107 protein-coding genes, 1 tRNA gene and 2 pseudogenes are annotated in these 115343 nt (G+C 66.0%); 59 read left to right on the forward strand and 51 right to left on the reverse strand.

Translation table 11 applies throughout. The features are described 5' to 3' along the window. A pseudogene (locus BMX07_RS25810) lies at positions 1-123 on the forward strand (RNA-guided endonuclease TnpB family protein); the annotation flags it as partial. A 345-nt stretch (positions 124-468) separates the two neighbouring features. Here the strand turns inward: BMX07_RS25810 and BMX07_RS23965 are convergent. After that, positions 469-660: a hypothetical protein gene (locus BMX07_RS23965; RefSeq protein WP_139210970.1), complete on the reverse strand. Its 192-nt coding sequence runs from the start codon at positions 658-660 to the stop codon at positions 469-471. A 673-nt stretch (positions 661-1333) separates the two neighbouring features. On the opposite strand from BMX07_RS23965, the gene BMX07_RS19955 reads away from it, so the two are divergent. The 3 genes from BMX07_RS19955 to BMX07_RS19970 all read left to right on the forward strand — a co-directional run bounded on the left by BMX07_RS19955 (position 1334) and on the right by BMX07_RS19970 (position 4363). After that, positions 1334-1777 (forward strand): DUF6653 family protein, encoded by a 444-nt coding sequence (locus BMX07_RS19955; RefSeq protein WP_090621438.1) that lies wholly within the window; start codon positions 1334-1336, stop codon positions 1775-1777. Positions 1778-2577: 800 nt separating this feature from the next. After that, positions 2578-3567, forward strand: a complete 990-nt coding sequence (locus tag BMX07_RS19965) for a DUF7972 family membrane protein (RefSeq protein WP_090621441.1) — start codon at positions 2578-2580, stop codon at positions 3565-3567. A 286-nt stretch (positions 3568-3853) separates the two neighbouring features. Continuing rightward, positions 3854-4363, forward strand: coding sequence for a DUF7979 domain-containing protein (locus tag BMX07_RS19970; RefSeq protein WP_139210971.1), 510 nt, complete (start codon positions 3854-3856; stop codon positions 4361-4363). Between the two features lie 254 nt (positions 4364-4617). On the opposite strand, the gene BMX07_RS19975 is transcribed toward BMX07_RS19970, so the two are convergent. After that, the gene (locus BMX07_RS19975) at positions 4618-5004 is read right to left on the reverse strand and encodes an FAS1-like dehydratase domain-containing protein (protein WP_090621446.1); all 387 of its coding nucleotides are present in this window, start codon (positions 5002-5004) and stop codon (positions 4618-4620) included. 71 nt (positions 5005-5075) lie between these two features. Beyond that, entirely contained in the window at positions 5076-5396 is a 321-nt protein-coding gene (locus tag BMX07_RS19980) for a PIN domain-containing protein (RefSeq protein WP_245742177.1), read from the reverse strand. Positions 5397-5781: 385 nt separating this feature from the next. On the opposite strand from BMX07_RS19980, the gene BMX07_RS19985 reads away from it, so the two are divergent. The 3 genes and pseudogenes from BMX07_RS19985 to BMX07_RS19990 all read left to right on the forward strand — a co-directional run bounded on the left by BMX07_RS19985 (position 5782) and on the right by BMX07_RS19990 (position 7305). Continuing rightward, a complete protein-coding gene (locus BMX07_RS19985) occupies positions 5782-6237 on the forward strand; it encodes a hypothetical protein (RefSeq protein WP_090621448.1) in 456 nt (151 codons plus the stop codon). 407 nt (positions 6238-6644) lie between these two features. Beyond that, positions 6645-6821 (forward strand): hypothetical protein, encoded by a 177-nt coding sequence (locus BMX07_RS24730; protein ID WP_175480224.1) that lies wholly within the window; start codon positions 6645-6647, stop codon positions 6819-6821. Positions 6822-6936: 115 nt separating this feature from the next. Further along, positions 6937-7305: pseudogene (locus tag BMX07_RS19990) on the forward strand (winged helix-turn-helix transcriptional regulator). 347 nt (positions 7306-7652) lie between these two features. Here BMX07_RS19990 and BMX07_RS19995 read toward each other — a convergent pair. From BMX07_RS19995 to BMX07_RS20030, 8 genes are all read right to left on the reverse strand, one after another. Next, positions 7653-7901, reverse strand: a complete 249-nt coding sequence (locus BMX07_RS19995) for a hypothetical protein (RefSeq protein ID WP_090621451.1) — start codon at positions 7899-7901, stop codon at positions 7653-7655. 132 nt (positions 7902-8033) lie between these two features. Continuing rightward, a complete protein-coding gene (locus BMX07_RS25495; RefSeq protein WP_281246984.1) occupies positions 8034-8162 on the reverse strand; it encodes a hypothetical protein in 129 nt (42 codons plus the stop codon). Positions 8163-8296: 134 nt separating this feature from the next. Beyond that, complete coding sequence (locus BMX07_RS20000) at positions 8297-8488, reverse strand: hypothetical protein (RefSeq protein WP_090622118.1); 192 nt, start codon at positions 8486-8488, stop codon at positions 8297-8299. 321 nt (positions 8489-8809) lie between these two features. Next, the gene (locus BMX07_RS20010; RefSeq protein ID WP_090621455.1) at positions 8810-9205 is read right to left on the reverse strand and encodes a helix-turn-helix transcriptional regulator; all 396 of its coding nucleotides are present in this window, start codon (positions 9203-9205) and stop codon (positions 8810-8812) included. Positions 9206-9553: 348 nt separating this feature from the next. Beyond that, positions 9554-10360 carry a 5'/3'-nucleotidase SurE gene (gene surE / locus BMX07_RS20015; RefSeq protein WP_090621457.1) on the reverse strand — a complete coding sequence of 269 codons (807 nt, stop codon included), beginning with the start codon at positions 10358-10360 and terminating at the stop codon, positions 9554-9556. A 50-nt stretch (positions 10361-10410) separates the two neighbouring features. Continuing rightward, positions 10411-11952: a small ribosomal subunit Rsm22 family protein gene (locus tag BMX07_RS20020; protein ID WP_090621459.1), complete on the reverse strand. Its 1542-nt coding sequence runs from the start codon at positions 11950-11952 to the stop codon at positions 10411-10413. Then, positions 11949-12716 carry a prephenate dehydrogenase/arogenate dehydrogenase family protein gene (locus BMX07_RS20025; protein WP_090621461.1) on the reverse strand — a complete coding sequence of 256 codons (768 nt, stop codon included), beginning with the start codon at positions 12714-12716 and terminating at the stop codon, positions 11949-11951. Before BMX07_RS20025 ends, BMX07_RS20020 begins: the two co-directional genes overlap by 4 nt. A 170-nt stretch (positions 12717-12886) precedes the next feature. Beyond that, positions 12887-13555, reverse strand: a complete 669-nt coding sequence (locus tag BMX07_RS20030) for a plastocyanin/azurin family copper-binding protein (protein WP_175480225.1) — start codon at positions 13553-13555, stop codon at positions 12887-12889. Between the two features lie 290 nt (positions 13556-13845). On the opposite strand from BMX07_RS20030, the gene BMX07_RS20035 reads away from it, so the two are divergent. Continuing rightward, positions 13846-14892: an NAD(P)/FAD-dependent oxidoreductase gene (locus BMX07_RS20035; RefSeq protein WP_090621465.1), complete on the forward strand. Its 1047-nt coding sequence runs from the start codon at positions 13846-13848 to the stop codon at positions 14890-14892. An 11-nt stretch (positions 14893-14903) separates the two neighbouring features. On the opposite strand, the gene trkA is transcribed toward BMX07_RS20035, so the two are convergent. Together trkA and BMX07_RS20045 are read right to left on the reverse strand one after the other, a co-directional pair. Further along, complete coding sequence (gene trkA, locus BMX07_RS20040; RefSeq protein WP_090621468.1) at positions 14904-16241, reverse strand: Trk system potassium transporter TrkA; 1338 nt, start codon at positions 16239-16241, stop codon at positions 14904-14906. A 166-nt stretch (positions 16242-16407) separates the two neighbouring features. Then, on the reverse strand, positions 16408-16929 hold the full coding sequence (locus tag BMX07_RS20045) for an SRPBCC family protein (RefSeq protein ID WP_090621471.1): 522 nt from the start codon (positions 16927-16929) through the stop codon (positions 16408-16410). Positions 16930-17081: 152 nt separating this feature from the next. Between BMX07_RS20045 and BMX07_RS20050 the strand changes: the two genes are divergently transcribed. The 19 genes from BMX07_RS20050 to BMX07_RS20140 all read left to right on the forward strand — a co-directional run bounded on the left by BMX07_RS20050 (position 17082) and on the right by BMX07_RS20140 (position 39280). Then, positions 17082-19208, forward strand: a complete 2127-nt coding sequence (locus tag BMX07_RS20050; protein WP_090621474.1) for an IucA/IucC family protein — start codon at positions 17082-17084, stop codon at positions 19206-19208. A gap of 102 nt (positions 19209-19310) precedes the next feature. Beyond that, on the forward strand, positions 19311-20048 hold the full coding sequence (locus BMX07_RS20055; protein WP_090621476.1) for an FAD-dependent oxidoreductase: 738 nt from the start codon (positions 19311-19313) through the stop codon (positions 20046-20048). A 54-nt stretch (positions 20049-20102) separates the two neighbouring features. Then, positions 20103-20837: a competence/damage-inducible protein A gene (locus BMX07_RS20060; RefSeq protein ID WP_090621478.1), complete on the forward strand. Its 735-nt coding sequence runs from the start codon at positions 20103-20105 to the stop codon at positions 20835-20837. Between the two features lie 64 nt (positions 20838-20901). Next, the gene (gene coaBC, locus BMX07_RS20065) at positions 20902-22074 is read left to right on the forward strand and encodes a bifunctional phosphopantothenoylcysteine decarboxylase/phosphopantothenate--cysteine ligase CoaBC (protein ID WP_090621481.1); all 1173 of its coding nucleotides are present in this window, start codon (positions 20902-20904) and stop codon (positions 22072-22074) included. A gap of 115 nt (positions 22075-22189) precedes the next feature. After that, positions 22190-22879 (forward strand): DUF7344 domain-containing protein, encoded by a 690-nt coding sequence (locus tag BMX07_RS20070; RefSeq protein WP_090621484.1) that lies wholly within the window; start codon positions 22190-22192, stop codon positions 22877-22879. A 126-nt stretch (positions 22880-23005) separates the two neighbouring features. Next, a complete protein-coding gene (gene hpt / locus BMX07_RS20075; protein WP_090621486.1) occupies positions 23006-23575 on the forward strand; it encodes a hypoxanthine/guanine phosphoribosyltransferase in 570 nt (189 codons plus the stop codon). Between the two features lie 230 nt (positions 23576-23805). Continuing rightward, a complete protein-coding gene (locus tag BMX07_RS20080) occupies positions 23806-25581 on the forward strand; it encodes an ABC transporter substrate-binding protein (protein WP_090621488.1) in 1776 nt (591 codons plus the stop codon). A gap of 139 nt (positions 25582-25720) precedes the next feature. Further along, positions 25721-26749: an ABC transporter permease gene (locus tag BMX07_RS20085; protein ID WP_090621490.1), complete on the forward strand. Its 1029-nt coding sequence runs from the start codon at positions 25721-25723 to the stop codon at positions 26747-26749. Then, entirely contained in the window at positions 26746-28479 is a 1734-nt protein-coding gene (locus tag BMX07_RS20090) for an ABC transporter permease (RefSeq protein ID WP_090621492.1), read from the forward strand. The genes BMX07_RS20085 and BMX07_RS20090 overlap by 4 nt, the downstream gene beginning before the upstream one ends. Further along, complete coding sequence (locus tag BMX07_RS20095; RefSeq protein ID WP_090621495.1) at positions 28479-29816, forward strand: ABC transporter ATP-binding protein; 1338 nt, start codon at positions 28479-28481, stop codon at positions 29814-29816. The genes BMX07_RS20090 and BMX07_RS20095 overlap by 1 nt, the downstream gene beginning before the upstream one ends. After that, entirely contained in the window at positions 29813-31165 is a 1353-nt protein-coding gene (locus BMX07_RS20100) for an ABC transporter ATP-binding protein (protein ID WP_090621497.1), read from the forward strand. The genes BMX07_RS20095 and BMX07_RS20100 overlap by 4 nt, the downstream gene beginning before the upstream one ends. 2 nt (positions 31166-31167) lie before the next feature. Further along, on the forward strand, positions 31168-31611 hold the full coding sequence (locus tag BMX07_RS20105) for a DUF7555 family protein (protein ID WP_175480235.1): 444 nt from the start codon (positions 31168-31170) through the stop codon (positions 31609-31611). 50 nt (positions 31612-31661) lie between these two features. After that, positions 31662-32183: a DUF7529 family protein gene (locus BMX07_RS20110; RefSeq protein WP_090621502.1), complete on the forward strand. Its 522-nt coding sequence runs from the start codon at positions 31662-31664 to the stop codon at positions 32181-32183. Between the two features lie 307 nt (positions 32184-32490). Then, positions 32491-34140: an ABC transporter substrate-binding protein gene (locus BMX07_RS20115; RefSeq protein ID WP_090621504.1), complete on the forward strand. Its 1650-nt coding sequence runs from the start codon at positions 32491-32493 to the stop codon at positions 34138-34140. A gap of 15 nt (positions 34141-34155) precedes the next feature. After that, complete coding sequence (locus BMX07_RS20120) at positions 34156-35103, forward strand: ABC transporter permease (protein ID WP_090621506.1); 948 nt, start codon at positions 34156-34158, stop codon at positions 35101-35103. A 3-nt stretch (positions 35104-35106) separates the two neighbouring features. Then, positions 35107-36240, forward strand: a complete 1134-nt coding sequence (locus BMX07_RS20125; protein WP_090621508.1) for an ABC transporter permease — start codon at positions 35107-35109, stop codon at positions 36238-36240. Next, positions 36240-37352, forward strand: a complete 1113-nt coding sequence (locus tag BMX07_RS20130) for an ABC transporter ATP-binding protein (protein ID WP_090621510.1) — start codon at positions 36240-36242, stop codon at positions 37350-37352. Before BMX07_RS20125 ends, BMX07_RS20130 begins: the two co-directional genes overlap by 1 nt. Then, positions 37349-38674: an ABC transporter ATP-binding protein gene (locus BMX07_RS20135; protein WP_090621512.1), complete on the forward strand. Its 1326-nt coding sequence runs from the start codon at positions 37349-37351 to the stop codon at positions 38672-38674. Before BMX07_RS20130 ends, BMX07_RS20135 begins: the two co-directional genes overlap by 4 nt. Positions 38675-38743: 69 nt before the next feature. Then, entirely contained in the window at positions 38744-39280 is a 537-nt protein-coding gene (locus tag BMX07_RS20140) for a DUF7974 family protein (RefSeq protein WP_090621516.1), read from the forward strand. A gap of 161 nt (positions 39281-39441) precedes the next feature. On the opposite strand, the gene BMX07_RS20145 is transcribed toward BMX07_RS20140, so the two are convergent. The 3 genes from BMX07_RS20145 to BMX07_RS20155 form a co-directional block, all read right to left on the reverse strand. Next, positions 39442-39516: transfer RNA gene (locus tag BMX07_RS20145), tRNA-Met, on the reverse strand. A gap of 66 nt (positions 39517-39582) precedes the next feature. Further along, a complete protein-coding gene (locus BMX07_RS20150) occupies positions 39583-40029 on the reverse strand; it encodes a GtrA family protein (protein WP_090621518.1) in 447 nt (148 codons plus the stop codon). A 204-nt stretch (positions 40030-40233) separates the two neighbouring features. Beyond that, positions 40234-40500 carry an HAH_0734 family protein gene (locus tag BMX07_RS20155; RefSeq protein WP_090621522.1) on the reverse strand — a complete coding sequence of 89 codons (267 nt, stop codon included), beginning with the start codon at positions 40498-40500 and terminating at the stop codon, positions 40234-40236. A gap of 184 nt (positions 40501-40684) precedes the next feature. Between BMX07_RS20155 and BMX07_RS20160 the strand changes: the two genes are divergently transcribed. From BMX07_RS20160 to BMX07_RS20180, 5 genes are read left to right on the forward strand one after another with little or no spacing between them, the layout of a single operon-like run. Then, complete coding sequence (locus tag BMX07_RS20160) at positions 40685-40966, forward strand: 50S ribosomal protein L44e (RefSeq protein ID WP_090621525.1); 282 nt, start codon at positions 40685-40687, stop codon at positions 40964-40966. A gap of 5 nt (positions 40967-40971) precedes the next feature. Continuing rightward, positions 40972-41145 carry a 30S ribosomal protein S27e gene (locus tag BMX07_RS20165; protein ID WP_012942081.1) on the forward strand — a complete coding sequence of 58 codons (174 nt, stop codon included), beginning with the start codon at positions 40972-40974 and terminating at the stop codon, positions 41143-41145. Then, positions 41142-41942, forward strand: coding sequence for a translation initiation factor IF-2 subunit alpha (locus BMX07_RS20170; protein WP_090621528.1), 801 nt, complete (start codon positions 41142-41144; stop codon positions 41940-41942). Before BMX07_RS20165 ends, BMX07_RS20170 begins: the two co-directional genes overlap by 4 nt. Then, entirely contained in the window at positions 41942-42121 is a 180-nt protein-coding gene (locus BMX07_RS20175) for an RNA-protein complex protein Nop10 (RefSeq protein ID WP_090621530.1), read from the forward strand. The genes BMX07_RS20170 and BMX07_RS20175 overlap by 1 nt, the downstream gene beginning before the upstream one ends. A 6-nt stretch (positions 42122-42127) precedes the next feature. Next, positions 42128-42895 carry a proteasome assembly chaperone family protein gene (locus BMX07_RS20180; protein ID WP_090621533.1) on the forward strand — a complete coding sequence of 256 codons (768 nt, stop codon included), beginning with the start codon at positions 42128-42130 and terminating at the stop codon, positions 42893-42895. Positions 42896-43018: 123 nt separating this feature from the next. On the opposite strand, the gene BMX07_RS20185 is transcribed toward BMX07_RS20180, so the two are convergent. Further along, entirely contained in the window at positions 43019-43369 is a 351-nt protein-coding gene (locus BMX07_RS20185; protein WP_090621536.1) for a DUF7344 domain-containing protein, read from the reverse strand. Positions 43370-43470: 101 nt separating this feature from the next. Continuing rightward, the gene (locus tag BMX07_RS20190) at positions 43471-44250 is read right to left on the reverse strand and encodes a DUF7839 domain-containing protein (RefSeq protein WP_090621539.1); all 780 of its coding nucleotides are present in this window, start codon (positions 44248-44250) and stop codon (positions 43471-43473) included. A 156-nt stretch (positions 44251-44406) separates the two neighbouring features. Between BMX07_RS20190 and artA the strand changes: the two genes are divergently transcribed. Continuing rightward, entirely contained in the window at positions 44407-45453 is a 1047-nt protein-coding gene (gene artA / locus BMX07_RS20195) for an archaeosortase A (protein ID WP_090621542.1), read from the forward strand. After that, positions 45450-46169 carry a metallophosphoesterase gene (locus BMX07_RS20200; RefSeq protein ID WP_090621545.1) on the forward strand — a complete coding sequence of 240 codons (720 nt, stop codon included), beginning with the start codon at positions 45450-45452 and terminating at the stop codon, positions 46167-46169. Before artA ends, BMX07_RS20200 begins: the two co-directional genes overlap by 4 nt. 1 nt (position 46170) lies before the next feature. Here BMX07_RS20200 and BMX07_RS20205 read toward each other — a convergent pair whose 3' ends face one another. From BMX07_RS20205 to BMX07_RS20220, 4 genes are all read right to left on the reverse strand, one after another. Further along, positions 46171-46383: a hypothetical protein gene (locus BMX07_RS20205; RefSeq protein ID WP_090621548.1), complete on the reverse strand. Its 213-nt coding sequence runs from the start codon at positions 46381-46383 to the stop codon at positions 46171-46173. A gap of 155 nt (positions 46384-46538) precedes the next feature. Further along, positions 46539-47852, reverse strand: a complete 1314-nt coding sequence (locus BMX07_RS20210; protein ID WP_090621550.1) for an NAD(P)/FAD-dependent oxidoreductase — start codon at positions 47850-47852, stop codon at positions 46539-46541. A gap of 128 nt (positions 47853-47980) precedes the next feature. Beyond that, positions 47981-48961 (reverse strand): nucleoside hydrolase, encoded by a 981-nt coding sequence (locus tag BMX07_RS20215; protein ID WP_090621552.1) that lies wholly within the window; start codon positions 48959-48961, stop codon positions 47981-47983. After that, positions 48961-49098: a transporter gene (locus BMX07_RS20220; protein ID WP_090621555.1), complete on the reverse strand. Its 138-nt coding sequence runs from the start codon at positions 49096-49098 to the stop codon at positions 48961-48963. The genes BMX07_RS20215 and BMX07_RS20220 overlap by 1 nt, the downstream gene beginning before the upstream one ends. Before the next feature lie 157 nt (positions 49099-49255). On the opposite strand from BMX07_RS20220, the gene BMX07_RS20225 reads away from it, so the two are divergent. Both BMX07_RS20225 and BMX07_RS20230 read left to right on the forward strand, forming a co-directional pair. Then, positions 49256-50050: an N-acyl homoserine lactonase family protein gene (locus BMX07_RS20225; protein ID WP_090621557.1), complete on the forward strand. Its 795-nt coding sequence runs from the start codon at positions 49256-49258 to the stop codon at positions 50048-50050. 94 nt (positions 50051-50144) lie between these two features. Next, complete coding sequence (locus tag BMX07_RS20230; RefSeq protein WP_090621560.1) at positions 50145-50621, forward strand: acyl-CoA thioesterase; 477 nt, start codon at positions 50145-50147, stop codon at positions 50619-50621. Between the two features lie 96 nt (positions 50622-50717). On the opposite strand, the gene BMX07_RS20235 is transcribed toward BMX07_RS20230, so the two are convergent. The 6 genes from BMX07_RS20235 to BMX07_RS20260 form a co-directional block, all read right to left on the reverse strand. Then, positions 50718-51434, reverse strand: coding sequence for an ABC transporter ATP-binding protein (locus tag BMX07_RS20235; protein WP_090621562.1), 717 nt, complete (start codon positions 51432-51434; stop codon positions 50718-50720). Continuing rightward, positions 51434-52162: an ABC transporter ATP-binding protein gene (locus tag BMX07_RS20240; protein WP_090621565.1), complete on the reverse strand. Its 729-nt coding sequence runs from the start codon at positions 52160-52162 to the stop codon at positions 51434-51436. The genes BMX07_RS20235 and BMX07_RS20240 overlap by 1 nt, the downstream gene beginning before the upstream one ends. Further along, positions 52159-53250 (reverse strand): branched-chain amino acid ABC transporter permease, encoded by a 1092-nt coding sequence (locus BMX07_RS20245; RefSeq protein ID WP_090621570.1) that lies wholly within the window; start codon positions 53248-53250, stop codon positions 52159-52161. Before BMX07_RS20245 ends, BMX07_RS20240 begins: the two co-directional genes overlap by 4 nt. Further along, positions 53243-54127, reverse strand: coding sequence for a branched-chain amino acid ABC transporter permease (locus BMX07_RS20250; RefSeq protein ID WP_175480226.1), 885 nt, complete (start codon positions 54125-54127; stop codon positions 53243-53245). Before BMX07_RS20250 ends, BMX07_RS20245 begins: the two co-directional genes overlap by 8 nt. Positions 54128-54142: 15 nt before the next feature. Beyond that, complete coding sequence (locus BMX07_RS20255; protein WP_090621575.1) at positions 54143-55495, reverse strand: ABC transporter substrate-binding protein; 1353 nt, start codon at positions 55493-55495, stop codon at positions 54143-54145. Positions 55496-55653: 158 nt separating this feature from the next. Next, positions 55654-56619 (reverse strand): MBL fold metallo-hydrolase, encoded by a 966-nt coding sequence (locus BMX07_RS20260; RefSeq protein ID WP_090621578.1) that lies wholly within the window; start codon positions 56617-56619, stop codon positions 55654-55656. A gap of 211 nt (positions 56620-56830) precedes the next feature. On the opposite strand from BMX07_RS20260, the gene BMX07_RS20265 reads away from it, so the two are divergent. Further along, on the forward strand, positions 56831-57337 hold the full coding sequence (locus BMX07_RS20265) for an NUDIX domain-containing protein (RefSeq protein ID WP_090621580.1): 507 nt from the start codon (positions 56831-56833) through the stop codon (positions 57335-57337). Positions 57338-57400: 63 nt separating this feature from the next. Here the strand turns inward: BMX07_RS20265 and BMX07_RS20270 are convergent, their stop codons facing one another. From BMX07_RS20270 to BMX07_RS20280, 3 genes are all read right to left on the reverse strand, one after another. Beyond that, positions 57401-57805: a DUF5518 domain-containing protein gene (locus BMX07_RS20270; protein WP_090621582.1), complete on the reverse strand. Its 405-nt coding sequence runs from the start codon at positions 57803-57805 to the stop codon at positions 57401-57403. A gap of 293 nt (positions 57806-58098) precedes the next feature. Further along, positions 58099-59595 carry an Asp-tRNA(Asn)/Glu-tRNA(Gln) amidotransferase subunit GatB gene (gene gatB, locus BMX07_RS20275; protein ID WP_090621584.1) on the reverse strand — a complete coding sequence of 499 codons (1497 nt, stop codon included), beginning with the start codon at positions 59593-59595 and terminating at the stop codon, positions 58099-58101. Positions 59596-59665: 70 nt separating this feature from the next. Beyond that, entirely contained in the window at positions 59666-59890 is a 225-nt protein-coding gene (locus BMX07_RS20280; RefSeq protein WP_090622121.1) for a DeoR family transcriptional regulator, read from the reverse strand. A 257-nt stretch (positions 59891-60147) separates the two neighbouring features. Between BMX07_RS20280 and BMX07_RS25730 the strand changes: the two genes are divergently transcribed. After that, on the forward strand, positions 60148-60405 hold the full coding sequence (locus tag BMX07_RS25730; protein WP_175480227.1) for a HalOD1 output domain-containing protein: 258 nt from the start codon (positions 60148-60150) through the stop codon (positions 60403-60405). Between the two features lie 219 nt (positions 60406-60624). Here BMX07_RS25730 and BMX07_RS20285 read toward each other — a convergent pair whose 3' ends face one another. Genes BMX07_RS20285 through BMX07_RS20300 form a run of 4 tightly spaced genes read right to left on the reverse strand, consistent with a single transcriptional unit; the run spans position 60625 to position 64648 of the window. Next, positions 60625-61599 (reverse strand): WD40/YVTN/BNR-like repeat-containing protein, encoded by a 975-nt coding sequence (locus BMX07_RS20285; RefSeq protein ID WP_090621587.1) that lies wholly within the window; start codon positions 61597-61599, stop codon positions 60625-60627. Continuing rightward, on the reverse strand, positions 61596-62993 hold the full coding sequence (locus tag BMX07_RS20290) for a DUF7972 family membrane protein (protein WP_245742179.1): 1398 nt from the start codon (positions 62991-62993) through the stop codon (positions 61596-61598). Before BMX07_RS20290 ends, BMX07_RS20285 begins: the two co-directional genes overlap by 4 nt. Positions 62994-63023: 30 nt before the next feature. Next, positions 63024-64031, reverse strand: coding sequence for a TIGR00341 family protein (locus tag BMX07_RS20295; RefSeq protein ID WP_090622124.1), 1008 nt, complete (start codon positions 64029-64031; stop codon positions 63024-63026). Between the two features lie 50 nt (positions 64032-64081). Further along, positions 64082-64648 carry a hypothetical protein gene (locus BMX07_RS20300; protein ID WP_090621590.1) on the reverse strand — a complete coding sequence of 189 codons (567 nt, stop codon included), beginning with the start codon at positions 64646-64648 and terminating at the stop codon, positions 64082-64084. A 210-nt stretch (positions 64649-64858) separates the two neighbouring features. Here BMX07_RS20300 and BMX07_RS20305 point away from each other — a divergent pair, with 210 nt between their 5' ends. The 9 genes from BMX07_RS20305 to BMX07_RS20345 all read left to right on the forward strand — a co-directional run bounded on the left by BMX07_RS20305 (position 64859) and on the right by BMX07_RS20345 (position 75249). Then, entirely contained in the window at positions 64859-65302 is a 444-nt protein-coding gene (locus BMX07_RS20305) for a hypothetical protein (protein ID WP_090621592.1), read from the forward strand. A gap of 249 nt (positions 65303-65551) precedes the next feature. Beyond that, positions 65552-67054 (forward strand): permease, encoded by a 1503-nt coding sequence (locus BMX07_RS20310; protein ID WP_090622127.1) that lies wholly within the window; start codon positions 65552-65554, stop codon positions 67052-67054. 166 nt (positions 67055-67220) lie between these two features. Beyond that, entirely contained in the window at positions 67221-68600 is a 1380-nt protein-coding gene (locus BMX07_RS20315; RefSeq protein ID WP_090621594.1) for a transporter, read from the forward strand. Beyond that, positions 68597-70138 (forward strand): cytochrome c oxidase subunit I, encoded by a 1542-nt coding sequence (locus tag BMX07_RS20320; RefSeq protein WP_090621596.1) that lies wholly within the window; start codon positions 68597-68599, stop codon positions 70136-70138. The genes BMX07_RS20315 and BMX07_RS20320 overlap by 4 nt, the downstream gene beginning before the upstream one ends. A 212-nt stretch (positions 70139-70350) precedes the next feature. Beyond that, complete coding sequence (locus tag BMX07_RS20325) at positions 70351-70677, forward strand: hypothetical protein (RefSeq protein WP_090621599.1); 327 nt, start codon at positions 70351-70353, stop codon at positions 70675-70677. Positions 70678-70762: 85 nt separating this feature from the next. Further along, a complete protein-coding gene (locus tag BMX07_RS20330; RefSeq protein WP_090621602.1) occupies positions 70763-71149 on the forward strand; it encodes a helix-turn-helix transcriptional regulator in 387 nt (128 codons plus the stop codon). A 159-nt stretch (positions 71150-71308) separates the two neighbouring features. Next, the gene (locus BMX07_RS20335) at positions 71309-72589 is read left to right on the forward strand and encodes a Glu/Leu/Phe/Val family dehydrogenase (RefSeq protein ID WP_090621605.1); all 1281 of its coding nucleotides are present in this window, start codon (positions 71309-71311) and stop codon (positions 72587-72589) included. Next, a complete protein-coding gene (locus BMX07_RS20340; protein WP_090621606.1) occupies positions 72586-73833 on the forward strand; it encodes a hypothetical protein in 1248 nt (415 codons plus the stop codon). The genes BMX07_RS20335 and BMX07_RS20340 overlap by 4 nt, the downstream gene beginning before the upstream one ends. A gap of 90 nt (positions 73834-73923) precedes the next feature. Further along, on the forward strand, positions 73924-75249 hold the full coding sequence (locus tag BMX07_RS20345; RefSeq protein ID WP_090621609.1) for a dicarboxylate/amino acid:cation symporter: 1326 nt from the start codon (positions 73924-73926) through the stop codon (positions 75247-75249). A 69-nt stretch (positions 75250-75318) separates the two neighbouring features. Here BMX07_RS20345 and BMX07_RS20350 read toward each other — a convergent pair whose 3' ends face one another. Next, positions 75319-78447 carry an FAD-binding and (Fe-S)-binding domain-containing protein gene (locus tag BMX07_RS20350; protein WP_090621612.1) on the reverse strand — a complete coding sequence of 1043 codons (3129 nt, stop codon included), beginning with the start codon at positions 78445-78447 and terminating at the stop codon, positions 75319-75321. Positions 78448-78504: 57 nt separating this feature from the next. Continuing rightward, positions 78505-80286: an L-lactate permease gene (locus BMX07_RS20355; RefSeq protein WP_090621615.1), complete on the reverse strand. Its 1782-nt coding sequence runs from the start codon at positions 80284-80286 to the stop codon at positions 78505-78507. 342 nt (positions 80287-80628) lie between these two features. On the opposite strand from BMX07_RS20355, the gene BMX07_RS20360 reads away from it, so the two are divergent. Further along, positions 80629-81234: a hypothetical protein gene (locus BMX07_RS20360; protein WP_090621620.1), complete on the forward strand. Its 606-nt coding sequence runs from the start codon at positions 80629-80631 to the stop codon at positions 81232-81234. A 25-nt stretch (positions 81235-81259) separates the two neighbouring features. On the opposite strand, the gene BMX07_RS20365 is transcribed toward BMX07_RS20360, so the two are convergent. Further along, the gene (locus tag BMX07_RS20365) at positions 81260-81526 is read right to left on the reverse strand and encodes a HalOD1 output domain-containing protein (RefSeq protein WP_090621623.1); all 267 of its coding nucleotides are present in this window, start codon (positions 81524-81526) and stop codon (positions 81260-81262) included. A 61-nt stretch (positions 81527-81587) separates the two neighbouring features. After that, positions 81588-83372 carry an L-lactate permease gene (locus tag BMX07_RS20370; protein WP_090621626.1) on the reverse strand — a complete coding sequence of 595 codons (1785 nt, stop codon included), beginning with the start codon at positions 83370-83372 and terminating at the stop codon, positions 81588-81590. A gap of 690 nt (positions 83373-84062) precedes the next feature. On the opposite strand from BMX07_RS20370, the gene BMX07_RS20375 reads away from it, so the two are divergent. Both BMX07_RS20375 and BMX07_RS20380 read left to right on the forward strand, forming a co-directional pair. Continuing rightward, positions 84063-84605 carry an LUD domain-containing protein gene (locus tag BMX07_RS20375; protein WP_090621628.1) on the forward strand — a complete coding sequence of 181 codons (543 nt, stop codon included), beginning with the start codon at positions 84063-84065 and terminating at the stop codon, positions 84603-84605. Further along, positions 84598-86823 (forward strand): LUD domain-containing protein, encoded by a 2226-nt coding sequence (locus BMX07_RS20380; protein ID WP_090621631.1) that lies wholly within the window; start codon positions 84598-84600, stop codon positions 86821-86823. The genes BMX07_RS20375 and BMX07_RS20380 overlap by 8 nt, the downstream gene beginning before the upstream one ends. A gap of 399 nt (positions 86824-87222) precedes the next feature. On the opposite strand, the gene BMX07_RS20385 is transcribed toward BMX07_RS20380, so the two are convergent. Beyond that, on the reverse strand, positions 87223-89247 hold the full coding sequence (locus BMX07_RS20385) for an AMP-binding protein (protein WP_090621633.1): 2025 nt from the start codon (positions 89245-89247) through the stop codon (positions 87223-87225). Between the two features lie 393 nt (positions 89248-89640). Here BMX07_RS20385 and gvpH point away from each other — a divergent pair, with 393 nt between their 5' ends. Together gvpH and BMX07_RS20395 are read left to right on the forward strand one after the other, a co-directional pair. Beyond that, the gene (gene gvpH / locus BMX07_RS20390; RefSeq protein ID WP_090621636.1) at positions 89641-90180 is read left to right on the forward strand and encodes a gas vesicle protein GvpH; all 540 of its coding nucleotides are present in this window, start codon (positions 89641-89643) and stop codon (positions 90178-90180) included. A 258-nt stretch (positions 90181-90438) separates the two neighbouring features. After that, positions 90439-91356 carry a DMT family transporter gene (locus BMX07_RS20395; RefSeq protein WP_090622129.1) on the forward strand — a complete coding sequence of 306 codons (918 nt, stop codon included), beginning with the start codon at positions 90439-90441 and terminating at the stop codon, positions 91354-91356. Positions 91357-91446: 90 nt separating this feature from the next. Here BMX07_RS20395 and BMX07_RS20400 read toward each other — a convergent pair whose 3' ends face one another. The 3 genes from BMX07_RS20400 to BMX07_RS20410 form a co-directional block, all read right to left on the reverse strand. Beyond that, complete coding sequence (locus BMX07_RS20400) at positions 91447-92559, reverse strand: arginase family protein (RefSeq protein ID WP_090621639.1); 1113 nt, start codon at positions 92557-92559, stop codon at positions 91447-91449. Further along, a complete protein-coding gene (locus BMX07_RS25500; protein ID WP_281246985.1) occupies positions 92556-92681 on the reverse strand; it encodes a hypothetical protein in 126 nt (41 codons plus the stop codon). Before BMX07_RS25500 ends, BMX07_RS20400 begins: the two co-directional genes overlap by 4 nt. 159 nt (positions 92682-92840) lie before the next feature. Further along, entirely contained in the window at positions 92841-94010 is a 1170-nt protein-coding gene (locus BMX07_RS20410; protein ID WP_090621648.1) for a pyridoxal phosphate-dependent aminotransferase, read from the reverse strand. Positions 94011-94346: 336 nt separating this feature from the next. Here BMX07_RS20410 and BMX07_RS20415 point away from each other — a divergent pair, with 336 nt between their 5' ends. Then, positions 94347-95387, forward strand: coding sequence for an NrpR regulatory domain-containing protein (locus tag BMX07_RS20415; protein ID WP_090621650.1), 1041 nt, complete (start codon positions 94347-94349; stop codon positions 95385-95387). Here BMX07_RS20415 and BMX07_RS20420 read toward each other — a convergent pair. From BMX07_RS20420 to BMX07_RS20445, 6 genes are all read right to left on the reverse strand, one after another. Further along, positions 95372-96220: a nitrilase family protein gene (locus BMX07_RS20420; protein ID WP_090621653.1), complete on the reverse strand. Its 849-nt coding sequence runs from the start codon at positions 96218-96220 to the stop codon at positions 95372-95374. The genes BMX07_RS20415 and BMX07_RS20420 overlap by 16 nt on opposite strands. Then, positions 96217-98091, reverse strand: a complete 1875-nt coding sequence (locus tag BMX07_RS20425; protein WP_090621656.1) for an ABC transporter permease subunit — start codon at positions 98089-98091, stop codon at positions 96217-96219. Before BMX07_RS20425 ends, BMX07_RS20420 begins: the two co-directional genes overlap by 4 nt. Then, a complete protein-coding gene (locus BMX07_RS20430) occupies positions 98092-99186 on the reverse strand; it encodes an ABC transporter ATP-binding protein (RefSeq protein WP_090621658.1) in 1095 nt (364 codons plus the stop codon). It abuts the gene before it with no gap. Next, positions 99183-100289 (reverse strand): ABC transporter substrate-binding protein, encoded by a 1107-nt coding sequence (locus tag BMX07_RS20435; protein WP_090621660.1) that lies wholly within the window; start codon positions 100287-100289, stop codon positions 99183-99185. Before BMX07_RS20435 ends, BMX07_RS20430 begins: the two co-directional genes overlap by 4 nt. A gap of 145 nt (positions 100290-100434) precedes the next feature. After that, entirely contained in the window at positions 100435-101442 is a 1008-nt protein-coding gene (locus tag BMX07_RS20440; protein ID WP_090621663.1) for an NrpR regulatory domain-containing protein, read from the reverse strand. 7 nt (positions 101443-101449) lie between these two features. Next, a complete protein-coding gene (locus tag BMX07_RS20445) occupies positions 101450-102853 on the reverse strand; it encodes an aspartate aminotransferase family protein (RefSeq protein WP_090621666.1) in 1404 nt (467 codons plus the stop codon). Positions 102854-103150: 297 nt separating this feature from the next. Here BMX07_RS20445 and BMX07_RS20450 point away from each other — a divergent pair, with 297 nt between their 5' ends. From BMX07_RS20450 to BMX07_RS20470, 5 genes are all read left to right on the forward strand, one after another. Next, the gene (locus BMX07_RS20450) at positions 103151-106177 is read left to right on the forward strand and encodes a PAS domain-containing sensor histidine kinase (protein ID WP_090622132.1); all 3027 of its coding nucleotides are present in this window, start codon (positions 103151-103153) and stop codon (positions 106175-106177) included. Between the two features lie 218 nt (positions 106178-106395). Beyond that, a complete protein-coding gene (locus BMX07_RS20455) occupies positions 106396-106707 on the forward strand; it encodes a DUF7518 family protein (protein WP_090621669.1) in 312 nt (103 codons plus the stop codon). Between the two features lie 88 nt (positions 106708-106795). Beyond that, on the forward strand, positions 106796-110368 hold the full coding sequence (gene smc, locus BMX07_RS20460) for a chromosome segregation protein SMC (protein ID WP_090621671.1): 3573 nt from the start codon (positions 106796-106798) through the stop codon (positions 110366-110368). Beyond that, positions 110361-111419 (forward strand): segregation and condensation protein A, encoded by a 1059-nt coding sequence (locus BMX07_RS20465; RefSeq protein ID WP_090621674.1) that lies wholly within the window; start codon positions 110361-110363, stop codon positions 111417-111419. Before smc ends, BMX07_RS20465 begins: the two co-directional genes overlap by 8 nt. A gap of 90 nt (positions 111420-111509) precedes the next feature. Next, entirely contained in the window at positions 111510-112031 is a 522-nt protein-coding gene (locus tag BMX07_RS20470) for a DUF8108 domain-containing protein (RefSeq protein ID WP_090621676.1), read from the forward strand. A 21-nt stretch (positions 112032-112052) separates the two neighbouring features. On the opposite strand, the gene mtnP is transcribed toward BMX07_RS20470, so the two are convergent. Beyond that, positions 112053-112913 (reverse strand): S-methyl-5'-thioadenosine phosphorylase, encoded by an 861-nt coding sequence (gene mtnP, locus BMX07_RS20475; protein ID WP_090621678.1) that lies wholly within the window; start codon positions 112911-112913, stop codon positions 112053-112055. A 148-nt stretch (positions 112914-113061) separates the two neighbouring features. Between mtnP and BMX07_RS20480 the strand changes: the two genes are divergently transcribed. After that, positions 113062-114525: an MATE family efflux transporter gene (locus BMX07_RS20480; protein WP_090621681.1), complete on the forward strand. Its 1464-nt coding sequence runs from the start codon at positions 113062-113064 to the stop codon at positions 114523-114525. A 54-nt stretch (positions 114526-114579) separates the two neighbouring features. Here the strand turns inward: BMX07_RS20480 and BMX07_RS20485 are convergent, their stop codons facing one another. After that, positions 114580-115308, reverse strand: a complete 729-nt coding sequence (locus tag BMX07_RS20485) for a sporulation protein (protein ID WP_090621684.1) — start codon at positions 115306-115308, stop codon at positions 114580-114582. Positions 115309-115343 lie beyond the last annotated feature (35 nt).

The following is a 115343-nucleotide window of genomic DNA, read 5'->3' on the forward strand; positions in this document are numbered from 1 at the left end:
TCCAAAGGCACGCCTGTGGAGACTGCTACCTCTGCGGACACTCGTTCTGTGTCTGCAAGTCGCGTCGTAGAAACAGGAAGCTCCGTCCTCAAGGAACGAGTCGCGTTAGCGGCGAGTGAGTAGGGCGGAGTAGTTCACAATCCCGATATCGTTGAATAGCGGGCTGACAACGAGCAGTCCTACCGCTGACCCGACACCGACGAGGAGAGCAAATCCACTGCGAGACTTGGCCTGTGCCCACTCCTCAAAACGGATGTAGAACTGCGGAGCCTCCATCATATTTGCAATTGCTATTCGAGCACAAGAATTCTACGTCCGAGAAGCGCACTAGTATAGTTCGTCCGTACGCTTTCCGCTCTATGTCCGTCTGTACTTACTGTTGACTCGAGATCGTCTCCGACTCTCATCGAATTCTCGGACACAGTCCTGCCGGTAACTACGTCTGCGTATGGAACATGATAGATTGAGCTACGAATTGTCAGCAGTTTGCATAAACGAATACACACAAATAGCGAGACTAATGAAAAGCAGATAGGCTGTCCACGATTTGTCTCCACTTATAATAGTCGCAACAGCAAGAACTGCAAACGCTAAGGCAACGATAGCCGAACGAATCGCACGAAGATGTGCTGTTATCATCAAATACTGGTCATCATTCATACATAATGTGTAGTATTTCTATAATATAGGCCTTCTGTTAATAGAGGGTAGAGTTAATTGCTACTTCGTTATCTGCTTGGCCTGTACTTACCGCTGGTTCACGATCTCTGCCCGACTCTCATGCAGTTCTCGGACAAGCCGATATACTTCTTATTATAGTCCTCGAGGACCGGCTTCGCGGACACGGTACTTGCGGTAAGTACGTATGCGAAGTGAACAACGTACATCTGAACATTCCGTTATCTATAGGCGAGAATGGAGGGTCTATACTCAAAGTGAAAATTGATAAATATTTGGCTTCTTTTTGGTCGCTATGGATCGAACGGAATACTTCCTTGCCATAATCACGTTCCTCTTAGCGTCGATTGTGTACGTAATCGGCGATGGAGATACTCCGTCGATTATTGTATTGCCCGTCCTCGTTCTCCTCTATGGTACACCAATCTATCGTCTTATAGCCAGTATGAGCGATCTCAGTCAGGGTTCTGACCAGCAGTGATCTCACCTGCTGCGCTGAACGTTACGTGCTTCGCCTGTACTTATCGCAGTCCTCGAGGACCGGCTTCGCGGACACAGTATTCACCGCAAGTACAGTCTGTATATTCAGCGGATAGCGTGTCGAGGGTTGGGTTCTCGAACTAGATTATTTAATTCGTCAGACGGACCGGTAAGTATGGTCGGCGGTACAATTGACCAATTCGACGATCGGTTCTGGAACCGTCATTCGAATCCAAAAAGCGGTTGGACGCGCGTCCCACTGGGTGCTGTCATCGTCTACGCTATCTATCGGCGCAACTGGCGGATGGTCGGTGCCGCGCTCGCGTGGACTGCGATTAATCCGTTCCTGTTCTCGCCACCCGAAACCGAGGACGCGTGGATGACTCGCGCCGTGCTTGCCGAGCGGTGGTGGATCAGGGAGGAGTCAAACCCGACGGTCGGGCTCGACTACCCGAACGTCTGTAACACCGTCGGTGCGCTCGGGTTCGTTTACGCGCTGTACGCCGCGTGGCGACGGTCACCGAAGGAAGCGACGCTCGGCGTCGTGGTCAGCGTCGGTCTGAAACTTTGGTGGCTTCGGGTGTTGGTCAAGCATTATGACGAACGACCGGACCGATAGGACTCTCGTCGCGGGTCCGCCAGGGACGTAATGAAGACGGATTCAACGAGAATCTGATCGATAAAGCAGGGAAATCGCACTTGAGGTAGTCGACTGTCCCCAGGAAGTGGGTTCGCGGACACCACGGAACGATATCGAGATTCTCCTCGAGGACTACGACCTCGATATGCATTACGACGAGGCTGGGAGAAATACGCCGAGCTGCACGAGGCACACTGCATCGAGTTCGCGGAGGAACTGGCCACTCGAGGTGGGGAAGGGAGCCTCGTTCAGAAGCCAGCATCATCCGGAGAGGGATTCGTCGACTTCCTGCGTAGCGAAAACAGCAGTTCTGAGGCGGAATAAGGATTAGTCGCGGAGGTACGCGTTCGATCGTGCCAGCTCCCGGAGACGCTCGTTGTCCGGGACATCGTACTGTTCACTGACATCGCGAACAGCTTCTTGTAGGGTCATGGTTGCTGTGAATGCCTATTGGGTTCCTATAATAAAACTTCTCAACAAAACCCTGCTTTCTGTGAGTAACAGATATGCTTGAAAATCAGGCAAATCATAGTAGCTTATTTCTGTAATTCACTGCTGGTTTCGAGAGTAAGAGAAACTGACTGTGATTCATCTGTTTGAAGCGGGATAATCATCTGGATCAATAACGGGAACTTCCCACGTTCCTGTATCGGTCCGCGTCACCCGTACCGGCTGATCTCTCACGCTACCGTCCTCGTCTGCCAATTCTCGAGTCGTGACTCCAGCCACGTCCATTAACCGCCTCCGGACGGTAATACGGCCGTATCAGTGATCCGCCGATGAGCAAGGAGTGGGCCAGAGACGACCCCAATCCAGTAGTCAGATGGATATTCCTCACGGGAAGCCGCCTTCGGGTAGCCGCCGTCCTGTCGCTGCTGTTCATCGTCCTGACGGCACTGCTGATCGAACTCGGCCTCGTCTACGTTGGCCCCGGCAGCAACCTCTCGACAGCGCTCTCGAGCGGTATGCTGTCGGGGCTGCTGACGCTTCTCACGGTGGCCCTGTCGATTAACCAGCTCATCCTCTCGCGACTGTTCGGCTCGGCGGGGTCCCTCTCGGAGCAACTCGAGAGCACGCTCGACTACCGGCGCTCAGTCGAGGATATCGCGGACGTGGCTGTGAGTCCGAACGAACCCAGTGCGTTCCTCACGTTCCTCGCCGACACGCTGAAGCGCCGTCTCGGGGACTTCCGACACGAAGCCGCGAGTACAGCCGTTGCCTTTGACGTCGGGGACGACCCTGAGGCGTACGTCTCGGCGGTTTCCGACTACGCTGAGCACCTCTCGACTGCCGAGGAGCTCGACGACCCGTTCGAAGTGTTACTCCTCGCGCTCGGCGAAGATTACGCTGAGCATCTCAATACGACACGGGAGTTCCAGGCCAGGTACGGGCAGCGCCTTCCTGACGAAACCGCGGAGGTGCTGGACGACGTTCTGGAACTGTTGAAGGGGATCGCGACGATGCGGCAGTTCTTCAAGACCCTCACCCTCCAGCAGGAACTCGCCAGGCTCTCCCGGGAGTTGATATACTCCGGCGTCCCGGCTATCCTCGTCACGTACTTCCTCTCGTTCGTCTATACGAGCGCCTCCGACATGTCGACCGCGATCGACCCGGCGGTTATGCCGATCGTGGTGGCAGTCGCAACTGGCGTGATACTCTCACCGCTCGCAGTGTTGGTTGCCTCCCTACTCCGGATTGCGACGGTGTCGTTGTACTCAGTGTCGGTGGGGACGTTCACTCCACCCCAGGAAACATTCGAGAGCGGCTAGTGCTCGACCCTCGGTCTCGCCCGTAGTGGAGCCACAGGGCACGGGTCGGTGGTAGCAGTGGCGGCCTTCCGGACTTCACTCAGGGTGGGGTCCCAGTGCTGACGCGCTCGAAGCGACCCAGAGAGACTCCAGCCAGTGACTGCGGAAACCTGACGATTCGCTGCTCGAGCGTGTCGGCGGGTTCGGGACCCGGGGACGCTGTTCGGCGCGCTGGCGCTGTCCCAGGCGACCAGTTCCGACGGCACACACAGAAAATATTATAGCCGAAAGAAAGTGATCAACTGACGTGTCCGCTCTCGATCCCTGGCGAGTGCTTGCGGCCATCCTCGTCGTCGGTGGTCTCTGTGGTGCCGGCATCGGTGGGCTCGAATTCGCGTCCACTGTCGAGGCCAACAGCGACGACTACACGATGTCCATCCACGCGCTGGACGGCGACGACGCTGTCCCCGTACAGGATAGCGACGACGCTGGCCCGAACAACACCACCATCACCGACTACGGGAACCTCGCTGCTGACGCTCAGGAAGCGTTCGACGAACTGTACGACGGCAGTGACAACAGTGTCACTCCCATCCCCGAAGAGCGCGCCCGTCACCTGAACGAGACGACGGAACTCACCCTCCACGACCGGATTACCGTCCGGTATCAGGGCAGCATCTACTGGTTCTGGCTCGGCGAGCGGGCGGAACGGTCGACAGTCGGTCAGTTAGCGATCGTCGGTGGTCTCCTCGTGGGGTCGCCCGTAGTCGTCGCGATGCTCGGCGTCCTGTTGTACATCCGGCGGCGGGATAACTGACGGTCGGCCGTTCGTCGGCTACGCGGTCGCATCCACCAACGAGACGAGCGTCTACAGTCTTACACGTCATTTCAGAGTTCCGCCCCAGGAACGGCTATTTGACGCACTTGGCGGGGAGCGCCTGCTGTCGCGTATGATCCGACGACCGTACTGAATAGGGTTTCAAGCCTGGTTCAATCCAATCCCGTCCGGCGTCGTCTGTCTTCTCGGATACGTCGAACTCAGACTAGCGAGTGTACGTATCGTTGTTCGAGCTAGTCGTCTTTCCAGATGATACCCTCGGTCGTCGAGGTCAACACAGTCTCACCGTCCGTGTTCTCACAGACGACATCCGACACGAATTCGTAGCGGTCATCTCGTTCTACGACTGTGTCAAACGTTGATCGACACGTGATCGGTTCGCCAGTGTAGACCGGCTGATGGAAGTTAAATTCCATCGTACTGGCCAATACTTCGTTATCACCACCCAGTTTCGTCGGTAGAGTCGCGGTCAACAACCCCTGTACCATCACTCGCCCATCTTCGTCCGGCTCAGTATGACGGGGTTGGTCGTCACCGGAGAGTTCCGCAAACTGCTGCACATCTTCAACGGTAAATGTTCGCTCGAACGTACTCGTCTCACCTTCGATCGGCTTTGTCATTAGAATCGGTTTTTATAGTAAAACTACAACAGCATTGTGGTTGCGGGACAGCCGTGTGATTGTATTGAACGCTACTCCCAGATCGTTTGTCCGATTTTCCCACCAATTCTTGGACATAATATTCGCAGTGTGCTCGTGTCCAAATATAACGCGACTCGACCATCTTTCGTCACCTGCGTGGTGGACTCGAGGGCGTCCGTCTCAAAATCCGAATCCGCAACGACGAGGTGATCGCCGCTCGAGCGGGCGATCGCCGCGATCAGCAGATCACGACCGGCTACCCGGTCGCCAGCGGTGAGGAGTTCGTCTTGCAGCCGAGCGGCCTCGAGCGCGACGGTTTCATCGACGCCCTCGAGCATGTTGACGATGACCGACGAATCGAGAAACGTCATCGCTCGAAGCTCGCCCTTCGGAAGTACGGCCCCGCCCGACCTCGAGGATGTCCTCGAACGCTCGTCATTCCGACGGCCCCAACCCTGGCGCTCGACGCGGGCCACACCCAGATTCGACAGTTCAAACGCGGCTATCTGTCCGAAGTCGGTAACGAGTTCCGAGTGACGACCTCTGCGAGGTGACATCCTGACGAGGGACCGTCAGGAATCGGTGTTTCTACCGAGCCCGTCATTCGTGTCCACGAATCGATCGTTCGTCGACGGAACACGATCGAGCATACGTTTTTACGAGGCAGTACCCGTCTCTTCGTAGGAACCGCTCGAACGGAGAAATACTGTGAAACGAAAGATATCCGATACTGTCGACAGCGTATCGAGACGATCAGTGCTGACTATCGGGACTGCCGTCGGCCTCGGAACGGTCGCCGGCTGCCTCGGTGGTACGGACGAGAGTGAGGAGAACGCCGAAGGGGAGGCTGGCGACGACGATAACCGGGGCGACGTCGGAAGTGACATCAGTGACGAAGCGAGCGCGCTCGCGGCGGAGATGATCGAGGCGATCGACGACGACCTCTCGGTGATGAAATGGCAGTTCCACAGCATGCTCGTCCCCGAGTACACCGACAGCGGCGGCGTGGACGATGACGTCCCGATTCTCGGCGACGCCTACGCCGACATCGTGGATCGGGGATTCGAGTATCGATCGATGCCGACCGCCCTCGACGACAACGAGTTGCCGGATTTCATGGTCTTTCTCGAACCCGAGTGGGCTACCGCGTATCTCGACGGTGACTGGTCGAAAGAAGAGTACTACGCGAAGATCGAAGCCTCGCAACACTGATCCAGACGACTGTTCACGCCCCTCGTTCGACGTCGACCCAGGACCACACGTGCGTCCGTGCGATTTTCCCGCTCGTTGCCGGCTCGTCGGTCGTGTTTCGCCCACGGATAGCCTCGGTCGTGCAACACGCGAAACGGTCGTCTCACCGCAGAACCGTCTCGGGACGTTCAAACAGGAACGACGTCGCGAGAACGCCTCCGCGATGCCGACATCGCCGACGAACGCGTCTACTCCCGCGACGCGAGGAAATCGCTCTACTCCGTCCCGGATTCGGTCGTGGCCGCGGAGTCGGCGAGCGTTGAGGACGAACTTACCGCCGTGTTACCTCGTTACCCAGCCGTTCGCGTGGTCTTATAAGTAACCAAGTGTTAGTTGGTGCTACAAGGTAACTCACCCGAAGGAACCACATGTCCGCAGACACCATACCATCGGATCAACATACGACGGTCGGCGTCGACGCAGTTTCGCTCGAGCAGTATTCCGCCGTCCAGACGGACGACTTACAGGTGATCGTCTATGACGAGCGGATCGACGATGCCTGGATCCAGTCGGACGACTGGATCGACGCGCTACTGATGGCTTGACCTCCCTCCCGCTCCGAGAGGCAGGCCATCGCGTACTGCGGAGCGGCAAGTAGGTATCTATCGTAACTAGGTTACAGTACGTAACTGCATGACGACCCGGCATCAGTACAGAGACATGGTCGGGTCGACGGGGCAACTGAAAGTGTGGTGTGCGGGCGAAGACTGGCGTCCCGTCTCCACTGCGACGGTGATCGGCAAGAAGTGGTACACGATGGCTCCCCATCGACTGCTCGCCAACGGCCCCTCGGGTTCACCGCGCTGAGGACGGAAGTGGATGGCAGCTCGAGCACGGTCCGCTCGGACGTGCTGGAAGGTCGTGAGGAAAAGCGGTCGATCGACAGGGAAATCGTCAGCGAGAAACCGGTGTGCGTCGGGTACTCGCTGACCGAGCACGGCGAATCGCTCGAGCCAGTTATCCACGAGATGGCCAAGTAGGAGAGAACACCTCACGGCCGCCGCGGACAAGGAGAGCGCGATCGCGTGAGGGCGCGCTACGTGTCCGTTCGAGCGCCGAATACGCGTCACGGAGATGAACGGACGGAACGTGCTTCCGCGTGACGCCACAGCTACCACGAGATCGTCACCGACACCGCTGACGAGCGGTCCGTCGCGGGTACGGAAGTGCAAGGAGAGCGCCCTGCCCTTCAGGGAAGGGCCGAATCCGACACTCCCCTCCAGAAACCACCGACGATGTGTGACCCGCGACAGGCGTCGAACGGAGCCGGCCGCGACCGTGACGAGCAGGCGGCAGTATGCCGATCACTGTATCGAACCGCCGACCGCCGAACTGGGTCAGTCGAACTCGAGTCCGGTGCGACGGGCGGACGGTCGCTATTCGGTGGCGTCGAGAAACTCGTCCAGCGTATCCGTGAGTTCGTCCACGGGTTCGTCGTTCTCCACGGTCGAGTACCGGACGATAATTACGTCTTTTTGATTCGTGTTTCGAGCCGAGTCGACTTCTTCGACTCCCCGCCAGATACCGGTGACAGTAACGCGGCCGTGCGCAGAATGCGTGTACGTGTTGTCGCGCTCGACCATCCGGTCGGCCTCGGAACCGGGGAGGTCATCCGGATCTTCCATCGCCTCCCCCTACTGACTCCCGGCATAAAAAACTCATCGAGGAAATCACCGCCTCCCGGAGCGACGGTCGGGGTTCGAACGGCGAACCCTCGCTCGAGCGCGCGTCGAACGCGGCCACCTCGCGGAGCGTCGTCAGAAGAGGCCTCTGAAAAGCACGAGCGCGACGCCGGAGAGGATAATGAAACTGAGGAACCCGAAGAAAATGATTCCCGCTTGTCGTCCGGTGAGCGATTCACCATCGAGGAACTCGTCTGAAGGCATGGTAGGTGCCTTCGCAACTCGTTCGCTTAAACATGATGGTCCAGTGAGTTGGCCGATCACGTGGGTGGGGGGTCTCGGCCGCGTCGGATCGCGAAGTATCCCTCACGCTCGAGTCGGACCGCGGAGACGGCTCGTTACCCGCCCTCGAAATCCACCTCCGTGTCGTCCGCTGTATCGTCGACGAGTTCGAAGTCGGTCGAACCGCACGAGCATCCGTCCTGGCCGATCACACGGATCGTGTCGTCGGGCCATTGCCGCGCCGCGTAGACGGAGCCGCACGCGGTGCATGCCGCGAGCACCCGTGATACGTCGTCTTTGTGTGCCATCCCCACCGGGAAATCACAGAACTCCGGAATGAAGGTTTCCTCTTGGAGTACGGCGTCCCTGAAACTCACCCGCGGCGATACTAACTCGAGCACTGCGCCCGCGACCGTCGCTTCGGGGGCGCTCGTGGCGGCGTCCTCGATCGTGAGAGCCATCGGAATCGGTGTCGGTGACGCGGACATCGACGCCGCGGATACCGGTGCGGCGTGTGATCGCTCGGACCGCCCCAGGAGACCGGAACGATCGGTCACGACGCTGCTCGAGTCGGCCCGCCACGACGAGGGAGAGAACGCTGCCGGTAGCTGGTGGTCGGGAAATCGGAACTACTCGTTGAGATGACCGCGATACCCCTTGGGTTCGAAGCCGCGCCGACAGATCACGCGCTTGCGGCCGACGGTGATCGCGCTGATCTGGTCGTCGTCTTCCATGCGATCGATGACACCCTCGAGGCGCTCTCGGGACCAGCCGGTTTCCTCACGGACCGTCGATTGGTCGACGCGGCCGCCGCGTTTGACGAGTAATCTGAGAACCTTGTCTTCGTCCGGAAGATCGCGTTCGTCGACGCCGTATTCGATCTCTTCGGCGTAGCTCAGCGTTTCGTCCTCGGCGTCGTCGTTCGATTCGTCGGCCGTCGTCGACGCGGACTCATCCGATGGGGACTCGTCTGCCGAGCCGCTCCAGAGAGACGAGAGGCGGGTCCAGAGTGTATTGAATACCATGTGTCGATCACGCTCCGTTGGGACTACCGCAGCTTGAACGTCCACCTACCTTGATTTTATGTTTTGAATGTGACATATATGTGTCCAGTTGATTACGTCGTAACTATCGTGACGGGACCGTGGTCGAATAGCGACCGCCTTGCGACCCGCAAGTCAGTTATCACTTTCAGCGACCGACAGGCTCGCCGACCAACGCGACGCGACGAACCGTCGAACGTACCACACGTTCGATACCGCCGTCGTCTCCAGCTTCCGCCCGTCAGGGTCGCAATTGCGGATGGCTCGCACCATCGACCGGCGACTCGAGCACCGGAGCGAACTCGGGACTCGGGATTCGGCGACACGGTTTCAGCGGTCGCCCGATCCAACGGTCTCGTGGTACGACGCGGCGAGTTCGTCGAGGGCCTCGTGGTGATTCGTCGAGTGCGGTGCAGTCAGCGGCGAGACGCTGATACGGCCCTCGACGACGGCGCGACGGTCCGTTCCATCGGGGTCCGGGAGCGAGTCGGGATCCATATCGTCCCAGACGCGATCGTGGAGCGAGACGTGTGTCCCGTCGCGCTCGGCGTCCATCTCGTACCGTTTCGAGGGACGCGTGATCTCGACCGGTGCAGGTCCACCGTCCGGCAGCGGGACGTTGACGTTGAGGTAGGCCGCCTGTTCGAAGACGCCCGCCTCGAGCGCGTGTTCTGCGAGGTAACTCGTCACGCGGGCCGCCTCGGCGTACTCGTCGGCCGTCACCTCGACCTCCGCGAACGGCGCGTCGTCGATGGGAACGTACAGCGACGTCGCGATCGCAGGGACGTCGAAGAAGGCGGCCTCGACGGCCGCGCTGATCGTTCCCGAGCGTCCGAGGACGTACTCGCCGAGGTTCGCGCCCTTGTTACAGCCCGCGACGACCAGGTCGGGAAACGGGCCGAGTTCGGCGAGGCCGGCGACGACGCAGTCGGCGGGGGTTCCGTGGACCGCGTACCCCAGCTCGCGCTCGTCGACTTCGACTTCGTGCGAGAGCGACCGGCCGCAAGCGCTCCGGTCGTCGGCCGGCGCAACGACGGTCACGTTGGCGTGTTCGGAGAGGGCATCGTACAGCGCCCGGATACCGGTGCTGTCGATCCCGTCGTCGTTGGTCAACAGGATCTCGAGGTCGTCGCTCATGTCACCGCGGTCGGGCGGCGGTGCGAAAAGCCCACCGCTTCCGTCCTCGCTCAGCCGATCCGATCGACGATCGTCTCCTCGTCGACGACCAGGTTGTACGCCGCCTCGTCGTCGTTCCAGAGCGCGAGGATCCCCTCGAACGAACAGAGATCCCCGTAGTCGGCCTCGAGCAGGGGGCGATTGAGCGCGGTCTCGGTCGTGACGACCGCGTAGTGATCGACCGCCTCGCTGCCGTCGCTGATCTTGAACAGGGGGTTCGACCGCCCGCCGCGGCCGCCGGTCTCGTCGTCGGCGAGCGAGCGGCTGAGCTTCGCCGCGACGAGGTCGATCCGGTTCGTCACGTGGCGCTCCATCTCGGCCATCTTCGCCCACTCGTCGGTCTCGAGCGCCGTCTCGATCCGCCGCCGGCCGTCGAGCCGGAGCTGCGAGTAGGAAAACTGGACGTCGACGTTGACGAACTCGCCGGGCGTGTGGTCCTCGTCGTCGGGCGGCGCGGCGTCGTCGAGCCGCCGCTGGAACGCGGGCACGGCCAGATCCGGCCGGACGTCGAACGACCAGCCCCGATCCGACGGCCGTTCGCCCGGCCAGAGCCGGACCGTGGGGCCGTAAACGGTCACCTCGCCGCGCCGGCGGGCGGCCGCGTCCCCAGCGGTCGCGTCGACGGCCACGTTCGCCCGTTCTCGGAGTCGTTCGTCCTCGAGTTCGCGCTCGATCTCGCGCAGTCCCACGCTGGTGTTCTTGTCCGCGGGGGCCATCGCGAGGAACGTTCCGTCCGGCGCGAGAGTCTCGAGGTACGACCGCGCGACCGAGACCGGATCGTCGAGTTCGCTCAGGACGTTACAGCAGAGGACGAGGTCGAATCCGTCCGCGGAACGCCGCTCGCCGTCGTCATCGCCGACGGGCTCCCTCGAAGCGAACGCCTCCGCGGTCGTCCGGTGGATCGTCGTGTGGACGTTCCGGCCGGTCTCCGCGAGCAGGTCCTCGAGCACGTCCGCGGCCGCGCTGGGCTCGACGGCGTGGTACTCGAGCAGGGCGTCGTCGGGGAGGTAGTCACAGAGCCCGAGCGCGGGGCCGCCGACGCCCGCCCCGACGTCGAGTACCCGGAGGTCGCGATCCAGCAGGCCCCGGTCGGCGAGGTCGTCGAGCGCGTACTGCACCGCCGCGTAGTAGCCCGGCAAGTGGTAGATCGCGTAGCCCGCCGCGACGTCCTCGTCGTACTCGACCGGGCGGCCGTCGAGGTACTGCGATTTGAACCGGCGGATCGTCGATCGGAGCAGGTCGCCCGACGCGCCGTCGTGCCAGTTCGGCCCGTACCAGTCGGCGAGCAGGTCCTCGAGGCGACGCTCGTACGCGGCGGGGAACCGCTCGACCGGTCCACGGAGGGGCCGGACGGGCTCGTCGTCGACGGGGACGAACGTGCCGTCGTCGCGTTCGATCAGGCCGAGTATCGCGGCGTCCTCCCGGAGGTGTTGTCGGACGACGGCCGGATGCGGGTTCCCCTCGACGTACTCGCAGATCTCCTCGGGGTCGATCGGCCGGACGTTGCGCAGGTACTTCGCGTTCGATCGGATCGCCTCTCGCTGATCGGTCACTCGCGATCACCCCGTCGGTCGTCGGGTCCGCCGTGCCAGTTCGCCGCCGCCTCTCGGTACAGCGATTCGAGACCGTCGGTGTCGGCGGCGGCGATCTCGGCCGCGGCGTCGGCGACCGCGTCCGCACCGTCGAACGTCGCCTGAATGTCGGCGTAGACTCGCGGCGTGCCGCCGGTCACCTGTCGGGCGAGCCGGCGGAGCTCTTCGTAGATCGGCGTCTCGAACCCGTCGGGGACCGACTCGGCCGCGAGGGCGAACGAGAGAACCGCGGCGTGGGTCGCCGCCTGCACCGTCTCCATGGCCTCGTCGTGTTCCCCCGCCGTCGTCTCGAGCAACGCGTTCCCGCGGGTCTCGAGCCCGGCGAGGAGGTCGTCCGTCGTCGGCCCCGCTCGATCGCGAACGACGGCGATGGTACCGGGTGCCCGTTCGGGCGCGAAAAGCGGGTGCAAACTCGCCCGTTCCGCGGTCGGTGCGTGACGCTCCATCGCCTCGAGTGCGGGTTCCATCACGCCCGAAACGTCGACGATCGCTCGCTCGGCCCGATCGGCCTGGTCGGCGATCGCGTCGGTCACGTGCGTCATCGGAACCGCGAGACAGACGACGTCGTACGTCGCCCCGCCCTCGAGGTCCGCGACGGCTCCTCCGACCGCATCGGCCGCGGCGGCCGCCGCGTCTCGGTCCACGTCGGCGAACGCGACTCGGCCGTCGACCGCACCGCCGAACCACGTCCCCATGGCCCCCGCGCCGACGATCAGTACGTCCATCGCTGGCACCTACCTGCCGACGTTGCAAAAGCCGTTCGATCGACCGCCTCGCCGGACTGTTCGTCGGCTCGAGCAATCACGGTGATGGCGTCGGCCGCCGGTTCCGAGAACGCCAGTCCCCGTCTCGGCCGGAAAGTGGAGTCGGCTCGTCTCCGGTCGAATCGGACGGCTCAGTGTTCGTGATCGTGGCTGTCGCCTGCCGTTTCGTTTCCGTCGGTTCCGGCGCCGTCACCCTCCTCGAGCACCGTGCGAACCTGCTCGTTGTATCGCTCGAGCTGGTCGATAGCTGCGTCGGGCCGGTCGTCAGCGGGGGGCGCAAGACCGGGTTGATCGTCCGGAGCTGGCCAGCCGACGACGACGGTCCCGATCATTCCCGCTCCTTCGTGGGGGGTGCAGGCGTAGTCGTAGACGCCCTCGACGTCGAACGTCCGCTCGAACGTGTCACCTTCGTCGCTCAGGAGGTCGCTAGCCCAGGGCTCGGCCCCGTCGGGGATTCGTTGCTGGTCACCGTGCGTTTCCGGATGGTACGCGGTCGTATCGTGAGAGCCCGATTTCAGCACCCATCTGACGGTTCCCCCGCTCTCGACGTGGACCACGTGAGGGCCGAAGTGCTTGCCGTCGTCGTTCGTTACCATTTCGACCTCGATCTCGGCGACCGGCTTCCCCACTTCGTGCTCGGTCTCGTGGTCGTGACTCTCGTGGTCGTCGGTCCCCTCGTTGTCGTCCGAGTCGTCAGTGTCGTCCGAGTCGGACTCGTTCGGCTCGTCCGACCCCTCCGACGATTCGTCGCCGCCGAGGCATCCTGCAATACCCAGCGTGAGAACGCTCCCACCGGACACCAGAAGTCTCCGACGCCGAACCGATGATTCAGTTGTATTCATGTGTCTATCTCGCTCCAGGGTGAAGGACGTATAAAAATAAATGGTTACTATCTGTCAACGAAACTGTTTATGAGAGTGCTATACACAGTATTTCCGTCGCAGCGAACCCACGTTCGTGTTGGACCCGTTCTCGCTGCGATGTGCGACGATCCACTCCGGTCGATATCGCGGCGTCGCGCTCCCTGCGGCCTCGGTGACCGACGCTGATAGTGCTCGGGTTCTTGAGGATGCAGCCCCGAACGGGAACTATGACGCGAATCGGAATCGTCGGCGCGGGCGTGGCCGCCGCCGCCGCGGCCGCCAGCCTCGAGGACGGCCTCGACGACACCGAGACGACGGTGCTCGAGAAGTCCCGCGGCGTCTGCGGGCGGGCCGCGACGAGGCGTCGCGACGACGTCGTCTACGACTACGGCGCGAACTACATCAGACCCGACGACGAGCGGGTAGTCGAGCTACTGACCGAGACGCTGGACACGGAGGGATTGGTCGACATTGGGGACCCGATCTGGACGTTCGACGGCGCGGGAACGATTTCCGAGGGGGACGGTCGCGACGACCAGAAGTGGACCTACCGCCGAGGGCTGACCCAGGTCGCAAAGCGGCTGTTCGCCCGCACCGACGCGACCGTCCACCGCGCAACGCGAGTGACGACGCTCCACCGAACCGACGACGAGACCGGTCGCTGGTCGCTCGAGGACGCCGACGGAACTCGCTGGGGCCCCTTCGACAGCCTCCTCCTGAACCCGCCGGCACCGCAGACCGCCGAACTGCTGCGGTCGGCCGACTGGGACGCCGACGTTCGCGACTCCCTCGCGGACGCCGTCGACTCCGTCCCCTTTCGGACGGTCTGGACCGGCGTCTTCCACTACCCGTTCGAACTCGAGTGGCCCTACTACGCGCTGGTCAACACGGACAAGGCGCACGAGATCGGCTGGATCGCCCGCGAGGAGTGCAAACCCGGACACGTCCCCGACGGCGAGTCGTTGCTGGTCGTCCAGGCGAACCACGAGTGGTCGGTCGATCGGTACGACGACCCACCGGCCGAGACGCTCGAGGCGCTCGCCGAACTGACCGCCGACCTCCTCGAGGACGACCGCCTGCGCGAACCGGACTGGTCCGATCACCAGGGCTGGCGGTACGCGTTACCGGAAGGCGGCGTCCCCCGCGAACCCCTGCGGCGCGCCGAAGACGAGGGGCTGTACTGCCTCGGCGACTGGGTCGCCGGCGAGGGCCGACTCCACGTGGCCCTCGGGAACGGGCTCGAAGTCGCCGACCGGATCGCGGACGCCGACTGAGCGAACGCGTCTCACATCGCCGACGTGACCGCGTCTAACACCGCCGTATCGACGAAGAGGACCACGTGGTCGCCGCCCCGGACGACCGTCTCGCCCCGCGGCGTGATCAGCTCGCCGTCGCGGCTGATCGCGCCGATAACGACGCCGTCCGGTAGCTCGCCCATCGCGTCCTGAATCCGCGTCTCGAAGAGCACGCTGTCGGCTTCGACCTCGATCTCGAGGACCTCGGCCCGGTCGGACTCGAGCATGGCGACGTTTTCGGTCCGCTGCTCCCGGGTGAATCGAGTGATCTCCTCGGACGTGACGAGTCGGGGATTGACGCCGACGTCGATCCCGACCGTCTCGAAGAGGTCGACGTACTCGCCGGACTCGACGATCCCGATGGTACGCTGGACGCCGAGCCGTTTCGCCAGCAGGGAGACGAGCAAGTTCTTCTCGTCGCTCTCGAGGGTGGCGACGACGATGTCGGATTCGTCGACGTGCTCTCTGACGAGGAAATCGATGTCCGTCGCGTCGCTCTGCAGGACCAGCGTCCCCGGGAGCCGCTCGGCCAGGTCCCGTGCCCGAGCGGGATCCCGTTCGACCAGTCGCGGCTCGAGCCCGTCCGCCTCGAAGAGCCGCGCCGTCTGGTAGCCGATCTCGGTGCCGCCGACGACGACGATCTCGTTGGCGTCCTCGAGCGTCGGTTCGGGCGTCAACGAGCTCGCGAACGCCCGGACGCTCTCCCGAGAGCCGATGACGACGGCGGCATCGCCGTCGTTGATGACCGTGTCGCCGCGGGGGACGATGACATCGTCGTCGCGCAGCAGGGCCGCGAAGGTCAACGACTCGAAGCGGTCGGCCTCGGAGACGGTCTCGCCGGCGATGGGGCTGTCCGCTCCGACTTCGAACTCGGCCATCCGGACGAGTCCGTCGGCGAACGTTTCGACGTCGTGTGCGCCGGGCAGACCGGCGATTCGGACGATCGTTTCGGCGGTCTGCAGGTCGGTACAGACCATGAAATCGACGCCGAACGCGCCCTCGGACTGCTCCCACGTCCGGAGGAGGTTCGGCTTCCTGACGCGGGCGATCGTGAACGGATCGCTGACCGCCTTCGCCGCCCCGCAGATGACGATATTCGTCTCGTCGACGTCGGTACTCGCGATGACCAGATCGGCGTTCTCGATGCCGGCGTCCCGCAACGTCCCGATCGACGTGCCGTCGCCCTGAATCGCCAGCACGTCGTGGGAATAGGTGATATCGTCGATCCGGTCGGCGTTCGTGTCGACGACCACGACGTGATGCTCGTCGTCCAGACTGGCGGCGATGTTCGATCCGACCTCGCCCGCGCCGATGACGAGGGCGCGCACTAGCGTTTCACCCACGTGTAACGCGGACTCGAACGGCCGCTACTGCCGGACATATCTGGTGTATCGCCGCCGAGCAGTAAGTGGGTTTGGCCTGATCCTGATCGAGGGACGAACGGTTCGGCGTCGACGAACTCGAGGCTGACCGCGGGGGCAGCGAACCGGTCCGCTACGGCATTTCGTGAACCGTCAGTTCGACGTCCCGTGGGCGGCCTTCGATGTCCGAGACCAGCCGCTCGACGACGGTCCGAGCCTCGCCGAGCAGTTTGGGTTCGACCTTCGAGACGACCCAGTCCAGCGAGACGAACCGCGGGAGCGAGATGGCGTTCTCGTCGGCCGAATGCGGATCGTATCTGGCCTCGAAGTAGATCCGACTCGCCGTCTCTTCGTCCGGCGGTGCCGACTCCGGTTCGGGTTGGACGCGCCACTCGCCGCGGGCGTCGAGGTCGTTGACCAGTTGCCAGGCGAGCGACTCGGGCGGCGTGATATCGGTCACCCTCGAGCGAGCGGTGTAGCTGAGCTTCCACCACGCTAACTCGAGGTCGTAAACGGAGCCGATCCCGCCGTTCCCGTTCACGTGGACCGCCTTCAGGTGGTCCGTGTACCGCGGGTAGTCGGTGAACGACCGCACGTACGGGAAAACCTCCTCGGGCGACCGATAGGCGAGCGTACTGAGGAGAATTCTGTCCACGCCGGCCGTACGACGGGTTCGAAAGTAAGGATTGCCATACTGTCGACCCGCGGCCGCGCTCGCACCGGTCGGATACCCCCCACCAGTCAACACGGCACCCCCAGCCAGTTAACACGGCTCACGTCGAAGCACTGGACACGAATTTCACACGCATGAACGGGACGAACCGACGGGATCGCGGCCGCGTGTTCCTCGCCACCGCTGCGGAACGAGACGCGTTCGGTGCCGCGACCCGGTACTCGTCGACGCACGATCTCTCGACGCCGCCCGAGACGGCCTATCTCGAGGCGATCGAGGGCGCTCGCCGCGAGATCCGTCACCGGTTCGTCCGCGGGGTGCTGCGCGGCGATCCGGCGGAACTCCCCGCCGGTCGATTCGTGACGCTCGGACCGCAGACGTCCCCGACGGTGCCGGACGAGCCGCGGCCGCTCTCGGCGCTCGACGGCGAGCGGTTGCGGTCGATCGTCGACCCGAGCCCGGACGAGCGTCGGCGACTCGCGCTCGTTCCGCTCCCCGCCTCGGAGAGCATCCTGATCGCCGAGATCGCGGCGCGACACGGCTACGATCGGTTCCGACTGGTCGGGCCGGTTCGCCGCTGGTCGGCGGGCGACCCGGCCCGTCCCTCGGCCGACCGGATCTCACATCCGGTCGATCTCGTCCCGGTACTCGAGCGCGAGGGCGCGTTCAGCGACGCCGAGCAGGCCGGACGGGTCCGCGCCGAAGTGGCCGAGAGCGTCGCCAATCTCGCGCTCGCGCGACTCGCCGCGGCCGTGCACGCGAGAACGGACGGCGACGGCACCGAATCGCCTCTCGAGGCCGTCGCGAACGGAATGCCGGCCGCCGACGACGCCACCTCGTTCGAACGGATCGTCACCGAGGGCCACCCCTTCCATCCCGGCGGAAAGATCCGCCGCGGGATGACCCCCGCCGAGGGGCTCGCGTACGCGCCAGAGTTCACCGACCGGCTCTCCCTCCGGTTCGTCGCGATCGACCGCGAGTACGCCCTCGAGACGTGCGCAGCCGGGTCGGATTCCCTGACAGAACGGCTGTTCGCGACGTTCGACGGACTCGAGGGCGCGCTCGCGCGGGCGCTGCCTCCGGGGCGCGCTCCCGGCGAGTACGCCGTCGTTCCCGTCCATCCGATCCAGTATCACCGCACGATACCGGACCGATACGCCGACCGGTGTGCCGACGGCCGCGTCGTTCCGATCGCCGAGTACGCGCAGCCGGCGACGCCGCAGCTGAACCTTCGGACGGTGGTGCCGTACGACACCGAGCGAACTCGAGACGGGCCGCTCCCGCACTGCAAGCTGGCGATCCCGGTCCAGACGACGAACGTCGTCCGGACGCTATCCCCCCACGCCGTGGCGAACGGCCCGCGAGTGACCGACGTCGTGCGAGCGATCGCCGAACGCGAGTCGTTCGAGACGCTGGGACTGCTGGCGGAACCCGCGGCGACCTGCTACGACCCGCCCGGCGGGCCCCACCCGAGCGGCGAGAAATACGACGACGCTCGCCACCTCTCCGGTCTGCTGCGGACGCCGCCGGCGGCCCATCCGCTCGTTACGGACGGGACCGTTCCGGTCGTCGCCTCGAGTCTCGTCGCCGACTCGCCGGCGAGCGGACGGCCGCTCGTCTGCGACCTGCTCGAGCGGTATCGCGCCGAAACGGACGAACCGAGCACCGCGGACGCGGCAGTCGCGTTCGTCGCGGCGTACGCCGGCGTCGTCGTCCCCGACCAGCTCCGACTGCTCTCCGCGTACGGGATCGCCCTCGAGAGCCACCTCCAGAACAGTCTGATCGTTTTCGACGGCGCGCGTCCGGTCGCGACGCTGGTTCGCGATCTCGGCGGCATCCGGGTCCACGGCGGCCGGCTCGCGGATCGCGGCCGTTCGCTCGAGCCGTATCCGGAGTCGGACCTGGACGCCGACGGCGAGGCGGACTGCCACCGGAAGCTGTACTACGCGCTCTTCCAGAACCACCTCGCGGAGCTGGTCGCGACGATCTGCCGCGAGCGCGGGGCCGACGAGCGGGTCTGCTGGGCCCGGATCCGCGAGCAGTGCGATCGAGCGTTCGAGCGGCTTCGGGCCGACGGGTCGGTTCCCGACGACCGGATTCGACGCGACGAACGAGCGCTGTTCGCGGAGCCGACGGTCCACAAGGCGCTGACGGCGATGCGACTGCGGGGCAAGCGTCACGCGTACGAGACGAGCGCGGTATCGAACCCGCTCGTCCCGGCGGGACGCGAGCCGATCCACGCCCCCGAAACGGACCGGTAATCGACTCGCCCGTCGGGTTCGCCCGCGTGACCGCTCGAACGGCGGCTCCGAACCGGTCGCGTACGGCAACCTTCTATACTCGCGGCGGGCAACCAACGGTCGATGCGAGACCTCTGTATCGTGGGCGGGGGCGTCGCCGGCCTCGCCGCAGCGATCTTCACCGCCCGCGCGGGACTGGACACCCTCGTCGTCGACGGGGGCGAATCGATCCTCGCGCGCAACGCCAGCCTCGAGAACTACCCCGGCTTCCCGGACGGCGTCGACGCCCGCCAGTACCTGCAGTTGACCCGCGAACAGGCCCGAAACGCGGGTGCCGAGTTCGAACTCGGGCGCGTGACCCGCGCCGAACCGGTCACCGAAGCGGCGCTCGAGGAGGGGTTCGTCCTCGAGACCGAGGGCGGCGAGCCGCTCGAAGCCCGGCGGGTGATCGCGGCCTCGTGGCCGAACAGCGACTACCTCGAGCCGCTGGACGTCGGCCGCATGCAGCGCGGCAACAAGCATTTCGTGAGCGTCGACGAGGGCGGGCGGACGGCCGTCGACGGCGTCTACGCCGCAGGCCGAATCGCGGACGAACCCCATCAGACGGTGGTCGCGGCGGGCCACGGAGCGAAGGTCGCTCTCGCGGTCGTATACGACTCCGAGGTCCCCTTCTACCAGGACTGGATCGTCCCCGAGGGCTACTTCACCGGTCGCGACCGCGACGTCCCACCCGGCTGTGCGGAGATCGACGCGGAAGAGCGCCGCGAGCGCGACGAGAAGGCGCGGGCGCGGCTGCTCGAGGCGTTCGCGGACCCGCTCGACGAGGAGCCGACGATGCACCCGAGCGTCGAGCGGGACTGAGGCCGGGGAAAATCGACCGTATCCTTTTGTCGAACGCGCGCGTCGAGTCGGCCGATGGAGGTCGCCATACTCACCGTCGGCGACGAGGTACTCGCCGGAGATATCGCGAACGCGAACGCGCAGTGGCTCGCGACCCGGCTGACCGAGAGCGGCGCGACCGTCGATCGAATCCTGACGATCCCGGACGACGGCGACCGCATCGCGGCGACGATCCGTGAGTGGACGACCGCCGTCGATGCCACGGTCGTGACCGGCGGGCTCGGCGGGACCCACGACGACGTCACCGCCGACGCGCTCGCGGACGCGTTCGACCGCGACCTGACCGTCGACGAGTCCGTCCGTCGGGACGTCCTCGAGACGGTGGCGGAGTACCGCGATCTCGACCCGGAGACGGTTACGGCCGACGAACTGAATTTCGACGTCGACGCCTGGGCGGCGCTGCCGGCGGGGAGCCGACCGGTGCGCAACCCCGAAGGGCTCTGTCCCGGCTGCGTCCTCGAGAACGTGTACGCGTTCCCGGGCGTGCCGGCGGAGATGCAGGCGCTGTTCGAGCGGGTCGCTGCCGAGTTCAGCGGCGATGCGGTCTCGCGAACGGCGTACACGCCCCAGCCGGAGGGATCGATGGCCGAGGCTATCGACGGCGTGCGCGAGCGATTCGACGTGACCGTCGGCAGCTATCCGGCCACGGAGCGCCGAAACCGGCTGAAGGTGACCGGCACCGACCCCGAGACCGTCGATCGGGCCCTCGAGTGGCTCGCCGAGCGGGTCGACCTCGACACGAGCGAGTGAGAGCGGCCGACCCGTGGCGACGCCTCGCTACGCTTAACACGCCCCGGGAGGGAATGGCAGACGAATGCTCGAGGGAGTCAACGTCGCGCTCGGCGTGACGGGGTCGATCGCGGCCGTCAAGACGGTCGAACTGGCCCACGAACTGCGACGACAGGGAGCGACGGTACGCGGTGTGATGACGGACAGCGCGCGGGGAATCGTCCATCCGTGGGCCGTCGAGTTCGCCACCGAGAACGAGGTCGTCACCGAGATTACGGGCAGCGTCGAGCACGTCGATCTCTGCGGGTACGACGGGTGGGCCGACGTCTTCCTCGTCGCACCGGCGACCGCGAACACCGTCGGCAAGATCGCCGGTGCCGTCGACGACACGCCCGTGACCACGTGCGCGACGACCGCACTCGGTGCGGATACGCCGCTCGTGATCGCGCCCGCGATGCACGAACCGATGTACGACCATCCTGGCGTGCTCGAGGCCATCGAGACCGTCGAGGGCTGGGGGGTCGACTTCGTCGAGCCGCGAATCGAGGAGGGGAAAGCCAAGATCGCGAGCGAGGAGGCGATCGTCTGTGACGTGGCCCGCGCGGCCGGCGACCGGCCCCTCGAGGGAGACCGCATCGTGGTCACCAGCGGCGCGACCAGCGAGCCGATCGATCCCGTTCGCGTCATCACGAACCGATCCTCGGGCAAGATGGGACGGGCCGTCGCGAAGGCCTGCTACGTCCGCGGGGCGGACGTGACCCTCGTCCACGACGGTCCCGACGTTCCCTACGCGGAGACGCGCCACGTCGAGAGCGCTCGAGAGATGATCGCGAGCGCGCGTGAAGCGTGTGCGGACGCCGACGCGCTCGTCTCGGCGGCCGCGATCGGGGACTACACCGTCGACGCGAGCGACGAGAAGATCCGCTCGGGCCGTGAACTCACGCTCGAACTCGAGCCGACGCCGAAGCTCATCGACGAGATGCGGTCCCAGTACCCCGAACTGGCGATAGTCGGCTTCAAGACCGAAACCTCGGGCGACGAAGACGCGATGATCGAACAGGCCAGGCGGACGCTCGAGCGGGCGAATCTCGCCTTCGTCGTCGCCAACGACGCGAGCGTGATGGGTGCGGAGACGACGACCGCGCTGCTGGTCCACGCGAGCGATGCCGCTCGCTACGAGGGGACGAAGGCGGGGCTGGGTGGCGAGATCGCCGACTCGATCGCGACGGTACTCGGCTCCGACCGAGCGGCCAAGTGATCGAGCGGTGAGTTCGTCAGGACAGTTATATGGGTGGGGTTCATCCGACCGAAGTGATGGGTGCACGACTGGATCTGACAGCAAACAAACGACCGGAATCGGCCGGTAAGTCGGGGTGATCACTGTGGTGCAACGACAGCGTACCGCGGATCGGACCGCGAGGGACGAGACCGACGCGACCGCGGCGACTGCCGACGACGACAGCAACGACAGCAACGACGGCGACGACGGCAACGACGGCGACGACGATACCGAGGAACAGCTCACCAAGGGCGAGATATTCGAGGTGCTGCGGAATCAACGACGGCGCTACGTCCTCCAGTATCTCAAACAGGACGACCGGCCCGTCGAACTCGGCGACCTCGCCCAGCAATTGGCCGCCTGGGAGTACGACACGACCCTCGAGGGCGTCACCCCCGCACAGCGAAAGCGGGTCTATACGACGCTCCAGCAGACGCACCTGCCGAAGATGGACACGACCGGCATCCTCCGGTTCGACTCCGATCGAGGCGTCATCGAGCCGACCGACCGGACGCGGGACATCAGCGTCTACCTCGAGATCGTCCCCGGCCGGGAGTTCGCGTGGCGGGAACTCTACCTCTCGCTGGGCGCGATCAGTTGCGCACTGGTCGCCGCGCTGTGGCTCGAGATCTATCCGTTGACGTTCCTGTCGAACCTGACGTGGACTGCAGCCATCGCCGTCACGTTCACGGTAACTGCGGCCGTCCACATCTATCACGAGCGAAACATGCGCCTCGGCCACGGGGACCAACCGCCCGAACTCAGCTACAGCGCCGACGAGTAACTGCGGACGGTCCGCCCGATCGATCGAATCGTCGTCGCTCACTCGCCCGCGGATGTGCCTCGTTCCCATTCCGCTCCGGTTCGACCGTACCGTCAACTTTTACTCCGCTACCCTCCGACCCACGACATGGATCAGTTGAAGCAGTCGCTCCTCGAGGCCCCGATCATCGAGAAGAACGGCTATCATTACTTCGTTCACCCTATTAGCGACGGGGTTCCGAAACTCGATCCCACCCTCTTGCGCGAGATCGTCATCCGAATCATCCGGAAGGCCAAGCTACAGGAGGTCGACCGAATCGTCACGCCCGCGGCGATGGGTATCCACATCTCCACCGCCGTCTCGCTGATGACCGACATCCCGCTGACGGTCATCCGCAAGCGCCAGTACGGCCTCGACGACGAGGTTGCCATCTCCCAGAAGACGGGGTACTCGGAAAACGAGATGTACATCAACGACGTCCGCGAGGGCGAGCGCGTGCTCGTGCTCGACGACGTCCTCTCGACGGGCGGGACGCTCGCGTCGGTCCTCACGGCGCTCGACGAGATCGGCGCAGTGGTCGTCGACACGGTCGCGGTCATCAAGAAGGTCGGCGGCGAAAACAAGGTCGACGACGCGGGCTACGACGTCAAGACGCTGATCAACGTCGACGTCGTCGACGGCGAGGTCGTCATCGTCGACGAAGACGGCGACAACTGACGCGTCTCGCGACGTCGCGTCAGCCCTCGGACTCGAGCGGATGCGCCGCCGGATGGAATTCACGTTCTTCCCCGTGAATGATCTTTTCTGTGCACTTGTGTAACAATCAATGCAATAAACGTCAAGCCCAACTCCATTCGTTGTCGACAAGTTTATATTACCCGTCTCGGTAACCCATGCCTATGTCCGACATACCGGATGTACAGAATGCAGATCGGTCCCGACGACAAATGCTTGCTCTCCTTGGTGGCAGCGCATCGGTCGGACTCGCTGGCTGTTCCGCGCTTCTCAGCGACGACGACGACGAGGGCGAGGAAACCAACTACGAGACGACCGAACACGCCGAGAAGGCACAGGATGCCTGGGAGCGCATCGTCAACAACCCGGGTCCCGACGCGGAAGAGACCCGTACCGAGGCCTACATCGATATCGAGGAGGCCGTCCGGGACGACATGGTCATGCTCCCCACCCACCACAGCAAGGGCGAGTTCTTCTGGTACGACAACGTCGACCTCCCCCGGATGGGTTCCCTCGGCCGCCACCACCTGAAACACAACCGGACGGAAGTCGAAGGCGATTCGGAACTGAACCTGATCAGCGCCACCTTCGACGAGCTGGACCCGATCATGTCGACGGACACCGCGTCCGCCGAGGTCATCGCACAGCTCTACGACACGCTGACCAACTATCCGGCCGGCGTCGCCGAGGTCGAGAATCAGCTGATCGAGTCCTTCGAGACGTCCGACGACGGACTGACGTGGACGTTCACGCTCAAAGACGGCATCCAGTTCCACGACGGATCGGACCTAACCGCCGCCGACGTCAAGTACTCCTTCCGCCGACTCGCCGAATCCGAGTTCAGCGAACGGGCGAACTTCGTCACCGGCTCGACGGGCGGCCTCGGTATCGACCACGAGACGACCGACGACGGCGGCGTCGTCCCCGACTCGCTGGCGATCAACATCGTCGACGACCGCACGTTCGAGATCACCCTTCAAGAACCGAACCCGGCCGTACTGGACGTCCTCACGTACAACGGCTTCTCCATCGTTCCGGAGGGAATCGTCGGCGACATCGAGGGCTACGACGGTCGGTACAGCCACGACGAGTTCCGAACCGAGATGGCCAACGGGACCGGTCCGTTCGAGTACGACGAGTTCAACCCCGGTGAAGGTATACGGCTCGTCCGCAACGACAATTTCTACGGGACCGTCGCGAGCGTCGAATCCGTCCACTGGGAGATCATCGAGGACCCCGAGTCGAAGTTCACCTACGCGATGGAGAAGAACGCCGACTTCTTCGAAGTTCCGACCTCGTACTACGACCCCGACCTCATCGACGCCGAGACCGACGACAACGACCGGGAGTTCGGTACGTACGGGGAGTTCGAGAACGGCGAGACCACGAACTACATCGCGGTCCCCGAACTCGGGACGTACTATTTCGCGTTCAACGTCAAGAACGTTCCCGCACCCGTCCGAAAGGCGGTCGCGTACGTCACGAACCACGAGGAGTTCGTCAACGACGTCCTCCAGAACCGCGGCGTCGAGGCGTTCAGCTTCACGCCGCCGGCGATGTGGCCGACCGGACAGGACGGGTATCAGGACTGGAAAGACGAGTGGCCCTACGGCGTCAACGAGACCGACCGCGACAGTGCGGGAGATGTTCTCGAGGAGAACGGCTTCACCGAGGACGACCCGTTCGAGATGCAGGTGACCGTCTACGAGACGAGTCCGGCGTTCCAGGAAATGGCCGACCTGATCCGACAGAAGCTGTCCGGTCTCGGCGTCGAGGCTAGCCCTCAGTCGACGCAGTTCTCGACGCTCCAGGAGCGCGGCGAGGACGGCGACCTCGAGATGTTCTCGCTCGGCTGGATCTGGAGCTGGCCGGACGTTGCGTACGGCCACTTCGGCTTCGAGCCGAAGAACACCGACACTTCGAAGATGCCGAACGAAGCGAACGGCTACTACCTCGACTGGCAGGCGAACCTGGAAGACGAGTCCTAACGGCGACGCGACCCGCTTCCGGTCCCCGTTATCGAAACAATGAGAAGCGAAATATTTAGATACATGTGGGAAAGTCAAAACAACGTGTACGTATGAAAGATTGTTTGAAAAACGACCACCGAACCCTCCGTGAGCGAGCATGAGTCGGTGGAGATACTTCTTCAAGCGGTTGCTGCTCTCCGTACCGGTCCTCTTTCTCGTAATGACGTTCATATTCGTGCTGCTACGGATGGGACCGGTCGATCCCGTGGCCGCTCGACTCGGTCCCGAGGCGTCGGGAGCCGAGGCCGCGCGAATGCGCGAACGGCTCGGGCTCAACGACCCCCTCTGGGAACAGTACCTGGACTTCGTGATGAACTTCCTGACCCTCGATCTGGGCAAGTCCTGGGTCATCTACGGAGACATGGACGTGACTCGAGTCATCTCGTTCGCGGGCCCGCCGACGCTGTGGCTGGGGTTCTGGGCGATCCTGCTGCCGCTGTTTATCGGCATCCCGCTCGGGTTCTACGCCGGACTCCGGCCCAACAGCGGGGGCGACTACCTCGCCTCCGTGGGCGGCATCCTCTGGCAGGCGATGCCGAACTTCTGGCTGAGCATCATCCTCCTCGCCACCCTCCGCAAGACCAAAGGCGGCGGCTTGTTCGGGTTTGACTGGTACGCGCTCGGGCCGGATATCAGGAGCATCACGGGGACGCCCGATCTGGCGTTCGTCACGGCTACCGGTATCGACTGGGGCGCACTCGCCAGTGACATCAAGCTCATCCTCCCGCCGGCGCTGGTCCTCGGGTCGGCCTCGATGGCCGCGGAGCTCCGTATCGGACGGACCGCCATCCTCGAGACGATCAACTCCAACTACGTCGAGACGGCCAAAGCGAAGGGACTGACGAACCGCGTCATCATCTGGAAACACGTCTTCAGAAACGCGCTGATTCCGCTGGTTCCGGTCATCACGAACGAGGCGTTCCTGCTGATCGGCGGCTCGGTCATCGTCGAGTCGATCTTCAACATCAACGGACTCGGCAGGATCTTCTTCCGGGCGACGATACAGGCAGACCTGCCGCTGGCGGGAGCGCTGCTGTTCATCTTCACGGTGATCATCATCCTGCTGAACATCATTCAGGACCTCCTGTACACGATCATCGATCCACGTGTGGGGTACGAACGATGAGTGTGAGTGAATCATTCGAACCGACCGAGACGACCGACGAATCGAGGCCCCTCCGCGAACGCGTCGCCGACAATCCCGGCCCGGCACGGTTCTGGCTGCTCGGTGCCGCCGTGTTGTTCGTCCTCGAATTCGGCCGATACGTGGGCTGGGCACACCAGCTCGTGGGGGCGGTCAAGTACGTCATCGACCTGGTGGGGCTGATACCCAGCTGGATCGGCGACTCGGTCGGCGAGGCGACCGTTCCGATAGTCAGCTACTTCGTGAGCGACGCGATCACGCTGCTCATACTGTTCGGGATCTCGGTTCTCGTCACCAGATTCACGTCCTGGTCCGCCACGGACCGGTTCGACATCGGTCTGAGCGATCGCGTCGTGCGCTTCCTTGAGCGGGTCGTCGTGACCGGCATCCTCGCCACGCTCGCGGTCCTGCTGGCGTTCACGCCGGTCGGCGGACTCGTCAACGGCACGATCGACGGCGTGTTCAACACCCTGTCGTCGATTCCGACGCTCACGAGCCGCGAACTCCTCTCCAATCAGGGCCACAGAACGCCGGGCGGCGGCTGGGACGGAACGTTCCTCGGTCTCTCGCCGGCAGTGGCCTGGGGGATTCGCGTGTTGCTCGTCTACGGCTACGCGCTCGCCGCGATCGTCTGGGTCTGGAAGGGGTACACGATCTTCCGGGACCACTACCGGCAGGCGGACTGGACGCCGCGTGACGACACGATCCGTCGATTCCGAACCCACTACTGGGGACAGTTCGGCCTGATCGTCGTGCTCATGTTCCTGGTCACGGCGCTGTGGGCACCGGCCGTCAGTCCCGTCACCGCGGAACAGAACATCGACGCCCCCTACGAATACGAGATCGAGTACCTCAACGACGACGGCGAGGTCGAGACGATCACGCCCGGACGGGCGAACCTCCACAGCAAATCGAACGGGCAGAACACCATCGGCCCGATGAGTTACGACGACTACGACCGCTGGGCACCACTGGGGACGACGTCGTCCGGACAGGACCTGCTCACCCACGTTGCCTACGGCGCGCAGACGTCGCTGGTGATCGGGCTGCTCGCGATCGGCCTCGGCGGACTGATCGCGGTCACGATGTCGATGCTGACCGCCTACTACAAGGGACTCGTCGACGTCCTGACGGTGATCACGAGCGACACGATCATCTCGATCCCGGCGTTTCTGCTCGTCATGATGTTATCGGTCATCTTCAAGCAGGGCAGCCACCCGATCGCGGAACCGCTCAACGGCGGGCTCCTCCTCGGGCTGATCTTCGCGTTCGTCTACTGGCCGGGGATGTGGCGGACGATCCGCGGCCCGTCGTTACAGGTCGCCGAGGAGGAGTGGGTCGACGCCGCGAGGAGCTACGGACAGACGCCGCTGAACACAATGCGCAAACACATGGCACCGTACATTGCAGGATACATAATGATCTACGGCTCTCTACTGCTCGGCGGAATCATCATCTCCACGGCCGCGCTCTCGTTCCTCGGCCTGGGTATCGAAGCACCGACGCCCGAGTGGGGACGGCTCATCAGCGACGGACGATCGTTCGTCGGCACGTCGTCGTGGCACGTCGCGACCATCCCGGGACTGATGATCGTCCTCGTGGTCACCGCGTTCAACGCGCTGGGTGACGGTCTCCGGGACGCGATCGATCCGGAGGCGGACACCGGCGGGACAGACGACACCGGTACCGCGGCGGCCGGAGGTGGTGGGTGATGTCGACCGAGACGCCCGCCGATCCGATCCTCGACGTTCGGAACCTCCAGACCGCGTTCTTCACCGAAAAGGAGACCATTCGAGCGGTCGACGGGATCTCGTTCGACATCCGGCGGGGCGAAACCGTCGGCATCGTCGGCGAAAGCGGGTCGGGCAAGAGCGTGACCGCCCGATCGATCATGGGACTCGTCGACTCGCCGGGACGCACGCTCCAGGGCAGTAGCATCCGATTCAACCACCTCGAGACGGTTCGGGAGTACGCGTCGACGTTCCCCGACCGTACCGTCGACCTCGAGGCGCTGGCGGCCGACTACGACCCGGCCGCCCTCTTCGACCGCGAGACGGTCGACATCACGCCGGCGGCGTTCGGCTGCGAGTACGCCGCGGACGTGCCGCTCGCGGACGTCGTCGCCGCCGGTTACGGCGACGAACTCGGACTCGTCGACGAGGACGACTGCGTGTTCGTCACGGACGGCAGTCCCGACGCGCCGACGGAGATCGCCGACGGATTCGTCGAGATCACGCGTCTCAGCGGCAAACCGCAGCGACTCATGCGCGGCGGACGGATCGCGATGGTGTTCCAGGACCCGCTGACGAGCCTCAATCCCGTCTACACGGTCGGCAACCAGATCAAGGAGTCGATCCGGCTCCACCAGGGACTGCGAGGCGAAGCGGCGACCCAGGAAGCGATCGACCTGCTCGAGGCCGTCGGCATCCCCGACGCGCGTCGCCGCGTCAACGAGTATCCACACCAGTTCTCCGGCGGGATGCGTCAGCGAGCCGTGATCGCGATGGCGCTGGCCTGCGAGCCGGAGCTGCTGGTCTGCGACGAGCCGACGACGGCGCTCGACGTGACGATTCAGGCGCAGATCCTCGATCTGCTCGCCGACCTGCAGGCGGAACGGGATCTCTCGATGATGTTCATCACCCACGACATGGGTGTGATCGCGGAGATCACCGATCGGGTGAACGTCATGTACGCGGGGGAGATCGTCGAAACGGCCGGCGTGAACACGCTGTTCGCCGATCCGAAGCATCCGTACACGCACGGCCTGCTCAAATCGATTCCGGGACAACAATCCGGCGACCGGCTCCAGACGATCGAAGGGAACGTTCCGACGCCGAACGAACCGGCGACGTCCTGTCGGTTCGCACCGCGGTGCCCGAAGGCGTTCGACGAGTGCGACGCCGTTCATCCCGTCCCGGTCCCGGTCGAGGAGGGGGTAGACGATCACACCGCGGCGTGCCTGCTCTGTCCCGGCGACCGCTCGACGTACGACGCAGTCGACCAGCATCGACGACGAAACGCGAGACGGACCGGAGGCGATACCGAATGAGTCACGAAGTGAGCCAGGAGCCGATAGCGACCGAGACCGACGTACCGACCGACAGCGACGAGGACGTGATGATCGAAGTCGATGGCCTGAAGACCTACTACGAGGACGGCGGACTCCTCGGTTGGACGCCGGTCAAGGCCGTCGACGGCGTCACGTTCGATATCCACCGTGGCGAGACGCTCGGCCTCGTCGGCGAGTCCGGGTGTGGCAAGACGACGCTGGGGCGAACGCTCCTCCAACTCGAGGACGCGACCGCCGGCGAGGTTCGGTTCGACGGCGTCGATATCACCGATCTCGAGGGCGACGAGCTCCACGAGTGGCGACGCAACGCCCAGATGGTGTTTCAGGACCCCGAATCGAGCCTCAACGACCGAATGACGATCGGCGAAATCGTCCGCGAACCGCTGGACGTTCACGAGTGGGAGACGCCGCAAGCGCGACGCCAGCGCGTCAAAGAGCTGCTCGATACCGTCGGCCTCCAGCGCGAACACTACTACCGCTACCCACACCAGTTCTCCGGCGGCCAGCGCCAGCGGATCAGTATCGCCCGCACCCTGGCGCTCGAACCGGATTTCGTCGTCCTCGACGAACCGGTCTCGGCGCTCGACGTCTCCGTGCAGGCCGAAATCATCAACCTGCTCGAGGACCTGCAAACCGAGTTCGGGCTGACCTACCTGTTTATCGCACACGACCTCTCCGTCGTTCGCCACCTCTGTGACCGGGTCGCGGTGATGTACCTCGGGAACGTCATGGAGATCGGGCCGACCGAGGAGCTGTTCACCGATCCGGCGAACCCGTATACGCACGCGCTGCTGTCGGCGATTCCGGAACCCGATCCGACCGTCGAGCGCGACCGAATCACGCTGCACGGGACGCCGCCGAACCCCCGGTACCCGCCCGCCGGCTGCCCGTTCAGCACGCGCTGTCCGGCGCGGATTCGACCGGCGGAGTATCGCGACCTCGACGACGAGCTCTGGAACCGGCTCAACACGCTCCGTGATCTTCTCAGCGAGCGCAAGCGCGCGGACCGCTCGGTTCGCGATCGAATCCGCGCGGCAGTCGGGAAAGACACGCGCTTCGGGACGGTCGAGGACACCTACGACGAACTGTTCGGTGACCAGGAGGTGCCGGCGCGCGTCCAGTCGGTTCTGGACGAGATCGCGACCCACGCTCGGGACCACGACGAGAGCGAGGCGATCGCCGTCTTCAACGAGGCGTTCGGCAGCGTCTGTGACGACGAGCCGCCGGCGTATCACGACATGAGCGACGGCGGCCACCAGAGCCACTGTCACCGGCACACCGACGAGTATCGGTCCCCGGACGCCGTCCTCGAGAACCGCCACGGGTGACGATGCCACCGACCGACGCCCTCGGTGACCGACTCCGGGTGTTCGGGCGCACCTGGCTTGACGCGATCACGTACGCGATCGCCGTCGCGGTGCTCACCGGCGTCGGTGCCCTGGTCCTCGGAGTTGCGACCGGTGGCGGGATCGTCCGTGCCAAGTACCTGCTGTTCGTCGCCGGGTGGGTGCTCCTCGCGTACGCGACGGTACGGCTGTGGCCGACGTCTCCCGACGACGTGGGAACTCCACCGACCCGTGGCGTCACCGAATCGATACCCGCGACCAACGATTCGACGCGGTTTCAGGCGTTCGTCCGGACGCTTCCGCCGCTGCGGTGGGTCCGACCGCCGCCGTCCGAAAAGCGGGTCACGCCGCCGGGAAAGCTCCTGCTCGGCAGTCTCCTGGTGCTGTTGCTGTCGTTTCTCATGGAGACCGTCTTCGGGGTCGGCTGAGGTCGCCCCCTCCGGAAAGAGTTAACCGACTCCTCTGACGACAGTGGTGTATGCACGACGATATCGGCGCTGCCGATCCCGGGTCGCTCCGCCGACGGGATCCGCAGGGCGTCCAGACGGAAGCCTGGAAACAGACGCTCGAGGACACGGAAGCGATCGCCCAGGAACGTCGCGACGATGGCTGGGAGGTCGTCACCATCATGGCCGCACACACCGATACCGTGAGCCGCGACATGGGCGACGACGAGCGGTTCGGACTCGTCCACGTGGTTCCGAACAACTACGCCGAGACGTTTACCGAGGTCTTCGACAGCGACGAATTCACCGAGTACCTGGCCTACGGAACTGAGATCGACGGGTTCATGTTCGTCGTCACGGAGCTAATCGACCCGGAGACCGAGCGATCGATTCTGCTCCCCAGTCGATACGATATCGCGCGCGCCGACGGCATGTTCACCTCCGCCGCGGACGAAGGCGTCCTCTACACCCACGTCAAGACGATCGACGGGACGATCCTCGGCACGTTCGAACACGAGGAGTACGACCCGTTCGTCCCCAGACCGAACGCGTAACCGTCGGGTCCGCTGTTTTCGTGGCTCCCGTCGTAGCGGTACTCGAGGCGTGGGACGACCGGGCCGCTGCAGTCTTCGCCCCAGTCGCAGTCGTTAAGGCCGTCGCCCTCGCCGGTACGACGTAACGACTCTCGACCCCGTTACGGGGCGATCGCCGGCAGCGAAGAGTGCGGCCGTTCGCGACGTGCCGCGGCGACAGCGGTCTCGCGGGCCGAGTATCGGCGATGAGAGACCAACGAACCGGTTCCGGGGCGAAAATGTCACCTTACCATAATTCATATGGTGTCTCGATTCGAACGGCACTACCATGACCGGGGATAGCACCCGTCGAGGCGAACGCAGACGGGTACGGCGGCGTTCACTGCTGAAGCGAGCAGGAGCCGCGGGGATCGCCGGTCTGGCGGGGTGCGTGCGGTTCGACGACGGCGTCGAGGCCAACGGCCCCGCCGAGGAGTTGCTTCGCGACGGGTTCGATGCCACGGGCGTCGAGCCGCCGTTCTCGACGACGATCGCCATTACCCAGGACGAAGAACGCGAGCGGTTCGCGCAACTGTTCCGGGACGAACTCAACGGGACGGGCTTTTTCGATGTCGATATCGAACGGCGGGAGTTCGGCTCGCACGTCGACCGCATGATCGCGGCGGCCGACGAATCGGAAAATGCCATGTTCGTCGCGAGCTGGACCGGCGGCTGGGACCCCAGCGACTACGTCAATATCCTGTTTCACTCGGACAACCACACGCCCGACGGCTTCAACGTCAACCACTACGCGAACGAGCGCGTCGACGACCGCCTCGATGCGGGCCTCGAGGAGACCGACCCGGACGAACGGGTCGCGATCTACCGGGAGGTACAGGAGGAACTGGTCGCCGACTCCCCGCTATCGTTCGTCCGCTTTCGGGAATCGACCCACGTCTGGGACGGCGCGGTCGTCACCGACTGGCGGACGTATCCGCTCCGGACGGGAACGTACTACGGCGTGTACGCGCCGTGGGCCGGCGTCTACACCGATCTCCAGGACGGCACCGAGTTCGTCGGCGATCTGGGGAGCGACGTTCAGAACACCGATCCGGTGTCGATGAACGACACCGCGTCCGGGCAGGCGACGGTGCTGCTCTACGAGCAACTCGTCGGCGTCGACTTCGAGGGCGAACCCTGCCCGTTTCTCGCCGACGAGTGGGAGCGACTCGACGAGACGACCTACCGGTTCTCGCTCCGTAATGGGGTTCGATTCCACAACGGCGAGCGTCTCACCGCCGATCACGTCAAGGGATCGCTCGAGCGGTACGAGGGAACTCCCCGGGAGAGCGACGTCTACGACTGGTACGACGGCAGCGAAATCGTCGACGACACGACCATCGAGATCAGTTGCTGGCGGGAGTACGGACCGTTCGAGAACGCGCTGTTCGACGTCCCGATCGTCCCGATGGCCGCGATCGACGGCGAACTCGACCTCGAGTCGGAGCCGATCGGAACCGGCCCCTACCAGCTCGTCGAGTACGAAAGCGACAACCGCTGGCGGATGGCCCGATTCGACGACCACTGGTTCGACGGCGACGGGACTGTCCCGGCGACGGCACCGATCGAGACGGTTACCCTCGAGATCATCACCGAGAAGTCGTCCCGCCAGGCCGCGCTCGAGGCCGGGAACGTCCACTTCAGCGGCGACGTCCCTTCGGCGAGTCTCGGCGACTTCGAGGACGACGACGCCTACGGCGTCGGCCGTCACGTCGGCGGCGGGTTCGATATGGTGATCTACCCCTCCTACCGCGCACCGTTTTCCGAGCAGTCGGTCCGCCGCGGCTGTAACATGTTGCTTCCGCGGCAGACGACCCTGGAAAACGTCTATCACGGCGTCGGATCGGTGGCGTACACGCCGATTTCGCCGCTGCTCGACGCCTACGCAGGCGAGGCGTTTCAGGAATCGATCGCGGACGAGTACGTGCACCCGAACTGACCTCACCGCTTCCCAATGTCCCTCGGTCGATACGTCTGCAAACGGCTGGTGCTCACGGTCCCGGTCCTGCTCGGCGTCACCCTGCTGACGTTCTCGTTCGTCCACGTGCTTCCGGGCGACGCAGCCGACGCGATCATCGGCTTTCGGGACGTCAGCCCCGGCGTCGAGGCGTCGATCCGGGCCGAGTACCACCTCGATCAGCCGCTGTGGAAACAGTACCTGCTGTGGCTGCGGGACGCGATCGCGCTCGAGTTCGGCGAGTCGCCGATCACCGGCCGCAGCGTCGCGGGGACGATCGGCCGTCGGCTCCCGGCGACGATCGCGCTCGGCGGGGCCGCGTGGCTGCTCGCGCTCGCGATCGGGATTCCGGCGGGGATCGTCGCCGCGGTCAGGCGGGGCGAGCCGGCCGACGAACTCAGCCGGCTCGCGGCGCTCGCCGGGATCGCGACGCCGAACTTCTGGCTCGGCCTCATCCTGCTTCTGGTCTTCGGGGTTCGGCTGGGCTGGTTCCGCGTCATTCCGCCGGACGCGCCGCTCGCGAGTCTCGCGATGGCGAAGTTCATGGTGCTCCCGACGATCACGCTGGGGACCGCGTCGGCCGCACTCGTCACCCGACTGCTGCGCTCGTCGATGTTGGCGGCGCTCGACGCCGAGTACGTTCGGACCGCACGAGCGAAGGGGCTTCCCGAGCGAACCGTGATCCTGAAACACGCGCTGCGAAACTCCCTGCTCCCGGTCGTGACCGTCGCCGGCCTCCAGCTCGCGTTCCTGGTCGACGGTGCCGTCGTCGTCGAACAGATATTCTCCTGGCCGGGGATGGGGCGGCTGCTGGTCCGATCGATCCTCCAGCGCGACTACCCGCTCATTCAGGCCAGCGTACTCGTCATCGCCGTCGCGGTCGTCCTCGCGAACCTGCTCGTCGACGTCGTCTACGCGACGCTCGACCCCCGCATCCGATACTAATCCATGAGCGACCGAGATCCATCCACCGAACGCGGCCGGATTCGCATCGTCGGCTTCGACGAGGCAGTCTCGGACCGGTTCGGTGACGAGGCGGGAGCCGCGAACTCGGAGGCGACACCGGAGACGGTTCCTCCCACGTCGCCGGAAGCGATCGCAGAGGCGGAGTCGGAGACGGAGACGACCGGCGAGACCGTCCCAGCGGGGCGGCACCGCCTCGAGGACGCGTGGCGACGGTTCCGGCGGGACCGGACGGCGATGGTCGGGTTGGGGATCATCGTCGCGATGACGGTGCTGGCGGTCTTCGCCCGGCCGATCGAGGTGTCGACCGCGGAGGTGACGATCAGGCTGCAGCCGTTCTCGCTGGCTCCCTACGACCCGGGCGAGACGTTCGTCGCACCGGCGAACGCGCCGCCCTCCTGGGCGCATCCGTTCGGGACCGACTGGGCGGGTCGCGACCAGTTCTCGCGGGTGCTCGTCGGCGGCCGGTACACGCTCGGAATCGGGCTCGTCGCCGTCGTGCTGGCGCTGGGCGTCGGCGTCCCCCTCGGTGCGATCGCAGGGTATTTCGGCGGCTGGACGGACGAAGTCATCATGCGGGTCGTCGACGTGCTCTACGCCTTCCCGTTTCTGGTGCTGGCGATCGCGATCGTTCCGATCCTCGAGCCGCTACCGGTCCTCGGCGACGGGTTCTGGACGGTGGTAACGGCGCTCGTGGTCACCGGATGGCTGGGCTACGCCAGACTGCTGCGCGGCGAAGTCCTCTCGGTCCGGGAACGCGAGTACGTCACGGCTGCCAGGGCGCTCGGCGTGCCCGACCGGACGATCGTCCGCAGACACGTCGTGCCGAACGCGATCACGCCCGTCGTCGTTCAGGCGACGCTCAACGTCGGGACGGTCGTTCTCGCGGCAGCGGCGCTCGGGTTCCTCGGGCTCGGCCTCGAACCCGGGAGCACCGAGTGGGGGGCGATGCTCTCGCAGGGCCGGAGCTCGCTCGTGCAGGGCCACTGGCACGTTACCGTCTTCCCCGGGCTGGCGATCTTCCTGTTCGTGCTGGCGATCAACCTCGTCGGCGACGGCGTGAACGACGCGCTCGATCCCCATCGAGACGCGGCCGACGAACGGAGGCGGATGCGCTGATGACCCTGCTCGAGGTCGAGGATCTCGTCGTCCAGTTCTACACGGACGACGGCGTGGTCCGGGCGGTCGACGGGATTAGCTACGAACTCCGTGCCGGCGAGACGCTCGGCCTGGTCGGCGAGAGCGGGGCCGGCAAGAGTGTCGCCAGCCTCGCGCTGCTTCGCCTGATCCGGGCCCCCGGCGAGATCGTCCGCGGCGAGATCCGGTTCGGGGGACGGGACCTGCTCGCGTGTTCGGACGACGAGCTCCGGGCGATCCGGGGCAGCGAGATCGCGATGGTGTTTCAGGACCCCGACGCGGCACTCAACCCGGTCTACACCGTCGGCGAACAGATCGCCGAAGCGATCCGCACCCACGAGGACGTGTCCGACGCCGAGGCCCGCGAGCGGGCGATCGACCTCCTCGAGCGGGTCGGTATCCCGGACGCCCCCGCGCGGTACGCGGACTATCCCCACGAGTTCTCCGGCGGGATGCAACAGCGGGTCGTCATCGCGATGGCGCTGTCCTGCGACCCCGATCTGCTCGTCTGCGACGAACCGACGACCGGGCTCGACGTCACCGTGCAGGCCGGCATCCTCGAGTTGCTCGCGGACCTCGCGGCGCAGTCCGACACGGCGATTCAGCTGGTCACGCACGACCTCGGGATCGTCGCGGAGCTGTGCGATCGGGTGCTGGTGCAGTACGCCGGCGAGATCGTCGAACGCGCGCCGGTCGAGGAGCTGTACTACGATCCCAAACACCCCTACACCGTCGGGTTGCTGGCCTCGATCCCGCGACTCGGCGACGACAGCGAGCGCCTCGCGACGGTCCCCGGAACGGCACCGTCCCTCGTCGACCCGCCGACCGGCTGTCGGTTCCATCCGCGCTGTCCGTACGCCGAGGAATCCTGTGCCAGACGCCACCCGCCGCTCGTCGAGACGGACACGGAGCCGTCGGCCGGCGACGCCGATCCAGATCCCGATCCCGAGACACACCTCGCCGCCTGTCTCGAGTACACCGGGGAGCTCGAGGACGGGCTCGACTACGAGGTGCGGGTGCGGGACGGCGACCGCCGCGAACGCGAGTCGAACCGGGAGCCGAACGGGGACGAACGGCGGGGTGACTCGCGATGACGACGGCCGGCGACGACCCGCTGCTCCGGGCAGAGGGGCTCGAGAAGTACTACGAGACGGCCGACGGGGTTCTCGATCGGCTGTTCGGCCGCAGCGAGACCGTTCGAGCGGTCGACGGCGTCGACCTCGAAATCCGCGAGGGCGAGACGCTCGGCCTGGTCGGCGAGAGCGGCTGCGGGAAGACGACGCTCGGGCGAACCCTCCTCCGATTGCTCGAGCCGACCGGCGGGACGATCACCTACCGCGGGACCGAGCTCACGGACTGCGCGCCGTCCCAGCTTCGGGCGTTGCGGACCGAAATCCAGTACGTCTTCCAGAACCCCACGGCCAGTCTCAACCCGCAACTGACGGTCGCCGATATCGTCGGCGAAGCCCTCGCGGTCCACGATATCGTTCCCGACGATCGGCGCGACGAGCGCGTTCGGGAACTGCTCGAGACGGTCGGGCTCCGGGCCGATCACGCCGCCCGGTACCCACGGGAGTTCTCCGGCGGCCAGCGACAGCGGATCGGCATCGCTCGCGCGCTCGCCGTCGAACCCGATCTGATCGTCTGTGACGAGCCGGTCTCCGGGCTCGACGTCTCGGTCCAGGCCCGAATCCTCAACCTGCTGGCCGACCTGCAGGACCAGTTCGGGCTCTCGTACCTGTTTATCGCCCACGACCTCTCGGTCGTCGACCACATCGCCGACCGGGTGGCCGTGATGTACCTCGGCGGACTCGTCGAGGTCGGGACGACCGCCGAGGTCTTCGCGGACCCGTCCCATCCCTACACCGAAGCGCTGCTGTCGGCGATCCCGGAGCCCGACCCTCGCTGGGAGGGCGACCGGATCGTCCTCGAGGAGTCCGTCCCCTCGCCGACCGATCCGCCGTCGGGCTGTCGATTCCACACGCGGTGTCCGAAGGTCATCCCGCCTGCGGCGTACGACCTCGAGACGGACACGTTCCGCGCGATTATGGCGCTTCGGAGCCGACTCGCCGAGACGGACCCCGACACGCTGCACTCGCGACTCGACGACCGCGACGACGCCGCGGCGGCGCTCCGAGACGCCCACGGAATCCCCCGTCGGCTCCACGATCCGGACGCCGACGCCGTCCTCACTGACGCGCTCGAGGCCGCGGTGGCCGGTGATCTCGAGCGTGCGCGTCGCCGTCTCGCGGCGGCGTTCGAGACGCCCTGCGAGACGACCGCGCCGGAACTGACGGCAGGCACGGCCGACCATCCGATCGCCTGCCATCGCTTCGACGAGCGATTTGCCGCCGAGACCGACTCGAACGAGAACCGCACGCGTTCGAACGGGACCCGATCCGATCATGCACAGTAACGACGGTACCACTCGAGACGAACACCGCGTACTCCCCGCACGCGGGACCGACGACCGAGGGCGCGGATCGTGAAACGGATCGACGAATCGCGCACGCTCGAGCGCGACGACGAGCCGTTCGCGCCCGGCGGAGACGGCTCGCGAACGATCGACTGGGCGGCGTTCAGCCACGCGTTCACGCCGACGGCACTGCGCTATCGGGCGATCGACGTCAGCGTGTCGACCGACGCGCGCCGGTACGAGCCCGGCGAGCCCGTCGACATCACCGTCGAGTTTCGCAACCGACTCCCGTTCCCGATCCGAATCCGGACCGAGTCGCCCAACCGCTGGACCTGGGCCGTCGACGGGCGACGCGAGGCGTCGACCGTGCCGCGCACGGTCCCGGACCGGCCCGCCGCCTTCTCCTTCGCTCGCGGCGAGCGCAAGACGTTCCGGCGGCAGTGGTCCCAGCGGATACAGATCGCCGACGACGAGTGGGTACCCGTCGGACCCGGCACCTACGCGATCGAGGTACGGGTCTCCCGCTCGGACGCCGCCGCTCGAGGGCTCACCGACCGCACGGACGTCGAGATCGCGGCAGACGGATCGCGGACGGCCGATTGCTGACGCTCGTCGCGTTGGACCTCGTCGTCGCGTTGCTCCTCGCTGGTGGTCGCGTCGAACCGTGGTTGGAGGGTGGTACGATGGTCGGCGCTCACCGACCCAGTTCGCGCCAAAACATCACCGTGCTATACTCACCGCTCGCGGATTTGCTCGCGGCAAAAGTATAGCGGGAGGTAGATTTGAACTACCGATCTGCGGGTTATGAGCCCGCCGGAATCTCCTGGCTATCCCATCCCGCTACCAGATCATACCCGAGTGTGCTAGTTAAGGGTTGTGATTCGGTAGCCGTATGCGGGTTTCTACCGCTACTCCTGATGGACCTGCCAAGTGTAGAGACTCTCACAAGTATAGTTGACGAAGAAGCCGACGCCGATCCCGATCACGTTCGCGATCAGGAACCAGACGCCGAACCGTTCGGTCAGCACCGTCAGGACTGCCAGCGTCACCAGGAAGCCGGCGAATCGCACCGCGTTCGAGCGGAGGAATCGCCGTCCCAGCGCTCGCAGCCCGACCTGTCCGTGACTCGCGAACGTCCACCGTTCGTTGATCACGAAGATGACCGCGATGCCGAGTTCCCAGGAGACGACCTTCGCGGGCCCCAGTCCGAGCCACGTCCCGTCGACGAGCGCGAAGAGGACGACGTTGTCGACGATCGCACCGACCGTCCCGACGCCGGCGAACTGACCGAACCGTGCCGTCGAACACAGCGCGCGAACTCGCATCCGGACGGCCTCTGACAGGGAATCACTCATCGTGGTGGGCAGCCTCGAGCCTACCGTCTACTGGCGAGAGCACCGGTTTTTCTCTTCCGGTCGCGCTCCGAAACGTTCAGCCGAGTTACAACATCCGCGAGAATCCGTTCGAGTACCCCACTCGGTCGTCCCGACACGGCCGACGGAACGCGGAAAACGTTCGGCGACGATCCGCGAACCCGAGGCGAACGAGAGGCGACGGAGTCAGACCGCGAGGTCGCTTTTCGCGCGGACGACCTCGACGTCCTCGGCGTCGACGCGGTCCACGTCGAGGAAGTGCGGCGTGAAGTTTCGCTTCTCGTAGTCCTCGTACTCGCCCTCGGAGCCGACGGTACACCAGAGCTGGACCCGATCGGGGCCGTGGTACTCGCCGTTTCGATTGATCCCGAAACAGACGACCTCCTCCCCCTCGTACCGGACGATCGCTCCGTTTCGGATCCCGGGATCGCCGTGGATGATGAGCTGCTTCATGCTCGAGCGTTCACAGGAGAGCGGATTAAACGCTTCGGAGAACGCGCCAGCCCGATCCTCCCGTCGATCGCGAGCCGACGACGCGACCGCGTTCCTGCCATCCGCTCTCACGGTCGACCGGTGAATTCTGCGATCAAACGCTTTTTAAACAGCGGTATCTTAGCCCACGGCAAGTGAGATAACCATGCAGATGCCACGCCGATTCAATACGTACTGTCCGCACTGTAACGAACACCACGAGCACGAAGTCGAGAAGTCTCGAACCGGCCGCTCGAGCGGGATGAAGTGGGACGCTCGCCGAACGCGGCGCAACAGCGCCTCGATCGGGAACTCCGGTCGCTTCTCCAAGGTGCCGGGTGGCGAGAAGCCGACGAAGAAGACCGACCTCAAATACCGCTGCAGCGAGTGCGGCAGGGCCCACCTCCGTGAGGGATGGCGCGCCGGCCGACTCGAGTTCCAGGAGTGATACCAATGGCAGGAAATTTCTACAGCGTTCGATGCGGTGACTGCGAGAACGAACAGACCGTCTTCGGGAAGGCCTCCTCGGAGGTCGCCTGCGCCGTCTGCGGGACGACGCTCGTGCGACCGACCGGTGGCAAAGCCGAGATCGAACACGAGATCGTCGAGACAGTCGAGTCACGATGAAGTACAGCGGCTGGCCCGATCCCGGCGAACTCGTCGTCGGCAAGATCGACGAAATCGAGGACTTCGGCGTCTTCGTCGATCTCGAGGAGTACGAGGACAAGCGCGGCCTGATCCACATCTCCGAAGTCGCGAGCGGCTGGATCAAGAACGTCCGCGATCACGTCCGCGAGGGCCAGATCGCCGTCTGCAAGGTCCTTGACGTCGACGAGAGCTCGCAGCAGATCGATCTCTCGCTGAAGGACGTCAACGACCACCAGCGCTCCGACAAGATTCAGGAGTGGAAAAACGAGCAGAAGGCCGACAACTGGATGGAGCTGGCCTTCGGCGAGGAGATCGACGACGAGGACTACACCGCCATCGCCAACGAACTGATCGCCATCCACGGCGGCCTCTACGAGGGCTTCAAGCAGGCCGCGATCCACGGCGAGGAGGCGCTCGAGGACACCGATCTCGACGACGGGGAAATCGAGTCGATCGTCGATACGGCCCGCGAGAACGTCTCGGTGCCGTACGTCAACGTCACCGGCTACGTCGACCTCGAGAATCCCACCGAGACCGGCGTCGACGGGATCCGCGAGGCCCTCGAAGCGGCCGAAGGCAACGGCGAGGTCCCCGAGGAAGTCGATCTCGAAGTGAGCTACGTCGGCGCGCCCGAGTACCGAATCACGGTACAGGCCCCGAACTACAAGACCGCCGAGTCCCAGCTCGAGGAGAGCGCACAGCGTGCGGTTACCGCGATCGAAGGGCACGGCGGGACCGGGGCGTACCACCGAGAGCGCCGAACCGACGACGAGTAATGAAATCCGACATTCGGGTGTGTTCGGCGTGGCGCGGAGTCCACGACCGCCCGGTGTACACTCTTTCTGATACCTGTCCTGACTGTGGTGCCGAGGCGGTCAACAGCGCGCCAGCGCCGTTCGACCCGGCCGATCCGTACGGCGAGTACCGACGCGCTCTTAAACGTCGCCGCCGCTGATACGGTATGGACGAACTCGAGATCGACGCAGTCGCCGAGGTCGAACTGGACGACCCCGTCCTCGTCGAGGGGTTGCCGGGAGTCGGACACGTCGGCACCCTTGCCGTCGAACACCTGCTCGAGGAACTCGAGGGGGAGAGTACGCTCGTACGGCGGATCTACGCCCGGGAGTTCCCACCCCAGGTCAGCGTCGAGGACGGCATTTCGGAGCTAACCTGTGCCGAGATCTACGCCGTCGACGTTCCCGAGGGGCGGGATCTGCTGCTGTTGACCGGCGACCATCAGGCCCAGAGCAACGAGGGCCACTACACGCTGACCGACGCCTTCCTCGACATCGCCGCGGAGTTCGGCGCGAACGAAATCTACGCGCTCGGCGGCGTCCCCACCGGCGAACTCATCGACGAGTACGCCGTCGTCGGCGCCGTCAGCGACGAGTCGATGCTCGAGGCGCTCGAGGACGCGGGCGTCGAGTTCCGCGAGGACGAACCAGCCGGCGGGATCGTCGGCGTCTCCGGGCTCCTGCTCGGCCTCGGCGAGCGCCGCGGGTTCGAGGCCAGCTGCCTGATGGGCGAGACCAGCGGCTATCTCGTCGACCCCAAGAGCGCCCGCGCGGTGCTCGAAGTGCTCGAGAACGTGCTCGGCTTCGAACTCGACTACGAGTCCCTGGACGAACGGGCCGACGAGATGGAGGACGTCATCGGCAAGATCCAGGAGATGGAACAGCAACAGCAGATGGACGTGCCGACCGACGACGACCTGCGATACATCGGGTAACGGCGTCGCGGTCCGTCGGCTCTCGTTCCGTTGCGGCGGTCAGTTCGGCGGTGTGATCCACTCTTCCGGTTCATCGACCTCGGTTTCGCTCGAACACCGCCTCGAGCGGCGCAGTCCGCGTGCTTACGGCGGATGGGATAGCTCCGGCTCCGGGGGCCATTCGTCGAGTTCCTCGGCGGCCTCGAACAGCAGGTCGACGTTCTCGTCCTCGGTGAACGCGACGCAGCCGTTCTGTCGGTCGACGTCGATTACGCCCCGCTCTACGAGCTGCGGAACGTGGATGTGGACCAGCCGGACGCGAGCGCGGTCGATTTCCGCCCCGGTGACGTTCTTGCACGTGGTCCGATGTCTCCGGACGGCGACCCGTCGCGAGAGCTCCCCGACGGTGCTCTCCCCGTTCTGCTCGGCGAGTTCGTGGAGTAGGTACTGACGGTCGGCGCTGGCGAGCACTCTGAACGCCTCCGTCGACTCCATGATCGGCACCAACCGAATGGAACGCACTTACCGTCAAAGGGACACCACCTAAAGTCGTTGGAGGGGGCTCGATCACCGGTGCTCGAGACGGTCGCCTCGAATCAGCCCTCGAGGACTTCGTAGGAGACGTCGGCGTCCCGCAGCGCGTCGGTGACCCGACCGACGGCGTCGGTCGTCGCGACGGCGGTGACCTCGAGGCCGTGGTTCGCGGCGTCGGCTGCGACGTCGCCGACGGCGAAGGTGATGTCGGGGTCGGTACCCGCCTGCCGACAGGCGACGACGGCCTCGACGCCGGCGGCGACCACGAGCTCGGCCTCGTCACAGGCGTCGGTGACGGTTCCGTCGTCGATCGCTCGGCTCCCGCCGGTTCGGATCGACGGGACCTGCAGGACGGTGACGGAGCCGGGCGCGAGGTCCATGACGCCCTCGAAGCTGGTGACGCCGACGTCGGTCCCGGCTTCGGCATCGGTCGTCGCGATCCCGGTCGCGGGACCCTCGCTTCCCGGCGTAGCGTGGAGAAGTCCGTCGTTCACCGTCAGCGAGACGGTCTCGCCCTCCTCGATCGCCTCGGTGGCGATGTAGGCGTCCTCGCTCATCGCACCCAGGACGTCCCCGGTGACGTGGTCCGCGAATCGGCGGACGTCGTCGGCCGCCCGGAAGAGCCAGTCGACGCCCTCGCGGGTGACGCGATACCGCGACCGGCCTTCCTTCTCGACGAGGCCGTCGTCGACGAGTTCGCGGATGTATTCGCTGACCGCCTGGCTCGTTACGCCGACTTCCTCGGCGATCTCCCCCTGGCTGACCGCGGGCTGGCGCTCGGCGATCTGGACGAGGATCCGAAATCGCGTCGCGGCCCGCTTGTTGTCGAGGACGTCGACCATATGGCTAGCCTTTTCGCGAGCGGTGCAAAAAGGTACGCGATGCTCGATCGTCCGTCGCAGCCGTCGAACCTTTTGTCGGCCGTCGTCGCAGTCGAACCGACGAACGGGTTCGAGGCGTCAAATTGATAGCGGGAGAGTCCGTCGGATAGCCTGAGTATGCCGGCCCTACCAGCGACGACCGCCGCGGGTACGACGCCCGTCGACCTCGTGACGACGGGACCCACGACGATCCTCGCCGCGGGTATCGATTCGATTCCGCTGTCGGATTCGCTCGCGTGGATCGCGATCGGCGTGTTCGTCGTCGCGATGGTCCTCGAGTGGCGCGGTGCCGTCGATCCTGCGCGGTATCTCGCCGCGGGGGCCTGGGTCGTCTTCGGGCTCTTCTGGCTGACGATGGTCCCCCACTACTATCTCGAGGTCAAGAGCCCGATCCAGACGCTGCTGACGCTCGCGGCGCTGCCGCTGTGTGCCTACGCCGGGTACCTGCTCGTGCAGGGGCGCGAGTCGTTGCTGCTGCTTTCGAGAGCGGTCGCGTTCATGGGTCTGTTCTACCTGCCCGCCGAAACGATCCCAGTCGTCAAGACCTGGCTCATCGAGACGACCGCCGCCCAGACCCACTTCGGGATGGAGCTCCTGGGTCACAGTCCCGGGATCGAGGAAGGCTTGAACGGCTACCAGAGCCGATTCGCCTTCGATTCCGACGAGACGGTGACCGGCCGCACGACCTACATCATCATGTCCTGTACCGGCATCGGCAGCATGGCCATCTTCGGCGGGCTCATCGCCGCAGTCGACGCACCGCTCAGGCGGAAGGTCGTCCCCTTCGCGCTCTCGGTCGGCGTCATCTGGTTCCTCAACCTCGTCCGAAACGTCTTCATCGGGCTGGCCTCGCCGTGGGGCTGGTTCCAGCAGGACGCGCTGGTCTACGTCGTCACGGAGTTCATGGGTGCGCCCGCCGACCGGACGTCCTACATCGTCGCCCACAACTTCATCGCGCAGTCGCTGTCGATCGTCGCCCTGCTTGGGATCACCTACCTCGTCGTCCGGCTGCTCCCCGAGGTCCTCGAGCCGCTCGAGGACGTCCTCTACATCCTGACCGGCACCGAGTACGATCTCACGGACGCCCTCGGGACGGAAGCCCGAGCCGACGGCGGGACGACGGCCGCGTCGGAACCGTCGTCCGGCCCCGAGACCGAGCGATGACCGCCGTCGACGTCGATGTCGACGTTCCGTTCACCCTCCGCGACCGCGCCGTCGCCGTCCCCGCCGCCGAGACGCTCGTCCTCGCGGACGTCCACTTCGGGAAGGCGGCCGCCTCGAGCGTCGACGTTCCGATCGACGATGGGAGCGACGTCGTCGATCGGCTGCGGGATCGGCTCGCGGAAACCCGGCCGACCACGGTCGTGGTCGCCGGCGACCTGTTGCACTCCTTTTCGCGGATTCCGCGCGGGGTGGAGCGCGATCTGGGCCGTCTCGCCGACGCCGTCGACGAGGCCGACGCCGACCTGATCGTCACGCCCGGCAACCACGACGCGATGCTCGAGGAGGCGTTCGGCGGCGAGACGGTCGACGAGTACGCGCTGGCCGACGGCGAGACGGTCGTCTGTCACGGTCACGAGGAGCCGGAGGCGGCGGCCGACCGGTACATCGTCGGTCACGTCCACCCGGCGCTGTCGATCGAGGGGCGCAAACGACCGTGTTTCCTCTACGGACCGGGACAATACTGCGGGGCGGACGTGCTCGTGCTCCCGGCGTTTACCCGCCTCGCAGCCGGGTCGACCGTCAACCGGATGGCCGGTCGCGACTTCCAGACGCCGGTCGTCCGGAACGCCGACGCCTTCCACCCCGCGATCAGGGACGATGCGAGCGGCGAAACGCTGTGGTTCCCGCCGCTCGGGGAGTGTCGGCGGCTGCTGTGAGCTAGCGTTCGAACGACGATCCGTCGGTTACGAGAGCCGTCACACCGGTTCGAAGGGCGGTCGCGTCGCCGTACAGCACCAGGTCTCTGAAGAAGTCGCTGAACGTGATCAACACGAGCGCCGAGAGAATAATCAGCGCGAGGAAGGTGAAGAAAATGATCGCCGCCTGTCGCCCGGTCAACGCCGTTCCCTCGAGGAGGTCGTCCATGGCCATAGCGAATTCCGCTCCGTGTCCGGGCCAACGAGACGAACGGAGTTCAGTATTTCTCGGCCCTGAGGAGACTGTCATCGTTCGGGGAACGTCGGGGCCACGCCGATCGGACACCGCGAGGACATCCCGCGCGTGGACGGCAGCCGCAGTCGAGGCGGTCACTCCGAGAGATCGTCGATCACGGCCTTCGCCGCCTGCCGACCGCTCTCCATCGCCCCCTGAATCGAGGACCACCGCGTGTAATCGCCGGCCAGGTAGACCGGCCCCGTGGGGTCGCGGGTGTCGGGGAGCCGGTCGCGAAACCCCGGCGGCTGCATGAACTGCGCGAACGGAACGCGCGCGGTGTGGAGCGTCTCGAGGCCGTCGAACCGTCGGTCGGGGTACCACGACTCGAGAGCGCGTCGGGTTCGATCGGCCAACGACGCGTCGGCTTCCTCGCGGTCTCCGAGGAAGGTCGCGCTGATCAGGGTGGCGTCGTCGGGGGCGTACTCCGGCGCGACCGCGCTGTGGGGGACGACGTGGTTCGGCCCCCGATCGGTCGCGTTCAGCAGGAGTCGCCGGTCCGTCTCGAGATCGACCGCCGCCGGCAGGGCGTAGTACTGCGTGACGCAGCCGCGGCCGTCGGTGGGGATCGCGGCGACGTCGGTGAGCTCGCGAGCCGTCGGCGGATCGGTCGCGACGACGACGGCATCGGCGTCGATCGTCCCGTCGTCGGTTGCCGCCGTGACGGGGCCGCCGTCGCCGCGCTCACCCCGGCTCGAGCCGTCGTCGCTGCCCGCTGCGATCGACTCGATCTCGACGCCCGTTCGAATCGTTCCGCCGGCCGCTCGGACGCGGTCGGCGAGCTGGGCCGGGATCGCTTCCATCCCGGCGGCCGGAACCGCAATCTCGCCCGCCGCGAGGGTCCGGAAAGTGTACTCGAACACGTTCGCAGAAGTCGACAGCGACCGATCGAGCGTGATGCCGCCGTAGAACGGGGCGACGAACCCCTCGACGAAGCGGTCGGAAAACCCGCGTTCCCGGAGGTAGTCGTCGATGCGGTCGTCGCCCCCGGCGAACGTGTCGTCCGGGTCGCTCCGCCGGAGGGTCCACCAGAGCCGCGCGACCCGAATCGCGTCGCCGACGGACACGTACGGGTTCGACACCGTCGCCGAAACGGTCGCCGGTTGCCGAAGCGGATCGGCCAGCGTCGACCGGCCGTTCGGTCCCGCGATGGTCGCCCCCGGCGCAAATCGGCGCAACTCGAGTCGCTCGAGATCGAGCTCTCGCCGCGCCGCCGGGTAGGCGGTAAAGAGGACCTGGAAGCCGCGGTCGAACCGGTAGCCGTCCCGCTCGAGGGTCCGAACGCGGCCGCCGACCGTTTCTCGACGTTCGACCAGCGCGGCGTCGACGCCGCCGGCGGCGAGGTGTCGCGCGGCGACCAGCCCGGCCAGCCCGCCGCCGGCGACGAGAACCCGTGGAGTCGAAGGCATATACGCGAACGTCGGCCGGTGGTGGGGAAAACGATCGACCTAACAATGCAAGCAGCGCGTCCGCGAGCCCGTGTCGGCCCGCCCCGGCCGCGGCTCGCCGGTACTGCCGAGTCCGGGTCCAGCGTCAGTCACGCCGAGTAGTGCGGATCGCCGTGTCGAAACGTGTCGAGCAGCATCCGCTGGAACCGGTCGCCGTCGACCGATTCGACGACGCGCGTTCGCGGCTCGGCGTCGGTGACGCCGAGTTCGTCGACCAGACTGTACCCGCGCGTGAGTCCGTCGCGGTCGTCGACCTCGACGGCGTATCTGCCGTGTTCCTCGATCAGGTCGGGCTCGAGCAGCGTCGCGACCGTCATCGAGTCCGGCTGGGTCGTGACGTCGGCTCCGATCGCATCGTGGTCGGACTGTGCGTTGAACTCCCGGACGGCGTCCGTAACCGTCAGGAAGAAGTCGGCCAGCGGCGTCCCGATGGCCTCGATTTCCTCGAAGACGTCGGCCCCGAACAGCGAGTCGCGGACGGTCACGCCCCAGTCGACCAGCGTCGTCTCGACGGCGGCCATCACCGCTCGCGCGGCGTCGGGATCGGCCCAGAAGTTGTACTCGGCCGCGGGGGTGACGTTTCCGAGCGTGTTGACGGCCCCGCCCATGATCCACACGTCCGCGAGCAGGTCGGGAAGGTCGGGTTCGCGCTGCAACGCCAGTGCGAGGTTCGTCAGCGGTGCGATACAGACCAGGGTGAGCTCGCCGGGATCGGCTCGCGCCGCGCGGACGATGTAATCGACCGCGTGTTCGTCGGCCGACGGAATCCCCGTCTCGGGGAAGCAGTCCCCGCCGAGCCCGCCCTCGCCGTGGATGTACTCCGCGAACTCGTGGTCTTTCAGCAGCGGTGATCGCGCACCCTCGTAGACGGGTACGTCGTCCGCGACGCCCGCGAGATCGAGCGTGTACTTGGCGTTCTCGACCTGATACGCGAAGGGAACGTTCCCGGCACAGATCGTGACTCCCTCGAGCGCGGCGCGATCGGAGAGCGCCGCCAGCAGGAGCGCCTGCGTGTCGTCTCCGGCGGTGTCCGTGTCGACGATCACTCGCCGCTGGGTCGCGTCGCTCATCACCGATCCGTCAGTAACCGAAGCGCGATTCCGACGAGGACGACGGCGACGCCCCCTAACGCGCTCGCGATCGGCGGAACCGGGACGACTAGCATCGCGATCCCGACGAGGATCACGATCGTCGAAAGTCTGCCCATGTGTCCGACACGGCGCGACGACGGATAGGACGACGGCACGCATTCACAGCGAGCCGTTCCGGCAGGGTGGGAGTCGTCGCACCGGCTGACGACGGTCCGACAACGGGAGTGTCACCGCTTCCCACACGTATAAGCGACAATCGCTCGTGCTGCGAGTATGGTCGACGCGACGCTCACGCCGATCGATCGCGGAACGGTCACCAGCGACGTCAACAACGCTATCGAGGGATACGTCCGCGGAACGGCCGACGAGCCGGACCCCGAGACGACGATGGGCGAGGGACCCGTCTACAACATCGTCATCGACCACCCCGAGGGGACGATCCTCTGGGATACCGGCTCTCATCCCAACGCCGCCGACGGCCACTGGCCCGACGAGCTGTACGCCACGTTCGAACACACGGCCCTCCGCCCGCTCGAGGACGACCTCGCCGAGGCCGGCTACGCGGTCGCGGACATCGACTACGTGATCCAGTCTCACCTCCATCTCGACCACGCCGGCGGTCTCTACGCCTTCGAGGGCACCGACACGCCGATCTTCGTCCACGAGCGGGAACTGAAACACGCCTACTACAGCGTCACGACCGACGAGGGCAGCGATGCCTACGTCCGCGGCGACTTCGACCGCGATCTCGACTGGGAGATCGTCCACGGCGACCGCCGGCAGGGGTTCGACGGTCTCGAGTTCGTCCACCTGCCCGGACACACGCCCGGCCTCCTCGGCGTGAAACTCGAGGTCGACGAGGCCGGCACCGTAATTCTCGCCGGCGATCAGGCCTACACGCGGGCGAACTACGAGTACGAACTCCCGATGGGGGGCTACCTCCTCTGGAGCAAGCCCGCGTGGCTCGAGAGCCTGCGGACGCTCAAAGACCTCGAGCGCCGTCACGACGCGCGGGTGATCTGTGGTCACGCCGAGGAAGATCTCGAGGCGATGCAGTCGGGGCTATAGCGGCCGATTCGTGCCCGGCGAACTGCCACGCCGTTCGTCGGCGACCGCTTGCCGTGGCCGGTACGGTTTTGCTCGTCGCGACGGCGTTGCTCGTATGGGAACACGAGACACGACCGACGCGGACCGCGCGTCCGACGGCCCCGCCTTTCAGCCCGTGTTCGAGAATCGCGTCCGGTTCGCGGAGACCGATCAGCAAGGGATCGTCTTCTACGGCGAGTACTTCACGTTCCAGGACGAGGCCGTCTCCGCCTTCCTGCGGGCGATCGACTACGGCTACGATCGGATGATCGACAACGGCTGGCAGATCCACGTCGCCAACACGGAACTGAACTACCGCACCGGTGCCGAGTTCGAGGACGTGATCGTCAACGAACTGCGGGTCGCCGACATCGGCACGGCGAGTCTCGAGTACGAGTATCGGGCCACGCGCAAACACGACGGCGAACTGCTGGCCGACGGCACCGTCACGCAGGTCGCCGTCGACCTCGAGACCGAGGAGACGACCCGCATCCCGGACGCGTTCCGGGACGCCGTGGCGACGTTCCAGGGCGGACTCGCGTCGGACGCGTAGCGCCGCTGGGCGGCCGGCATCGCACTCGAAAATTCGAAGTCGAAGTCGAACTCGAAATCGAAATCGAACTCGGAATCGAACTCGGACGTCGGCCCCTCAGTGGACGCCGACGTACGCCTCGCGGACGTACTCGTTGTCGTGGAACTCCTCGTACGTTCCCGCCAGTTCGATCTCGCCGGTTTCGATCAGCGAGAGCCGCTCGGCGTGGCGCAGCGCGAACGTCGAGTTCTGCTCGGCGAGCAGGATCGTCAGGCCCTGGTCCGAGAGTCGCTCGAGCGCCTCGCTGATGTCCTGGATGATGACCGGAGCGAGGCCGAGCGTCGGCTCGTCGAGCATCAGCACGTCGGGATCGCTCATGAGCGCGCGGCCGACGGCGAGCATCTGCTGTTCGCCGCCGCTCATGGTCTCGGCCTCCTGTTCGCGGCGTTCGTCGAGCCGCGGGAACAGCTCGTAGATCATATCGAGATCCTGCCGGACTGAATCGCGGTCGTTGCGGAACTGCGCGCCCATCAGCAGGTTCTCGTGAACCGAGAAGTACGGGAACAGGTCCCGATCCTCGGTACAGTAGATCAGGCCGTCCCTGACGCGCTGTTGCGGGCTCACGCCGGTGAGATCCGTTCCGTCGTACCGTATCGTCCCCTCGTAGTCGACGAAGCCGGCGATGGCGTTGAGCATGGTCGTCTTCCCGGCCCCGTTGGGCCCGATGACGCCGTAGATCTCGCCCTCGTTGATCGACAGCGAGACGCCCTTCAACGCGTGTGACTTGCCGTAGTAGACGTTGAGATCTTCGATCTCGAGTATCGTGTCCGTCATTAGAGACCCTCCCCGGCGAGGTACGCTTCCTGCACCGCTTCGTTCTCGGCGATCTCCTCGGGCGTTCCCGCCGCGAGGAAGTCACCGTTGTTGATCACGACGATTCGATCGACGAGTTCCATCAGGCCGCCCATGTTGTGGTCGACGACGACCATCGTCATCCCCTCATCGCGGAAGTGATCGATCTGGTCGGCCAGTTCGGTGATCTCGGCCTGATTCATCCCGGCGAACGGTTCGTCGAGCAGCATCATCTCGGGTTCGGTCGCCAGCGCCTTGGCGATCTCGAGCCGACGAACGTCCGCGTGGGGCAACTCGTCCGGCATCTCGTGGAGCTTGTCCTCGATATCGATGCGGGCGGCGTACTCGTAGATCTCCTCGTCGGTCGCACCGCCGTAGAACGAGAAGATGCGGTTCGGGAGCGTGAACAGCTTGATGTTGCCCGCAACCGGCATCTCCTGGATCGGGTTCGACTCCTGGGAGACTCGCGAGAGCCCCTTGTTGACGACCTCGTGGGTCGCGTCGTCGGTGATGTCGGCACCGTCGAAGCGAACCGCCCCGTCGGTGACGTCGTAGATGCCCATGATACAGTTGAACACCGTCGACTTTCCGGAGCCGTTCGGTCCGATGAGGCCGACGATCTCTCCCTCCTCGACCTCGAGCGAGAAGTCGTCGACGGCGACCAGACCGCCGAACTTCTTCGTCAGCCCGTCGACCTCGAGCAGACTCATCGGCGATCACCTCCGAGCCGGTCGAGCCCGTGCCAGAGTTTGCGGAACACGCCATCGCGGGCGAACACCAGCACGAGTAACACGAGCGCCCAGAAGACCGTCCAGCGAATGGACGATCCGAGGTTGGCGATGTCGGTGAGGATGTAATCCCGGAGCACGATGAGGAAGAATGCCCCACCGAGCGGGCCGAGGATCGAACTCATCCCGCCGAGGACGGCGATCGCGATCATTTCGATACTTCGGTCGACGACGATGAACGTCGTCGGATCGACGCCGCCGCTGAAGTGGACCAGCAACACGCCGCCGATCCCCATCGGGATCGAACTCAGTGCGAACGAAAAGATCTTGAATTTCGTCGCGTTGATCCCGGCCGCGTTGACTGCAGCCTCGTTTTCGCGGATCGACACGAGGATCAATCCGATGTTCGAGCGAGCGATCAGCGTCAGCACGATCGCGATCAGGAGCATCGGCACGATCATGTAGTAGTACCGGGCGACCGGATCGTAGGTGAAGACCTCCACCGACTGGATTCCCGTTTCCCCGCCAGTGTACTCGCTGAACGAGGGGATCAATCGGTAGAAGATCAACACGGCGACGAACGTAATCAACGAGAAGTACGGCCCGGTCAGCCGGAGCGACGGCAAGGCGATGACGAGCCCGACCACGAGTGCGGCGAGGATCGACACCGGGATGGTGATCATCATCGACAGTCCCGGGTCGACGTTGTGAATGAGCATCGCCGTCGTGTACCCCGCAGCACCGGACAGCACCGAGTGACCGAAGCTGATGTAGCCGGTGTAGCCGCTCTGGATGTCCCAGCTCATCGCGAAGATCGCCCAGATCGCTGCGATGGACATCGCTCTGACGAGCCCGAAGTTCCCCCAGAACGGCGCTGTCAACAGCGCGGCGGCCGTTCCGAAGATCAACACGAACTGGAGCCCGTTCATTTCACCGAAGTAGTCACCGACCAACCGGTTGTAGACGTTCGCCAGCGGTTGGAGTAACTGATCGATGGGGCCAGTCACGATACTCAACCGATCCGTTGCGCTACTCGTCGCAGCGTTCAACCGATCCGTAGCGCTACTCATGGACGAGCTCCCTCCCGAAGAAGCCGTTTGGTTTGACCAGTAAGATCGCGACGAGAACGACTAACGATAGGACCCCCTGAAAATTCGCTCCAAGGAGCTCGACCGTCGCCGTCTCGAGGTAGCCGATGAGGTACGCCGCGATGACGGAGCCCTTGATACTGCCGATGCCGCCGATCACGACGATGATGAAGGCGAGTGCGAGCGGACTGAGCCACATCTGCGGTGACGTCGAGTTCAGGGTCCCGATAAACACGCCGGCGATCCCGGCGAACGTGCCGGCGATCAGCCAGGTTCGGGATTTGACTTTCTGTAGGTTGACCCCGGTGAGTTCCGCGCCGCGCGTACTCATCGACGTTGCGAGAATCGAGCGCCCCTCGTCGGTTTTCGTGACGTAGTACCAGAGGGCGCCGATCGCGATCCACGAGACGACGAACGCGAGCAACTGTGCGTACCGAATCCGAGTGCCGACGGACTCGAGGTATATCGTCCCCGAAACGATCGGAATGAGCTGTGACGGTGCGCTGCCGAACTGGATGATAATCAGCTCGGTCAACAGGAGCGCCACGACGACCGTCGCGAGGAACGTGATCACGATGTTGTCCTCGATGTACTTGACGAGTCCGGCGTACAGCGCGTACGATGCAGCGGCCGTGACGGCGACCGCGATGAGGAATCCCACGATCGGCGGCAGTGAGATCGCACCAGCGGTCGACGTCAGCGCGAGATAGACGAAGGCACCAAGCATGATCAGCGCACCGTGTGCGAGGTTCAACACGCCACCGACGCCGAAGATCATGGTGAATCCGATCGCGATCAGTGCGTAGACGGCGCTGATCATCGCCCCCAACACCAGAATCGAGAGTAGTGTCTCTAACATTCCTTCGTATTCCGCTTAGATCCACTCTGGGACGATGTGATCCGCAGTCGCGTACGTTTCGGGGTAGACACACTCGACGACACCGCCGTCCCCGTCTGGTTGCCACTGCGTAACCGGGAAGTTCGAGATGATACCGTCGTCGTCTCTGGTCTCCTTCAGGTCGTTCGGGTACTCCGAATCCTTGCCGTAGAGCGAAATCTTCCCCGCAGCGCCGGTGAACTCGAGGCCGAGCATGGCGTCGACGATGCTGTCGAGATCGCTGTTGTAGTCGATAGTGTCGGCCTCTTCGACCGCGTTCGCGTAGAAGAGGATTCCGTCGTAGGAGTTGAATCCCATGTACATCGGCTTGCTCGGCGGTTCTTCGCCGCCGTACTCTTCGTCGTACGCTTCGACGAACGGCATCGTCTGTTCGGTCAGCTCCGAGACGCCGCCCGCACCGGACTGGGACGTCGTTTCGTACATCGCGGCACCTTCGGTTGCAGCCAGGAACTCGGGGGACATCCCCGGCACACTGATCCCTTCGACGGCGAACGGGTACTCGTTTTGCGCCCAGGTGCTGCTGAACGTTGCGGCACCGCCGTGTGCGATGAATCGGAGGACGGCATCGGTGTCGTTTGCGGCGGCCTCGTCCATGTACGGATTGAAGTTGTCCTCTCCGAGCGGCATTCTGTCCTCGTAGACGACCGAGAGGTCGCCGTTCTCCTCGATCGCATCCGGAAGGATCTCCCGGAACGACCCGGTCCAGGCGGCGTCGTCGGCCAGGATCGAGAAGTTCTCGAAGCCGTGGAGATCGTTGAGGTAGCTCGCGTAGTTGGCCATGCCTTCCGCTTGCAGATCGGAGTTGATCGGGCCTGTTCGAACGATATTCTTGTATTTTTCGTAGTCCTGCCCGTGTCGTTCCGTGATCGTCGCCGGATCGGCGGAGCCGGTGATGACGAACGGCACGTTTCGTTCCGCGACGTAGTCCATGATCCCCTGGGTGACTTCACTGACGAAGGTACCGACGAGCAGGTCGACCTGGTCCGAACCGACGAGATTTTCCGTCACCCGCTCGGCCTCCGACACTTGGCCACCGGTGTCTTCCGAGAGCAGTTCGACGTCCTGTCCCTGGATACCACCGTTCTCGTTCAGCTCGGCGACGGCGAGTTCCGCGCTCCGTTCGGCACCGCGCCCCATCTGAAGTTCGGTCGGGCCCAGGTGGCCGATTTTGAACACGCCGTCGTCACCGCCGCTGTCCACACCCCCTAGACAGCCGGCCAGCGTCGTCGTGACCGCACCAGCGCCCGCAGCCCCGAGGAACGTTCGGCGTCCGACGGGGGCGTTTCCAGATCTACTCGTTTGAGGATTATTGTTATCTTCGTTAGCCATTGTGTGTCACTGAGTTACCGATTCTCACCCACCCCTTTCGATTCCCACTTAATAAAGGTGAGGGAAGTTAGCAAGGATCTTGTGAACAATACACGAAAGGTGAGTTCACTCGAGACCGGGAGTCGTTCGCGAGTCACAGCCACGCCGCGATCGACCGCTCAGACGAGTTCCGTCGCCGAGATCGGATCGGTTACCGGGCAGTACTCGCCGTTTTCGTACGCCACGACCCCCTCGTGGCGGAGGTGATCGAGATGAGCGAACGCCTCGCCGGGACCGTGGACGATGTGGATCCCCTCGAGGTCGCCGAACAGGTAGTTGCTAACCGTCCAGGCGTCGGCCGATCCGTGGTCGGTCAGGAAGTCGAGGATCGTCGCCGTCCGCTCGCGATGGTGCTCGAGGATCGTCTCGGCGCGCTCGGTCGGCTCTTCGATGGGATCGCGGTGACCGGGCCAGACCCGGTCGTAGTCGCGATCGATGAGCCGTTCCAAGGTGGCGACGTACTTCTCGAGGGGACGGTCGACCCGGAAATCAGCGCCGCCGACATTTGGTGTGTACACCGGCAGGACGGCGTCGCCGACGAACGCCTCGTCGCCGTCGGCCGTCTCGAAACAACACAGTCCCGCCGCGTGACCCGGCGCGTGAACCGTCTCGAGGGTTCGACCGCCAACCTCGAGTACGTCCCCGTCTTCGATCGGCGTCGGCTCGGCCGGCCGGCCCTCGATCTCCACCGACTCGAAGAAGGCAAAGAACTCGTTCCGCGCGTCTTCGGGGACGCCCCACTCCGCGAGGAGTTCCCGGCGGCGCTCCTCGACGGCGGCGACCGCGTCCGGGTCCTGAGCGACCAACGGGGCGTCGGCCGCGTGGACGGAGACCGTCGCGCCGCTCGCAGCCTGGATCTCGCCGGCGAGGCCGGCGTGATCGACGTGGAAGTGAGTGAGCACGATGTCGTCGACGTCGGACAGCTCGTAGCCGCGCTCGGCGAGGCCCTCGCGGAGGTCGCGCCGGATGTCGTCGGTGGCGATCCCCGTATCGACGAGCGCGAGCTCGCCGGTATCGTCGTCGGCGAGGACGTAGGCGTTGTTTCGGCCCTCGAATTCGTCGTTCCCGAGCGAAATACGGTCCATGTCCCCTACCGACATGCTACCCGGTAATAATTCGCGCGATAGCGGAACGGGACGCCCGACGCCGTCGGGGCCCGAACTGATCGGGACGATCCCGCCTCGAGAGTCGGTTCCTGCGACGGGGACGCGACGTACTCGGCCGAGTCACAGTCCGTGCGTTCGTCATCGTCTGTTTCGGTCGAAATTTATGACGTTCCGTGTGTGTCCTGCAGAGATGGACTCCTTTTCTCACCCCGAATCCCTGCGCGACCGTGAGAGCATTCCGTTCCACGAGGAAACGCGATCCGTCGATCGAACGGCGTTCGAGTCGATCGCCGAGGACGTGGACAGTCATGCCGTGGTCGGAATTACCAACGACGAGGGCGCAGTACTGTTGCAAAACGATGGCTCCCACGGGTGGACCCTCCTCGCCTTCCCGGCTGAGCCCGGGGCGGACTGGACGACCGTCGTCCGTCAGGAGGCAACGGAACTACTCGGTATCGAGGTCGTCCTCGATCAGGTGGAACGCGTTCGTCGTCTCGACCTCCACCTCTCGAGCGACGATCGCCAGTCCGTTACGATGTACAACGTGGTGTTTCGTGGCGCGGTAGACGGGACTATCGACCTCGAGGAGCGGCGTAGAACGAACGATGACCCAAAACTCGGGTGGTTCACGGGAGTTTCCGACGAACAGGACGGTGCGGTTGCGGACGACATCCGACGCTTCGTGGCGGACCGGTAATCCGCCGAACCGTCCGTACTGGCGAACCCGTTCCACGTCCGTTCCGACCGGGGAATTCGCCGGCTACAGTTCGTCTTCGAGGTAGATACCGAGGTACCCACCGGCGGCGCTCAATCCGACGATGTACAGCGCGCCGAACAGCAACATGCCGGTAGCCATCACGCCGAGCATGAGAGGTGCCCCGGCCCCGAAACCGATGAAGAACAGCATGAAGAACAGTCCCACGAGCATCATCGGAACGAGCATGAAGGCACCGGCGATGGCACCGACCCGCAACCCGTCGCCCGGCTCACCGCCCTCGAGGTAACCGGCGATCGCCCCGCCGAGCAGCGTGGAAAACGGGACGAACAAGAGGACAATGCCGACGGCCGCACCGATCGCTGCGTTGATCACAGTACTGGAGCCGCTCTCGTCAGCAGCCGGCCGGTCGACTGTCCTGTTCGGGGACTGGTTAGTATCGGAGACCATACTGTAGACCGATCCGTTCAGCAACAAAAAGTGTTCATCTCTCGCGACGCCGGCAAACGGACCGCTCGCCCTCACTCTCCGATCCCGGCTGTAACGCGTTCTCACGCCCGATTTGCGGTCGGTTGCTCCCCCTCGAGTTCGCTCCGCAGCAGCCGGGTCACGTCACCCGGATCCGTGCTCCCGCCGGTCAGTTCTGCCACCGTCGTCTCGTCGGGTTGCTCGCGAAGCTCGCAACCGCGCCTCGAAAACGCTGGTCCAAAAAGCCGACCGCGATCGAAGCGAGCGGTCGGTCGCTACCCCTCGAGTTCGCTCCGCAGCAGCTGGTTTACGTCGCCCGGATCGGCGCTTCCGCCGGTCTTCTGCATGACCTGGCCCACGAGGAAGTTGATCGCGCCGTCGTCGCCGCTCTCGTAGTCGTCGACGGCGTCGGGATTCTCGTCGATCGCTTCGACGACGGCCTGCTGGACTTCGTCCTCGCCCGTCTTGCCGAGGCCCTCCTCGGCGACGACCTCGTCGGGCGTCCGGCCGTCGTCGAGCATCGACCGCAACACCGTCTCGCGGGCGTTTTTCGCCGTAATCTCGTCCTCGGCGACGAGTTCGACGAGTCGCGTCACCTCCGCGAGGCGGCTCTCGATCTCGGTGATCTCGATGTCGCGGTAGTTGAGTTCGCCGAGCAGGTTGTCCGCGACCCACGTCGCCGCGAGGTCGGGGTCGAACTCGCCCGCGACGTCCTCGTAGAAGTCCGCGACCTGCTTGGTCGAGGTGAGCTTCGAGGCGGCCTCCTCGCTCAGGCCGTACTCCGCCTGGAACCGCTCGCGGCGCGCCGAGGGGAGTTCCGGAATGGTGATCTCGTCTTTCCAGTCCGAGACGCGCAGCGGCGGCAGGTCGGCCTCCTCGAAGTAGCGGTAGTCCTTTTCTTCCTCCTTCGAACGCATGGAGACCGTGATTCCCCGACTCTCGTCCCAGTGGCGAGTCTCCTGTTCGACCGCACGCCCGCGCTGGATCGCGTTCTTCTGACGGGTCTCCTCGTAGGCCAGCGCCTTCTCCGCGCCCTTGTGACTCGAGATGTTCTTGACCTCCGTTCGATTCGCGGCCTCGAGCGCCTCGATTCCGATCTCGTCGGTCCCGTCGCCGTCGATCTCGTCGTCGGGGATGATCGAGAGGTTGGCGTCGATTCGCAGGCTCCCGTCGCGCTCGGCGTCGAAGACGCCCAGGTACTCGAGGACTTCCTCGAGTTCGGCGAGGAACGCCCGCACTTCGCTCGGACTGCGGAAGTCGGGGGCCGTGACGATCTCCATCAGCGGCGTCCCCGCGCGGTTGTAGTCGACGAGGGTGTACTCGGCCGAATCGATGCCGCCACCGCCGCCGACGTGCTGGAGGCTGCCCGGGTCCTCCTCCAGGTGGGCGCGCTCGATCGCGACGGTGCGGCGCTGGCCCTCGACGGCGACCTCGAGTGCGCCGTCCTGACAGATCGGCTCGTCGTACTGGGTGATCTGGAAGTTCTTGGGCAGGTCGGGGTAGTAGTAGTTCTTCCGGTGGAAGCGGGTCTCTTCGGGGATGTCGGCGTCGATGGCCTTGCCGATCTTGACGGCGGCCTCGACGGCACCCTCGTTGAGCACCGGGAGCGCACCCGGGAGCCCGAGACAGACCGGGCAGACGTTCTCGTTGGGCTCGTCGGTCTGTTCGGTCGAACAGCCACAGAAGATCTTCGTGTCGGTCTCCAGCTGGACGTGCACCTCGAGCCCGATGACGGTCACGAGGTCGCCCTGCTGGACGGTCTGGGCAGTCATTGGGCCTCGATTCGGGCTGGTGGGGGTAAAGCGTAACGGGACGGACTCGGTCGCTGCCGATCCGCGCCAGTCACCCCTGCGGTAGCCACCACACGAACCGTTTTCCGACGTCTTTCTTGTTCACTCTCCCGTCCTCCTCGATCGACTTGAGCCGTCTCCGTGCGGTCTGTAAGTGATAGTCGAAGTGTTCGGCGACCTCTCTGGTTGTCACGACCTCGTTCGCAGCCACGAACTCGAGCAGATCGTCGTCCGAGTACTGCTCTTCGAACGGACCACTGCGCTCGTCTCCAGCCATACTCGCTTGAGAGTACATGGTTGAGCCAAACAGATATACGAGCATTCTGCATCGAACAATGCTATCTACAACGAACATGGTAAAAGCAATCTATTTGTACCGAGAGGAAGAAGAACATCTCAAGCACCCAACACCACTATGACGATGAGAACGGACGCGATCAGTTCGGAACTCACTGGAGACCGAAGCAGGAGATGGCACCGATCGAAGGCGCACAATCACGCTCCGCTACTGTCGTCTGGGAGAGGGACATAACCATGCCGTCACGGCAAGCAGTCTACGAACCGGAAACCGATGGAACGCCGGTTACGGCGATCGTTCGGGTACTCAAAGACGCCACACCGACTGATTCTGCCACGCTTCCGCCATTGTTCGACAGCATCGATCCCGAAGCCGTAAACGCACTCTACTCCGACGACGATCGGACGGAATATCCGCGACTCACGTTCACTCACGACCGGTTTCTCGTGACCATCGACCGTACTCGGAGGATCACTGTTCGGGAGATTCGGTGAGCGGTCCGTTCTCGAGGAGGCTCCGAACTCGAGCCGATACCGGATGGGCGTTCCCCTGCAAGACGGTCTAGAAAACGAGGAGGGGGCGAGAGGGGAACGGGGACGAATGCAACGAGTTCTCCGCACGCAGCATCGTCAGCCGAGCGGGCGTGAGCGAGGGTGGCCGACAGTGCGCGCCACCGCAGCCCCCACGCCGAGTCGAGACGCTTTCCCGGGCCCTCAGTACCGCCGTTCGAACACCGTCCCGGAGTCGCCGACGACCAGTTGCGGCGATCGGGCGGTCCCGAGCGCGACCGCGCGCAGTTCGTTCCCCGGACGGAGGTCGACGAGTTCGGACCAGCCGTCGAAGTCCCGCTCGTAGATCGCTCCCGCCGCCGAGACGGCCAGCGCGGTGTCGCGGCTTCTCTCGAGCGCCGCGATCGGCTGTTCGCCCAGCGTCGTTCGGGACCAGTCGACGCCGTTGTACGTGTAGACGACGCCGTTGCCGCCCGCGACCGAGACGTGGCCGCTGTCGGTCGCCGCGACCGCGGCGAAGTTCACGCCAGCGCCCGCGATCCCGATGCGGCTCCACGAGACGCCGCCGTCGCGGGACTCGAAGACCCCGCCGTCGGTGTCGACGACGTAGCCGTACGCGAGCGGCGTGAGGTCGATCCCGGTCACGCTCGAGCCGGAGCCGGGCTCGATCACGTCGCTCCACTCGACGGTCGGGCCGTCGCGCCGGCCCCGGAGGAGTTCGCCGGAGCTGTTGATCGCCGTCAGTCGCTCGTCGCCGGCCAGTCCAGCGGCCGCGATCGCCGTCCAGGAGGTCGTCTTCTCCTTCGGTGCCGAGAAGTCGACGACGCGGTCGGCGACGACGTCGTAGAGCCCGAGCGCGCCGCTGTCGCCGGCGACCCACAGCGCCCGCCCGTTGCTCGTGACCGCCGCGGAGCGCAGACCGTCCCCCGCCGCCGAGAGCCCGTTCTCGAGGCGGACGACCCACTCGTCGCCCTCGCGCGCGAGGACGACACCGCCCTCGCCGACGGCGTAGGCCCCGTCGGCCGTCGGAACGACGTCGTACAGCGTCGCGTCGGTCGGGACGTCGGCGGCGACCCACTCGCTGTCGCGGCCGGCGCAGCCGGCCAGCGCGAGCGAGCCGACCGCGCCGCCGACCGACGCGAGGACGGCCCGTCTGGACGATCGGTAGCGATCGGTCACGGGGCGTCCTCGACCGACTGCGCGCGGTCGTCCGCCCGAGTCGTCTCGTCGCTCCCGACCCCTCGAGTCGCCTCGGCGTCGTGGGACTCGTGGAACTCGCCCGGCGGCGTGAACGCGCCCGGTGCGGAGGTCCGCATGAGGACCGCCGAAATGCGGACGACGTAGGCGAACAGCACCGCGAGCGGGCTGAACGCGACCGCGAGCGCGAGACTGACCAGCACGAGCAGCCACCCCTCGAAGGCGACCGGCGGGTAGCCGCTCGCGTAGATCATGATGACCAGCGACGAGAGCAGTATCGCGCCGGTGCCGCTGTAGGTGATCAGCCGCGACAGCCGCGAGAGTTCGCGCTGGAGGTAGATCGTGGTGAAGTACTGTCGCGTCGCGTCGGCCGTGACGAACAGGTCCTGGATCTCCGAGAGCAGCGACGTCGCTCGCTCCGACAGTTCCTCGTCGAACCGGCGCTCGAGACGGCGCGCTTCGTTGGCGGCACCGGCGTAGTCGTGGTCGATCGTCGGGAGGACGACGGCGAACACGGACTCGGTCCCGCCGGTGAGTTGCGCGGAGAGGTCGCGAGTGTGCTCGCGGGTTCGCGCCGCGAAGCGACAGATCGACTCGAGGGCGGAGATCGGGGTGCCGTCTGGCCGGTCGTCGGCCACGCGGCTGCGCTCGCGACCACCGTCAACGGGCTCGTCCGCGTCGCCGCATTCGGTCGCGAGTTCGTCGGCCCGGCTGCCGAGCGTCCCGGCCAGCCGTGCCAGGAAGGGCGCGGGACCGGTGGGGCTGACGCCGTCGCCCTCGGTCTGTGCCTCGACGCGGCTGCGAAACTCCTGGACGCCGTCGATGCGCTCGGTGAGCCGATCGGGCGTCCCGAACAGCCGCGAGATGATCAACTGGTTGACCGCGACGACGATCGGGATGAACGAGAACAGCCCCGCGATCATCGTACTGAACATCGTCGTGACGAATCGGCTCTCCCGGACGCCGATGACGTCGCTGACGCCGAGGACGAGCGCGATCGCGAAGACGCCGGCGACGAATCCGCCGACGATCGCCCGCCGATCCCCCTCGAGCAGGAGCCACCGGCTGGCCCGTCGACGCGACGGCGTGTCGGTGAGATACCGGAGGCCGATTCGGCCGCCGGTCGAGAGGAGGCGAGCGCCGACCACCAGCGTGGCGACCGTCAGTCGCAGCACGTACCCGACGAGCGAGAGACCGAACGAGGACGACTCCTCGTCCTCGCGGCCGTCGCGATCGCGGTCGGCTCGCTCGTCGGGGCCGTGGCCCGAGCGATCGGGCTCGCCGGCCGTCTCGGCGTCCGGGGAACGGCCTGCCGCGACGGACGGGGGCGATTCGAGATCGGGGTCGGAATCGGAGCGTGGTGGGTCGTCAGTCATGGGAACGGAGGACGTCGGTAGCGGAGCGGTTCAGAGGCCATCGGAGACCACCTCGAGGAGTCGGATCGCGACCAGTAGCAGCGCCGTCAGCAGAATGACTCGTCGGAGGATGGCCCCCCTGGTCGTGCGGATTCGCGACCGATCCGTGGGGTGGAAGCCGACGGTCCACAGGGTCGCGATCGCGCCGACGTTGATCGCGATCACGTTGACCGCGACGACGACGAGCGAGCCGAGGACGGCCGCGGGTTCGGCCCAGGCGACGCCGACGCCGACGACGCCGATCGGCGGCATGATCGCGGCCGCGATCATCACCCCGATGAGGTCCGTGATGCCGGTCGTCGCCATGCCGAGTCCCGCGGCGATCCCCGAGCAGACCGCGACGGTCACGAGCAGCGACGGCGGCAAGCCGTGGCTGCCGAGCCCGAGGCTCGCCTCGAGATCGACGGCGGCCGTGATGACCGTCGAGGTCTGCGCGAACGCCGCGAACGCGAGGGCGCTCGCCATCGCGACGCCGATCCCGACGAGCTGGAGTTTGACGCCGCGGACGAACAGCCGGCGCTCGTCGAGCACCGTCGCGGCGCTCGAGGCCATCGCCGGCCCCAGCAGGGGTGCGATCACCATCGCGCCGACCAGGACCGCGAGCGAATCGAGCAGGACGCCGGTGGTGGCGACGATGCCGCTGATCGCGGTCATCGCGGCGAAGATGACGAGCGAGGGTAACTGCGACTGGGCCTTCGATCGGAGCTCGCTCCGCGAGATGCGCTTGAACGAGAGCCACTCTCGTCGCCGGGCGGAGTCGTCCCAGTCGCTGCCGACGATCGCCATCGGCTCTTCGACGACGACGGTGACGTCGCCAGCGACCGTCGCCAGATCGTCTTCGAGCGGTTCGACCGCGTGTGCGGGCGCAGGGACGGTGATCGTCCGACACTCGCCGTCCGTGTGGTCGGTGAGGCTGTACTCGAGGTCGTGGCGCTCGATGACCGCCGTAACCTCGTCGACGCTCGACTGTGAGGACGCGAGCACCGTCAACAGGCGCATGTTCGACGTTTCCGTGAGGGAGGTGGACCGTCCGTATCCGTCGCGGTCCGTCACAGTAGCGTGAGCGCATCGGTAGCTGGGTCCGGATCGTCGGGGAACGTTCGAGCGAACAGCGAACAAACGGTCTCCCGAATCGTCTCGAGCCGATCGTCTCGGCCGCTGCGACACGAGTTTCCACAGCGGCCGACGGGTCCGTCGGCCGCTGAGACGTACGTCAACCGGCCGCCGCAGTCGGGACACCGCGGCTCCGCGTGGGCTCGCATCCACTCGACGTCGAACCCGTCACGGGCGAGTCGTTCGCCGAGAGCGTACCAGACGATGACGTCGCGTTCCTGACGGCCCGTCGCCGCTCGTTTGAGGCGGGTGAGCGAGAGTGCGGCGCGACAGTAGAGGCCGTCGTTCGGATCGGCGTGCCGGCGGTGACACCGCCGGAAGTAGGTCGCAAGGGCACGCCTCGAAGACCGACGCTTCCCCGTGGTGAGCGGACCGTCGAGCGCCGCGTTCGGCGAGAGGTCGTCGGCCTGGGGAACGCGTTCCGGGCGGCCGCGTTCGTCGTAGTGAACCTCTCGCGAGAGAGATGCACCGCTGGTCGGACAGAATGCGTGTTTTCCAATCATCTGTGGATGGGGGTGATCGAACCCACAACGGGGCTCGACCGCGCATCCCGGCTAGCGCTGCCAGCGCCATAAGCTGACACAATATTGAGAACCTCTACAATAAAGAAACGGACCCATAGGAGGCTCTAGACGTATGTTTCGATTATTTTGTGAAATAATATTATGTATCTAGACACCTTATCAGTAGGCGGTTCATACCGCGGATGCGTCATGTCTCGTGATGAGCTCGCAGCCGTCGATCCGACCGATCGTGCACCGTGGTACTGGTACGTCCTCATCGGCTATCCCATTCTGAGCCTGCTCGGCATCGTCTCGCTCGCTCGCCTTACCGGCGGCGGCTCGGTCGTGGCCTCGAGTCTCGGGAGCGTCGCGCTCCTGATCGTCGTCACCGCTGTCGGCGCGCTCACGCTGCCGTCGATCTGGCGCGACGTCGAGTTCGCCACGGACGAAGCCGAGGCGTGGACGCCCGATCGAGAGATCTACGTGGGTGCGGCGGTCGCTGCGCCCCTGGTTCTCGGCGTGCTCTCCGGGCTGGCGGCCGGGTTCGGAATCGCGATCGCCGTCACCGTGTTCGCGTTTCTGCTCTCGACCGTGGCGGTCTGCGTTGCCTACCTCTACAATCGCCACCGCGCGATCGGGTTGTTGGCCCGCTGACGACGACCGATTCGGTCAGCCCCGGTCCGCACACGACGCGACCGCAGTTCGGCGCTCGGTATAGATCCTCTAGGTTTCGTCCATTTTTATGAGGTCCGGACTGTTGGTTATTGGTGTTGGCTAGCCCGGACGACGCGCCACTCGGCGCGGATGATCTCCTGGCTCGACAGCACAGCCGCTGCTCTCCGACCGATCGCTGCGGTCGGACTCCTCGCTTCCTTCGGCCCGTCGGATCGCCGCCTCTCCACCATGCTCTCAGCGTTCCACTCACTCACTGACGCGTCAAGCCTCGCGCTCGCACAGGGACGACCCGTCGCCTCGCTGGCGGTCGCGATGATCGAGCACGGACGGGGTCGCCCGGCCCTGACGCTCGGACTGCTACCCGGCCCCCCCGTCGCCCCGAACGGCGGCGGACTCGATCTCGCGGCGCGGCTCGCGGGTGCGCTCGGCGCGTTCTTGCTGGCCGTCGTCGAGGGAGCGATCATCGCGTTCGAGATGGCCTGGGAGACCTGGTGGGCGCTCGTGCTCGGCTTTACGATCACCGGCGCGGTTCAGGAGTTCGTCTCCGAGGACCGGCTGACCGACTACCTCGGCGACGACGGCTGGCGGGAGATCGGCTACGGAGCGCTGTTCGGCGCGTCCTCCTCGAGCTGTTCGTTCTCCGCGGTGGCGACGACCCGATCACTGTTCACGAAGGGTGCCTCGGCCGCGTCCAGTCTGGGTGCGTTCCAGTTCGCGAGTACGGATCTCGTACTCGAACTCGCGCTCGTCGTGACGCTCCTGCTCGGCTGGCAGTTCGCCGCCGCGGAGATCGTCGGCGGGCTCGTCGCGGTCGCCGTCCTCGGGGTCTTCTACCGGCGCTTCGTCCCCGAGTCCTGGATCGAGCGAGCGCGGGCCCGCGCCCGGGGGCTCGAGGACACGGAGTGTGCCACCTGCGGGATGGCCGCGAGTCCGACCGACGCGGACACGATCGAACGGACGGTCGACGGCGAACGACAGTACTTCTGCTGTTCCGGCTGCGCTAACGCGTACGATCCGGCGACCGACCGGGACGCGGTCACTGCCGGTCCGGAACTCCTCTCGGCCGACCGCTGGCGATCGGCGACCGCGAACGCCGTCCGCGAGTGGGATATGCTCTGGCGAGACATCGCCCTGGGGTTTCTCATCGCGGGACTGCTGGCCGCGCTCGTCCCCACGTCGTGGTGGACCGCCCTCTTCGGTGTCGGTGCCGAGGGGAGTCTCACGCGGCTCGGCTCGAACGTCGTCATCGGTGCCGTGGTCGGGGTGTTGACGTTCCTCTGTTCCGTCGGTAACGTCCCCTTCGCGCTCGTCCTCTGGGAGAACGGCGTCTCCTTCGGCGGCGTCCTCGCGTTCATCTTCGCGGACCTGCTGATCCTGCCGCTGGTCCGCACCTACCGCCGGTACTACGGGACCCGCATGGCCGCCGTCGTCTCCGTCGCGTTCTTCGTCGCGGCGATCACCGCCGGCGCGGTCGTCGAACTCCTCTTCGGCGGACTCGGTCTCATCCCGCCCGCCGGCGAGGCCGGTGGCACGATCTCCGGGACGTTCACGACGCTCTTCAACGTCGTCGCCATCCCGATCCTCGCGGTACAGGTCTACGTCGCCCTCGAGCCCCACCAGCGCGTCCGGATCGGCAACCGACTCGCGCCCCACGTCGCCGGCGTCATCTATCACGCCCACAAGGCCCTCGAGCGGCTCGCCTACGCGCTCGAGGACCGCGGGCTGAAGTGAGCGCGGCGCGATCCCACGTCGACCGATCGCGGAGTCCACACTGTCACCAGCGGACGCGCTGGCGCGTTCTGCGCTGGCCTCAGTCACCGATTTCCGACCCGTAACGGTCGCTCGCCAACGATCCGACCCGCCGAGTACCTCGTCGACTCCACCACTTCAGAACGCTATGACACCACAACCGATACCCGGCACCGAACGGAGCGATCCGGTCCAGCTCGTCTGTCTCGTCGCCCTCGTGGCGACCCACGGAACGATCCGCCTGGCCGAACGATATCTGCCCGAGTTCGTCTCCGCGCTCGGCTACGGGCCGGTCGTCGTCGGCTCGCTGGTAACCCTCGGACTCGGCGTCGCCGTCGCCGCGTCCGAACGCTCGAGCGAGGCGACGGGCGACGACTCGTCCACCGGTCTCGAAACGACCGTGGTCGCCGTGCTGTCCGCGGCGCTCGCGGCGATCGGCCTGTTTGCCTGGGCGGGGGCACCCACGCTCGATACGCTGCTGGGCACCCCGCTATCAGCGCTCGGCTGGCTCACCGTCGGCGTCGTGCTCCTCCAGGCGTGGCACGTCGCCGGCCCCGCACGCGACCTGTGGCCCGTCGATACGCGGGTCTCGACCGGACTCACCAGCGCGGACGCCGTCGGGGACGACGATGTCGACAGTTCGTCGCCCCGGCGGACGATCGGCCTCGACCGTCGAACGCGGATCGTCGTCGGTGCGCTCGGCGTCGCCGCCGCGGCGGTGTTGGCGACGGCGGCCGTCGCCAGCGTCGGCGGTATCGGTGCCGGCTTCGCGCTCCTGGCGGCGACCGGCGCTGCGGTCGCCCTCGTCGGTGCAGTCGCGCTCGGAGCCGTTCGCGACCGACCGCGCCTGCTCGGCGATCGTCCGCGACGCGACGGACCGGCGGACGACTCGGTCCCCGAACCGGACCCGTCGCTCACGGTCGTCCGACGCGCGGTCTCGCAGTTGCCCGACCGTCGGCGATGGGCGGTCATCGGCGACGCGCTCGTCCGGGTCGCGATCGCGGGGATCACGCCGTTCCTGATCCTCCTGGTCGTCGAGTACCGACCGATCGCGCTCTCGGTCGGCGGCCTCTCGCTCGCGCCGGCTGCGGTCTTCGGCCTGTTCGTCCTCGTCGAGGCCGTCGGCGCGATCGCCGGCGCGGTCTCGTTCCCCGTGCTCGCATCGCGCGTCGATCGCCGGGCGCTGCTCGCCGTCGGGCTCGCGGCGCTCTCGCTGGTCCCGATGGCGCTCGTCGCGGCCCCGGCCAGGGCGGGCGTCGTCGCCGCCCTGTTCGCGCTGCTTGGCTTCCGTACCGCGATCGAGCCGCTCCGGCCGACCGTCGGCGCGAGCGCTCGAGCCGCGCCGGTCCCCGGCCCCGCGCTCCCCGACGAGATCCGGACGGCGGTCCGGATCGCCGTCGTTCCGGCGCCGCTGCTCGGCGGGCTCCTGTACGCGATCGATCCGCTCGTGGCCGTTACCGCCGCGACGACGCTCGGCCTGCTCGGCGTCCGCGAACTGGGTCGCGCGTTCACCTGGGACCGGCAATGACGCGGTCTTCCACGCCGCGGCGCGCGCTCGGGGGGGCTGGCGGCTCGCTCGCGGGTCTCTCGCAGGTCGATCACCGGCGGCTCGCTCGCTGGCACCTCGCGTTCGCGCTGGTGATGGGGCTGTGGGGCGGGCTGGACGCCCTGTTCCTGCGAACGGCGCTCGTCACGCCGAGCCTGGACCGCTGGACGGCCGAGACCTACAACGCCTTCTTCACGACCCACGGGCTGACGATGCTGTTCCTGTTCGCGTTGCCCGCGATCTGGGGGTTCGCGTACGCCGCGGTTCCCCCGTCGATCGAGGCAGACGGGATCGCACACCCTTGGCTCGGCGTCTGGGCGTTCTGGCTGCAGGTGCCCGCGGCGCTCGCGATCCGGGCCGGCACCGTCGGCGGGATCCTCGGCGTGGCCGGCCTCGAGCCGGTCTCGAGCGGCTGGACGCTGTACTCGCCGTTGAGCGTCCTGTCGCAGAACCCCGCCGTCGACAGCGTCCTCGTCGGTCTCCTGCTCGTCTCGGTCGGAACCGCGGCGACGGCGTGGACCCTCGTCGTCACGATCCGGCGGCGACGCGAGATCCGGTGGCTCGACGTCGACACGTTCACCTGGACGGTGCTGACCGCGGGCGCGATGTCGCTGGTCGCCTTCCCGGTACTCGCCGTCGCGGTCGCACTGTTGCTCGCCGACCGGACGCTCGGCACGGCGTTCCTCGTCGGCGGTGGCGGACCGCTGCTCTGGCAACACCTGTTCTGGTTCTTCGCGCACCCGCTGGTGTACGTGCTGGTGTTACCCCCGATGGGGATCGTCGGCCACGTCCTCCCGCGGTTCGCCGGGCGGCGGCTGTTCGGCCGCCGGTCGTCGGTGTACTCGACGCTCGCGATCGGCGTCGTCTCGTTCACCGTCTGGGCACACCACATGTTCGTGACCGGTGTCGGCCCGTCCGTTCGGACCGTCTTCATGATCACGACGCTGGCGGTGGCCCTGCCGAGCTCGGCGAAGCTCTGTACGTGGCTCGTGACACTGTGGGGCGGCTCGATCCGGTACACCGCCCCCATGCTCGCGGTGCTGGCCGCCGTCGGCTTCTTCCTCGTCGGCGGCGTCACCGGCGTCTTCCTCGCCGTCGTCCCGATCAACGTCCGGTACACCGGGACCTACTACGTCGTCGCGCACTTCCACCTGCTGCTCGCCGGCTTCGTCGGGCTCGCCCTCGTCGCCGGCACCTACTACTGGTTCCCCCTGCTCACCGGCCGACGGCTCGAGCCCGGGCTCGCTCGCCTGCACTGCTGGCTCACGATCGTCGGCGTGGCGGTGACCTTCGGCGCGTTGCTGCTCGTCGGGCTCGCCCAGCTTCCGCGGCGCGTCGCGACGTATCCCGCGGCATACGCTCCGCTACACCAGCTCGCGACCGTCGGCGCGTACGTCATCGCCGCCGGCCAACTCGTCTTCCTCCTGAACCTCGGTCGGTCGCTGTGGGTCGGCGATCCCGCTCCCGACGATCCGTGGGCGCTCGAGGACGGCCCGTCGCACACGCGCGAATGGCGGTAGAGTCCGGCCCGGAAGACGGCCGAGCTCACCGCCCGCGCGGCCGGCGATGGGATCAACCCACCGATCAGCCGGATCGGCGGCTGATTCGAACGAGAGAATCGAGAGACGACCATCCCAGTCGCACCGATGACTGACCGACCCAGTCGTATCGAGAGACGACCACTGCAGTTGCGTGCCGTTCGACCTCCTTCGTAACACGCTAGCTTTCCACAATGTCAACCACGCCAAGTACCGACGTCGGGCTGATGCTGATCCAACTGATCGCGATAACGATTCCGTCGACCGTCGTTCTGGTCAAGCAGTTGCGTCAATCGGACAACCTCAAGTGGCGGTTCCGGAAGCTGAGCTTCGGGCTCGTTGGCTCCTGTATTGCGCTGTTGATTACGGCCGCTATCGCCGTCCTGTCGTATTTCGTCGTTCAATTGCAGCTGCCCAACACCATCTATAGCGGACTCTTGCTCGTAATTCTCGGTCTGCTCCCGCTGGGGGCGTTCATCGCCGTTCTCTACCGAGAACACCGGAAAGAGTTCGGTCCCTGAAGCCGCCCGCTACGCCCGGATCCGGCCGGCTGCGGGTTCGATCCCCGCACGTAGCTTCGGCGGCTTCGCCGCCGATGCTGAACCGATGTCCAATCACACACCCACGAACACCAACGACGATGACGAATCGACCCCTGAGAGTGACGAACAGGATGGCCACGACGTTTCGGATCCTCGTCCGCTGACGAACCTGACCGGGTTCAAACGCGATCAGCTGTTCGTCATCCGAAAGCTCGCGGACCGCAACCCCCACGGCCTCGTCATCAAAGACAAGCTGGACTGCTACTACGACGAGGAGATTACCCAGGGGCGGCTCTACCAGAACCTGGCCGAACTCATCGAGGAGGGGTACGTCGAGAAACACCCCCTCGACGGCCGAACCAACGCGTACCGGCCGAGTTCCCGCGCCAACGAGCGCCTCGAGGAGCACTACGAGTGGGAGCGACGCTGTCTCTTTTGCGACCGTCGATGAACGCGGATCGACCGCGTTCGCGCCGCACAGCCGCTGCGAATACCGGTTCCCGACCGAGCCGCACGCTCGCCGATCGCGTCGACTGAATCGGCCGGTTCGACGTCGACTGACGACCCCGACCGCCCTCGTCGGTCGACCCGACGAAACGATCGATCCACAATGACGATACACACAGATTCCGCCAGCGACGAACGTAGTCGAACAGCACCCGATCTCGATGCCCCGTGGACGTACGCGGCGACCGCCGCACAGCGGCTCTCGCTTCCCGACGGGATCGAGCAGCGACTCATGTATCCGGATCACCGCCAGCGGATTTCGGTGCAGTTCGAACGCGACGACGGCACGCTCGGCGTCTGCGACGGCTACCGGGTCCGCCACGATGGCGTTCGCGGCCCGTACGTCGGGCCGCACCGGTACACCGACGCGCTGACCGGTGACGACTGCGCCGGACTCGCGGCCGCGACGACCGTCAGCGCCGCGCTCGCGGGAATTCCGTTCGGCGGCGCAGCGGGCGGCGTCGCGGTCGATCCGACGGCGCTCTCGCGGGACGAGCGTGTCCGACTCACCAAATCGTACGCGGCCGCCGTCGCCGGCGTCGGCCCCCACAGCGACGTCCTCGTGCCGGACATCGGGACCGACGAGCGCACGATGGCGCAGTTCGCCGACGCCGTCGTCGACCGCGTCGACGGCCCCCACGACGCGACCGTCGCCGGCAAACCACCGGCCCTCGGCGGGTTCCGAGAGATCTCCCGGGCGGACGGCCGGAGCGTCGCCAGCGTGACCCAGGACGTCCTCGAGACCGACCACGACCGGCCGCTGTCCGGTGCGACGATCGCCGTCTACGGCACCGGCCACCGCGGCGCGACCGCCGCCCGCCTGCTCGAGTTCCGGGGCGGCACCGTCGTCGCGATGTGCAGCGACCGAGCGGGACTGACCGCACCGGACGAGACCGGGCTGGATACGGACCTCGCTCCCAGCTATCTCCAGCGGCCGGCGACGCTCGCCGAGTACGACGACGGGACGATAGTCGGCACCCGTGACGTCCTCGAGCGGAACGTCGACGTGCTGGTTCTCGCGGCACCCGCCACCACGGTGACCGCCGCGAACGCGGACACGGTCCGTGCCGACGTCGTCGTCGAAGGTGCCACCGGAAGCGTGACCCCCGGCGGCCAGCGCGCCCTCGAGGACCGCGGTATCGCGGTCGTTCCCGACGTGCTGGCGACGGTCGGGACGATGGTCGCGGCCCGCCTCGAGTGGGTCCGGACGGCCGGTCGCGACCGACTGAGCGAAGCGCGCGTGGCGAACGAGTTCGGCTACGCGCTCACCGACGCGGTCGACGACGTGCGAGACCGCCGGCAGCGGTGCGACCTGAGCTGGCGGGAAGCCGCCTACAGTGTCGGTCTCTCGCGCGTCGCGGCGGCCCACGAGGTGGTGCGATGATCGACCGGGTCGGCGAGTCGGTGACGGACGCGGTCGACTGGCTCCAGCGCGTCGGCCCGGCGACGGGGGACGCTGACGACGAATCCGAGGGGAGCGGCGACGGCAGACGGCGGGCAGCCGACGGGGCCGTGACCGACGACGGCGCTGGGATCGACGGCTGGGAGGCGGTCGAGTCGCCCACGTCGCGGACCCTCCACGGCGTCGTCCACGGCCAGGACGGCCCCTACGCCTGCGGCGAAGGCGGGCTCTTGCTCCACCGGACCCCCGACGGGTGGCGCACGCTCCTCGAGCGCGGTCCGGGCGTCGCGGACAACACCCTCCGAGCCGTCGCCGCGACCGACGACGGCTGCCGGCTCTGGTTCGCCGGGGACAGCGGGGCGCTCGGGTTCTACGACGTTGCCGACGGTCACCTCAGCGACTACTCCGCGCCGATGGAGAAGACGAGCACCTGGGAGGCGATCGCCGTCACCGGGACCACCGGCGACGAGCGGGTTCGGGTCGCGAACGGCTCCGGCGAAGTCCTCGAGTGTCTCGTCGCGGACGGCTGTCCGGTCTGGGGCGACGTGGTCAAACCCGGCGGCGGATCGACGATCCCCGGCCTGACGGCGGGCCCGGATGGGTTCTACGCCGTCGACACCAGCGGCGGCGCCTACTACGAGGCCCGAGACCCCGAGTCGGCCGCGGTCGACGACGAACCGACGACCGACCAGTCGGCCGACGGCGAACCCGGGGACGGCGATTCGACGACTCCCGAATCCGAACCGGGGGACTCGAGTACCGCCGATCCGAGGGACGGCGACCCGGCGGACACCGAGCCGACGGCGGACGAGTCGGCCGACGGCTGGGAGCGGATCGGCGTCCGAAACGCGCAGGTCGACTTCCAGGACGTCTGGGCCGGCGACGACTCCGTGTTCATCGCCGGTGCCGACGGCATCGCCTACCGGTACGACCCCCGCTGCGAGAACTGGACGCCGCTCCACGTCGGAGCGGGTGCCCTGCAGGCGATCCGCTCGGTCGGGACGGACGCCGTCGCGGTCGCGACCGGGGGCCGGATCTACGAACGCGACGCGAGCGTCCGCTGGACCGCACTCGAGGTCCCGACCGAACAGTCGCTCCACGACCTCGCGCTCGCCCGCTCGAGTGCCGACGTCGACGGCGGGCTGGCGACCGTCTCCGTCGACGTCGCCGTCGGTGCCGGCGGGACCATCCTCGAGCGCGATCGGCGGGACCGCTCGAGCGACTGACTCCGACGGTGGGGCGTCGCCGATACAGTTTCCGACGACGATCTCTCGTTTTTTGAACTGCGGTACCGAAGGACTAGAGCGGTGTGGCAAATGGCAACTACCACTACTAAATCGCTCTGGCAACGGTACCGCTCGATCCCGATCGTCTACCGAATCGGCGCGGCGTTCGTGCTGGGCTCGATCGTCGGCCTGCTGGTCGGCGAGCCCGCGACGACCCTCCAACCGCTGGGCGACGTCTTCGTCCGGCTGCTGAGTATGATCGTCGTCCCGATCGTCATCTTCACCCTGTTGATGGGGATCAGACGGATCTCTCCGGGGACGCTGGGCAGGATCGGCGGTCAAGTGGTGGGGCTGTACGCCGTCATGTCGGCGATCGCGGTGTTCATCGGGCTGGGAGTAGCCAACCTGGTGAATCCCGGAACGGGGCTGACGCTGGCCGAGAACGTGGCGTTCGAGCCGGCCGAAACGCCCGACTTCGTCGAGGTGCTGGTCGGCATCGTCCCGGAGAACCCGATCGGCGCGATGGCCGAGGGCGACGTGCTCGCGACGATCTTCTTCGTGATCGTCTTCGGAATCGCGCTCCTCATGCTACAGGAAACCGCCGAGGACGAGGCCGTTCAGCGCGGCGTCGAGTCGATCTTCGACATCGTCGAGGCCGGTACCGAGGCGCTGTTCACGATCGTCTGGGGCGTCATGGAGTACGGCGTCATCGGCGTCTTCGCGCTGATGGCCGCCGTCTTCGGCGAGGCCGGCGCGGACGCGCTCGTTCCCTTCGCGATGCTGATCGGCGCGCTGACCGCCGCGATCCTGCTCCACATCGGGGTGGTCTACCTCGGCGCGCTCGTCTTCGTGCTCACCCGGCAGTCCCCCGTCGCGTTCCTCACCGGTTCGAAGGACGCGATCGTGACCGCCCTCTCGATCCGCTCCTCGAGCGGCACGCTGCCGGTGACGATGGCCAACGCCGACGACAACCTGCGGATCGACGAGAGCGTCTACGGCTTCTCGCTCCCGCTCGGCGCGACGATCAACATGGACGGGACGGCGATGTACCAGGGCGTCGTCGCGATCTTCGCGGCCAACCTCGTCGGCGTCCAGTTGAGCATCGTCGAGCAGGTGACGGTCGTCCTCATCGCCGTTCTCGCGAGCATCGGTGCCGGCGGCGTCCCCGGCACGGGGCTGATCATGCTCACGCTGGTGCTGACCCAGCTCGGGCTCCCCCTCGAGGTGGTCGGCTTCGTCGCCGGCGTCGACCCGATCCTCGACCGACTCCGGACGATGACGAACGTCACCGGCGACCTCGCCGTCACCACGGTCGTCGCCCACTGGAACGACGCGATCGACTTCTCGGGTGGCACCTGGGCCGACCCGACCCGGGGACTCGAGATCGGCGGCGATACCGCAGCGGGGAGCGACTGAACCACTCGGCGACTCCGGTGGCGCTCCCGTTCGCACGGCGGATCGGCGATCGGGGGTCGGTCGCCGCGCCTATCGATCGTCCGCGAGCGCCTCGGCGACGACCTCGATCGGCGTCGGCGGCTCCTCGCTCGCGCCGGGTCGATCGCCGAGTTGCGTTCGACAGGACGCGCCGGGGGCGACGACGCGGTCGCCCTCGCTGTCGTCGACCTGCTCGTACAGCACCTCACCGATCGCCTTGCTCATCGAGTAGTGCTCAGCCTCGTAGCCGAAGCTCCCGGCCATCCCGCAGCAACTCGAATCGAGCGGGTCCACGGCGTACCCCGCCCGGCGAAGGACACCGACGGCGTGGTGGTCCTTCGCGTGGGCCTTCTGGTGACAGTGGCCGTGGTAGACGAGGTGGTCGCCGGGCGCGTCGAACTCGATCCCGGCATCGAGGTCGAACCGATCGACGTACTCGCAGACCCCGTAGGCGTTCTCGGCGACGCGATCGACGTCGCTCCCCGAGAGCAGATCTCCGTAGTCCGACTGGAGCATGACCGCGTCCGACGGTTCGATCAGGATCACGTCCCAGCCGTCGTCGACGAGCGGCGCGAGTCCGTCGACGGTTTCGCTGGCCTTCTCGGCCGCCAGGTCGAGCATTCCCTTCGAGAACGCCGGACGGCCGACATCCCGCGGCGTGGCGACCCGAACGTGAACGCCGGCAGCTTCGAGGACGGCCAGCGCCGCCTCGCCGGCCGCCGGGTACTCGTGGTTGGTGTAGACGTCCGGCACCAACACGGCGCGACGGGCCGCTTCGTCCGCCGGGACGGCGGGGTCGCGATCGGCCACCCGCTTCGCGAAGGTCCGCCGCTCGAACGTCGGGAGATCACGTTCACTGGAGATCCCGAGCAGTTTCTCAGAGAGGAGGCCCGTCCCGGGGAGACTCGCGACCCAGTTCGAAACGGGCGCGGTCGCGGACCCGAGTTTCGCCAACGTCTCGAAGTTCGCGAAGAGCCGGTCGCGCAGCGAGACGCCGTTTCGTTCGTGGTACTCGTGGGACACTTCGGCTTTCAGCTTCGCCATATCGACGCCACTGGGGCAGTCGTGCTTGCAACCCTTGCAGCCGATACAGAGGTCGAGCACCTCCTCGACGAACTCGTCGTCGAACTGCGCCTCGCGATCCAGTTCGCCGCTCATCGCCTGCCTGAGCATGTTCGCGCGGCCGCGAGTCGAGAGTACCTCCTCGTGGCTCGCCCGGAACGTGGGGCACATCACGCCGCCGGTAGTGGACTGCTCGCCGCGACAGCCGCCGCAGCCGTGACAGAGCTCGGCCATCCCCTGAAACCCGTTTTCGTCCTCCCACTCGAGGACGGGATCGAAGCCCGCGTCGAACTCGTACGCCGGTCCGAACCGGTGGTTCTCCGTCATGTCGGTCGGGTCGTCGTCGCGGAAGACGACCTGGCCCGGGTTCAGGAGCCAGTCGGGATCGAACGCCGTTTTCAACTCCCGGAAGATCTCCCACACCTCCTCCCCGTAGAGCTTGCGGTTCCACTGGGTGCGCGCGCGGCCGTCGCCGTGCTCGCCCGAGACCGAGCCGTCGTACTCGACGACGAGGTCGGTGACGGCGTCGGCGATCGACGCCATGTCCTCGAGTCCAGCCGCCGTCTTCGTGTTCACGAGCGGCCGAATGTGGAGGACGCCGGGACCGGCGTGGGCGTAGAAGCTGGCGTAGGTGTCGTGATCCTCGAGGATCGCCTGGAAGTGGACGACGAACGCCCGGAGGTTTTCCGGCGGGATGCCGGTGTCCTCGATGAACGCGACGTGTTTCTCGTCGGTCGTCCGCGAGAGCAGGATCGGGAGCCCGGACTTGCGGAGCTTCCAGATCTTCGACTGGCTCGCCTCGTCGTAGGCTTCGATCGCGTCGAACGCGAGCGCGTCCGCGCCGGTGATCGGTCGCTCGGCCTCGTCGTCGACGTCGCCCTCGGGATCGACGGTCGGGCACCGATCGGCGAGCAGGTTGGCGACCTGTCGTTCGCCGTCGGCGACGTCCTCGGCGTAAAACTCGACGATCAACACGGCAGCCGTCCCCGCCGGAAGGAGTTCGGTGGTGGACGCGAACTCGGACGTGTTCCGTGCGAGGTCGAGCATCACGTCGTCGATCACCTCGACCGCGGCCGGGTCGTGCTCGACGATCCCCTCGACGTCGTCCATCGCGTCGAGTACCGACTCGTACGCCAGCAAGGCCATGCTCTTCTCAGCGGGGACGGGTTCGAGCGACACCGTCGCCTCGGTGACGATCGCGAGGGTCCCTTCGCTGCCACAGAGGAGCTTCGCGAGGTTGATCGAACCGCCCTCGGCGTCGGGTTCGCCGATCCCGCGCTCGACACCCCTGGCGTCTTCGACCAGCCAGTCCAGGTTGTACCCCGAGACGTTGCGCTTGAGGTCGGGGTAGGCCTCCTCGATCAGGTCGCCCCGTTCGTCGAGGATCCGGGCGACCTCGGCGTAGATCGCCGACTCGAGGTCGTCTCCGTCGGCGAGTTCGGGGAGGGCCTCGAGGTCGACCTCACCGAAGGTCGTGACGGTGCCGTCCGCGAGGACGACCTCGCACGACTCGACGTAGGCGTCGGTCTTGCCGTACTCGAGGGAGTGTGCGCCGGTCGAGTTGTTGCCGATCGCCCCACCGAGCGCGCTCTTGTCGCCCCAGGCGGGGTCCGGCGCGAACTTCAACCCGTGGGGCTCGAGCGCCTCGTTGAGCGTCCCGAGGTAGATCCCCGACTGGGCGGTCGCCCGCCGGTGGTCAGGATCGACCTCGACGACGCCGTCCATGTGCGTCGTGAAGTCGAGGACGACGGCCTCGTTGACGGTCTGGCCGGCGAGGCTCGTCCCGCCGCCGCGGGGCAACACCGGAATCTCCCGCTCGGCGCAGTACTCGACGACAGCGGCGACGTCCGCGGTCGATCGCGGAAAGACGACCCCGATCGGCGTCACCTCGTAGATGCTCGCGTCGGTCGCGTACAGCTGCCGCGAGTACGAGTCCGCGCGGACTTCGCCGGCGATCCGCCGGTCGAGGTCGGCGACCAGCGTCGGTCGGTCGACGTCGTCGCTGCGGTAGTCGTAGTTCGCCTGCGGATCGAGTGCAGGGTCCCGGTCGGTCGTCGGTCGATCGGACGACCCGATCGGACCGGTCGAATCCGTCGAATTGGGTGAATCAGTTGCCATGTGCTGTTTCTGCGGTAGGTCTGCGTTTGTCGAACGGTACGGTCGCGTTCTCGGCCATCAGAACACATCCGGGAAGAGCACGTAGGTGAACAGGAGCGCCCAGAGGCCGACGAACACGGTGTAGTAGAGTAGCGGAATGAGATTGAGCCGGATCACGCGACCCTCCTCGCCGATGAGGTCGACGGTCGCGAGCGCGGCGACGACGTTGTGGATCGCCACGAGGTTGCCGATCGCGCCGCCGACGGCCTGCGCGCCGACGATCAGTTCCCGTGAGAGGCCGAGGCGCTCGGCCGCCACGAACTGGAACGGGCCGAACGTGATGTTCGAGACGGTGTTCGACCCGACGAGCGCGGCGCCGAGCGCGCCGATGAACGCGGCGACCATCGGGTAGGCGGGTCCGACCACGTTCGCCGTCGCTGTACCGAGGACGACGATCATGCTCTCGGTCCCCTCGGCGTGTGAGCCGGACTGGAGCATCACCTGTGCCATCGCAAGCACGAACACCAGCGCGATCAGCGGCGAGATCAGTTTCGAGGTCGCGCCGCCCCACGCCTCCGCGACTTGCCGGCGATTCATATCGAAGAGGCTGACCGCTGCGATCGCACTCACCAGCAGCCAGGTGCCGGGAACGTAAATGAAGTTGACGCCGGTTCCGAGACCGGTCCCGAGGACGTTCGCCCACTCGAAGAGGAACAGGCCGACGGTAAATTCGCCGACCTCTGTCGCGATCGTCCCCACCACGAGCGACACCTGCCGCCCGAAAAGCGACACCTGTTCCCCGCGAAGCAGGGCCGGGAAGGGGTCGAAGACGCGGGTGAACATCAGCAACACGACCAGCAGAACGTACGGAGACCAGGCGCGCGCAAGCGAGATGTCGTGGGTTCCGGCCAGCACGCTCCTGGCGTCCGTCGGCTGGATCGACCCGGTCCAGTGATCGGGCCACTCGTCCTGGTCCGGAAAGGTCCACTTCTCGTCGGGGAGGAAGTATCCCGCACGGAGCGCGGCGATCGTGATCGCCGCACCGACCATCGATCCCACCAGCGACGGGAACTCGGCGCTGATGTACCACGCCGACAGCCAGTACGGGACCACGAACGCCAGGCCGGCGAACAGGCAGAGCGGCCAGACCGCGAGCGCCGGTCCGATCGATCGGTCCTCGGGATCGCCGAAGAAGTAGACGATCATCCCGACGACGAACAGTGGCATCACGAACCCGACCAGCGCGTGGTACGTCGCGGCCCACGCGGCAACGTTGACCGCGAACTCGCTCGGCGTCAGCCCGCCGGATTCGATCGCCGACTCGATTCCGGAGACGCTCGCCATCGGCTCCCTGATACCCACGATGATCGGCGTCCCGACCGCACCGTAGGTGACCGCGATGATGTGACCGATCAGCGCGGCGACGACTGCGGCCAGCGCGGGGAAGCCGAGGCCGAGCAGCAGCGGCGCGACGACCGCGGCCGGCGCCCCGAAGCCGGCCGCACCCTCGATGAACGTCGAAAGGAAGAACGCGATCAGGACGATCTGGACGCGGCGGTCCTCGCTGATCATCGCGAACCCGGCGTTGAGCACGTCGAACGCCCCCGCTCGAAGCATCGTGTACAACAGGACGAGCGCCCCGAAGACGATGAAGAGGATCTGGACGGCGATCACCGTCCCCTCGATGGTCGCCGCGACCAACCACCTGACGGGCATCCCCCAGCCGAAGGCGGCGACGGCGAGCGCCGAGAGCCAGGCGATCGGCATCGCGCGCGTGGCTGGCCAGAGGAACCCGACGAGCAGAACGCTGACGACGATCAGCGGAACCGCCGCGAGGACGACTTCGATCAGCTCGGTCATCGACGCCACCTCTCCCCCGTCCACGAGTACCGTCGCGAACAGATCATGTCATGGATTGCCATGTGTAGATTGTTGATTTATAGCTATCGGACCGAGTAACCGTCTCGCGGGGGTTCCCGCTCGGCTGACACGGGACGGCCGGCGAATGTCTCCCATCCGCGTCCGCTGTGAGTTCTCGATCCGCGAATCCCCGGACCGGCTCGCCTGCCGATCGCGGCGCGCGCCGAAATCGGCGCTCGATTCGTCCCGTCGAACGCGCTCGAGCGGCGGCTTCCGACCGGTCTCCGGGCCAAATTCAGAGAAATGTAAAGGCATATCCGAACGTGTGTGCTGATTTCTCGCATGAGCGACGATCGTGAGCGAAACGGCCACGGTCAGTACGCGGATCGGATCCCGCCGGAGGCCGCCCTCGAGGCGTTCGACGAACGGGAGGATCTCGGCCGACCGCTGACGGCGGACGACGTCATGGCACACCTGGACTGCTCGCGGCGGACCGCACACAACAAACTCAACGACCTCGTCGAGGAGGGAGCGCTCGAGACGCGCAAGATCGGCGCTCGCGGCCGGGTCTGGTGGGTGCCGATCGAGGCCGGCCCGGATCAGGACTCCCGGCAGACGGCGGTTCGAACCGAGGAGGAGACGCCGCCGCCCGCGGTCCGGGAGGCGATGACGGCGGTCGACCTCCCCGGCACGGGTGCGATGCTCGAGGCCCGCCGGAAGGCCCTCCTCGCGTCTTACGAGTATCTCATCGATCACCCGAGCGCCAGGAAGTCCGACTTCCTCGAGAACGTCTACCCGGACCACTCCGCGGGGTTCGAAACGGACGAGGGCTGGTGGAACGCGATCCAGCCTGCGCTGAAGGAGTTGCCGGGCGTCGACCCGCCGGAAGAGCGCGGCCACATCTGGAACTTCCTCGGGAGCGATCGGTTCACGCCGACGCTCGGGTGAGACCGATCCTCGTAGCATCATCTCGTTATTCATGGGTTCGGATTCGGACGCGCCCTGCGTTCGTCATGATTACTCGATACCCGTCGACCGAGAACGAAACGACGAGGTCCCCGTCGCCGGAGCCGTCCGCGAGGAGCGCGTCGAGCGCCTCGGGATCGACGTAGTCGTAGAGCGTGAATTCGAGTTCGTCGACCACGGCGTTCGGATCTTCGAGCGTCCGGAGTCCGTCGACGAGGGCGACGCTGGCCGGCCGTTCGTCGTCGTACCGCAGTTCGAGTGTTGTTACGTCCATCTGATTCGTGACGTCTCGTGTCGGGTCGATCGTTATCGAAGCGCAACGCCCGTTCCCGACCCTAGAAGAGGCCGGGGAAGAGGATGTAGCAGAACACGGTCGTGACGATCCCGACGCCGACCGCGTAGTAGATGAGCGGGATCAGGTTCAGCCGCATCACGCGGCCTTCCTGGCCGACGAGGCCGACGGTCGCGAGCGCGGCGACGACGTTGTGGATCGCCACGAGGTTGCCGATCGCGCCGCCGACGGCCTGCGCGCCGACGATGAGCTGCGTCGGCAGTCCGAGCTGCGAGGCGGCCTCGAACTGGAAGCCGCCGAAGGTGATGTTCGACACCGTGTTCGAGCCGGCCATCGCCGCGCCGAGCGCGCCGATGAGCGCTGCGATGAACGGGTACGCGGGACCGGCGACGTCGGCCGTCACTTGCGCGAGGACGAAGATCATGCTCTCGGTGCCCTCGGCGTGGGCGCCGGACTGGAGCATCACTTGCACCATCGCGATGACGAACACCAGCGCGATGAGCGGCGCGACGAGCTTCTGAAGGGTCTCGGTCCAAGCGGCCGTCACCTGCTCGCCGTCCATTCCGTACAGCGGAATCGCGATCAGCGCACAGAGGACGAGCCAGAAGCCGGGGACGTAGACCCAGCTGATACCGCCGCCGAGACCAGTTCCGAGGATGTTCGGCCACGACGTATTAAAGAGGAACGAGAACTTGCCGACCCCGATGAGTTCCTCCTGCAGCAGTTCGGGAAGCGGGTCGACGATGCGAGTCACGACCAACAGGACGACCAGCAGGATGTACGGCGTCCAGGCTCGAAGCAGGGACATGTTGGCCGTCCCGACGTCGGCCGTCCGAACGCCGCCGTCAGCAGCGACCGCGTCGCCGTCACTGCTGCCGACGCCGGGCGCGTTCGCCCGTCCCGGTTCGATCGTTCCGACCCAGTGAGCGGGCCACGCTTCGCGATCCGGGAAATCCCATTCCTCGTCCGGCACGAAGTAGCCGGCTTTCAACGCGCCGACGACGATCGCGCCGCCGACCATCGCGCCCATCAGCGAGGGGAATTCAGCGCTGATCTGGGCTGACAGCCAGTACGGGATCACGAACGCGAGTCCGGAGAACAGACACAGCGGCGCGACCTCCCACGCCGGCTCGAGACTCCGTTCCTCGGTATCGCCGAAGAAGTAGACGACCATCCCGACGGCGAACAGGGGCATGACGAACCCGACCAGCGCGTGGTACGTCGCGGCCCAGACGGCGACTTCGACCGAGTACGCCTGAACGGTGAAGCCGGCGTCGGTGATCGCCGTTTCCGTTGCCGCCGTCGATCCGAGCGGATTCTCGATGCCGACGATGATCGGCGTCCCGACCGCACCGTACGTGACCGCGAGGACGTGACCGATCAGGCCGGCGATCACCGCCGCGAGAGCCGGGAAGCCCAGCGCCAGCAGCAGCGGCGCGACGACCGCCGCGGGCGTCCCGAAGCCGGCTGCGCCCTCGATGAACGCCGCGAGGAAGAAGCCGATGAGAACGATCTGGACGCGGCGATCGTCACTGATTCGCGCGAACCCCTGGTTGATCCGATCGAACGCGCCTGCCCGCATGAGCGTGTACAGCAGGAGCAGCGCGCCAAAGACGATCCAGAGGATCTGGATCGCCGTCATGAGGCCCACGATCGACGCTGCAGCGACGTAATCGAACGGCATCCCCCAGATGCCGAGTGCGATCGCCACTGCGGTGATGTAGGCGATCGGCATCGCCCGCGTCGCGGGCCAGAGCAGTCCGACGAGCAGGACGCCAGCCAGAACGAGCGGCAACGCCGCGGCCACGATCTCGATCGCGCTAGCCACTGGTCTCACCCCTGTACCCCGCTACGGAAGTCGGTGATGGACGGACTCTGTCGATGCCATGTTGGATTGGGTCTGGCATGGGGGAGGCAAGTATTGAACGATTATATATACTCTTCGATCGTTCGAGTCGATCGACCCGTCCGCCGGGCCGCCCCGACGTGGAACGCGCTGTTTCTACCGCGTAGCAGACGCTCCGCGGAACTGCCGCGAAACGCGCCGAACGGACCGCTTCCGGCGAGATTACGGCCCACGGGGTAGCTGTACGTGGAGCGCGTGCACAACCGCCAACGGTGGCCAAAATCCCGTTTCTTGAGGCCCTGGGCTCGAATTCGGAGTCAACCGCTCCGCCGACGTCTCCATCGGCGGATCGAAGACGGCACACCAGCTCCTGTTCACACGTCTGAATAGGGGATACAGTCAAGTGCACAGGTAGTTCAGTCGTGTGAACAGGCCATTTCACTTGTGTGTTCAGGTCATGGTGGCTGGTGCGCGCTCACGGTTCACACGGTTCGCCGTCGATACGCTGATATCTTCGAGTGGATCGTATCGGTTCGAAGAGGCACAAAAGCCGCCAGCACGCTCGTCCGTCCGGTGATAACTGCGAGTCGGATAGCGACCCTTCGGCGCGTGATGGTACGAGCCGCGTGAACGAACAGAACAATGAAATAGGCACGGCAGTAGCATCGTTTCATGAGTGTCGATACAGGGTCCGCCCCCGAGCGGTTCGAAGCCGCGCTCACGGACCTCGACGTGCCGGTCACGTACGCCGAACCGACGGAGTTCGACCGTGCGCTGGAGACGATCGCCAGCGAGCCCGCGATCGGAACACCGCTCCCGTTCGACTCGGTCTCGCTTCCCGACTGGGTGGACGACGAGCCGACGCCCACGAGCCTCGAGTCGGCGACGACGGGAATAACGGCCGCCTCGATGGGAATCGCGGACTACGGAAGCGTCGTCCTGCCCGCGACCGACGAGGGAGCGGAACAGGTAAGTCTCTTTCCGGACCTGCACGTGGCCGTCGTCCGCCTGGCGGACATCGTTTCGGACATGCGAACCGCGATCGATCGACTCGGCCCCCGCCTCCGCGACGGCGGCAGCGCCATCGTCGCGACCGGGCCGAGCGCGACCGCCGACATGGGCGCGCTCGTGCGGGGTGCACACGGGCCGACGGAGGTCCACGTCGTCGTTCTCGAAGCGAACGGTTCGGTGACGACGGGTGAGGCAGATGAGTAGCACCGACCGCGAGGCGAAAGCCGAGCGGATTCGCCACCTCCTCGAGACCGAGGGGGACGCCGTCGAGGCGAACACGCTCGGGTTCAACCAGGGACGATACGAGTCGGTCGCGGAGCTCGAAGACTACGAGGCCCTGAAAGGCGAGGCCCGTGCGATCAAAGAGGACGCGATCGAACGCCTGCCGGAACTGATCGACGAGCTCCGGGCGACGGTCGAGGAAAACGGCGGCACCGTCTACGTCGCCGACGACGCGGCCGACGCCAATCGCTACGTTCGGGAACTCGCGAGCGAGAAGGCGGCCGATCGAGTGGTGAAATCAAAGTCGATGACCAGCGAGGAACTCGAGGTGAACGAGGCGCTCGAAGGCGATGGGGTTGACGTCGTCGAGACCGACCTCGGCGAGTGGGTGCTTCAGGTCGCCGACGAGTCGCCCTCGCACATTGTCGCACCGGCGATACACAAGTCCCGCGAGGAGATCGCCCGCCTGTTCAATTCCCAGTTCGATCCCGAGGAACCGCTCGAAACCGCCGAGGAGCTGACTCAATTCGCGCGCGAACGCCTGGGGGAGTTGATCCGTGGTGCGGACGTAGGCATGACGGGCGCGAACTTCATCACCGCGGACTCGGGGACGATCATGCTGGTGACGAGCGAAGGCAACGCCCGGAAGACGGCCGTCGTCCCGGACACCCACGTCGCCGTCGCCGGAATCGAGAAGATCGTCCCCTCCGTCGAGGAACTCGCCCCGTTCATCGAACTGATCGGCCGATCGGGAACGGGCCAGGACATCACTTCCTACATCTCCTTGCTGACGCCGCCGGTCGAGTCGCCGATCGTCGATTTCAACGAGCCGGACGTCGCGTTCGCGGACCGCGACGACGATCGGGACTTCCACCTCGTGTTGATCGACAACGGTCGCACGGCGATGCGCGAGGACGACCAGCTCCGCGAGACGCTGTATTGCATCCGGTGTTCGGCGTGTGCGAACTCCTGTGCCAACTTCCAGTCGGTCGGCGGCCACGCCTTCGGCGGCGAGACCTACACCGGCGGGATCGCCACCGGCTGGGAGGCCGGCGTCCACGGGCAGGAGTCCGCGGCCGAGTTCAACGACCTCTGTACCGGCTGTACGCGCTGCGTGAACGCCTGCCCGGTGGGGATCGACATCCCGTGGATCAACACCGTCGTCAGGGATCGGCTCAACCGCGAGGGCGGCCGCGACCGGTTCGAGTTCGTCTACGACGAACTGGTCCCCGACGAGGAACCGGGCGGTCTGGACCTCCAGAAGCGTCTGTTCGGAAACTACGAGACGCTCGCCAAAGTCGGCAGCGCGACCGCGCCGGTCTCGAACCGGCTGGCCCGCCTCGGCCCCGTCAGAACCGCCATGGAGTGGGCCGTCGGAATCGATAGTCGCAGGGACCTCCCCGCGTTCCAGCGCGAGACGCTTCGCGACTGGTACGACGCGCGCGGGCCGCGGATCGATCCGGCGGACGCGGCCCGAGAGGTCGTCCTCTACCCCGACACGTACACGAATTACGTCGACGTCGATCGAGGGAAGGCGGCCGTCCGCGTGCTGGAGGCGCTCGACGTCCGCGTTCGGGTCCCCTCCGTCGGCGAGAGCGGCCGGGCACCGTTCTCACAGGGGATGGTCGAAACCGCGGATCGACAGGCGAGTCGCGTCTACAGCGCGCTCGCCGAACACGTCGACGCCGGGCGAGACATCGTCGTGATCGAACCCAGCGACCTCGCGATGTTCCGCCGCGAGTACGAGAAGCTGCTGCCCGAGCGATCGTTCGAGCGACTCCGAGACAACAGTTACGACGTGCTCGAGTACGTCTACGGCGTGCTCGCGAACGGTGGCGACCCTACCGAACTCCGTGACGGCGGAGAGGGCCCGCCGATCGCGTACCACGCCCACTGCCAGCAGCGCACGCTGGGGCTCGATCGCTACACGACCGCGGTCTTCGACGACCTCGCCTACGACGTCGTCGAGAGCGACGTCGAGTGTTGCGGGATGGCCGGGAGCTTCGGCTACAAGCGCGAGTACTACGAACTCAGCATGGACGTCGGCGAGCGACTCGCCGAGCAGTTCACCGATCCCCGGGCCGAGGATCGGCTGGTCGTCGCCAGCGGCACCTCCTGCGAGGAGCAGTTAGGAGACCTGCTCGATCGGGACGCGGTCCACCCGATCGAGGTGCTCGATCCGCGGTCGCGGCTCCGCTGATCCGAGCCCCTTCGATCCGTTCAGTCGCGACGCCGGCCGCCCGATCGGGCTGAGGGCAGCCAGATCCGCAGGAACAGCTCTTCGCCCGGCGTTTTCTGCCGAGCGGATTCCGACCCGTTCGAAACCACCCGGGGGCGGTACCGGCGAAAAGGTGAATTCAGCATCGTGGATCGTGTGAGTGGCAGTCTGACGCAAACCGCCCTAGCGATCACCGATCTGCCTCCGCGCGATCACGGAAGTCGAGAAGTGGAACACCGAGCGCCAGGAGTCGATACCGATCGACGACCGACGGGTGAGAAGGCAGGCGACTCGCGTCGAAAGAGGGCCGAGTCGACGATTTTTCGGCCATCGGGTCAGCGCTCGGATACCGATCCGTTCGGTCACCGATTCGGTCGATGCTTACCGCGCGTCCTCGAGGTCCTCTAACGCGCCCGGGTTTTCGATGCTGCTCATGTCGCCCAGATCCTCGCCGGTGTAGGTCGCCTGAATGGCGCGGCGGATGATCTTGCCCGATTGCGTCTTGGGGAACTCGTCGACGAACAGCACTTCGCGCGGGCGGAACGGTTTGCCGAGTTCCTCCCCGACCTGTGCGCGAAGTTCTTCGCGGAGATCGTCCGTTTCGTCGATCCCGTCCTCGAGGACGACGTAGGCGACGACGGCGGTTCCGGTAGTGTCGTCGGGCGCGCCGATGGCGGCCGCCTGGTTGACGGCTGCGTGATCGATGAGCGCACCTTCGACCTCCGCCGGGCCGACTTTTCTGCCGGCTACGTTGAGGGTGTCGTCGGCGCGGCCGTGGAGGAACCAGAAGCCGTCCGCATCCTTCTGGGCCCAGTCGCCGTGGTCCCACATGTCCTCGAACGTCGACCAGTACTCGTCGAGATAGCGTTCGTCGCCCGACCACAGGGACTTGGTCATCGATGGACATGAGTCGCGGGCGACCAGGTAGCCGCGTTCGTTGTCCTCCCTGATCGAGTTCCCGTCGCGGTCGACGATATCGATGTCCATCCCGAGGCCGGGGCCGCCGAGCGTACAGGGTTTGAGCGGTTCCGTCGGCAACGGCATCAGGAAGCAGCCGCAGATCTCGGTGCCGCCGGAGATGTTGATGATCGGACAGTCGCCGTCACCGACGTTCTCGTAGAACCAGTGCCAGGATTCGGGGTCCCAGGGTTCGCCCGTCGACCCCAGAATCCGCAGGCTCGAGAGGTCGTACCCCTCGAGCCAGTCGTCGCCGTGCTTTCGCAGCGCCCGGATTGCGGTCGGCGAGATCCCGAACTGGGTGAGCTTGTGGCGGTCAATCATCTCCCAGAAGCGGTCCGGTTCGGGATGGTCGGGCGCACCCTCGTACATGAAGACGGTGCCGCCGAAAGTGTGGGTGCCGATCAGGGACCACGGTCCCATCATCCAGCCGATATCGGAGACCCAGAAGAATCGGTCGGCGGGCTTGAGGTCCATCCCGAAGTAGACCTCCTTGGGACACTGGACCTGTACCCCGGCGTGGGTGTGGACGATCCCCTTCGGCTTCCCCGTCGTCCCCGAGGAGTACAGCAGCATCGACTCCTGGCTCGAGTCCAGGGACTTCGTCTCGTAGTCGTCGTCCTGCGCCTCGACGGCGTCGGTCCACCACTCGTCGCGGTCGTCGTTCCAGGGGATCTCGTGCTCGCTGCCCCGATCGCTCGAACCCAACCTGTCGAAGACGATCGTGTGCTCGACGTGGCCCGCCTCCGCGATCGCTTCGTCGGCGGCGGACTTGAGGAAGACCGGATCGCCGCGGCGGTAGAAGCCGTCGCCGGTGAACAGCACAGCCGGTTCCGAGTCGGCGATCCGGGTCGCGGCCGCGTCCACGCCGAACCCGGAGAAGATCGGGACCGCGATCGCACCGACCTTGAAACAGCCGTAGAGGATCGAGACGACCTCGGGCACCATCGGCATGTAGAGTCCGACCGTGTCGCCCGTCCCGACGCCGCGCGCCTCGAGCGCGTTCGCGACCTGGTTCGCCCCCCGGTGGAGTTCGTGGTAAGTCACCTCGCGGACCTCGCCGTCCTCGCCCTCCCAGATGGTCGCGACTTTGTTCCGTCGCTCCTCGTCGACGGCGGCGTGACGGTCCACGACGTTGTGGGCGATGTTGAGTTCCCCGCCGGGGTACCAGTCGGCGAACTGCGGCCCCTCGCTGTCGTCTCTCACTTCGTCGTACGCCTCGTAGAACTCGATGTCGAGGTAGTCGACCAGTTCGTCCCAGAACCAGTCGACGCCGCTCTCGGGCTCGTCCTCGAGGGCCATCGTCGTCCGTTCGATCAGGTCCTCGTAGTCGTCGATCCCGTACTCCCGCATGAACTCGTCGACGTTCGTCGACTCGACGAACTCCCGGCGTGGCTCGTGGGCGATCTCGTCGATGTCCTCGAGACTGGGGCTGGTGTTCCCGGACATTGTTACTCGTAGGTAAGGGTCATACCACCATCAAACAACAGGTCGTCACCGTCGAGGGCCGGCCGAGATCGAAGACGCCGAGCAGGAAGCGGTTGGCGACGGCGAGATGGCGTTCTCGGCCGTTCAGCAGCGGCTCGACACTGACGCCGAAACGCTCGAGGCGGGATCGCAAAGCGCGCTCGACGATCGAAAACGCGACCGTCGTCCGGTACGAACGGGTCGTTCACTGGACGGGAACGGTCACCACCGATACGATCGCTACAGATGCGGCTGTCTCGTCTAGGTACTCGGAAATAGATCTGTGAGTAGACGGATCACGATACCTGGAGAATCCAGAGCCTTATTTTGGTGGATGCCATAATATGACATCATAGGAAGTAGGACTGAACGCTCATGAGCAACGACGACGAAACCGAGCGGGAAACCAGTGAATCGCCGAACTCCTCGTCCGACAGTCACGAAACGGGTCCCTCCGTTGGAGGCGCTCTTGAAACCGCTCTTCAGGCCGGACTGCGGTCGTTGTCCGACGGGTTGGCGAATCTACTCGAAGAGGCCAAAAGCGACAGAGCGGCCCCTCGAGCCCGTCCCTCGACCGGCAGAGAGGGGGAAGATCCGCGCCCAGACGACGTGAAACGCGAGCGGAAGACGCGGACGAACGGATCGACGGCCGAAGCGTGTTTGATCGACACTCGCGTCACCGACGACGAATTCGTCGTCGTCGCTGATATGCTCGGTGCAAGTATAGACGACATCACGGTCGCTATCGATCCACGAACGAACGAACTCGTTATCAGGAAGTCCGCGAGAGTCGTCGGACGGGTCGAACTCCCGCGGGACTCGCCCGACATCACGAAAGCGTGGTTCAAGAACGGGATCCTCGAAGTCTATCTGAAAGCGGACGATTCCGAACCACTCGAGGAGTCACGCGCCTAGAAGAGCGATTCGTTCCGGGCAAGATCGATCTGTTCCGGGTGCCGCGGGTGTCCCTATCGACGCGGACACGAGCCGTTCGGCGAATACGCTCGAGTCGTTCGGCGGTTGCGGCGATACCGGAGCGGCGACGCCGGTACCGATCAACCTCGGGACCCGTTTCGGACGTTCCTCGATCGAATAGCCGCGAACGGGCGGGAGGACGCCGTTTCGATCGACCGAATCCAGAGGCGTTATCACGTCCCGGTGGGACCGGAAGCTATGACATTCGCGGTTCCGGATTCGCTGCTCGGCGTCCTCCTGGCGAGCGTCGCCGCCGTCGGGTTCGCAGGGCAGTTTCTCTGCATCCGGCTCGGAACCGACGACGGGGACGTCACCGACGCGGTCCTCGTCGTCCTGGCCAGTCACGTCGTCCTGCTCGCGCCGGCCGTGTTCGCGCTCCACTCGCGGCCGTACGCGGCGCTTGTCACGCCGCTCTCGGTCGCGTCGTTCGCGGCGGCCGGCATCGTCGGTATGTTCGTCGCGCGCCTGCTGATGTTCACCAGTATCGAGGCGCTCGGCGCGAACGTGACTTCCCCCGTAATCGCGTCGAACGTCCTCTTCGCGACGATCTTCGCCGTCGTCGTCCTCGGGGAACGGCTGACCGCGAGTCACTTCGTCGGAATCGTCCTGATCGTCGCCGGCATCGCCGTCGTCTCCTGGGAGACCGCAGCCGCCGCCGATACCGACCGATCCATCCGAGAGACGGGCAAGACGATCGTGCTGCCGCTCGCCGCCGCCGTCTGTATCGGTATCGAACCGATCTTCGTCTCGATCGGGCTCGCCGAAGGGACGCCGATCCTGCCCGGCCTCGTCGTCATGGCGAGCGCCGCGACCGCCGGCTTCGTCGGCTACCTGGCGGTGACCGGCTCGCTGGGCGGGGTCCCCCTTCGCAGTCCGTCGACGGCGTGGTACGTCGCGGGCGGGCTCTCGACGACCGTCGGCTTCGTCGCGTACTTCGCGGCGCTCGCGGTCGCACCCGTCGTCCTCGTCATGCCGCTGCTCCAACTTACGCCGTTGCTGGTCGTCGTCCTCTCCGTCCTGTTTCTCCCGCGGCGACTCGAGCGCGTCACCTGGCGCGTCACCGCCTCCGCGGTCGTCGTCGTTCTGGGTGCGACGGTCGTCTCCGTCGTGGGGTGAGCCGCCCGGTGATCGCGCCTCGTCGTCCCGTCGGGGTCGTTCGGAACGTGGACTGTGGTGAACGGCCCGATCGCGTCGGCCGCTCGCGAACTACTCGAGCGGCCAGTAGTCAGCGTGCGCCTCGATCGCCCGGTCGACCGCCTGCTCGGCGAGCGCCGGGTTTCCTGCCATCCACGCGAACGGATCGTCGATCTCGGACTCGAGTCCGAGCGCGCCCTCGAGGACGCCGAGCGTCGCGTACGCGAGGTGGGTTATCTGATAGCCGCCCTCCTGTACGAGGGCGAGGGAGTCGTCCGCGTGCTCGGACGCCAGCGCCCGCGCCCGCTCGCCCAGGGACTCGAAGCCGGCTTTCGTGACGGTGTTCCGCCCCAGCGGATCCATCGTCCCCGGGTCCTGGCCCGCGCTCACCAGCAGGACGTCGGGATCGAACGCTCCCAGTACCGGCCCGACGAGTTCGTCCATCGCGTACCGGTACCCGTCGTCGCCGGTGCCGGCCGGGAGCGGAACGTTGACCGTGTACCCCTCGCCGTCGCCGGTCCCCTGCTCGGTGAGATCGCACGACTGCGGGTGGCTCACCTCGTCCCACGGCCAGTGGTCGTTGTGGAGGCTGACGAGGAGGACGTCGTCGCGGTCGTCGAAGATCTCCTGGGTCCCGTTCGCGTGGTGGACGTCCCAGTCGAGGACCGCCACGCGGTCCGCTCGCCCCGTCTCGAGCAAGTGGGCTGCGGCGACGGCGACGTTGTTGAAAAAGCAAAAGCCGTCGCTCTGGGACGACTGCGCGTGGTGGCCGCTCGGCCGGACGAGCGCGTACGGGAGCGCCGAGGTTCCGGGGTCGGCCGCGTGTTCGGCGGCGGCGATCGCTCCGCCAGCGGCGGTCGCCGCGGCGCGATACGTTTCCGCGTTGCCGCCCGTTTCCGCCGTGAGCCGACCGCCGCCGTCGTCGGCCCAGGAGCGAACCGCCTCGACGTACGACGCGGCGTGAACGCGGGTCAGTTCGGTTTCGGTCGCCGGCTCGATGTCGGCCCAGGTCGTCCGATCGCCGAGCTCGCTCCGGAGGATGGACCGGACGTTCTCGATGCGTTCGCGCCGATCCGGATGGGGCTCTCTCACCGCCAGCCGGCCGGTCCACGGCATCTCGAAATCGCCCGCGGGAGGAACGTGTGCCAGCGCCGCGTCGTCGTAATAGACGCACAGCTCGGTCATGTCGCCTCCGAGCCGTCGGCGACGGCGACCGCGGCCGTCTGCGGGCCGGTCCACGCCATCGCTGTCGTCGGGTCGGTCGTGGGGAGCAGCGGCCGAGGCGATCCGTCTGTCGAAGTGCACATCTCGACTGTAGCCACAGAGCGGGCGACGAAAAAGATCCCGACGGGGGCGGCCGTCGGCGGCTCAGGGAGACGGTTCGGAACGCGGTCGGCATCGAACCGCAACCGCCCCGGTCGACATCGTCCTCGCCGTCGTCGCAACCGGCTCAGCTTCGGCGTCGGTCACCACCAGCGGTTCTCGCGCAGTCGATCGACCGCCTCCCGAATCGTCTCCTCGTTTCGCGAGAAGGTAAACCGGATCCAGTCCGCGTCGGCGTCGGGGTCCGTGTAGAAGCTGCTTCCCGGCACGGCGGCGACGCCGGCCTCGCGGATGAGCCGATAGCAGAACTCGAGGTCGGCTTCGTCCGTCGGATACCGCGTCATCATGTAGTACGCGCCGTCGGGCGTGACGGGATCGAGCCCCGCCTCGACGAGCCCGTCGTAGAGCAGGTCGCGGCGCCGCTCGTAGGACGCGGACAGCTCCTCGTAGTACGAGTCGGGCAGCGAGAGCGCCTCGACGCCCGCCCGCTGGAACGGCGTCGGCGCGCAGATGCTCGTGTAGTCGTGGACCTTCCGGAGCTCCCGGGAGAGGTACTCGGGGGCGAGACAGAATCCGACGCGCCAGCCGGTGACGCTGAACGTCTTCGACATGCCGGTACAGACGACCGTCCGGTCGGCGAGGTCGCCGACTTCGACCGGGCTGAGGTAGTCGTCGTCGTAGACGATGTGCTCGTAAATCTCGTCGGTGAGCACGATCAGGTCGTGTTCGAAGACGATCTCCTCGATCCGCTCGAGTTCGTCGCGGGAGAACACCTTCCCCGTCGGATTCATCGGCGTGTTGAGCACGAGGATCCGGGCGTCTTCGGCCGCCGCCGCGAGCCGCTCGTAGTCGATCTCGAGGGTGTCGGTGATGTCGAGGGGGACGGCCGTCGCGCCGGCGAACTGGCTGGCCGGGATGTAGCTCTCGTAGACCGGTTCGAAGTAGATCACCTCGTCGCCCGGTTCCGCGAGCGCGAGCATCGTCGACATGATCGCCTCGCTGGTGCCGCTCGTGATCGTCACCTCGGTCTCGGGGTCGTATTCGACGCCCTTCCAGTCGGCGTACCGCTCCGCGACCGCGTCCCGGAGATCCGGGAGCCCCCAGGTGATCGTGTACTGGCTCTCCGCGTCGATCGCGTCTTTGGCGGCCGCCTTGATTTCGACCGGCGTCTCGTCCGCATCGGGAATCCCCTGCGAGAGGTTGATCGCGTCCTCACGGAGCGCTTCCCGAGTCATTTCGCGGATTACCGACTCGGCGACGCCGCTCGTTCGGGTCGTGCCGACGGCGTCGCTCGAAAGCGATCGCTCGCTCATCGTTGCCTCACCGTTGCGTTCGCGTGCTGGGTCGTCAGGTTCGTGTCCATCGTTCGTTCCGTATTCGTCGATTGTATCGTAATCGCTCCGCAAACCGTCGCTCGAGGAGCGCGGTCCGAGCCGACACGACGCGGTCGTCGCGGCGCGACATCGCTGCGTCGTTCGTCGGCGGCAGTTTCCTTGTCATTTCTCCGCACGGCGGCAATGGGTTGCCATCAACTGTGTTGCCGTAGCTGGCATAAAAGCGTACGCACTGTGTCGACGCGGACGCGGACCGACGACGGGTCGGCCGCTGAAACCAAACCTTGGTGTGTGTTGTCTGTGAGTAAGACTCGTATGGCACCGGAACTCGACAGGCGGACGTACGATCTGCTCCGTCTGGTCGACCGGCACGCCCCGATCGGCAGCATCCAGCTCGTCGAACTGATGCAGCTCCACGGGTACGATATCAAAGACCGGACGATCAGACTGACGCTTTCGGAGCTCGACGAACTCGGGCTCACGGAGAAAGTGCCCGGAAAGGGCCGCCGCCTCACCGACAGCGGACGCATGGAACTCGAGCAGGGGGACGTCAATAGCCGCCTCGGGCAGATCCGCGCGCGCATCTCCGCGCTCACGAGCCGCGTGAGCTACGACCCGATCGAGGACGCCGGGACCCTCGTCGCCGCCGCCGCGTTCATCGACGAGCCGGCGGTCGACGAGACCCTCCGGCTTCTCGAGCGGCTCGAATCGCTCCCGCTCGGTCCGGTTCCGGTCTCGCTCGAGGAGAGCGCCCCGGACGAGCCGGGGGAGTACCGGCTGCTCGCTCCCTCGAGCATCTCCCTCGACGGCGTCTTGCTCTCCCACGGGGTCGACGCAACCCTCTCGACGGCGGGCGTCCTCGAATACGAGCCCGTCGAAGCGCCGTCGGACGACGCCGACGCCGAACGCGGCGGTCGAATCGCGCGATACGTCGACGTGCTCAACGGCGAGGGGTCGTCGATCGACGTCATTTCGCTGTTGATCGAGGCCGGCCGAAGCGACGTCGCGAGCATCATCGAGGATGGCGACACCGGCCTCGTCATCGGTGACGATCGCGAATTCCCGATCAACAGGTACGAGGAAGCCCGGGATCTGGTCCACTCGAGTCGCGAGTCGCTCGGCGGGGCCCTCGACTTTCGACGACCGCGCGAACAGGACCACCACCCCAGCGGCAACTCCGCGTGGGCGTTCGGCTCGATCACGTACGTCGGGACCGGTGAGCTCCTGTTGACGACGCTCAACGAGTACGGCCTCTCCGACTCGTGGGAAACGCTGTACGGAACGGTTGCGAGAAAAGAACTCGAGCCGGTCGGGGCGGCTCGCGCGCCGCCGCTGGACCACTACTCGAGGTCGTAGACGTCCGGCCGGCGGTCCGCGAGGGCGTCGTCGCGATCCGTCAGCGCCTTGCGCCGCGCTCGCCGGAGGTCGCAGTCGGCGGCGAGCGCGTGCTCACCCGTCCGCGGAGCGGGGCCCGCGACCGGCACGCCGTTCGGATCGACGATGACGCTCTGCCCCTCGAACGAGGTTCCGCGTTCGGTTCCCGCGCGATCGGCACAGGCCACGAACACGCGGTTCGCGTTGGCGTGTGCGACCGTCTGATGGACGCCCATCGTCCAGCCGGCGGGCCGTTCGTCGCCCGCCGTCCCGTCGTCACCCGCCGGCTCGGGAACCCAGTTCGTCGGCACGGCGACGAGGTCGGCACCGGCTCGAGCCTGCGAGATCGTCTGTTCCGGAAACCAGAGGTCGTTGCAGATCTGCACGCCGAGCCGGCCGAACGGCGTCTCGAAGACCGGGACGTCGTCGCCGGCCGCGAACCATCGCTTCTCCTCGTTCCAGCGGTGGACCTTTCGGTAGACTCCCTCGACGCCGTCGGGCGAAACCACCAGCGCGCTGTTGTAGAACGCGTCGTCGTCGGCCTCGGCGAACCCGCCCACGATCCACGTGCCGGTCTCGGCGGCGACGGCCGCCCAGGCCCGGCCGGTCGGACCGTCGCGCGGTTCGGCCACGGCCGCGAGTTCGTCGGTCGACTCGAACACGTAGCCCGTGGTCGCGAGCTCCGGCAGCACGACGAGATCGGCGTCGGCGTTCTCCCGGACGGCGTCGACGGTTCGGTCCCGATTGGCCTCGACGGCCCCGAATTCCGGGACCGTCTGTGCGACGACGATCCTGGCGTCGGCCGGCGAACTCACTCCCAGATCCCTCCGGACATGCGCTCGATCGCGGTCATCACGACGACCGTGAGCGCGATGAAGACCACGCTCGCCGCCGCGATCGTCGGCGGGTACGAGTAGCGCAGCTGGTTGAAGATCTGTATCGGGATCGTGTCCACGAGGAACAGCGACAGCAGCCACGCGATGATGTACTCGTTCAGCGAGAGGATGAACGCGAACAGCGCGCCGGAGATCACGTTCGCCCGCAACAGCGGGTACGTGATCGTGCGGATCGTTCGCACCGGCGACGCGCCGAGGTTCATCGCGGCTTCCTCGTAGGTTCGATCGATCTCGCCGAGTCCCTGCGAGATCAGGATGAACGGGAACGGCGCGTAGAAGATCCCGTGGGCGACGATGATGCTCAGCTGAGAGCCGGCGAAGCCGATCTCCAGGAAGAACACGAGGAAGGCCACGCCGATGATCACCGGCGGAACCAGAATCGGCAGGACGCCGAGCGTTCCGAAGATGGCCCCGAGCCGGTAGTCGAACCGATCCAGTGCGAACGCGAGGGTTCCACCGATCGACGTACTGAGCAGCGCTGCAGCCGATGCGATCGTGAGGCTGTTGATCAGCGCGATCAGCCACGACGAGTCAGTGAAGAACTCGCCGTACCACTGCAACGAGAACCCGCCCGGCGGGAACGTCAGGAACTGCTCGGGAGTGAACGAGACGGCGACGATGATCCCGAGGGGAGCGGCGATGTACACCATGACGGCCGCCACGTACAGGCGGAAACTGACCCACGTTATCGACTCTCTGGTCGTCGAATCGACCGACGTCACCAGCGAATTCACGGCGCTCGAGATCGCACCGGCCGCCCCGGCGAGACCCGTCCGTTCGGCCGCGGCGGCGACACCGCGGCGGGCGCGCGCCCCGATACCGGTGGCGTTCGCGGCCGCCGTCGCGTCGTCCGATCCGCTGTCGACGGTCTCTATCTCCTCCGTTCCGCCGAGGCTCGCGGTCGTGACGCCGGTGAACCGAACGAACACCCAGAGGAACGCGAGCACGACGGCGATCAGCCCGATGCTCATCGCGGCCCCGAACGGGTAGTTGCTCTCGCTCATGATCTGCTGTTCGATCAGCACCGGCAGGGTCCGCTGTGCGGAACTTCCGAGGAGCCGCGGCAGCACGTACGACCCGAGTGCCAGGATGAAGACGAGCGCGGTGCCGCTGGTGATCCCGTGTTTCGACAGCGGGAGCGTCACCCGGCGGAACGTCGTAGCCGGTCCCGCACCGAGGTTCTTCGACGCCTCGAGCAGCTCGCCGTCGATGTTCCGAATGCTGCTGTAGAGCGTGAGTATCATGAACGGCAGGAAGACGTACACCATACCGACGATCAACCCCCAGTAGCCGGGGTAGAACGACTGGTGTTGGGAGAGGACCCCGGTGGCGACGCCGATCGAACTCAGGATCCCGTTGGAGGCCAGAATGACCTGCCACGCGTACGCCCTGATGACGTAGGTTACCCACAGCGAAGAGATGATCGTGATCAGCAGCGCGCTCCGCAGCCACGGTCGCCGCATCTGGGCGAGGTAGTACGCCATCGGATAGCCAAGCAGCAGCGAGATGACGGCCGTTACCAGCGAAATTTCGACCGTTAGCCACAGCTGCCCGAGATAGAGACTGCTCGTGAGAAAGCGCGTGTAGTTCTCGAGCGTGAACCCCATCTCGTACTGGCCGCCGGGAATGTTGACCCAGAAGCTGAACACCACCAGCATGGCCAGCGGCACGAGAAAGATCGCGACGAGCCAGCTCAGCGGGTACGACAGCACGTACCACTTCGCGTTCGCTCTGAGCCCCGCCCGTCCGGCCTCGCTGCCGTCGTCGGTCGCGGATGTCTCGGTCGCCATCTATTCCTCCACGATTCGGCAGTCGTCGGGATCGACGCGAACAGTCGCTCGCTGCCCCGACGATCGCTGGTTCAGGCCGCTCCGGCGAACGACGACGAGCTCTCTGCCCGCCTCGGTCTCGAGCCGGAACTCGACGCTGCTGCCGAGGTGCCGTTTGAACGTGATTTCGCCCTCGAAGACGTTCTCGACGCTGCCCGTCGAGCGGGTCCCGCCGTCGGCGCTCGCGGTCCCGAACTCGAACCGCTCCGGTCGAACGACGACCGAAACGTCCGCGCCGGGCTCGATCCCGGGGCGGCTCTTCGACCGAACGGTCACGTCTCCGCAGTCGACGGTCGCGTACCCGTCGTCGACCGCCGTCACCGAGCCGTCGAAGATGTTCGCGGTGCCGAGGAAGTCCGCGACGAATCGCGTGTCGGGATCGTTGTACACTTGGTCCGGCGGGCCGACCTGTTCGAACCGGCCGTCGTTCATCACGGCGAGTCGATCGGACATCGTCAGCGCCTCTTCCTGGTTGTGCGTGACGAAGACGGTCGTGATCCCGATCTCCTGCTGGATTCGGCGCAACTCGACTTGCATTTGTTCTCTGAGTTGCTTGTCGAGACTGGCCAGGGGCTCGTCGAGCAACAGCGCCTTCGGGCGCGGTGCCAGCGCTCGAGCGAGCGCGATCCGCTGTTGCTGTCCGCCGGAGAGCTGATCCGGCGTTCGATCGCCGACGCCGGGCAATTCGACCAGCTCGAGCATTTCGGCCACTCGCGCGTCGATCTCCTCGTCGGTGTACTCGCCCGACGCTTCCATGCCGTACGCGATGTTCTCGTGGATGGTCATGTGCGGGAACAGCGCGAAGTCCTGAAACACCATCCCCGTGTCGCGCTCGTACGGCGGCGCGTCGGTCACGTCCTCGCCGTCGATGCGGATCGACCCATCCGTCGGCGTTTCGAAGCCGGCGATCGTCCGCAGCGTCGTGGTCTTGCCACAGCCCGACGGCCCCACGAGCGTGACGAACTCCCCGCTCTCGATGTCGATGTCGACCCCCTTGACGGCGAGGACGCCACCCGGATAGCGCTTCGAGACCCCGGTGAGTGAGATCCCGCTCATTCGCCGACGATGAACTCCTCCCAGCGTTCGTTGACCCAGTCTTCCTCCTCGACGTAGAGCTCGTAGCTCGGGACGATGGCTTCGTCCGGCCCCGGACCCGCGATCTTCTCGTAGGTCTCGTCGTCGATCTCGGAGTGCTCGCGATCGATCGTCGGGCTCGTGTAGAGGTTCTCGGCGACGCGGTCCTGCACTTCGGGTCGGCTCGCGTAATCGATGAACTGCTGCGCCTCGTCTTTCAGCTCCGAGGTCTCGAGCGTCACCCAGTGCCCGGAGTCGAGGATCGATCCCTCCGAGACGAAGTTCGACTGCACCGGCGCGCCGTCGTCCTGCATGACCAGCGTGATGTCGCTGTACAGCATGCCACCGGGTACCTCGCCGTCGCGGAGCCGCTGCTGGAACTCCGCTTCGTTCTCGTACCAGAAGTTGGCCTGGGGCTTCACTTCCTCGAGCTTCTCGAACACCTCGAGCACGCCGTCCTGGTCGGTCAGGATCTCCTGTCCGTCGAAGAACACCTCCGCCGTGACGTCGAGCAGGAACGAGTTCGATGCGTAGCCCAGCAGGCCGAGCTGGTCCTCGTACTGGTCGTCCCACAGCGCTTCCCACGTGTCGATCGGTTCCTCGATCTCCTCGGTGTTCTGAACGAGGTTGATGTACCACGACAGCGCACCAACGCTCGAGATACCCCCGTCGGCTTCGCCGACGAGGTCGTCGCTGATGTACTCGAGGTTCTCGAAGTCGCCCTCGTCCCAGATGTGCCAGAGATCGGAGTTGAGGCCCTGGAGGACCCCCGTCTGAGCCATAATCGCGACGTCGACGGGCGCTTCGCCCGCCTGAACGCCGTTCTCGTACTGGGTGAGTGCTTCCTCGGAAGTGGGCTGGGCCTCCGACTTGACCTCGAAGTCGACCTCCTCGGTAAACGGACCGAACAGGTGTTCGTCCATCACCTCCTGGAAGACGCCGCCGTAAACGGCTACCGTTAGCGCGTCGTCACCGCTCTCGAGAAAGCCCGTACATCCTGCGAGTCCGGCCAGCGAAATCGCGCTTCCGCTGGCTGCGGTCGTTCGAAGGAATTTCCGTCGTCCGTGCGTGTACTTACCTGGCATTACCTTGCCACCGTTACTCTCCCATCTCCCTTTCTCATACATAAAACTTCCCACGTGACCGCGATATTCTGGTCATGTTTTACACACAACTGGATGAACCTGTCCCGATACACGATTATTCGACTGAATAGAAGACAGACGTAGATTATTGCGACCGTGAAAGTACAGAACGCGGACGTACCGCCGCGAGGGTCTCCCACTCGAGGGCGATTCCGGACTCGACACACGCGGAGATGAGGCATTCTGACGCCCCCGCGTACGTGAGCGACGCGAACTTCCACCCGGGTTCCCCCCACGGGAACGGGCCGGGCTCTCGAGGTCGGCGAACGTCGAGAACGCCGCCCAGGCGATCGCGGGTCGTCACCGCGAGTTCGGCGGCCGTGTCGTAGTGGACGAGCGGGAACTCGCGGTTGTCGGCGACCAGCAGTCCGGTTTCACCGTCGAGCGCGTTCGTGACGTCCGTCTCCCGGGCCCTGATCAACAGCGAGACCAGATCCACCGTCGCCCGCTCGTCGCCGATCACGTCGGTGAACCGGCGAATCGCGCCGCCGTGAACCGCCGGCTCCGGGTCGTCGTACGGAACGGTGTCCGGCCGCTGGTGATACTCGACGACGCCGATCGTGTCCGGGTGGCTCTCGATCCCGTGCGAGAGCAAGACGCCGTCGATCGTCACGCTCGAGGGGACCGCGACCTCGAGTCGGTCGCCGTCGGGTCCGTCGACCGGGTCGACCGCGGTCGGAACGGGGCCGAGCCGCGAGTCGTTCATCCGCGTCACCAGCTCGTCGAGGGTCGATCGATCCTCGCGCGAGACGGTCACGGTTCCGACGACGACGTCGCCCGCGTCGGCCGCCGGGTCGTAGGTGACCCGACTCGTGAGATCGGCGAGTCGTTCGCTGACGCGTTCGATCCGACCGCTGAGCCCGCCGCGCTCGAGTTCGCTGCGGCCGGCCGCCGTCAGTCGGCGTCCCTTTCCGCCCGCTTTCTCGGTCAGTCCCGCCTCGTCGAGGTCGGCGAGGGTGTTCCGGACCGTCCGCTCGGTCACCGAGTAGCCGTGTTCGCGGAGGTGCTCCGTGAGGTGGACGCTTCCGATCGGTTCGTGGGCCGCCAGCAGGCGGAGGATATCGTACGTTCGCCGGTCGGGATCGGTCGCCATTACGGGACTACTGCTGTGCCGCCGCTAAATGGGTGGCGAGATCCGCGAACGCGTCGACGTGGGCGTCGATCTCGTCGGCGGTGTGCTGGACGCTGATCGTCCACTGCTGGGAGGCGTCGTGGGGGTGCGGGATGACGCCCCTGTTCAGCATGCCGAACCAGTACGCCTCGTGGAACGGTTCGTCGACGGCCGCCCAGTCGCGGAACGTCCGGATCGGCTCCTCGGTGAAGTAAACCATTCCCTGCGAGCCGACGCCGGTCACCTGCGCCTCGAGCCCTTCGTCCTCGATCACGTCCCGGTAGCCGGCCGCGAGGCGATCGGCGAGGTCGGTCACGCGGTCGTACGCCTCGTCGGTGAGGACGTCGCGCAGCGTGATACCGACGGCCCGCAGCGCCAGCGGATTCCCGTTGTACGTCCCGTAGTGTGCCGCACCGGTCGCGACGCCCTCGTCGAGATCGGCCGCGATCCGGTCCATGATCTCGCGGCGGCCGCCGAACGCGCCGACGGGGTACCCGCCGCCGATGGCCTTCGCCAGCGCGACGAGATCGGGCTGCACACCGTAGTACTCCGCCCCGCCGCCGGGCGCGAGCTTGACCCCGGTTTTCACCTCGTCGAAGATCAGGACGACGTTGTACTCGTCGGCGAGCGTTCGCAACCGCTCGAGGTACCCGTCGACGGGTTCGACGAGCCCGAGGTTGAGACAGGCCGGTTCGACGAGAATGGCGGCCACCTCGCGGCCGTGCTCGCGGAGCAGTCGCTCGACGCTCTCGGCGTCGTTGTACTGCGCCAGCAACACGTCGTCGGGGACCGAGTCGGGGATGCCCTGGGATTCCGCGACGCGACACGGGTCCGACGCGGGGCCCGCTCGCTCGAGCGGTGGCATCTTGCTCACCAGGGCCGGGTCGTGCGCCCCGTGATAGGCCCCCTCCATGCGGATGATCTTCTCCCGACCGGTGTAGGCCCGTGCCAGCCGCGTCGCGTGCATGACCGACTCGGTCCCGCTGTTGGTAAAGCGAACCCGCTCGATCGCGTCCCAGCGGTCGATCAGCGGTTCGGCCGCGAACTCGATCAGTTCGTTCGGGCGGGTGTACAGCGTCCCGCGGTCGATCTGCTCGATCACGCCCGCCGATAGTTTCGGATGCGTGTGCCCGACGAGCTGCGTTCCGTTGTTGAGCGCGAAGTCGAGGTACTCGTTCCCGTCGACGTCGTAGAGAGACGCCCCCGCCGCGCGGTCCGCGTGAACTGGGTAGGGGTCGTACGCTCGGAACGTGCTACAGACGCCGGCCGGGACCAGTTCCCGGAGATCGTCGGCCATGGCCGCCGAATTCGGCGTCCGTTCTCGATAGCGATCGTACTCCCTCGAGAGCAGTTCTTCCGCCAGCGCGTCGGTGGTCGATATCGGATTGTCCATCGGATATACCGGAATTGTATTTCCGGTCTGTACGTCGAGTCAGTGCGAGAGGTAATAAATCTACTTGCCCAAACAGGCGAATATCTCGACGAGGACCCCTCATAACTGGTGGCGCTGCGCGATCGGCGTGCCACCACCGTCTAAAATACGGAACTGTCTTTCCGGTCGGTGGCGGCGGTCGCGAGCCCCGTCTTCGGGAATCCCGGAGGCGGCGTTCACGACCGTACCGACGCTGCGAGCGTCCAGGTGGTGCCAGCCGGCGAGAGCTTTTTCCGGACCAACGACTACTATCGGAGCATGAGTACACGAGCGGGCGCGAACGACGGGGCGTTCTGGGGGGACGCTGACGACGACGTCGCGCTCGACCGCTATCGGACGCTCGTCAACACGATCGACGACGGGATCTACCAGCTCGACGCCGACGGACGCTTCGTCGCCGTCAACGACGTCATCGTCGAGGCGACCGGCTATTCGCGCGACGACCTCCTCGGCGAGCACGTCTCGTTCGTGGTCGACGACGCCGACGCCGGCCGCATCGAGCGCGAACTCGCGAACCGGATCGACGCGAACGACGACGTCGCGACGTTCGAACTCGCCGTCCGAACGGCCGACGGCGAGACGATCCCCTTCGAGGCACGGATCAACCTCCTGATGGAAGACGGCGAGTTTCGGGGGTCCATCGGCGTCGCCCGCGACCGCTCCGAGAAACGGTACCGACGGGAAACGCTCGCATCGGCGGCGTCGTACGAGTCGATCACGAGCATCATCGACAACGCCGATATCGGTGTCATGGTCCTCGACGAGTCGTTCGAAATCGAGTGGGCCGACGCGACCATCGAGCAGTATTTCGGTCTCGACCGGTCGGCTCTCATCGGCCGGAGCCACCGCGAGGTCGTCGACGACACCCTCAAGAACCGGTTCGACGATCCCGAGTCGTTCGCGGAGACGGTCCTGTCCGCGTACGACGACGATCGCGACGTCGATCGCTTCGAGTGTCACGTCGTGGCACCCTCGAGCGACCTCGAGGACCGATGGGTGAAATACCAGAGCAAGCCGATCGAGTCGGGGACGTTCGCCGGCGGCCGGGTCGAGCTCTACTACGACATCACCGATCAGAAGCAGTCCGAAGACGCCCTGCAGGAGAGCGAAGAGGAGTTCCAGTCGCTGGTCGACGCCGTCGAGGAGTACGCCATCTTCCGGCTGGACACGACGGGTCGGGTCACCAGCTGGAACAGAGGCGCGCGGAAGATCAAGGGATACGACCGCGAGGAGATCGTCGGCGACCACTTCTCGCGGTTCTACACCGACGACGACCGAGCGGCGAACGTCCCCGAGCGCAACCTCGAGCGGGCCCTCGAGAACGGGTCGACCGAGGACGAGGGATGGCGCGTCCGCGAGGACGGCACGCGGTTCTGGGCGAACGTCACGATCACAGCCGTCCGCGACGACGACGGTACCCATCGGGGCTACCTGAAAGTGACCCGTGATATGACGGATCGGCGAGCACGCGAGCAGGAACTCGAGACCGAGCTCCAGCGCATCCTCGGCAGGATCTCCGACGCCTTCTACGCGGTCGACGACGAGTTCCGGCTCACCCACGTCAACGAGCGCGCCGCGGAACTCCTGCAACGTCCCGAGGAGGAACTGCTCGGGGAGGTCGTCTGGGACGTGTTTCCGGATCTTCGCGAGCTCGAGACCGTCTGGGACGCCTTCCACACGGCGCTGAAAACGCAGGAGCCGACCAGCTACGAGCTCTACTACGACACGCTCGACTTCCACGTCGAGGCGAACCTCTACCCCTCCGAGACCGGCATCTCGGTGTACTTCCGCGACGTCACCGAGCGCAGGGAACGCGAGCGCGAACTCGAGCAGACGGAGCGGCGCTTCGAAGCCATCTTCGAGGATCCGAACATCCTCGTCGGCCTGCTCGAGCCCGACGGGACGGTCCTCGACATCAATCAGACGGCGATGGAGTACATCGACGCCGACCTCGAGGACGTGGTCGGCGACCAGTTCTGTAAGACCCCCTGGTGGAGCGAGGGCGTGCAGCCCGACGTCAGACGGTGGACCGAGCGCGCGGCGGCCGGCGAGTACGTCAACTTCGAAACCGACCTCACTCGGCCGGACGGCGAGCGGTACACGCTCAACGGCGTCTTCAGACCGGTCACGAACGACGACGGCGAGGTCGTCTCGCTCATCGTCTCGGACCGCGACGTCACCGAGCGAAAGAAGCGCGAACGCGAACTCGAGGAGTCCGAACAGCGGTACCGCACCCTCGCGGAGCACTTCCCGAACGGCATCGTCACCCTGTTCGACCACGACCTCGAGTACACGCTGGCGGCGGGGCAGGGCTTCGATAAGATCCCGCCGGAGCCGGCCGACATCGAGGGGAAGTGCTTCACCGACGCCTGGCCGACGGAGACGAGCGACGCGCTCGAACCGGCGCTCCATGACGCCCTCGAGGGCGAGGAGCGGTCGGTCGAACTCGAGTACGCCGGTCGAGAGTGGGTGCTGTATTCGGTCCCGATCACCGACAACCGGGGCGACGTCTTCGCCGGGGTGACGATGGCCCACGACATCACCGAACGAAAGGAGTATCAACGGAAGCTCGAGGAGACCATCGATCGGCTCGAGGAGTCCAACAAGCGGTTAGAGCAGTTCGCCTACGCGGCGAGCCACGACCTGCAGGAGCCCCTGCGGATGGTCTCGAGTTACCTCCGGCTCATCGAGAGCCGCTACGCCGATGCCCTCGACGCGGACGGCGAGGAGTTCCTCTCGTTCGCCGTCGAGGGTGCCGACCGGATGCGCAGGATGATCGAGGGGCTACTGACCTACTCGCGGGTCGAGACCCAGGGCGAGCCGCTCGAACCGGTCGATCTCGACTCGGTCCTCGAGGGCGTGCTGGCGGATTTACAGCTGCAGATCGAGGAGACGAACGCCGAGCTCGCGGTCGAGGACCTCCCCCGCGTCGAGGGCGACGCGGACCAGCTTCGGCAGGTGTTTCAGAACCTGCTCGCGAACGCGATCGAGTACAGCGGCGACGAACCGCCACGGATCGCCGTCGACGCCGAACGCAGGGGCGACCAGTGGGTGATCTCGGTCCGCGACGAGGGAATCGGGATCGATCCCGACGACCAGGGCCGCGTGTTCGAAGTCTTCCAGCGGCTGCACAGTCGCGAGGAACACCCCGGCACCGGGATCGGGCTGGCGCTCTGTCAGCGGATTCTCGAACGTCACGGCGGGGATATCTGGGTCGAGTCGGAGCCCGGCGAGGGGGCGACGTTCTCCCTGACGCTTCCCGCGGTCGGGGAGTCCGCCCGCTGAACCGATCGGTATCACCGCCCCGTCGCACGGTTGCTATCGCTCACCGCCACGGTCGATCGCAGACCCGACAGCGGACAGTCACGGCCAGCAGTACGGCTGCGCACGGATCGGCCGCGAGGGAGGAAGCGACCGCCGTCTCGGCGGGCGATCGACGAATTGTAAGGTAGCTTATAGTCGTCTGACGTACGTTTATGTGGCCGGACGGACCCCTAGTTGATATGTCGAACAACCGCGTCGAGCAGCTCGAATCGACGGTTGCGGAACTCGAGTCGACGGTAGAGGGCCTGACGGACGAACTCATCGAGGCGAAAGAGCGGATCCGCGTCCTCGAGGCCGAACTCGACGCCGACACGCCGACGCGCGTCCCCGAGCGACGGAACGGGGAAACCGGGACGGCGGCGACCGGCGGGAACGAAACGCCCGAAGCCGAACCCGACGAAGTCGCCGAAGCGGCGGCCGACGCCGACACCGAGGAGGCCACCGGCGACGAAGCGGAAGACTCAGGTAGCGACGACATTATCGTCGCATAACTGCGGACGACGCCGCGATTCGGGGAGTACTGAGACACGGTGGGCCCCGAGCAGCCGACCGTAGCGGTACGGAGGTTTCGCAACGAGAATGTACATCAAGTCGATCGTCCTCGACAAGTTCAAGAGCTTCGGCAGGAAGACGAAGATTCCGTTCTACGAGGACTTCACCGTCGTCACGGGGCCGAACGGCTCCGGGAAGTCGAACATCATCGACGCCGTCCTCTTCGCGCTCGGACTGGCCCGCACCCGCGGGATCCGCGCCGAGAAACTGACCGACCTCATCTACAACCCCGGTCACGAGGACGGCGGTAGCTCCGGGGGGCCTCGCGAGGCCACCGTCGAGGTGATCCTCGACAACTCCGACGGCACCCTCGAGCGATCGCAGGTCGTCAACGCCGCGGGGAGCGAGGACGTCGGCGACGTGGACGAGATTCGCATCCGTCGCCGCGTCAAGGAAACCGAGGACAACTACTACTCCTACTACTATCTGAACGACCGCTCGGTCAACCTCTCGGACATTCAGGATCTGCTCGCACAGGCCGGGATCACGCCGGAGGGTTACAACGTCGTCATGCAGGGCGACGTCACCGAGATCATCAACATGACGCCCCACGCCCGTCGGGAGATCATCGACGAGATCGCGGGCGTCGCGGAGTTCGACGCCAAGAAGGAAGACGCCTTCGGGGAACTCGAGACGGTGCAGGAACGGATCGACGAGGCGGAACTCCGCATCGAGGAGAAACGCGACCGGCTCGACCAGCTCGCGGACGAGCGCCGGGAGGCGATGCGCTACCGCCGGCTCCGCCGCGAGAAAGACGAGTACGAGGGCTACAAGAAGGCCAGCGAGCTCGAGGAGAAACGCGCCGCGCTCGAGTCGGTCGAGACCGAAGTCGACGACCTCGCCGACGAGCTTCGGGAGCTCCAGCGGGAGCTCGACGAACGCGAGGGGAAAGTCGTCCGCTTACAGGAGGACCTCGAGGACCTGAACGCGGAGATCGAGCGCAAGGGCGAGGACGAGCAGCTCCGGATCAAAAGCGAGATCGAGGAGATCAAAGGCGACATCTCGCGGCTCGAGGACAAGATCGAGACCAGCGAGGAGGCGATCGAGGACGCCGAGGCGAAGCGCCGCGAGGCCTTCGTCCAGATCGACCGGAAACAGGAGACGATCGACGACCTCGACGACGAGATGCGCGAACACAAGCTCGAGAAGGCCTCGATCAAGGGCGAAATTCAGGAACGCGAGGCCGAACGCGACGACCTCGAGGCCGAAATCGAGGCCGTCGACACGGAGTTCGACGAGCTCAAGGCCGAACTCGCCGAGCGCAAGGACGACCTCGAGGAAGCGAAGACCGAAAAGAACGACCTGCAACGCGAGCAGGACCGCCTGCTCGACGAAGCGCGACGGCGCTCGAACAACATCGACGAGACGGCGGCGACGATCGAGGAGCGGCGCGAGGAGCTCCCCGAGATCGAGAGCCAGCGGAGCGACCTCGAGCGCGAACTCGAGAAGGCCGAACGGAACCGGCAGAACATCGCCGAGGTCGTCGACGACCTGAAAGGCGAGAAGCGGCGGCTGCAGTCCGACGTCGACGACCTCGACGACGAGATCCAGGCGAAACAGCAGGAGTACGCCGAACTCGAGGCCAACGCCGGCGAGAGCGGCGACTCCTCGTTCGGTCGCGCGGTCACGACGATCCTCAACTCGGGGATCGACGGCGTCCACGGCGCGGTCGCCCAGCTGGGGACCGTCGCCGGCGAGTACGCGGTCGCCTGCGAGACCGCCGCCGGCGGGCGGCTGGCGAACGTCGTCGTCGACGACGACGTCATCGGCCAGCAGTGTATCGAGCACCTCAAGTCCCGAAACGCGGGCCGGGCGACCTTCCTGCCGCTGACGGACATGAGCCAGCGCCGGCTGCCGTCGGCACCCAGCGATCCGGGGGTCGTCGGCTTCGCGTACAACCTCGTCGACTTCGACGGCGAGTACGCTGGCGTCTTCTCCTACGTCCTCGGGGACACGCTGGTCGTCGAGGACATCGAGACCGCCCGCTCGTACATGGGCGACTATCGGATGGTCACGCTCGACGGCGACCTGGTCGAGAAAAGCGGCGCGATGACCGGCGGCTCCGGCGGCGGCTCGCGCTACTCCTTTACCGGCGGGGGCGAGGGCCAACTCGAGCGCGTCGCGAAACAGATCACGGAGCTCCAGGAGGAGCGGGAATCGCTGCGGGAGGACCTTCGGGGCGTCGAGGAACGTCTCGACGACGCCCGTGACCGCAAGAGCGACGCGGCCGACGAGGTGCGATCGATCGAGGCCGAACTCGAGGGGCTCGACGACCAGCGCGAGCGCATCGAGACCGAGATCGCGGACCTGGAGGACGACCTCGAGGAGCTCCGGGCGGAACGGGAGACCGTCGACGGGCGGATGAACGAGCTCTCCGCGGAGATCGAGGCCAAGACGGCGACGGTCGAGGAGCTCGAAGCCGAGATCGCGGCGCTCGAACGCGAACTCGCGGACTCGAAGATCCCCGAACTGACCGACCAGATCGAGGCGCTCGAGGCCGAGATCGACGAACGGGAGGACCGCATTCAGGAACTCGACGGCACGCTCAACGAGTTGAGCCTCGAGAAGGAGTACGCCGAGGACGCCATCGAGGACCTCCACGACGACATCGAGACCGCCCAGAACCGCACGGCCGAACACGAGGACCGGATCGACGAGTACGAGGCGCAGATCGAGGCGAAGCGCGAGGAACTCGAGGAGAAACGCGCGGCCGTCGAAGCGCTCGAAGAAGAGCTCACCGAGTTGAAAGACGACCGCAGCGATCTCAAGGAGGAGCTCTCCGAGGCCCGGACGAAACGCGACCAGCAGCAAGACCGGGTCAACGCGGTCGAAAGCAAACTCGAGGACGCACGCGAGCGCGCGAACAGCCTCGAGTGGGAGATCGAATCCCTCGAATCGGAGGTCGGCGACTACGACCCCGACGACGTGCCCGACCACGAGACCGTCCTCGAGATGATCGACCTCCTGCAGGCGGACATGGAGGCGATGGAGCCCGTGAACATGCTCGCGATCGACGAGTACGACGAGGTCCGCAGCGACCTCGACGACCTCGAGGAGGGCAAGGAGACGCTCGTCGAGGAGGCCGACGGGATCCGCGACCGGATCGAGCAGTACGAGACCCAGAAGAAGCAGACGTTCATGGACGCCTACGACGCGATCGCCGCCCACTTTACGGAGATCTTCGAGAAGCTCTCGGAGGGAACGGGGACGCTCCACCTCGAGAACGAGGCGGACCCGTTCGACGGCGGGCTGACGATGAAGGCCCAGCCGGGCGACAAGCCGATCCAGCGGCTCGATGCCATGTCCGGCGGCGAGAAGTCGCTGACGGCGCTGGCCTTTATCTTCGCGATCCAGCGGCACAATCCGGCCCCGTTCTACGCGCTCGACGAGGTCGACGCCTTCCTCGACGCGGTCAACGCCGAGCGGATCGGCGAGATGGTCGACGAACTCTCCGACAAAGCGCAGTTCGTCGTCGTCTCCCACCGCTCGGCCATGCTCGACCGCTCCGAGCGGGCCATCGGCGTGACGATGCAACAGGACAACGTGAGCGCGGTGACCGGAATCGATCTGAGTAGCGGCGAGGTGCCGGCCGATGACTAGCGATGGCTCCTCGAGCGACGCGAGCGGCGACCGGAGCGAGCCGGACGACGACGGGATTCCGCTGCACATCGCCGGCCACGAGGACCGCGAGCGACCCGGGGACGCGAGTCCGGACTCTCAACCGAACGGCGAAAGCGACGGCGACGGCGACCGCGACCCCCAGAGTGGCGACTCGGTCCTCGAGTTCACGGACGTGGAGATGGCCCCGTCGGGAGACGACGGCGACGGCGACGACGACGAGGAAGCGGTCGAACCGGTCGAACTGCTCGTCCAGCTCGCGAAAGACGGCGAGATCGATCCGTGGGACATCGACGTCGTTCGGGTCACCGACAAGTTCCTCGCCGCGATCGAGGACGTCGACCTGCGGACGTCCGGACGGGCGCTGTTCTACGCGAGCGTCCTCCTGCGGATGAAAAGCGACGAGCTGTTCGCGACCGACGAGCCCGACGAGGAGGAGCTTCCGCCGTGGGAAGCGCCCTTCGCCGACGACGGGACGATGGACGCGGAGAGCGACGACCGGGACTACCCGCCGGGGTTCGACCCCGTCGAGAACCTCGAGGAAGAGATGGAGCGACGCCTCGAACGCAAGCACGCCCGCGGGAAGCCGGAGACGCTGGACGAACTGGTCCGCGAACTGCGCACCGCCGAGCGCGACACCTGGTGGAAGGAATCGCGCAGTTACGACACCAGCGGCTCGCCGACGGGGTACGACCGCGGCGTCCAGGAGCTGAACTACCACTCCGGCGACGACTTCCGGGTCGACGACGAACCGACCAGCGACGACGTCACCCACACGACTCACGAGGAGGACATCGAGGCGGTCATCGACGACGTCGAGGGCGAACTCGAGCGTCACTACGACGAAGGCCGCGACGAGGTGCTGTACGCCGAGATCGACGAAGTCGGCGGCACGCGCGTGATGACCTATCTCGCGCTGCTGTTCCTGGCTCACCGGGGACGGGTCACGCTCGAGCAGGACGAACTGTTCGGCGACCTCTGGGTCCAGCGGGTGACGGTGGACGCGGAGCCCGAAGAGGCGACCGCCGACTGACGTCGGTTCGGACGACGGCCGACGGGACGCGAGCCCGTCGTGTGCTCGCGTCGAAAGGATTATCTGTTCGTTCGAAAATCGATTACACGAATGACACGACCGGGTCGGCGACAGAGCGTCGGGCGCGGACTCCGTCGTGTAGCCGATTACGCCGGGTTCGTGTTCCTCTGGGGCTGGATTCTCGTATCGCTGCTGTTCCTGCCGGCGATGCTCGGTGCTCCCGTCGTCGGCATCGCGCTCTTTCTCGTCGGGCTCGTCGTCTGCTGGCAGGCGGCCGAAGCCTCGAGCGACCCCGTTCACACCGTCGGTACGAAACGCGAGGTTCGAACCGGCCGCGTCGACTCGGCGACCGTCGACTGCGGCGAGTGCGGGCGGCCGGCCGAGGGCGGCGAGTACCGCCGCTACGAGGAACGGCGCGTGCTGTTCGGAGCCACGATTTCGGTTCCGGAATCGGGAGAGAACGTCTACTGCGAGGCGTGTGCGGTCGATCCGCGCGATCCGTTCGACGACGGCGTCGACGGCGAGCGCGAGCCGTGGGCGGCCGGCGACCCGACCGACCTGGAATCGCCGGACCCCGCTACGTCGTCCGGTCTCGAGTCGGAACGGTCGTGACGGTGCGACTCGACGGACGCGTCACTCCAGATACTCGCCGGCCAGGAGGTCGACGCGCTCGAGGGTCGCCTCGGGGATCGCCTCCTGTGGCGTGTTGATCGTCCCCTCGAGTGCGCTCCAGGCATCGCTCTCGAAGTCGTCGGGCATCGTTCGGATGGCGTGTTCGACGACCGCGTTGATCGCGTCCTGATTGGCCGCGGCGTTCTCGAGGACCTCGTCCAGCGTGACCTCGTTGTCTTCCTTCCAGACGTCGTAGTCGGTGACGCCGGCGACGGTGGCGTAGCTCAGTTCGGCCTCGCGGGCGAGTTTCGCTTCCGGAATGGCGGTCATTCCGACGATGTCCCAGCCCTGCTCGCGGTAGAATTCGCTCTCCGCACGGGTGGAGTACTGCGGCCCTTCGATACAGACGTAGGTGCCGTCTTCCTGCGTTTTCGTCCCGTCGTCGGTCGCCTCGCGGGCCGACTCGGCGAGGTGGGAGACCATTTCGGGACAGTAGGGATCGGCAAAGCCCATGTGGACGACCATGCCGTCGCCGAAGAACGTCGGCGTGCGGTGCTTGGTCCGGTCGAAAATCTGGTCGGGGACGACCAGCGTCCGCGGCGGCAGTTCCTCGCGCAGGCTGCCGACCGCGTTCGTGGCGATGACCCGGTCGACGCCGACCGACTTGAGCGCGTAGATGTTCGCCCGGTAGGCCGCGTCGGTCGGCGGATGCTGGTGGTCCGAACCGTGGCGCGGGAGGAACGCGACCTCTCGCCCGGCGAGTTCGCCGAGCGTGACCGCCTCGCTCGGCTCGCCGTAGGGCGTCGAAAGCTCCTCTTTGCGGGTGTTCTCGAGTGGCAGTGCTTCGTAAATACCGCTCCCGCCGATAACGCCGATCGTCATGCGAATCCCTCGGCGTACCAGTACCGTAAACGGACTGGTTCCCGTCTTCGGCTCCGGCGCGGAACCGCCCCCGTGAGCTATCACCGACGGTGGTTGTCGATACCACGCCTCACGAGAACCCAAGTAGAGCCGTCGTCACTGTTCGGCCATGGCAGTCGACGAGGAGCAGCAGGGCGGCCTCACTGAAGGGCCGCTCGTGCGGCCGATGGTTCGGCTGGCGTGGCCGCTCGTGGTCATCCAGCTGTTGCAGGTGGCGTACAACGTCGGCGACACCTTCTGGCTCGGCGCACTCTCGCCCGACGCGGTGGGTGCGGTGAGCCTCGCGTTTCCGCTCCTGTTCCTCCTGATCGCGATCGGCGGCGGCTTCACGGCGGCCGGCGCGATCCTGATCGCCCAACACACCGGCGCGGAGAGCGGCGACGCGGGCCTGATCGCCGGGCAGACGCTGTCGTTCGTCTCGCTGGTCGCGATCGGACTGAGCGCGCTTGGCTTCGTCGCGACCGAGCCGATGCTCGCCGCGCTCCCCGCCGACGCCGAGACGGAAGCCGCGATCCTTCCGCTGGCCGCCGAGTACCTGCGGGTGTTCTTCCTCGGACTCCCCTTCCTCTTCGGCTTCTTCGTCTTCGTCGCGCTCATGCGCGGCTACGGTAGCACGCGTGCGCCGATGCGAGTAATGCTCGTCAGCGTCGTCATCAACCTCGCGATCGACCCGTTGCTCATCTTCGGCGTCGGCCCGCTGCCGCGACTCGAGGTGCAGGGAGCCGCCGTCGCGACGCTCGTCTCGCGAGGAATCGCGACGGCGATCGGCTTCTACCTGCTGTACTACACCGACGTGGGGCCCGACATCCGGGCCGCCCACCTCCGGCCGCGACGGGAGTACGTCGCGAAGATCACGCGATTGGGAGTCCCGACGGCGCTCGAGCAGTCGATGACGGCGCTGGCCCTGGTCGCGATGACGGCGATGGTCGTGACCTTCCCGCCGGCGGTCGTCGCGGCCTACGGGCTGGGGAACCGGTTGATTTCGCTCGCCTTCCTGCCGGCGATGGGGCTGGGGCAGGCCACGGATACGATCGTCGGTCAGAATCTGGGTGCGGGCGAGCCCGATCGGGCGGCGAGGGCGGTCCGGATCGCCGCGGGGGTCATCGCGGGCGTCATGCTCGTGGCCGGCCTCCTCGCCGTCCTCTTCCCGGAGCCGATCGTCTCGGTGTTCGTCACCGCCGACGCGGCGGGCAAAGCGGCGACGATCGACTACGGCGTGACGTACCTCCGGTACGCCGCGGTCGGCTTCGCCTTCATGGGCGTGCTCCAGGTCGTTCAGGGGGCGTTCCGTGGGGCTGGAAACACGAAGACGGCGCTCGCGTTCGCGGTGCTCGGGCTCTGGATCGTGCGGGTCCCGGTCACGTACTACCTGCTCTTCGTCGCCGAGTGGGGGCCGACCGGTATCTGGACGGGCGTCGTGGTCGGTGACGTCGTCGGCGCGATCGCCGCCGTCGCGTGGTTCACGCGGGGTACGTGGAAGCGCTCGATCGTCGAAACCGACGACGGCGAGCGGCCGACGGACGGACCGGTCGGGACGGCCGGGGCGGCCGACACGGAGTCGACCGCGGAGTGACGGTTGGTCGGGACGCCGCACAAATTCTCGAAAACGGGGCCGTGGGCGGCCGAATCAGCAGTTTCGTTCGATCGCCGCGCGGAGCGTCCGCTCGAGATCGGCCTCGTCGCCGTCCCTGAGCGAGAGCCGATCGTATCGTTCGTCGGCGTCGAACTGTTCCGCCAGCAGGCCACCGCGACGGTCCACCTCGAGCACCAGGTCGAAGCCATCGTCCTCGGGCAGCGTGACGATCTCGAGTTCGTCGAGTTCGCCGGCGAAGGGGCCGGATCGGGGGACGAACTCGAACTCCTGAACGAAGCGGTGATTCGAGAACAGCGACTCCGTCGCTTCGCACTCCGCCGTTCGGAGCCTGAACCCGAGCGAATCGACGGCGTCGAACAGCGCCCGGCGCAGCGGATCGGGTTCGATCTCGAGTTCGTCGCGGTCGTCGGGATCGATCGCCCAGTCGATGTCGAGGCCAGTATCGAGCCAGACGCTCGTGCGCCCCATCGTGACGGGCGTGTGGTACGGAACGTCGATCGATACGGTGTGGGATCGCTCCTCGCCAGGCTCGATCGTAAACGAGTCAGCGATGCGGAACGTGTCGATCTTCGCCGTTCGTCGACTCTCGTCGGTCTCGTAGCTCGTCGCGAGCGCGAAGTAGATACTGTCGACCTCCTGCGCGTCGTTGCCGCCGGTAACGTCGACGCGCGCATCGACGGATTCGCCCGCCGTGAGCGTCGTCGGCAGGACCGTATCGACCGTTGCGGCACCGATACCGAGGCTCGAAAGGACACCGTTCATACGACGAGTACTGTCACAGTCACCGCTTAAATAAT

It is taken from the genome of Natrinema salaciae, assembly GCF_900110865.1.
Taxonomy (GTDB): Archaea; Halobacteriota; Halobacteria; order Halobacteriales; family Natrialbaceae; genus Natrinema; species Natrinema salaciae.

Coding starts and splice junctions, on each gene's coding strand:
- BMX07_RS20295 (WP_090622124.1), bottom strand. CDS start 64,031: ATGCGCCTGTTGACGGTGCTCGCGTCCTCACAGTCGAGCGTCGACGAG.
- BMX07_RS20330 (WP_090621602.1), top strand. CDS start 70,763: ATGTCCAATCACACACCCACGAACACCAACGACGATGACGAATCGACC.
- BMX07_RS25500 (WP_281246985.1), bottom strand. CDS start 92,681: ATGTGCACTTCGACAGACGGATCGCCTCGGCCGCTGCTCCCCACGACC.
- BMX07_RS20025 (WP_090621461.1), bottom strand. CDS start 12,716: ATGGACGTACTGATCGTCGGCGCGGGGGCCATGGGGACGTGGTTCGGC.
- BMX07_RS20125 (WP_090621508.1), top strand. CDS start 35,107: ATGAGCGACCGAGATCCATCCACCGAACGCGGCCGGATTCGCATCGTC.
- BMX07_RS20180 (WP_090621533.1), top strand. CDS start 42,128: ATGGACGAACTCGAGATCGACGCAGTCGCCGAGGTCGAACTGGACGAC.
- BMX07_RS20050 (WP_090621474.1), top strand. CDS start 17,082: ATGAACGGGACGAACCGACGGGATCGCGGCCGCGTGTTCCTCGCCACC.
- smc (WP_090621671.1), top strand. CDS start 106,796: ATGTACATCAAGTCGATCGTCCTCGACAAGTTCAAGAGCTTCGGCAGG.
- BMX07_RS20260 (WP_090621578.1), bottom strand. CDS start 56,619: ATGGACCGTATTTCGCTCGGGAACGACGAATTCGAGGGCCGAAACAAC.
- BMX07_RS20450 (WP_090622132.1), top strand. CDS start 103,151: ATGAGTACACGAGCGGGCGCGAACGACGGGGCGTTCTGGGGGGACGCT.
- BMX07_RS20290 (WP_245742179.1), bottom strand. CDS start 62,993: ATGACTGACGACCCACCACGCTCCGATTCCGACCCCGATCTCGAATCG.
- BMX07_RS20340 (WP_090621606.1), top strand. CDS start 72,586: ATGATCGACCGGGTCGGCGAGTCGGTGACGGACGCGGTCGACTGGCTC.
- BMX07_RS20250 (WP_175480226.1), bottom strand. CDS start 54,127: ATGTTAGAGACACTACTCTCGATTCTGGTGTTGGGGGCGATGATCAGC.
- BMX07_RS20200 (WP_090621545.1), top strand. CDS start 45,450: ATGACCGCCGTCGACGTCGATGTCGACGTTCCGTTCACCCTCCGCGAC.
- BMX07_RS20130 (WP_090621510.1), top strand. CDS start 36,240: ATGACCCTGCTCGAGGTCGAGGATCTCGTCGTCCAGTTCTACACGGAC.
- BMX07_RS20175 (WP_090621530.1), top strand. CDS start 41,942: ATGAAATCCGACATTCGGGTGTGTTCGGCGTGGCGCGGAGTCCACGAC.
- BMX07_RS20000 (WP_090622118.1), bottom strand. CDS start 8,488: ATGGCACACAAAGACGACGTATCACGGGTGCTCGCGGCATGCACCGCG.
- BMX07_RS19980 (WP_245742177.1), bottom strand. CDS start 5,396: ATGACGTTTCTCGATTCGTCGGTCATCGTCAACATGCTCGAGGGCGTC.
- BMX07_RS20085 (WP_090621490.1), top strand. CDS start 25,721: ATGAGTCGGTGGAGATACTTCTTCAAGCGGTTGCTGCTCTCCGTACCG.
- BMX07_RS20400 (WP_090621639.1), bottom strand. CDS start 92,559: ATGACCGAGCTGTGCGTCTATTACGACGACGCGGCGCTGGCACACGTT.
- BMX07_RS20155 (WP_090621522.1), bottom strand. CDS start 40,500: ATGAAGCAGCTCATCATCCACGGCGATCCCGGGATCCGAAACGGAGCG.
- BMX07_RS20225 (WP_090621557.1), top strand. CDS start 49,256: ATGGTCGACGCGACGCTCACGCCGATCGATCGCGGAACGGTCACCAGC.
- BMX07_RS20360 (WP_090621620.1), top strand. CDS start 80,629: ATGAGCGACGATCGTGAGCGAAACGGCCACGGTCAGTACGCGGATCGG.
- BMX07_RS20350 (WP_090621612.1), bottom strand. CDS start 78,447: ATGGCAACTGATTCACCCAATTCGACGGATTCGACCGGTCCGATCGGG.
- BMX07_RS20335 (WP_090621605.1), top strand. CDS start 71,309: ATGACGATACACACAGATTCCGCCAGCGACGAACGTAGTCGAACAGCA.
- BMX07_RS20160 (WP_090621525.1), top strand. CDS start 40,685: ATGCAGATGCCACGCCGATTCAATACGTACTGTCCGCACTGTAACGAA.
- BMX07_RS20395 (WP_090622129.1), top strand. CDS start 90,439: ATGACATTCGCGGTTCCGGATTCGCTGCTCGGCGTCCTCCTGGCGAGC.
- BMX07_RS20010 (WP_090621455.1), bottom strand. CDS start 9,205: ATGGTATTCAATACACTCTGGACCCGCCTCTCGTCTCTCTGGAGCGGC.
- BMX07_RS20110 (WP_090621502.1), top strand. CDS start 31,662: ATGCACGACGATATCGGCGCTGCCGATCCCGGGTCGCTCCGCCGACGG.
- BMX07_RS20060 (WP_090621478.1), top strand. CDS start 20,103: ATGGAGGTCGCCATACTCACCGTCGGCGACGAGGTACTCGCCGGAGAT.
- BMX07_RS20280 (WP_090622121.1), bottom strand. CDS start 59,890: ATGGCTGGAGACGAGCGCAGTGGTCCGTTCGAAGAGCAGTACTCGGAC.
- BMX07_RS20080 (WP_090621488.1), top strand. CDS start 23,806: ATGCTTGCTCTCCTTGGTGGCAGCGCATCGGTCGGACTCGCTGGCTGT.
- BMX07_RS25495 (WP_281246984.1), bottom strand. CDS start 8,162: ATGCCTTCAGACGAGTTCCTCGATGGTGAATCGCTCACCGGACGACAA.
- BMX07_RS20365 (WP_090621623.1), bottom strand. CDS start 81,526: ATGGACGTAACAACACTCGAACTGCGGTACGACGACGAACGGCCGGCC.
- BMX07_RS25730 (WP_175480227.1), top strand. CDS start 60,148: ATGCCGTCACGGCAAGCAGTCTACGAACCGGAAACCGATGGAACGCCG.
- surE (WP_090621457.1), bottom strand. CDS start 10,360: ATGAGCGACGACCTCGAGATCCTGTTGACCAACGACGACGGGATCGAC.
- artA (WP_090621542.1), top strand. CDS start 44,407: ATGCCGGCCCTACCAGCGACGACCGCCGCGGGTACGACGCCCGTCGAC.
- BMX07_RS20485 (WP_090621684.1), bottom strand. CDS start 115,308: ATGAACGGTGTCCTTTCGAGCCTCGGTATCGGTGCCGCAACGGTCGAT.
- BMX07_RS20055 (WP_090621476.1), top strand. CDS start 19,311: ATGCGAGACCTCTGTATCGTGGGCGGGGGCGTCGCCGGCCTCGCCGCA.
- BMX07_RS20425 (WP_090621656.1), bottom strand. CDS start 98,091: ATGGCGACCGAGACATCCGCGACCGACGACGGCAGCGAGGCCGGACGG.
- BMX07_RS20115 (WP_090621504.1), top strand. CDS start 32,491: ATGACCGGGGATAGCACCCGTCGAGGCGAACGCAGACGGGTACGGCGG.
- BMX07_RS20320 (WP_090621596.1), top strand. CDS start 68,597: ATGACGCGGTCTTCCACGCCGCGGCGCGCGCTCGGGGGGGCTGGCGGC.
- BMX07_RS20315 (WP_090621594.1), top strand. CDS start 67,221: ATGACACCACAACCGATACCCGGCACCGAACGGAGCGATCCGGTCCAG.
- BMX07_RS20430 (WP_090621658.1), bottom strand. CDS start 99,186: ATGAGCGGGATCTCACTCACCGGGGTCTCGAAGCGCTATCCGGGTGGC.
- BMX07_RS20270 (WP_090621582.1), bottom strand. CDS start 57,805: ATGGTCTCCGATACTAACCAGTCCCCGAACAGGACAGTCGACCGGCCG.
- BMX07_RS20445 (WP_090621666.1), bottom strand. CDS start 102,853: ATGGACAATCCGATATCGACCACCGACGCGCTGGCGGAAGAACTGCTC.
- BMX07_RS20375 (WP_090621628.1), top strand. CDS start 84,063: ATGAGTGTCGATACAGGGTCCGCCCCCGAGCGGTTCGAAGCCGCGCTC.
- BMX07_RS20220 (WP_090621555.1), bottom strand. CDS start 49,098: ATGGGCAGACTTTCGACGATCGTGATCCTCGTCGGGATCGCGATGCTA.
- mtnP (WP_090621678.1), bottom strand. CDS start 112,913: ATGACGATCGGCGTTATCGGCGGGAGCGGTATTTACGAAGCACTGCCA.
- BMX07_RS23965 (WP_139210970.1), bottom strand. CDS start 660: ATGAATGATGACCAGTATTTGATGATAACAGCACATCTTCGTGCGATT.
- hpt (WP_090621486.1), top strand. CDS start 23,006: ATGGATCAGTTGAAGCAGTCGCTCCTCGAGGCCCCGATCATCGAGAAG.
- BMX07_RS19955 (WP_090621438.1), top strand. CDS start 1,334: ATGGTCGGCGGTACAATTGACCAATTCGACGATCGGTTCTGGAACCGT.
- BMX07_RS20325 (WP_090621599.1), top strand. CDS start 70,351: ATGTCAACCACGCCAAGTACCGACGTCGGGCTGATGCTGATCCAACTG.
- BMX07_RS20355 (WP_090621615.1), bottom strand. CDS start 80,286: ATGACCGAGCTGATCGAAGTCGTCCTCGCGGCGGTTCCGCTGATCGTC.
- BMX07_RS20105 (WP_175480235.1), top strand. CDS start 31,168: ATGCCACCGACCGACGCCCTCGGTGACCGACTCCGGGTGTTCGGGCGC.
- BMX07_RS20095 (WP_090621495.1), top strand. CDS start 28,479: ATGTCGACCGAGACGCCCGCCGATCCGATCCTCGACGTTCGGAACCTC.
- gvpH (WP_090621636.1), top strand. CDS start 89,641: ATGAGCAACGACGACGAAACCGAGCGGGAAACCAGTGAATCGCCGAAC.
- BMX07_RS20255 (WP_090621575.1), bottom strand. CDS start 55,495: ATGGCTAACGAAGATAACAATAATCCTCAAACGAGTAGATCTGGAAAC.
- BMX07_RS20265 (WP_090621580.1), top strand. CDS start 56,831: ATGGACTCCTTTTCTCACCCCGAATCCCTGCGCGACCGTGAGAGCATT.
- gatB (WP_090621584.1), bottom strand. CDS start 59,595: ATGACTGCCCAGACCGTCCAGCAGGGCGACCTCGTGACCGTCATCGGG.
- BMX07_RS20410 (WP_090621648.1), bottom strand. CDS start 94,010: ATGAGCGAGCGATCGCTTTCGAGCGACGCCGTCGGCACGACCCGAACG.
- BMX07_RS20230 (WP_090621560.1), top strand. CDS start 50,145: ATGGGAACACGAGACACGACCGACGCGGACCGCGCGTCCGACGGCCCC.
- BMX07_RS20120 (WP_090621506.1), top strand. CDS start 34,156: ATGTCCCTCGGTCGATACGTCTGCAAACGGCTGGTGCTCACGGTCCCG.
- BMX07_RS20385 (WP_090621633.1), bottom strand. CDS start 89,247: ATGTCCGGGAACACCAGCCCCAGTCTCGAGGACATCGACGAGATCGCC.
- BMX07_RS20135 (WP_090621512.1), top strand. CDS start 37,349: ATGACGACGGCCGGCGACGACCCGCTGCTCCGGGCAGAGGGGCTCGAG.
- BMX07_RS20240 (WP_090621565.1), bottom strand. CDS start 52,162: ATGAGTCTGCTCGAGGTCGACGGGCTGACGAAGAAGTTCGGCGGTCTG.
- BMX07_RS20480 (WP_090621681.1), top strand. CDS start 113,062: ATGGCAGTCGACGAGGAGCAGCAGGGCGGCCTCACTGAAGGGCCGCTC.
- BMX07_RS20415 (WP_090621650.1), top strand. CDS start 94,347: ATGGCACCGGAACTCGACAGGCGGACGTACGATCTGCTCCGTCTGGTC.
- BMX07_RS20150 (WP_090621518.1), bottom strand. CDS start 40,029: ATGAGTGATTCCCTGTCAGAGGCCGTCCGGATGCGAGTTCGCGCGCTG.
- BMX07_RS20455 (WP_090621669.1), top strand. CDS start 106,396: ATGTCGAACAACCGCGTCGAGCAGCTCGAATCGACGGTTGCGGAACTC.
- BMX07_RS19995 (WP_090621451.1), bottom strand. CDS start 7,901: ATGGAAGATCCGGATGACCTCCCCGGTTCCGAGGCCGACCGGATGGTC.
- BMX07_RS20170 (WP_090621528.1), top strand. CDS start 41,142: ATGAAGTACAGCGGCTGGCCCGATCCCGGCGAACTCGTCGTCGGCAAG.
- coaBC (WP_090621481.1), top strand. CDS start 20,902: ATGCTCGAGGGAGTCAACGTCGCGCTCGGCGTGACGGGGTCGATCGCG.
- BMX07_RS20215 (WP_090621552.1), bottom strand. CDS start 48,961: ATGAGCGACGCGACCCAGCGGCGAGTGATCGTCGACACGGACACCGCC.
- BMX07_RS20440 (WP_090621663.1), bottom strand. CDS start 101,442: ATGGCGACCGATCCCGACCGGCGAACGTACGATATCCTCCGCCTGCTG.
- BMX07_RS20165 (WP_012942081.1), top strand. CDS start 40,972: ATGGCAGGAAATTTCTACAGCGTTCGATGCGGTGACTGCGAGAACGAA.
- BMX07_RS24730 (WP_175480224.1), top strand. CDS start 6,645: ATGTCCGCAGACACCATACCATCGGATCAACATACGACGGTCGGCGTC.
- BMX07_RS19975 (WP_090621446.1), bottom strand. CDS start 5,004: ATGACAAAGCCGATCGAAGGTGAGACGAGTACGTTCGAGCGAACATTT.
- BMX07_RS20380 (WP_090621631.1), top strand. CDS start 84,598: ATGAGTAGCACCGACCGCGAGGCGAAAGCCGAGCGGATTCGCCACCTC.
- BMX07_RS20190 (WP_090621539.1), bottom strand. CDS start 44,250: ATGGTCGACGTCCTCGACAACAAGCGGGCCGCGACGCGATTTCGGATC.
- BMX07_RS20305 (WP_090621592.1), top strand. CDS start 64,859: ATGTCTCGTGATGAGCTCGCAGCCGTCGATCCGACCGATCGTGCACCG.
- BMX07_RS20300 (WP_090621590.1), bottom strand. CDS start 64,648: ATGATTGGAAAACACGCATTCTGTCCGACCAGCGGTGCATCTCTCTCG.
- BMX07_RS20245 (WP_090621570.1), bottom strand. CDS start 53,250: ATGAGTAGCGCTACGGATCGGTTGAACGCTGCGACGAGTAGCGCAACG.
- BMX07_RS20345 (WP_090621609.1), top strand. CDS start 73,924: ATGGCAACTACCACTACTAAATCGCTCTGGCAACGGTACCGCTCGATC.
- BMX07_RS19965 (WP_090621441.1), top strand. CDS start 2,578: ATGAGCAAGGAGTGGGCCAGAGACGACCCCAATCCAGTAGTCAGATGG.
- BMX07_RS20470 (WP_090621676.1), top strand. CDS start 111,510: ATGACACGACCGGGTCGGCGACAGAGCGTCGGGCGCGGACTCCGTCGT.
- BMX07_RS20185 (WP_090621536.1), bottom strand. CDS start 43,369: ATGGAGTCGACGGAGGCGTTCAGAGTGCTCGCCAGCGCCGACCGTCAG.
- BMX07_RS20435 (WP_090621660.1), bottom strand. CDS start 100,289: ATGCCAGGTAAGTACACGCACGGACGACGGAAATTCCTTCGAACGACC.
- BMX07_RS20310 (WP_090622127.1), top strand. CDS start 65,552: ATGCTCTCAGCGTTCCACTCACTCACTGACGCGTCAAGCCTCGCGCTC.
- BMX07_RS20205 (WP_090621548.1), bottom strand. CDS start 46,383: ATGGCCATGGACGACCTCCTCGAGGGAACGGCGTTGACCGGGCGACAG.
- BMX07_RS20100 (WP_090621497.1), top strand. CDS start 29,813: ATGAGTCACGAAGTGAGCCAGGAGCCGATAGCGACCGAGACCGACGTA.
- BMX07_RS20210 (WP_090621550.1), bottom strand. CDS start 47,852: ATGCCTTCGACTCCACGGGTTCTCGTCGCCGGCGGCGGGCTGGCCGGG.
- BMX07_RS20035 (WP_090621465.1), top strand. CDS start 13,846: ATGACGCGAATCGGAATCGTCGGCGCGGGCGTGGCCGCCGCCGCCGCG.
- BMX07_RS20090 (WP_090621492.1), top strand. CDS start 26,746: ATGAGTGTGAGTGAATCATTCGAACCGACCGAGACGACCGACGAATCG.
- BMX07_RS20235 (WP_090621562.1), bottom strand. CDS start 51,434: ATGACGGACACGATACTCGAGATCGAAGATCTCAACGTCTACTACGGC.
- BMX07_RS20465 (WP_090621674.1), top strand. CDS start 110,361: ATGACTAGCGATGGCTCCTCGAGCGACGCGAGCGGCGACCGGAGCGAG.